The sequence below is a fragment of the Leisingera sp. CC-HEC096 genome, assembly GCF_059429235.1.
This window is the reverse complement of record NZ_JCAIJS010000001.1, coordinates 1,332,628-1,445,715: the sequence shown is the minus strand read 5'-3', so window position 1 is coordinate 1,445,715 and position 113,088 is coordinate 1,332,628. Positions and strand designations below refer to the sequence as shown.

The 113,088-nt window shown below is 62.6% G+C and carries 101 protein-coding genes and 5 tRNA genes (2 of these 106 cut by a window edge); 53 read left to right on the top strand and 53 right to left on the bottom strand.

The features are described 5' to 3' along the window. From purF to AC5STI_RS07010, 17 genes are all read right to left on the bottom strand, one after another. Positions 1 to 731: the beginning of an amidophosphoribosyltransferase gene (gene purF, locus AC5STI_RS07090; protein WP_475052871.1), read on the bottom strand. Its footprint begins 790 nt before the window's first position; only the first 731 of its 1,521 coding nucleotides appear in the window; the start codon lies at positions 729 to 731; the stop codon falls past the left edge of the window. A gap of 353 nt (positions 732 to 1,084) precedes the next feature. Beyond that, entirely contained in the window at positions 1,085 to 1,744 is a 660-nt protein-coding gene (locus AC5STI_RS07085; RefSeq protein WP_475052869.1) for a hypothetical protein, read from the bottom strand. Positions 1,745 to 1,747: 3 nt separating this feature from the next. After that, positions 1,748 to 3,148 (bottom strand): selenium-binding protein SBP56-related protein, encoded by a 1,401-nt coding sequence (locus AC5STI_RS07080; protein WP_490399234.1) that lies wholly within the window; start codon positions 3,146 to 3,148, stop codon positions 1,748 to 1,750. Positions 3,149 to 3,421: 273 nt separating this feature from the next. Then, positions 3,422 to 4,102: a Hint domain-containing protein gene (locus tag AC5STI_RS07075; protein ID WP_495446168.1), complete on the bottom strand. Its 681-nt coding sequence runs from the start codon at positions 4,100 to 4,102 to the stop codon at positions 3,422 to 3,424. A gap of 388 nt (positions 4,103 to 4,490) precedes the next feature. Continuing rightward, positions 4,491 to 5,045: a CvpA family protein gene (locus AC5STI_RS07070; protein WP_490399232.1), complete on the bottom strand. Its 555-nt coding sequence runs from the start codon at positions 5,043 to 5,045 to the stop codon at positions 4,491 to 4,493. 42 nt (positions 5,046 to 5,087) lie between these two features. Further along, entirely contained in the window at positions 5,088 to 6,449 is a 1,362-nt protein-coding gene (gene radA, locus AC5STI_RS07065) for a DNA repair protein RadA (protein ID WP_495446167.1), read from the bottom strand. A gap of 186 nt (positions 6,450 to 6,635) precedes the next feature. Beyond that, positions 6,636 to 7,418, bottom strand: coding sequence for a DNA repair protein (locus tag AC5STI_RS07060; protein ID WP_495446166.1), 783 nt, complete (start codon positions 7,416 to 7,418; stop codon positions 6,636 to 6,638). A gap of 156 nt (positions 7,419 to 7,574) precedes the next feature. Continuing rightward, positions 7,575 to 8,015, bottom strand: coding sequence for a paraquat-inducible protein A (locus AC5STI_RS07055; protein WP_495446165.1), 441 nt, complete (start codon positions 8,013 to 8,015; stop codon positions 7,575 to 7,577). Positions 8,016 to 8,202: 187 nt separating this feature from the next. Beyond that, a complete protein-coding gene (locus AC5STI_RS07050) occupies positions 8,203 to 8,949 on the bottom strand; it encodes an ABC transporter ATP-binding protein (protein WP_490399228.1) in 747 nt (248 codons plus the stop codon). After that, positions 8,946 to 9,728: an MlaE family ABC transporter permease gene (locus AC5STI_RS07045; protein ID WP_475052852.1), complete on the bottom strand. Its 783-nt coding sequence runs from the start codon at positions 9,726 to 9,728 to the stop codon at positions 8,946 to 8,948. The genes AC5STI_RS07050 and AC5STI_RS07045 overlap by 4 nt, the downstream gene beginning before the upstream one ends. Then, complete coding sequence (gene alr, locus AC5STI_RS07040; RefSeq protein ID WP_495446164.1) at positions 9,725 to 10,762, bottom strand: alanine racemase; 1,038 nt, start codon at positions 10,760 to 10,762, stop codon at positions 9,725 to 9,727. The genes AC5STI_RS07045 and alr overlap by 4 nt, the downstream gene beginning before the upstream one ends. 194 nt (positions 10,763 to 10,956) lie before the next feature. Next, the gene (locus AC5STI_RS07035) at positions 10,957 to 12,480 is read right to left on the bottom strand and encodes a replicative DNA helicase (protein WP_490399226.1); all 1,524 of its coding nucleotides are present in this window, start codon (positions 12,478 to 12,480) and stop codon (positions 10,957 to 10,959) included. Between the two features lie 320 nt (positions 12,481 to 12,800). Further along, on the bottom strand, positions 12,801 to 13,481 hold the full coding sequence (locus AC5STI_RS07030) for an orotate phosphoribosyltransferase (protein ID WP_475052849.1): 681 nt from the start codon (positions 13,479 to 13,481) through the stop codon (positions 12,801 to 12,803). Between the two features lie 115 nt (positions 13,482 to 13,596). Beyond that, positions 13,597 to 14,955: a calcium-binding protein gene (locus AC5STI_RS07025; RefSeq protein ID WP_495446163.1), complete on the bottom strand. Its 1,359-nt coding sequence runs from the start codon at positions 14,953 to 14,955 to the stop codon at positions 13,597 to 13,599. A gap of 131 nt (positions 14,956 to 15,086) precedes the next feature. Then, positions 15,087 to 16,127, bottom strand: coding sequence for a dihydroorotase (gene pyrC, locus AC5STI_RS07020; protein ID WP_495446162.1), 1,041 nt, complete (start codon positions 16,125 to 16,127; stop codon positions 15,087 to 15,089). A 65-nt stretch (positions 16,128 to 16,192) separates the two neighbouring features. Next, a complete protein-coding gene (locus AC5STI_RS07015; RefSeq protein WP_495446161.1) occupies positions 16,193 to 17,149 on the bottom strand; it encodes a phosphoadenosine phosphosulfate reductase in 957 nt (318 codons plus the stop codon). Between the two features lie 152 nt (positions 17,150 to 17,301). Beyond that, positions 17,302 to 18,366 carry a glycosyltransferase family 2 protein gene (locus tag AC5STI_RS07010; protein ID WP_495446160.1) on the bottom strand — a complete coding sequence of 355 codons (1,065 nt, stop codon included), beginning with the start codon at positions 18,364 to 18,366 and terminating at the stop codon, positions 17,302 to 17,304. Between the two features lie 274 nt (positions 18,367 to 18,640). Between AC5STI_RS07010 and AC5STI_RS07005 the strand changes: the two genes are divergently transcribed. From AC5STI_RS07005 to AC5STI_RS06965, 9 genes are all read left to right on the top strand, one after another. Next, a complete protein-coding gene (locus tag AC5STI_RS07005; protein ID WP_495446159.1) occupies positions 18,641 to 19,549 on the top strand; it encodes an AAA family ATPase in 909 nt (302 codons plus the stop codon). A gap of 61 nt (positions 19,550 to 19,610) precedes the next feature. Beyond that, positions 19,611 to 20,861 (top strand): vWA domain-containing protein, encoded by a 1,251-nt coding sequence (locus AC5STI_RS07000; protein ID WP_495446158.1) that lies wholly within the window; start codon positions 19,611 to 19,613, stop codon positions 20,859 to 20,861. Between the two features lie 110 nt (positions 20,862 to 20,971). Then, on the top strand, positions 20,972 to 21,523 hold the full coding sequence (locus AC5STI_RS06995) for a YeeE/YedE thiosulfate transporter family protein (protein ID WP_495446157.1): 552 nt from the start codon (positions 20,972 to 20,974) through the stop codon (positions 21,521 to 21,523). 3 nt (positions 21,524 to 21,526) lie between these two features. Further along, the gene (locus AC5STI_RS06990; RefSeq protein WP_495446156.1) at positions 21,527 to 22,117 is read left to right on the top strand and encodes a DUF6691 family protein; all 591 of its coding nucleotides are present in this window, start codon (positions 21,527 to 21,529) and stop codon (positions 22,115 to 22,117) included. A gap of 157 nt (positions 22,118 to 22,274) precedes the next feature. Next, entirely contained in the window at positions 22,275 to 23,255 is a 981-nt protein-coding gene (locus tag AC5STI_RS06985) for an XdhC family protein (protein ID WP_495446155.1), read from the top strand. Beyond that, positions 23,252 to 24,253 (top strand): molybdopterin-binding protein, encoded by a 1,002-nt coding sequence (locus AC5STI_RS06980; RefSeq protein ID WP_495446154.1) that lies wholly within the window; start codon positions 23,252 to 23,254, stop codon positions 24,251 to 24,253. The genes AC5STI_RS06985 and AC5STI_RS06980 overlap by 4 nt, the downstream gene beginning before the upstream one ends. Before the next feature lie 163 nt (positions 24,254 to 24,416). Then, positions 24,417 to 24,902, top strand: coding sequence for a (2Fe-2S)-binding protein (locus AC5STI_RS06975; protein ID WP_495446153.1), 486 nt, complete (start codon positions 24,417 to 24,419; stop codon positions 24,900 to 24,902). Between the two features lie 102 nt (positions 24,903 to 25,004). Then, positions 25,005 to 27,368, top strand: coding sequence for a xanthine dehydrogenase family protein molybdopterin-binding subunit (locus AC5STI_RS06970; RefSeq protein WP_495446152.1), 2,364 nt, complete (start codon positions 25,005 to 25,007; stop codon positions 27,366 to 27,368). 86 nt (positions 27,369 to 27,454) lie between these two features. After that, on the top strand, positions 27,455 to 28,243 hold the full coding sequence (locus AC5STI_RS06965) for an FAD binding domain-containing protein (RefSeq protein ID WP_495446151.1): 789 nt from the start codon (positions 27,455 to 27,457) through the stop codon (positions 28,241 to 28,243). Between the two features lie 54 nt (positions 28,244 to 28,297). On the opposite strand, the gene AC5STI_RS06960 is transcribed toward AC5STI_RS06965, so the two are convergent. Beyond that, a complete protein-coding gene (locus tag AC5STI_RS06960) occupies positions 28,298 to 28,939 on the bottom strand; it encodes a methyl-accepting chemotaxis protein (RefSeq protein WP_495446150.1) in 642 nt (213 codons plus the stop codon). A gap of 127 nt (positions 28,940 to 29,066) precedes the next feature. Continuing rightward, on the bottom strand, positions 29,067 to 29,528 hold the full coding sequence (infC, locus tag AC5STI_RS06955) for a translation initiation factor IF-3 (RefSeq protein ID WP_475053166.1): 462 nt from the start codon (positions 29,526 to 29,528) through the stop codon (positions 29,067 to 29,069). A gap of 446 nt (positions 29,529 to 29,974) precedes the next feature. Here infC and AC5STI_RS06950 point away from each other — a divergent pair, with 446 nt between their 5' ends. Further along, positions 29,975 to 30,544 (top strand): hypothetical protein, encoded by a 570-nt coding sequence (locus tag AC5STI_RS06950; protein ID WP_495446149.1) that lies wholly within the window; start codon positions 29,975 to 29,977, stop codon positions 30,542 to 30,544. A 70-nt stretch (positions 30,545 to 30,614) separates the two neighbouring features. Here AC5STI_RS06950 and AC5STI_RS06945 read toward each other — a convergent pair whose 3' ends face one another. The 7 genes from AC5STI_RS06945 to cobA form a co-directional block, all read right to left on the bottom strand. Further along, positions 30,615 to 31,157 (bottom strand): hypothetical protein, encoded by a 543-nt coding sequence (locus AC5STI_RS06945; RefSeq protein WP_495446148.1) that lies wholly within the window; start codon positions 31,155 to 31,157, stop codon positions 30,615 to 30,617. 120 nt (positions 31,158 to 31,277) lie between these two features. Continuing rightward, positions 31,278 to 32,144, bottom strand: a complete 867-nt coding sequence (locus AC5STI_RS06940; protein WP_495446147.1) for a ferredoxin--NADP reductase — start codon at positions 32,142 to 32,144, stop codon at positions 31,278 to 31,280. 145 nt (positions 32,145 to 32,289) lie between these two features. Next, the gene (locus AC5STI_RS06935; protein WP_495446146.1) at positions 32,290 to 32,685 is read right to left on the bottom strand and encodes a DUF934 domain-containing protein; all 396 of its coding nucleotides are present in this window, start codon (positions 32,683 to 32,685) and stop codon (positions 32,290 to 32,292) included. Positions 32,686 to 32,688: 3 nt separating this feature from the next. Beyond that, the gene (locus AC5STI_RS06930; protein ID WP_495446145.1) at positions 32,689 to 33,450 is read right to left on the bottom strand and encodes a phosphoadenylyl-sulfate reductase; all 762 of its coding nucleotides are present in this window, start codon (positions 33,448 to 33,450) and stop codon (positions 32,689 to 32,691) included. Between the two features lie 4 nt (positions 33,451 to 33,454). Beyond that, positions 33,455 to 35,119, bottom strand: a complete 1,665-nt coding sequence (locus AC5STI_RS06925; protein ID WP_495446144.1) for a nitrite/sulfite reductase — start codon at positions 35,117 to 35,119, stop codon at positions 33,455 to 33,457. Further along, positions 35,112 to 35,420 (bottom strand): DUF2849 domain-containing protein, encoded by a 309-nt coding sequence (locus tag AC5STI_RS06920; RefSeq protein ID WP_475052812.1) that lies wholly within the window; start codon positions 35,418 to 35,420, stop codon positions 35,112 to 35,114. Before AC5STI_RS06920 ends, AC5STI_RS06925 begins: the two co-directional genes overlap by 8 nt. After that, positions 35,420 to 36,226, bottom strand: a complete 807-nt coding sequence (cobA, locus tag AC5STI_RS06915; RefSeq protein ID WP_495446143.1) for a uroporphyrinogen-III C-methyltransferase — start codon at positions 36,224 to 36,226, stop codon at positions 35,420 to 35,422. The genes AC5STI_RS06920 and cobA overlap by 1 nt, the downstream gene beginning before the upstream one ends. A gap of 161 nt (positions 36,227 to 36,387) precedes the next feature. Here cobA and AC5STI_RS06910 point away from each other — a divergent pair, with 161 nt between their 5' ends. After that, complete coding sequence (locus AC5STI_RS06910; RefSeq protein WP_421053554.1) at positions 36,388 to 36,855, top strand: Lrp/AsnC family transcriptional regulator; 468 nt, start codon at positions 36,388 to 36,390, stop codon at positions 36,853 to 36,855. A gap of 63 nt (positions 36,856 to 36,918) precedes the next feature. Here AC5STI_RS06910 and AC5STI_RS06905 read toward each other — a convergent pair whose 3' ends face one another. Next, positions 36,919 to 37,200, bottom strand: coding sequence for a hypothetical protein (locus tag AC5STI_RS06905; RefSeq protein ID WP_495446142.1), 282 nt, complete (start codon positions 37,198 to 37,200; stop codon positions 36,919 to 36,921). Positions 37,201 to 37,304: 104 nt separating this feature from the next. Between AC5STI_RS06905 and AC5STI_RS06900 the strand changes: the two genes are divergently transcribed. Further along, complete coding sequence (locus tag AC5STI_RS06900; RefSeq protein WP_495446141.1) at positions 37,305 to 38,213, top strand: LysR substrate-binding domain-containing protein; 909 nt, start codon at positions 37,305 to 37,307, stop codon at positions 38,211 to 38,213. A 180-nt stretch (positions 38,214 to 38,393) separates the two neighbouring features. Here the strand turns inward: AC5STI_RS06900 and AC5STI_RS06895 are convergent, their stop codons facing one another. Continuing rightward, on the bottom strand, positions 38,394 to 39,578 hold the full coding sequence (locus AC5STI_RS06895) for a cytochrome P450 (protein WP_495446140.1): 1,185 nt from the start codon (positions 39,576 to 39,578) through the stop codon (positions 38,394 to 38,396). Positions 39,579 to 39,637: 59 nt separating this feature from the next. On the opposite strand from AC5STI_RS06895, the gene AC5STI_RS06890 reads away from it, so the two are divergent. From AC5STI_RS06890 to AC5STI_RS06870, 5 genes are all read left to right on the top strand, one after another. Beyond that, the gene (locus AC5STI_RS06890) at positions 39,638 to 41,383 is read left to right on the top strand and encodes a sensor histidine kinase (RefSeq protein ID WP_495446139.1); all 1,746 of its coding nucleotides are present in this window, start codon (positions 39,638 to 39,640) and stop codon (positions 41,381 to 41,383) included. Further along, positions 41,380 to 42,609 carry a sigma-54-dependent transcriptional regulator gene (locus AC5STI_RS06885; RefSeq protein WP_495446138.1) on the top strand — a complete coding sequence of 410 codons (1,230 nt, stop codon included), beginning with the start codon at positions 41,380 to 41,382 and terminating at the stop codon, positions 42,607 to 42,609. Before AC5STI_RS06890 ends, AC5STI_RS06885 begins: the two co-directional genes overlap by 4 nt. A 691-nt stretch (positions 42,610 to 43,300) precedes the next feature. Further along, positions 43,301 to 44,302, top strand: a complete 1,002-nt coding sequence (locus AC5STI_RS06880; protein WP_475052804.1) for a DctP family TRAP transporter solute-binding subunit — start codon at positions 43,301 to 43,303, stop codon at positions 44,300 to 44,302. Between the two features lie 102 nt (positions 44,303 to 44,404). Then, complete coding sequence (locus tag AC5STI_RS06875; RefSeq protein WP_495446137.1) at positions 44,405 to 45,082, top strand: TRAP transporter small permease; 678 nt, start codon at positions 44,405 to 44,407, stop codon at positions 45,080 to 45,082. Further along, entirely contained in the window at positions 45,082 to 46,560 is a 1,479-nt protein-coding gene (locus tag AC5STI_RS06870) for a TRAP transporter large permease (RefSeq protein WP_495446136.1), read from the top strand. Before AC5STI_RS06875 ends, AC5STI_RS06870 begins: the two co-directional genes overlap by 1 nt. 107 nt (positions 46,561 to 46,667) lie before the next feature. Here the strand turns inward: AC5STI_RS06870 and tpiA are convergent, their stop codons facing one another. The 4 genes from tpiA to AC5STI_RS06850 all read right to left on the bottom strand — a co-directional run bounded on the left by tpiA (position 46,668) and on the right by AC5STI_RS06850 (position 49,731). Beyond that, entirely contained in the window at positions 46,668 to 47,417 is a 750-nt protein-coding gene (gene tpiA, locus AC5STI_RS06865) for a triose-phosphate isomerase (RefSeq protein ID WP_495446135.1), read from the bottom strand. 140 nt (positions 47,418 to 47,557) lie between these two features. Then, entirely contained in the window at positions 47,558 to 47,917 is a 360-nt protein-coding gene (locus tag AC5STI_RS06860) for a HesB/IscA family protein (protein WP_475052796.1), read from the bottom strand. 142 nt (positions 47,918 to 48,059) lie between these two features. Then, positions 48,060 to 49,265 carry a glycerophosphodiester phosphodiesterase family protein gene (locus AC5STI_RS06855; protein WP_495446134.1) on the bottom strand — a complete coding sequence of 402 codons (1,206 nt, stop codon included), beginning with the start codon at positions 49,263 to 49,265 and terminating at the stop codon, positions 48,060 to 48,062. A 103-nt stretch (positions 49,266 to 49,368) separates the two neighbouring features. Next, complete coding sequence (locus AC5STI_RS06850) at positions 49,369 to 49,731, bottom strand: SUF system Fe-S cluster assembly protein (RefSeq protein ID WP_027237183.1); 363 nt, start codon at positions 49,729 to 49,731, stop codon at positions 49,369 to 49,371. Positions 49,732 to 49,986: 255 nt separating this feature from the next. On the opposite strand from AC5STI_RS06850, the gene AC5STI_RS06845 reads away from it, so the two are divergent. Continuing rightward, positions 49,987 to 50,748 (top strand): hypothetical protein, encoded by a 762-nt coding sequence (locus tag AC5STI_RS06845; RefSeq protein ID WP_495446133.1) that lies wholly within the window; start codon positions 49,987 to 49,989, stop codon positions 50,746 to 50,748. Between the two features lie 49 nt (positions 50,749 to 50,797). Here AC5STI_RS06845 and AC5STI_RS06840 read toward each other — a convergent pair whose 3' ends face one another. From AC5STI_RS06840 to rimK, 3 genes are all read right to left on the bottom strand, one after another. After that, entirely contained in the window at positions 50,798 to 51,076 is a 279-nt protein-coding gene (locus tag AC5STI_RS06840; protein WP_475052791.1) for an NfeD family protein, read from the bottom strand. Further along, complete coding sequence (locus AC5STI_RS06835; RefSeq protein ID WP_475052789.1) at positions 51,076 to 51,966, bottom strand: SPFH domain-containing protein; 891 nt, start codon at positions 51,964 to 51,966, stop codon at positions 51,076 to 51,078. The genes AC5STI_RS06840 and AC5STI_RS06835 overlap by 1 nt, the downstream gene beginning before the upstream one ends. A gap of 245 nt (positions 51,967 to 52,211) precedes the next feature. Then, complete coding sequence (rimK, locus tag AC5STI_RS06830) at positions 52,212 to 53,618, bottom strand: 30S ribosomal protein S6--L-glutamate ligase (RefSeq protein ID WP_495446132.1); 1,407 nt, start codon at positions 53,616 to 53,618, stop codon at positions 52,212 to 52,214. 69 nt (positions 53,619 to 53,687) lie between these two features. Here rimK and tgt point away from each other — a divergent pair, with 69 nt between their 5' ends. The 4 genes from tgt to lon all read left to right on the top strand — a co-directional run bounded on the left by tgt (position 53,688) and on the right by lon (position 59,497). After that, on the top strand, positions 53,688 to 54,818 hold the full coding sequence (gene tgt, locus AC5STI_RS06825; protein WP_495446131.1) for a tRNA guanosine(34) transglycosylase Tgt: 1,131 nt from the start codon (positions 53,688 to 53,690) through the stop codon (positions 54,816 to 54,818). A 138-nt stretch (positions 54,819 to 54,956) separates the two neighbouring features. Beyond that, positions 54,957 to 56,042: an alkene reductase gene (locus AC5STI_RS06820; RefSeq protein WP_495446130.1), complete on the top strand. Its 1,086-nt coding sequence runs from the start codon at positions 54,957 to 54,959 to the stop codon at positions 56,040 to 56,042. A gap of 139 nt (positions 56,043 to 56,181) precedes the next feature. Then, on the top strand, positions 56,182 to 56,841 hold the full coding sequence (locus tag AC5STI_RS06815; RefSeq protein ID WP_495446129.1) for a hypothetical protein: 660 nt from the start codon (positions 56,182 to 56,184) through the stop codon (positions 56,839 to 56,841). A 244-nt stretch (positions 56,842 to 57,085) separates the two neighbouring features. Next, positions 57,086 to 59,497 carry an endopeptidase La gene (gene lon / locus AC5STI_RS06810; RefSeq protein ID WP_475052781.1) on the top strand — a complete coding sequence of 804 codons (2,412 nt, stop codon included), beginning with the start codon at positions 57,086 to 57,088 and terminating at the stop codon, positions 59,495 to 59,497. 327 nt (positions 59,498 to 59,824) lie between these two features. Here lon and AC5STI_RS06805 read toward each other — a convergent pair whose 3' ends face one another. Then, positions 59,825 to 60,880, bottom strand: a complete 1,056-nt coding sequence (locus tag AC5STI_RS06805) for a Glu/Leu/Phe/Val family dehydrogenase (protein ID WP_490400276.1) — start codon at positions 60,878 to 60,880, stop codon at positions 59,825 to 59,827. 132 nt (positions 60,881 to 61,012) lie between these two features. Between AC5STI_RS06805 and AC5STI_RS06800 the strand changes: the two genes are divergently transcribed. Together AC5STI_RS06800 and AC5STI_RS06795 are read left to right on the top strand one after the other, a co-directional pair. Next, positions 61,013 to 61,468 (top strand): Lrp/AsnC family transcriptional regulator, encoded by a 456-nt coding sequence (locus AC5STI_RS06800; protein ID WP_495446128.1) that lies wholly within the window; start codon positions 61,013 to 61,015, stop codon positions 61,466 to 61,468. Between the two features lie 123 nt (positions 61,469 to 61,591). After that, positions 61,592 to 61,666: transfer RNA gene (locus AC5STI_RS06795), tRNA-Val, on the top strand. A 245-nt stretch (positions 61,667 to 61,911) separates the two neighbouring features. On the opposite strand, the gene AC5STI_RS06790 is transcribed toward AC5STI_RS06795, so the two are convergent. The 3 genes from AC5STI_RS06790 to AC5STI_RS06780 form a co-directional block, all read right to left on the bottom strand. After that, entirely contained in the window at positions 61,912 to 64,035 is a 2,124-nt protein-coding gene (locus AC5STI_RS06790; protein WP_495446127.1) for a GmrSD restriction endonuclease domain-containing protein, read from the bottom strand. A gap of 188 nt (positions 64,036 to 64,223) precedes the next feature. Then, positions 64,224 to 66,833 carry a DEAD/DEAH box helicase gene (locus AC5STI_RS06785; RefSeq protein ID WP_495446126.1) on the bottom strand — a complete coding sequence of 870 codons (2,610 nt, stop codon included), beginning with the start codon at positions 66,831 to 66,833 and terminating at the stop codon, positions 64,224 to 64,226. Further along, positions 66,833 to 68,638, bottom strand: coding sequence for a site-specific DNA-methyltransferase (locus AC5STI_RS06780; protein ID WP_495446125.1), 1,806 nt, complete (start codon positions 68,636 to 68,638; stop codon positions 66,833 to 66,835). The genes AC5STI_RS06785 and AC5STI_RS06780 overlap by 1 nt, the downstream gene beginning before the upstream one ends. Before the next feature lie 315 nt (positions 68,639 to 68,953). Between AC5STI_RS06780 and AC5STI_RS06775 the strand changes: the two genes are divergently transcribed. The 10 genes from AC5STI_RS06775 to AC5STI_RS06730 all read left to right on the top strand — a co-directional run bounded on the left by AC5STI_RS06775 (position 68,954) and on the right by AC5STI_RS06730 (position 78,567). Further along, positions 68,954 to 69,520, top strand: a complete 567-nt coding sequence (locus AC5STI_RS06775; protein ID WP_495446124.1) for a hypothetical protein — start codon at positions 68,954 to 68,956, stop codon at positions 69,518 to 69,520. Beyond that, complete coding sequence (locus AC5STI_RS06770; protein ID WP_495446123.1) at positions 69,510 to 69,920, top strand: hypothetical protein; 411 nt, start codon at positions 69,510 to 69,512, stop codon at positions 69,918 to 69,920. The genes AC5STI_RS06775 and AC5STI_RS06770 overlap by 11 nt, the downstream gene beginning before the upstream one ends. Continuing rightward, positions 69,917 to 70,318, top strand: a complete 402-nt coding sequence (locus AC5STI_RS06765) for a hypothetical protein (protein WP_495446122.1) — start codon at positions 69,917 to 69,919, stop codon at positions 70,316 to 70,318. Before AC5STI_RS06770 ends, AC5STI_RS06765 begins: the two co-directional genes overlap by 4 nt. Positions 70,319 to 70,733: 415 nt before the next feature. Then, a complete protein-coding gene (locus AC5STI_RS06760; protein WP_495446121.1) occupies positions 70,734 to 70,913 on the top strand; it encodes a hypothetical protein in 180 nt (59 codons plus the stop codon). Between the two features lie 212 nt (positions 70,914 to 71,125). Beyond that, positions 71,126 to 71,473: a hypothetical protein gene (locus tag AC5STI_RS06755; RefSeq protein ID WP_495446120.1), complete on the top strand. Its 348-nt coding sequence runs from the start codon at positions 71,126 to 71,128 to the stop codon at positions 71,471 to 71,473. 1,173 nt (positions 71,474 to 72,646) lie between these two features. Beyond that, positions 72,647 to 74,026, top strand: a complete 1,380-nt coding sequence (locus AC5STI_RS06750; RefSeq protein ID WP_495446119.1) for a hypothetical protein — start codon at positions 72,647 to 72,649, stop codon at positions 74,024 to 74,026. A 104-nt stretch (positions 74,027 to 74,130) separates the two neighbouring features. Then, positions 74,131 to 74,433: a hypothetical protein gene (locus AC5STI_RS06745; protein ID WP_495446118.1), complete on the top strand. Its 303-nt coding sequence runs from the start codon at positions 74,131 to 74,133 to the stop codon at positions 74,431 to 74,433. A 317-nt stretch (positions 74,434 to 74,750) separates the two neighbouring features. Beyond that, a complete protein-coding gene (locus AC5STI_RS06740; RefSeq protein WP_495446117.1) occupies positions 74,751 to 75,434 on the top strand; it encodes a recombinase family protein in 684 nt (227 codons plus the stop codon). A gap of 437 nt (positions 75,435 to 75,871) precedes the next feature. Then, the gene (locus tag AC5STI_RS06735) at positions 75,872 to 76,192 is read left to right on the top strand and encodes a hypothetical protein (protein WP_495446116.1); all 321 of its coding nucleotides are present in this window, start codon (positions 75,872 to 75,874) and stop codon (positions 76,190 to 76,192) included. Then, a complete protein-coding gene (locus AC5STI_RS06730) occupies positions 76,189 to 78,567 on the top strand; it encodes a hypothetical protein (RefSeq protein WP_495446115.1) in 2,379 nt (792 codons plus the stop codon). Before AC5STI_RS06735 ends, AC5STI_RS06730 begins: the two co-directional genes overlap by 4 nt. Position 78,568: 1 nt before the next feature. On the opposite strand, the gene AC5STI_RS06725 is transcribed toward AC5STI_RS06730, so the two are convergent. Next, entirely contained in the window at positions 78,569 to 79,378 is an 810-nt protein-coding gene (locus AC5STI_RS06725) for a hypothetical protein (protein WP_495446114.1), read from the bottom strand. Between the two features lie 58 nt (positions 79,379 to 79,436). After that, positions 79,437 to 80,945: a site-specific integrase gene (locus AC5STI_RS06720; protein ID WP_495446113.1), complete on the bottom strand. Its 1,509-nt coding sequence runs from the start codon at positions 80,943 to 80,945 to the stop codon at positions 79,437 to 79,439. 290 nt (positions 80,946 to 81,235) lie between these two features. Between AC5STI_RS06720 and AC5STI_RS06715 the strand changes: the two genes are divergently transcribed. Next, positions 81,236 to 81,805 carry a histidine phosphatase family protein gene (locus tag AC5STI_RS06715; protein WP_475052774.1) on the top strand — a complete coding sequence of 190 codons (570 nt, stop codon included), beginning with the start codon at positions 81,236 to 81,238 and terminating at the stop codon, positions 81,803 to 81,805. A gap of 18 nt (positions 81,806 to 81,823) precedes the next feature. Here AC5STI_RS06715 and AC5STI_RS06710 read toward each other — a convergent pair whose 3' ends face one another. Then, on the bottom strand, positions 81,824 to 82,528 hold the full coding sequence (locus AC5STI_RS06710; RefSeq protein ID WP_495446112.1) for a hypothetical protein: 705 nt from the start codon (positions 82,526 to 82,528) through the stop codon (positions 81,824 to 81,826). A gap of 209 nt (positions 82,529 to 82,737) precedes the next feature. Here AC5STI_RS06710 and AC5STI_RS06705 point away from each other — a divergent pair. The 4 genes from AC5STI_RS06705 (at position 82,738) to AC5STI_RS06690 (ending at position 83,391) form a co-directional block, all read left to right on the top strand. Further along, positions 82,738 to 82,813: transfer RNA gene (locus AC5STI_RS06705), tRNA-Val, on the top strand. A 199-nt stretch (positions 82,814 to 83,012) separates the two neighbouring features. Further along, positions 83,013 to 83,089, top strand: a tRNA-Asp gene (locus AC5STI_RS06700). An 82-nt stretch (positions 83,090 to 83,171) separates the two neighbouring features. Beyond that, positions 83,172 to 83,248: transfer RNA gene (locus tag AC5STI_RS06695), tRNA-Asp, on the top strand. A 66-nt stretch (positions 83,249 to 83,314) separates the two neighbouring features. Next, positions 83,315 to 83,391, top strand: a tRNA-Asp gene (locus tag AC5STI_RS06690). A gap of 70 nt (positions 83,392 to 83,461) precedes the next feature. Here the strand turns inward: AC5STI_RS06690 and AC5STI_RS06685 are convergent. The 4 genes from AC5STI_RS06685 to AC5STI_RS06670 all read right to left on the bottom strand — a co-directional run bounded on the left by AC5STI_RS06685 (position 83,462) and on the right by AC5STI_RS06670 (position 86,836). Then, entirely contained in the window at positions 83,462 to 83,851 is a 390-nt protein-coding gene (locus tag AC5STI_RS06685; protein ID WP_495446111.1) for a nuclear transport factor 2 family protein, read from the bottom strand. Between the two features lie 57 nt (positions 83,852 to 83,908). Next, positions 83,909 to 84,130: a hypothetical protein gene (locus AC5STI_RS06680; RefSeq protein WP_490400280.1), complete on the bottom strand. Its 222-nt coding sequence runs from the start codon at positions 84,128 to 84,130 to the stop codon at positions 83,909 to 83,911. A gap of 125 nt (positions 84,131 to 84,255) precedes the next feature. Continuing rightward, positions 84,256 to 85,134: an alpha/beta fold hydrolase gene (locus AC5STI_RS06675; RefSeq protein WP_495446110.1), complete on the bottom strand. Its 879-nt coding sequence runs from the start codon at positions 85,132 to 85,134 to the stop codon at positions 84,256 to 84,258. A gap of 310 nt (positions 85,135 to 85,444) precedes the next feature. After that, positions 85,445 to 86,836 (bottom strand): M20/M25/M40 family metallo-hydrolase, encoded by a 1,392-nt coding sequence (locus tag AC5STI_RS06670; protein WP_475052765.1) that lies wholly within the window; start codon positions 86,834 to 86,836, stop codon positions 85,445 to 85,447. Between the two features lie 388 nt (positions 86,837 to 87,224). Here AC5STI_RS06670 and hemA point away from each other — a divergent pair, with 388 nt between their 5' ends. From hemA to ispG, 3 genes are all read left to right on the top strand, one after another. Continuing rightward, complete coding sequence (gene hemA, locus AC5STI_RS06665; protein ID WP_495446109.1) at positions 87,225 to 88,460, top strand: 5-aminolevulinate synthase; 1,236 nt, start codon at positions 87,225 to 87,227, stop codon at positions 88,458 to 88,460. Positions 88,461 to 88,588: 128 nt separating this feature from the next. Next, complete coding sequence (locus tag AC5STI_RS06660; protein WP_495446108.1) at positions 88,589 to 89,800, top strand: helix-turn-helix domain-containing protein; 1,212 nt, start codon at positions 88,589 to 88,591, stop codon at positions 89,798 to 89,800. Between the two features lie 103 nt (positions 89,801 to 89,903). After that, positions 89,904 to 91,025, top strand: coding sequence for a flavodoxin-dependent (E)-4-hydroxy-3-methylbut-2-enyl-diphosphate synthase (gene ispG / locus AC5STI_RS06655; RefSeq protein ID WP_495446107.1), 1,122 nt, complete (start codon positions 89,904 to 89,906; stop codon positions 91,023 to 91,025). A 78-nt stretch (positions 91,026 to 91,103) separates the two neighbouring features. Here ispG and AC5STI_RS06650 read toward each other — a convergent pair whose 3' ends face one another. Beyond that, positions 91,104 to 91,868, bottom strand: a complete 765-nt coding sequence (locus AC5STI_RS06650) for a DsbA family protein (RefSeq protein ID WP_495446106.1) — start codon at positions 91,866 to 91,868, stop codon at positions 91,104 to 91,106. Further along, positions 91,865 to 93,220, bottom strand: coding sequence for a M48 family metalloprotease (locus tag AC5STI_RS06645; RefSeq protein WP_475052755.1), 1,356 nt, complete (start codon positions 93,218 to 93,220; stop codon positions 91,865 to 91,867). The genes AC5STI_RS06650 and AC5STI_RS06645 overlap by 4 nt, the downstream gene beginning before the upstream one ends. 22 nt (positions 93,221 to 93,242) lie before the next feature. Here AC5STI_RS06645 and AC5STI_RS06640 point away from each other — a divergent pair, with 22 nt between their 5' ends. The 3 genes from AC5STI_RS06640 (at position 93,243) to AC5STI_RS06630 (ending at position 96,510) form a co-directional block, all read left to right on the top strand. Beyond that, positions 93,243 to 94,388, top strand: coding sequence for a pyridoxal phosphate-dependent aminotransferase (locus tag AC5STI_RS06640; RefSeq protein WP_495446105.1), 1,146 nt, complete (start codon positions 93,243 to 93,245; stop codon positions 94,386 to 94,388). Positions 94,389 to 94,480: 92 nt separating this feature from the next. Then, complete coding sequence (locus AC5STI_RS06635) at positions 94,481 to 95,713, top strand: N-acetylmuramoyl-L-alanine amidase (protein ID WP_495446104.1); 1,233 nt, start codon at positions 94,481 to 94,483, stop codon at positions 95,711 to 95,713. 8 nt (positions 95,714 to 95,721) lie between these two features. Next, a complete protein-coding gene (locus AC5STI_RS06630; RefSeq protein ID WP_495446103.1) occupies positions 95,722 to 96,510 on the top strand; it encodes a phosphodiesterase in 789 nt (262 codons plus the stop codon). Positions 96,511 to 96,540: 30 nt separating this feature from the next. Here the strand turns inward: AC5STI_RS06630 and AC5STI_RS06625 are convergent, their stop codons facing one another. After that, positions 96,541 to 97,938 carry a nucleotidyl cyclase domain-containing protein gene (locus AC5STI_RS06625; RefSeq protein ID WP_490398082.1) on the bottom strand — a complete coding sequence of 466 codons (1,398 nt, stop codon included), beginning with the start codon at positions 97,936 to 97,938 and terminating at the stop codon, positions 96,541 to 96,543. Between the two features lie 328 nt (positions 97,939 to 98,266). Here AC5STI_RS06625 and AC5STI_RS06620 point away from each other — a divergent pair, with 328 nt between their 5' ends. Continuing rightward, on the top strand, positions 98,267 to 100,768 hold the full coding sequence (locus AC5STI_RS06620) for a penicillin-binding protein 1A (RefSeq protein ID WP_495446102.1): 2,502 nt from the start codon (positions 98,267 to 98,269) through the stop codon (positions 100,766 to 100,768). Here AC5STI_RS06620 and AC5STI_RS06615 read toward each other — a convergent pair. Continuing rightward, a complete protein-coding gene (locus AC5STI_RS06615; protein ID WP_495446101.1) occupies positions 100,765 to 102,744 on the bottom strand; it encodes a Hint domain-containing protein in 1,980 nt (659 codons plus the stop codon). The genes AC5STI_RS06620 and AC5STI_RS06615 overlap by 4 nt on opposite strands. A gap of 228 nt (positions 102,745 to 102,972) precedes the next feature. Between AC5STI_RS06615 and prfB the strand changes: the two genes are divergently transcribed. The 3 genes from prfB (at position 102,973) to AC5STI_RS06600 (ending at position 106,657) form a co-directional block, all read left to right on the top strand. Next, the gene (gene prfB / locus AC5STI_RS06610) at positions 102,973 to 104,100 is read left to right on the top strand and encodes a peptide chain release factor 2 (RefSeq protein WP_490398079.1); all 1,128 of its coding nucleotides are present in this window, start codon (positions 102,973 to 102,975) and stop codon (positions 104,098 to 104,100) included. Positions 104,101 to 104,298: 198 nt separating this feature from the next. Next, positions 104,299 to 105,702 (top strand): calcium-binding protein, encoded by a 1,404-nt coding sequence (locus AC5STI_RS06605; RefSeq protein ID WP_495446100.1) that lies wholly within the window; start codon positions 104,299 to 104,301, stop codon positions 105,700 to 105,702. Positions 105,703 to 105,886: 184 nt separating this feature from the next. After that, positions 105,887 to 106,657 carry a DUF2189 domain-containing protein gene (locus AC5STI_RS06600; protein ID WP_495446099.1) on the top strand — a complete coding sequence of 257 codons (771 nt, stop codon included), beginning with the start codon at positions 105,887 to 105,889 and terminating at the stop codon, positions 106,655 to 106,657. A gap of 2 nt (positions 106,658 to 106,659) precedes the next feature. Here AC5STI_RS06600 and AC5STI_RS06595 read toward each other — a convergent pair whose 3' ends face one another. Then, a complete protein-coding gene (locus AC5STI_RS06595; protein ID WP_495446098.1) occupies positions 106,660 to 107,418 on the bottom strand; it encodes a helix-turn-helix domain-containing protein in 759 nt (252 codons plus the stop codon). A 275-nt stretch (positions 107,419 to 107,693) separates the two neighbouring features. Here AC5STI_RS06595 and AC5STI_RS06590 point away from each other — a divergent pair, with 275 nt between their 5' ends. Beyond that, entirely contained in the window at positions 107,694 to 108,050 is a 357-nt protein-coding gene (locus tag AC5STI_RS06590; protein ID WP_495446097.1) for a hypothetical protein, read from the top strand. A 31-nt stretch (positions 108,051 to 108,081) separates the two neighbouring features. On the opposite strand, the gene ilvN is transcribed toward AC5STI_RS06590, so the two are convergent. Both ilvN and AC5STI_RS06580 read right to left on the bottom strand, forming a co-directional pair. Further along, positions 108,082 to 108,642, bottom strand: a complete 561-nt coding sequence (gene ilvN, locus AC5STI_RS06585) for an acetolactate synthase small subunit (protein WP_475052738.1) — start codon at positions 108,640 to 108,642, stop codon at positions 108,082 to 108,084. An 89-nt stretch (positions 108,643 to 108,731) separates the two neighbouring features. After that, complete coding sequence (locus tag AC5STI_RS06580) at positions 108,732 to 110,483, bottom strand: acetolactate synthase 3 large subunit (protein WP_495446096.1); 1,752 nt, start codon at positions 110,481 to 110,483, stop codon at positions 108,732 to 108,734. Between the two features lie 406 nt (positions 110,484 to 110,889). On the opposite strand from AC5STI_RS06580, the gene AC5STI_RS06575 reads away from it, so the two are divergent. The 3 genes from AC5STI_RS06575 to AC5STI_RS06565 all read left to right on the top strand — a co-directional run. Further along, complete coding sequence (locus AC5STI_RS06575; protein WP_495446095.1) at positions 110,890 to 111,741, top strand: HalD/BesD family halogenase; 852 nt, start codon at positions 110,890 to 110,892, stop codon at positions 111,739 to 111,741. 77 nt (positions 111,742 to 111,818) lie between these two features. Then, positions 111,819 to 112,820, top strand: coding sequence for a hypothetical protein (locus tag AC5STI_RS06570; RefSeq protein ID WP_495446094.1), 1,002 nt, complete (start codon positions 111,819 to 111,821; stop codon positions 112,818 to 112,820). Positions 112,821 to 112,940: 120 nt separating this feature from the next. Continuing rightward, positions 112,941 to 113,088, top strand: the 5' portion of a protein-coding gene (locus AC5STI_RS06565) for a lytic murein transglycosylase (RefSeq protein WP_495446093.1). It continues 998 nt past the right edge of the window; the window shows 148 of its 1,146 coding nt (coding positions 1-148); its start codon is at positions 112,941 to 112,943; the stop codon falls past the right edge of the window.

The following is a 113,088-nucleotide window of genomic DNA, read 5'->3' as shown; positions in this document are numbered from 1 at the left end:
GTATGCAGCTTGCCGTCGAGGTCGATCAGAACCGCCTCGCCGGCCTTAACGTCGCGGACCTTCTCAAAGCCGTTGATGCCAAAGGCCACGTCCTCGGAGGCAATGCAATAATCATCGCCCGCACCCTGCGCCGGGCGCTTGCCCAGCGACAGCGGCCGGATGCCGTGGGGGTCGCGGAAGGCCAGCATGCCGACACCGGCAATCATGCACAGCACGGAATAGGCGCCCTGCACCCGCTCCATGGTCATCTTGACGCCGGCAAAGATGTTGCGGATCGGCTCGGCGTTGCCGTTCACCTTGATGGCATCGGCGACCTTGTCGGCCAGGACGTTCAGCAGGATCTCCGAGTCGGATGTGGTGCGCAGGTGGCGGCTGTATTTGCCGGTCACCTTCTCGCGCTGCTCGGCGGTGTTGGTGATGTTGCCGTTGTGGACCAGGTAAATGCCATAGGGCGCATTCACGAAGAACGGCTGCGCCTCGGTGGCGCTGAGCGAACCCGCGGTGGGGTAGCGCACGTGGCCCATGCCGACGCGGCCGGTCAGGGTCTCGGCGTCTGCGGGGCCGAACACATCCTTGACCAGGCCGTTTTCCTTGCGCTCGCGAAAGAACTCGCCGGTGTAGGTCACGATGCCGGAGGCGTCCTGGCCGCGGTGCTGCAGCATCAAGAGCCCGTCATAAATTTCCGCAAAGACTTCCGTGTCCCGGCTTGCGATCCCCAAAATCCCGCACATTGGCTGGCTCCAATCCCACTTAGGCTTTGCTGTTCGATGGCTGTTGGAAGCGGTGGTGCCGGCAGTCTAGCGCATTTGTGCGCCGGGGCGCCAATCCGGCCGCCTTGGCCGCCTTTAGGCCGGTTGCCAGAGCGCCGGTTGCGGCAACGGACCCCGGCGCCGGGCGCGTCAGGTCATCTCCACAAAGGCAGGCGGGCAGCAGCGGCAAGGCGGTGAGGCTCCGAATCCGTTTCCTGTTCGCGCCCTCACATAGTGGCTTTCTTTCCTTCTGTCATCAAAGGATCACAAATCCCTGCTGCGCTGCGGCGGCAGGTAGCGGGCAGGGCGGTTTTCAGATCTTTCCACGCTGTGCCTCAGTGAAGCGTCAGCAGCGAGATGGACCCGACCAGCACCAGGCTCAGCGCCCAGACCAGGTCCAGGTTGAACCAGCCTTTTGACAGGAACTTGAGCCCTACCCAGCGGTAGATCCCGTAGGCCAGCACGCCGCCCGCGGCGGTCATCGCCAGGGTGTGGAGCACCGCCACCAGAGCGGCGATGCCCGCGTTGCCGGTGATCAGCGTGCCCGCGGCGGCGTGACCCGCGTCTGTTTCGATGGTGCGGCAGATGCCGAGGTAGATCGGCACCAGCATCAGCCCCGCGCCATGCGCCATCGCCGCCAGGAACGACCACAGCGCCAGCCGCGATGGCGGGACGCGGGCCAGAAACCGCGGGTGGCGCCGGTTGACCAGCAGATAAAGGCCCAGGGCGATCACCAGGCAGGCGGCGCCGATCTGGATCTCGCGCTGCCACTCTGCCAGCACCATCAGCGCCGAGAACGGAAACAGGATCGCCGCCATCGCCAAAAGGTGCCCGGCCGCCAGCGCGGCCAGCGCCCGCCACAGGCTGCCCTGCTTCCGGTCCATCAGCGCGGCCGACACCGCCAAGGGCCAGCCCATGCCGGGGTTCACACCGTGATACACGCCAGAGGCGGCAACGGCCCCCCACAGGGCCGCCGCCGTGCTGATGTCTGCCACGCGTCAGACGGAGGGGTAGCAGAAGCTGTCGGTGGAGCAGTCGCCCCCTTCCAGCCGGATCTGGTGGCTGCGGTAGCCCTTGGGGAACTCCACATAGAAGTCCTTGTCCAGCTCCAGCCCGCCGTTCTCGCCCGCGTTGGCCATCACCATCTGACCACCCCCGGAGTCCGGATAGAACTGGTCATCCCATGTGGAATAAAGCGAGTTGGTCCAATAGACGCGCTTGCCGTCGCGGCTGATCTCCACCATCTGCGGGCCATAGGCGAAATCCTTGCCGTTCGGGTGCTTGGCACCGCGCGCAATGCCGCCAAGCTCGACCTTGCCGGCCAGCTTGGGGTTCATCGGGTCGGAGACGTCATACTGATGCATCTCGCCCAGCCCCCAGCAGGCCACGTAAAGGAACCGGTCATCGAGGCTCAGGTCGATATCGGTGACCAGGGGCGGCACCGCCTCGAACCCCTGCAGCAGAGGCGGCAGGTTTTCCGGTTTCTCGGGCCGCGGGTCGATGGTGATGGTCTTCTTGGCCTCAAAGGTGCCGTCGTCCTTCTGCCACCAGGTGAAGATCGCGCCCTGCAGGTTGGTGGTATCGACCACCACGCCGCAAAAGCCGTAATCCTTGGACGGATCGTGCGCGGGGCGGATCTCCAGAGCCATCTGGTGGTTTTCGCCCAGGTCGATCGTCTGCACGTTCTTGCGTTCGCGCAGGTTCCAGAAATGAATCGAATGGCCGTATTTGTTGCTGAGCAGGTCCTCTGCCACGATGCCGTTCTCGAACTGCGGCGGCAGGCCCCATTCCGAACTCACCATGTAGTCACGCGGGAGGTTCCACCAGAAGTCATAATGCTTGTCCTGCTTGCCGCGGTCCATCTCGTAGCGGCCCAGGATCTCGAAGGTTTCGCAATCCATGATGAAGATGCCGGGCGGGCCGTCGGTGCCGTCCTCTCCGCCGCCGCCCAGGGTCGAGACATAAATGCCCTCGGGGCCGCAATGGATGGTGTGCGGGCGCGAATAGCCGGTCTTGGCAAAGACTTCCTCAGGTTCGATGATCTTGTGGATCTTCGCCTCGCGCGGCTCTTTCACGTCGATCACATAGATCCGGCTGGAGCGGATGCCGGGAATGATCAGGTAACGCCGCTCCAGAAACGCGTGGCCGGACAGCGGCGACAGCGACGAGGAGCAGGCGTTCCAGCCGAAGTGGTGAAATTCGTCGCCCTTGTTGGGCATGATCAGCTGATGCACGATCTCGCCGTAGCTGTCGGACTTCGGGTCGACATCGACCACAGCCAGACCGTCGGGCTGGGAGCCGTCCGGACTGAGCATCAGGGTAAAGGCCAGCGTTTCCGCCGGGGCCTCCATGGCAAGCCTGGGGGTGGCATGAAAAGTGGGGTCAGGCCTCAAGTTCATCGTCAAATCCTCCCTGGAAAACAGGCGCCTGAAACTTTGGTCTTCTAGGTGCGCCCGGGGTGATGCTGTCACACATCCGGATTTCGGGCAAATTTTTTTGAAAACATGCTGCCGGGCAGAACGATCGTTCTGCTGGACCGGCCGCGATGCGCGGTGATCGGCCGGTAGTGACGGGCGGGGGGGAACGCTTGTTTCTGCGGCGAAGTGGCGGCGCAAAAGAAAAGGCCCGCGGGAACGCGGGCCGGAGGTGGGGGAGGGAAAAACGTTTCGGGATCAGGCCGCCAGAATGCGGTCCAGCAGGTTGCCCAGCGGTGCGGGCAGGCGGGCGTCTTCGTCGCCCATGCCGGTTTCCGCAAGGGCGCGGCCCGCGTCGCTGGCCAGCACCTGGCGGGTCTCGGTCAGCGACAGCTGGTGGAAGGCGGAATCCTGGGCGTCATCACCGGCAGGCATCAGCATGCCGCTTTCGGCCCAGACCAGCTCTTCTTCCTCGAATTCAAAATGGATGCGGCCCAGGCGCTCAGGCGCTGCAGCAGCGATGCCCTTGTAGCCGGCCAGGGCGATCAGCTTGGTGACCACAACCGGCAGGCCGAACAGGCGCTCGGCGGTGTCCATCTCCAGCGCCACTTTCTGGTCGGAGGGCAGCATCAGGTCGGTGTCATTGCCCAGGGCGCCGGCAGGCACATGCATCAGGGTGGTCAGACGCGGAACCGCGTGGCGGACCGATTTCACTTCCTGGGCGCCGCCGTCGAAGGTGAACACCTTGTCGCCGGGCTTGACGTCGCGGGCCTGTTTAAAGCCCTCTTCAGTCTCGATCAGGGTATCAGGCAGGAAGCCGCCGCTGCGGATGCGGGCGCGTTTCGGCGCCGGCTTGGCAGTTTCCGGCAGCAGATCGGTCCGCAGCAGCACATCAACCGGCAGGAAGTCGGCAAAGTGTGTGGTGTGATCCAGCTGCATCGTATCGTCCCTTCTGAGCGTCTATGGCCCGGCGTTTTGCCGTTGATGCCATGTGGCCCCCGAATTGGGACCAAATTGGGGCGAGCGTGCGGCTCCTTCCGGGATGGCGCAGTTTTCTGGGGACAAAACCGCGAATTTGCGCGGTATTGTTAACCTTTTGACGGTGCAGCATGAGGATTTGTTAAGATTTAACCGCCGGATTGCGCTCGGAAAGGTTGTGCCGCGACTCGCGATTCCCGTTCGTTAACAGGGTGTTAACGCTCGATTGCGCTGTTAATCTTTGCAGCGCCCGGGCTGTGGATAAATGTGTGAATACATTGCGGCCAAAGCAAAACGGGCGCCCTTGAGGCGCCCGTGCGGTTCTGGTCCGGCGATGTCTGGCGGGCGATTACTGGCCGCAGCTGCCGATCAGCGCCTCATACTGCTCGGTGACCCAGCCCAGGGCCTGCTCCGGATTGCGCTCCTCGATCTTGCCGATCATGCGCTCAAACACCACGGCAGAGCGGCTTTCGTCGACAACGGTAAAACTCTGCCCGGTCATCACCACGGCATAGAGGAAGAAGGCAATCGCCACCAGCAGGATGCCCCGCAGCACTCCAAAGAAGAAGCCCGCGCCCTGATCAACCCCGCCAAGCGCCGAGCGCTGCACCAGGGTGGAGAACAGCGGCGTGAAGAAGGAGACCACGATCAGCGCCAGTGCGAACACTGCCGCAAAGGCGGCGATGATCGACAATTCGCAGCTGTCCGCGATGAATTCGCCAACAACCGGGATCTCCGCCATCAGCGGCTCCACCTGCGGCGCGAAGATGAAGGCGAGCACACCCGCGGCGATCCAGCCGGCAATGGCCATGGCTTCGCGCACGAACCCGCGCGAATAGGCCAGCAGCGCTGATACGACGATGACCAGGGCCACGACCCCGTCGATGATTGTGAAACCTTCCATGTCCCTCGCCCGTTTGCCTGCGATATCAAATTTTTTGCGACTTTAGCCGGCCCCGAAGAATTCGCCAACAAAACCGGCCAGGTCGCTGGACTTTCGCAAGTTCAGGCCGTTCACGGACACGGTTTTGCTGCCGCCAGGGGCAATCGCCGCCGTGAAACCAAGTTTTTGCGCCTCTTTCAACCGGTTTTCGGTCTGCGGCGCCGGGCGCAGGGCGCCAGATAGCGAAATTTCTCCGAAAACCGCGGTATCGGCGGGCAAAGCGACGTCTTCCCGCGCACTCAGCAGCGCCGCCGCCACTGCCAGGTCGGCGGCCGGTTCGGAAATCTTCATGCCGCCCGCCACGTTCAGATAGACGTCCAGCCCGGCAAAGGGGATGCCGCAGCGCGCCTCCAGCACCGCCAGGATCATGGCGAGGCGCGAAGAATCCCAACCGACCACCGCCCGGCGCGGCTGCGAATGGGGCGAGGGGGCGATCAGCGCCTGCATTTCGACCAGGACGGGCCGGGTGCCTTCGATGCCCGCAAACACCACCGAGCCGGGCGACGGCTCGCCGCGTTCGGACAGGAACAGGGCAGAGGGGTTCACAACTTCGCTGAGGCCGCCGCCGGTCATCTCAAAAACGCCGATCTCATCGGCCGGGCCAAAGCGGTTCTTGACCGCGCGCAGAATGCGGAACTGATGGCCGCGCTCGCCTTCGAAATAGAGGACGGTATCGACCATATGCTCGACCACACGGGGGCCTGCGATCTGGCCCTCTTTGGTGACATGGCCGACCATGATGACGGAAATGCCGTGCCGTTTGGCAAAGGTGGTCAGCTCATGCGCCGCCGCCCGCACCTGGCTGACGGAACCGGGCGCGCTGTCTACATGATCTGCCCACATGGTCTGGATCGAGTCGATGATGGCCAGCTGCGGTCTCTCCGCCTCCAGCGTGGTGAGGATGTCGCGCAGGTTGGTCTCGGCCGCCAGCTGCACCGGCGCATCCGCCAGCCCCAGCCGCTGCGCCCGCATCCGCACCTGGGCCGAGGCTTCCTCGCCGCTGACATAGACGGTCTTGAGCCCCGCATGGGCAAAGCGCGCCGCCGCCTGCAGCAAGAGGGTGGATTTGCCGATCCCCGGATCGCCGCCCACAAGAATGGCCGAGGCCGGCACCAGCCCGCCGCCCAGCACCCGGTCCAGCTCTCCGACGCCGCAGCAGGTGCGCGGCGGCGGGGTTTCCCGCGCCGACAGATCCGTCAGCTGAATGGTGCGCCCGCGCTTGACGCCCAAGGACTTCTTGGCGGGGCCGGACGACAGCCCCTGATCCTCGCTGATGGTGTTCCACTCGCCGCAGCCTTCGCAGCGGCCCGACCATTTGGAGAAGCTGGCCCCGCAGGCCGAGCAGAAGAAAGATGTTTTTGCCATGCCGGATCAGTGGCAGATGTTTCCCTTTTGTTCAAGAGGGCTGCGGGCGCTGCGACGCAGGATGCGAGGCGCTGCCTCGCGCTCCGGGATATTTGCGGCCAGATGAAGACCGGATCCTTCATTCATCTGGCCTCAAATATCCCGGGGGAGGCCCGGGAGGGCCGGGGGCAGCGCCCCCGATCCCAGTCAGTCCGCCCGCCGCGGCGGTTTCATCGCCACCACGCTGCTGGTTTCGGGATCGGTGCCGTCCGGCGGGCTTTGCAGCTGGGCCGACAGTTCCGGCAGCAGCTCGAACAGCTCCTCGCGCAGGCGGCCGAGGTGCGACTTTGCCAGAGATTCCTCGATTTCCACGTCCCGGGTCCATTGGCGCAGCTCGTGCATCACCATCTTGGCGTCCTCCAGCCGGGCCTGAAAGCCATCCAGTTCCTCCTGGCGCTGCTTCAGGAAGGTGCGGGCGCGCTCGACGTTGGCGTCCGAATAGGTGCTGGCGAGGTCCTGGCTCACCTGGCTCATCTGCGCCGCCAGCTCCAGAACTTCCGGCTCCAGCTCGCCCAGGTCCGGGTGATTGCGCATGAAGGCCAGCCGTTCCTTCACCGCGTCGAACTCGGACCGGGCGTTGAACAGCCCCTTGCGGTCGCCGGCATGGGCGGTGTGATAGGCGCGGGCCACATCCTCCATCTGCACGGTGAATTTGCGGTGCGAATTCTCCAGCGCCAGCATACGGCCGTTGGCGGGCAGAAAAAACGCCAGCATCAGGACCAGCGCAGTCAGCGTGATCTGCGCCACCATGCCTGCCTGCGGGTAATAGGTCCCGTCCAGCCCCGCCTGCAGCGACAGCCAAGGCCAGACACCGGCAGCGGACAGCGCTGTCGCTATGACCGCGCCGAGGGCGGCAATGCAGATCAGCGCAAACGTGAGGCGCAGGAACAGCGCCTGGGATTTGAACAGGACAGTGTGAACGGCGGACATGAAAACCCCTCCATAATACCGAAACCACCCGGGGGCCGGTGGCAGGGGGGGGGTGGCCTTGTCAGGCCGTCCACGGCGGCACCCACGGAACACAACAACGCGGTTCGTCGGCAAAATGTTGCACAAGAATCAAAATTTAGGCAAGTATCCGCTGATCTATTTCTTCGATGCCTGAGGCGTATTTGCCATGCCCAGCACCAGCGAGGCCAGGATGCAGCCGGTAAAGAGATAGAGCCCCCAGGCGGTTTCGATGGTGGCGAGACCGATGCCTTTGGCCAGCGTGATGTAGAGCGCGATCAGGAACACATCGGCCATCGCCAGCTTGCCCAGCACATGCAGCACCGGCAGCAGCCGCGCATCCAGCAGGTTCCACTGCACCAGTGCCAGGCCGATGGTTTTGAGATAGGGTGCGAAGATCGCAAAGAAGGTGACGATCAGCGCCAGCACCGCGTCGCTGCCCCACAAGGACTGCAGTCCTGTGATCACCGAAATTTCGCTGAGGCCGAAAATCGGCAGCAGCCCCGCCCTCATCAAGGGGGCAAACCATGCGACGGGGTATAGGATCAGCAGCGACAGGGTGAGGAGGCGGAGGGTCATGGCGGCTCTTTAGCAGGTCCGCCAAGACTTGCGGGTTGAGTGCGCGATTTGAAAGGGGGAAAACGCTGGCGGACCAATCAGCCGCGGCGCGTGCGGCCCGGCCTGCGCCCGGCTCAGGCAGAGCCGGGCGCAGGCCTTGTGCCGGCTGCCTCCGGCGGGAGTATTTGGGGAAAGATGAAAGCGCGCCTTAGCGCACTGCCTCGATCGGCCCCTCCGCACGGCCGTGGATGAACTGCTCCATGTAAGGATCGCCCGAGTGGTCCATCTCGCTGACCGGCCCGGTCCACTGGATCACCCCGCCGTGCAGCATCGCCACATTGTCGGCAATCGCGCGCACCGAGGTCATGTCGTGGGTGATGGTCATCGCGGTGGCGCCCATCTCCACCACGATCTCGCGGATCAGGTCGTTGATCACCCCGGACATGATCGGGTCCAGGCCGGTGGTCGGCTCGTCGAAAAAGATGATCTCCGGTTCCGCCGCAATCGCACGGGCGAGGCCGACGCGTTTCTGCATCCCGCCGGACAGCTCAGACGGGAAGAGGTCCGCCACTTTGGCCTTGAGCCCGACGCGGCGCAGTTTTTCGATGGCAATGGCGCGGGCTTCCTCCGTGGGGCGCTTCAGCGCGCCGCGCAAGAGGCGGAAGGCGACGTTCTGCCAGACCGGGAGCGAGTCAAACAGTGCGCCGCCCTGAAACAGCATCCCGAACCGTGCCAGGAACTTGTCGCGGTCACCGGAGCCTGCGGGCTTGCCATCGACATAGATTTCGCCGGAGTCGGGCTGGATCAGGCCCAGGATGCTTTTCAGAGCCACCGATTTGCCGGTGCCGGAACCGCCGATGATCACCATCGACGTGCCTTTGGGGATCTCCAGGGTCATGCCGTTCAGCACCTGGTTGTCGCCAAAGGCCTTGTGGACGTTTTCCATGCGGATCATAGCGAGAAGAACACCCCTGTGAGGACAAAGTTGGCGGCCAGGATCAGCACCGCGGCGGCCTCGACGGAGCCTTTGGTGGCGCGGCCCACGCCCTGGGCGCCGCGGCCCGACTGCATGCCGTAGTAACAGCCCATCATCGCCGCGATGGTGCCAAAGGCCGCGCCCTTGACCAGCGAGGAGATGATGTCGAGCGGCTCCAGGAAGTCGACCGTGTTCTTGAGGTAGGCTGCGGCGTTGAAGCCGAGGTTCTGAACCGCCACCGTATAGCCGCCCATAATGCCGATAATGTCGCCGACACCGACCAGCACCGGCACGGTGATCAGCGCCGCAAGCACGCGGGGCGCCACCAGGTACTTCATCGGATGGGTCGACAGCGTGACCAGCGCGTCGATCTGCTCGGTCACCTTCATGGTGGCGATCTCGGCGGCGATGGAAGACGTCACGCGCGCTGCGATCATCAGCCCGACCAGCACCGGCCCCAGCTCGCGCACCATGCCGATGGCGACGATTTGCGGTACCACGGCCTCGGCGTTGAAACGGGCGCCGCCGGCATAGATCTGCAGCGCCAGCGCGCCGCCGGTAAAAATCGCGGTGAGGCCGACGACGGGCAGCGACAGCCAGCCGATGTTCAACAGCGCCTGCAGCAGTTCACGCGGGTAGTAGGGCGGGCGCAGCATATGGCTGAAGGCACCCAGCGCAAACAGCGCCGCGCGGCCGACTGCGGCCATTCCGGCCAGCGCGGTGCGGCCCAGCCGGGCCAGGAGACTGATGGGGTTCATTCCTGATAGGTCCGTGCGTAGCGGTGTCCGGTGGAGGTCAGGATCTCATAACCGATGGTGCCGGCCGCGCCGGCCAGCATGTCGACGGTCTGACGCTCGTTGAGAATGGCCAGGGTATCCGGCACCTCTGCCAGACCGGTCACATCGACGGTGATCAGATCCATTGAGACCCGGCCCACCACGGGGCAGGGGGTGTCGCCGGCAAAGACTTGGATGCCGCCATTGCCCATCGCCCGGTGCAGGCCATCGGCGTAGCCTGCGGCCACCGTGGCGATGCGGCTGGGGCGTTCGGCCACCCAGGCATTGCCGTAACCGGCGGTCTCACCCGGCTCCAGGTCGCGCACCTGAATGACCGGAAGGTCAAGATGCACCACCGGCACCGCATCCTTGAACGGCAGCCCGCCATAGAGGCCGATGCCGGGGCGGCAGAGGTCGAAATGGTATTCGGAACCCAGCAGTATCCCGCCGGTCGCGGCCAGCGAGCGGGGAATATCCAGACCGTCCGTCATTTCGCGGAAGGTCTGCAGCTGGCGGGCGTTCATTTCGTGGCTCGGTTCATCGGCACAGGCCAAGTGGGACATCAGCAGCACCGGATTCTGGCCCAGGGCGATCTCCGCCACCGCGGCCCATTCGCCGTGCTCCATTCCCAGCCGGTTCATGCCGCTGTCGAGCTGCACCCCGAACGGGTGGCCGGGCAGGGTCTCGAAATGGCGCAGCATCTGGTCCAGCGAGTTCAGCATCGGCGTCAGCTGGAAGTCCTTCAGCAGCTTGGCGTCGCCCTCCATATGGCCGGAAAACACCGAGATGCCGGGGCCAGGCCCCAAGGCGCGGCGCAGCGCGCCGCCTTCCTCGGCCGCCGCCACAAAGAAATTGCGCGCGCCGGCCCTGGCCAGCGCCTTGCCCACGCGGCCTGCATCCAGGCCATACCCGTTCGCCTTGACCACCGCGGCAGTCTCGCAGCCAGTCAGCGCATCCAGATTCCGCCAGTTTGTGACCAGCGCATCCAGGTTGATTGTCAATCTTGCCGTGCTCATGCGGTGTTCTTGACACGGGGAGGGCGCAGGTCAAGGGGGAAAAACCGGAATGCTGGCGGAGGTTTGCCGTTGCCGGAATAATAAGCCCGGTCCTGCGGGGGGGGCTGGACCGGGCTGGTGCGGATGTGAATGCAGGGTTTTGGCCCCGGACCATCCGCACGGTAAAATCTGACTGCGCCGCGGGCGGGCCGGGCTCAGTATTCCTCCTGGCCCTGCTGCCAGGGTTTGGCGAGGTTGCCAAAGCGGGTGAACTGCGCCTCAAAGGACAGCTCCACCGTGCCGATGGGGCCGTGACGCTGCTTGCCGACGATCACCTCGGCCTTGGCGTGCAGCCGCTCCATCGCCTGCTTCCACTCTTCCATCTTCTCAAGCTCGTGGTCGCCGGGCTTTTCCCGTTCCTTGTAGTATTCCTCGCGGAACACGAACATCACCACGTCGGCGTCCTGTTCGATCGAGCCCGATTCCCGCAGGTCCGACAGCTGCGGACGCTTGTCCTCACGGTTTTCCACCTGACGCGACAGCTGCGACAACGCGATCACCGGGATGTTCAATTCCTTGGCAATCGCCTTCATCCCCATGGAGATTTCGGCGATCTCGTTGACCCGGTTGTCCGACATGCCGCGGCACAGCTGCAGATAGTCGATCACCAGAAGGTCCAGCCCGTGCGTCCGCTTCAGGCGGCGCGCCCGTGCGGCCAGCTGCGAGATCGGGATCGCGGGCGTGTCGTCAATGAACAGCGGGCAGCTTTCCAGATCCTTTGCTGCCTGCACAAAGCGGCGGAACTCGGACTCGGTCATGTCGCCCTGACGGATCTTGTGCGAGGAGATTTCCGACGCTTCCGCCAGAATACGCCCGGCCAGCTGCTCGGCGCTCATCTCAAGCGAGAAGAACCCGACCACCCCGCCATCCAGCGCGCCTTCCGATCCGTCGGGTTTCACCCCGCGTTTGTATGCCTTGGCGACGTTGAAGGCGATGTTGGTCGCCAGCGACGTCTTACCCATAGAGGGGCGGCCCGCGAGGATGAGGAGGTCCGAGGGATGCAGGCCGCCAAGTTGCTTGTCGAGGTCCATCAGGCCCGTCGAGATGCCGGCCATGCCGCCACCCCGCTGATACGCCTCGTTGGTCACATTGACCGCTTCTGTGACGGCCTTCAGGAATGACTTGAAACCGCTTTCCGTCTGGCCTTGCTCCGCCAGCTGGTAAAGCGACTGCTCTGCCTCAACGATCTGCTCTTTAGGTTCTGATGCCACGTCAACGCGGCGTGCCTTTTCTGCAATCGATTGGCCCAGGGCGATCAGCTCGCGCCGGATCGCCAGGTCGTAGATCATCTGCGCGTAGTCCCGCACCGCAAAGGCAGAGATCGACGCGCCCGCGAGCTTGGCCAGATAGGCCGGCCCGCCCAGCTCCTTCAGCCCCTCGTGGTCCTCCAGGAACGCCTTCAGCGTCACTGGCGAGGCCAGCGCGTTCTTGGAGATCCGCGCCGCCGCCACCTCATAGATGCGGGCATGGACCGGGTCATAGAAATGCGACGAGTCGATGATCAGCGCGATCTTGTCGTAGACCTCGTTGTTGGTCAGGATCGCACCCAAAAGTTGCTGTTCCGCCTCCACCGAATGGGGCAGCTCATTGTCCGGCATCGCCGTGTCCGGTGCCGCGGCGGGTTCGGGCATCGGGGCAGGCGGGGGCATGTCGCCGTCGAAAGGGGTAATCTCGTTCATCACTGCTCTCGTCTCTCGGGCCGCCTTATACGGTGCGCGGGGCCATTCGCCTATCTGGGAATCTTTGGGGATTCCCTGTGGATATCCGCACCGGGGCTGTGGGCTGTTTGCCGCATTGGGCCAGCAAGCCTGTCATATGCATGCTACATGATGCGGCGGGGCTTGGATAGACCCCTATATCTGCTCATCAACCCCTGCGGGAAACGATTCGAAGCGGGCTTTTCCACAGCCCGTCGTGTAACGCTTAACCTTGCGTTAAGCGGATCTTCGCACGCAGCGGGTCCGGCGGCGGGCTGGCGGGCAATTTGCCCGCCGTTGCCTCAGTCTGCCTTGTGCGCTTCCTGCCAGGCGCGCGGGTCCTTCAGGAAATTCTCCACCTCATCCAGCGTCTCAGAGCTGAAAGCGCCCTGCGCGCGGGCTTCGGCCAGCACGTCCCACCAGGTGCACAGGTAGTGCAGCTCCACGCCGTGATCGCCCAGCGTCTTGGTGGTTTCCGGGAAGATGTCGTAATAGAAGATCACCGCGGTGTGGCCGCAGGTGGCGCCTGTCTCGCGGATCGCATCCACAAACGACAGTTTGGAGCCGCCATCGGTGGTCAGGTCCTCCACCAGAAGCACCCGCTCGCCTTCGCTCATCGCGCCTTCGATGCGGGCGTTCTTGCCGTACCCTTTTGGTTTCTTGCGCACATAGGTCATCGGCAGCGCCAGCCGCTCCGCCACCAGCGCGGCAAAGGGGATGCCCGCGGTTTCACCGCCGGCGATGTTGTCGAACGCCTCAAAGCCCGCATTGCGCATCACGGTCACCGCCATGAAGTCCATCAGGGTGGAGCGGATGCGCGGAAAGGAGATCAGCTTGCGGCAGTCGATATAGCTCGGCGAGGGCAGGCCGGACGCCAGGGTATAGGGCGTCTCGGTATTAAAGTTCACCGCGCCGATTTCCAGCAGCATCCGGGCCGACAGGCGGGCGATTTCTTCTTTCGACGGGAAGGCAGAGGGGATCATGGCGGCAGGCATCCTTTGCGGCAGCGGTTTTGCTGTCCATAAACCGGAACGCCACCGGTTTGAAGCCCCGGAAAGGGGCGGCCCCCAAGATCGCGGGAGCCGCACGCAGCAGGGGTCAGAAAATGAAATCGTTGCCCGACAGGTCAGCTATGCCGATCCCGTCCAGCGTGATCGTGTTGCCGTTGTTGTCGCTGATCACAGCATCGCCATCGCCGTTTTCGGACAGGTGGTTGTTCTTCAGATCGCGGAAGGACTTGATGCTGCTGACACCGTCCAGATCAATCTTTTCCTTGCGGCCCTTTGTCTGGAAATCGGACACGGTATCGTCGCCGAAGGCGCCCTTGAAAATGAACCGGTCGGCGCCGCCATCTCCAAACAGTTCGTCGTTGCCGCTGTCGCCGTTGATCTTGTCACGTCCGGAGCCGCCTAGGATAAGGTCGTCGCCGCCTTTGCCGGACAGGGTGTCATTGCCGCCTTCGCCCATCAGGCGGTTGCTGCCGCCATTGCCTGTGAGCTTATCCCCGCTGTCGGAACCGCGCGCGCGTTCGATGCTTCTCAGCGTGTCGCGGTCGCCGAAACCGTCGATGGCAAAACCTTTGCTCAGGTTCACGGTAACCCCATCCTCGCCGCCATAGCGTTCGTCGCGGTCATAGCGGACCTCGTCCTTGCCCTTGCCGCCCTTGATGGTGTCGTTGCCTTCCAGTCCGCGGAAGTAGTTGGCTTTTCCGTTGCCGATCAGCTTATCGTCATGGGCCGAGCCGCGCAGCATCTCGATGCTTTTCAGCGTGTCGGTCCTGCCCCAGCCGTCCGTCGCGGTGCCCTTGCCCAGATGCGCAATGACACCGCTGGGGTCCCAGGTGAACGCGACCTGGTCAAAGCCTCCGCTGCCGCCGTTGTAAGTGTCGCGCCCGTCGGAGCTGACGAAATAGTCGTCGCCGGCACCGCCGTTATAGGTGTCACGGCCCGGTGTGCCGTAGAATTCGTCGTCTTCGGTGGACCCGGTGGTGGCCAGCGACGACCACGCGATGACCTGGCCCGGCGCCAGTGCCCCGGTGGGGTCGGCGATGCCGGAGATGGTGTCGTCGAAGGCATTCCAATCCGCCGGTGAGCTCACTTGCGGCAGCGCGGCCCCGTCAATCACAAGATAAAATTCTGTGTCGGTGTTCTCGCCAGTTTCCAGGCTGACACCCAGGACCACACTTGTGCCGCCGGACCAGGTCACCCGCGTCATCAGGGTCTCGTCGGACAGGGCGTCGAAACCAAGGTTGTCCAGGTTAACGCCGCCGGCAATCGCCTGAAGGACATCGTCATTCATGTCGATATAGGCAACGCCGTCGTCGTCACGACCGATAATGGAATAGGTGAAGGTCGAGCTGGCATCCGGAACCGTCACCTGCACTTCGATGTTGCTGACCGACGACGGTTCGCCGTCCACAAAATCGACCCGCGCGCCACTGAACGTAAAAGTTGTCATAACATTGCCCCTTACCGGTATAAGCCAGCGGCCGCCGCTGGCGGAAATCAATAGCCCGAAACTTGAAGGGGACTGCTGATTCCCGGCAAGGCGAAGGGGACAGGAAGTTTACTGTTGGTTAACAAGTGTTGCTATTCGGCACGCCAGTACACGTCAAAGCCCGGATCGAACACGGTGACAGGCCCGTCGCCGCTTTCGATCTTCTCCGGAAACGCCACGGCGGCGTCCGACTTGGTCAGGGTCAGCGTCTGATCGCTCACCGGCAGGCCGTAAAACGCCGGGCCATTCTCCGAGGCAAAGCCCGCCAGCTTGTCCAGCGCGCCTTCTTCCTCGAACACATGCGCCAGCAGGGACATGGTGTTGGTGGCGGTGAAACAGCCCGCACAGCCGCAGGCGCTTTCCTTGTTCGGGTCGGTGTGCGGCGCCGAGTCTGTGCCCAGGAAATAGCGCTTGTCGCCCGAGGTGGCAGCAGCGCGCAGCGCCAGGCGGTGCTCTTCACGCTTGGCGACCGGCAGGCAGTAGTAGTGCGGCTTGATGCCGCCCACCAGAATGTGGTTGCGGTTGATGATCAGGTGGTGCGTGGTGATGGTCGCGCCCAGATCCTTGTCCTGGCTGGCCACATAGTCGGCGGCGTTTTTGGTGGTGATATGCTCCATCACTACCCGCAGGCCGGGGGTGGACCTGCGGATCGGATCCAGCACCCGGTCGATGAACACCGCCTCGCGGTCGAAGATGTCGATGTCGTGGTCGGTGACCTCGCCGTGAGTGCACAGCGGCAGGCCGATCTCAGCCATTTTCTCCAGCACCGGGCGCACCTTGTCGAAGTCGCGCACGCCGGACGCCGAATTGGTGGTCGCCCCCGCCGGGTACAGCTTTACCGCCTTGACCAGCCCGCTGGCATGGGCTGCGGCCACATCTTCAGGATCGGTGTCCTCGGTCAGATACAGCGTCATCAGCGGCTCAAACGCCATGCCTTCGGGCAGCGCCGCCAGGATGCGGCCGCGGTAGGCCGCGGCCTGATCCCCGGTCACCACCGGCGGCACCAGGTTCGGCATGATGATGGCGCGGCCGAAATGGCGGGCGGTTTCGGGCAGCACGGCCTGCAGCATTGCGCCGTCGCGCAGATGCAGGTGCCAGTCGTCGGGGCGGGGGATGGTCAGCGTGTCGGTCATGCGCCCGCGTTAGCACATGACCGCACGGAAACAAAGCGGCTGAATGCGCGCCTGCCGGGTCCGCTTCAGCGCTTTGGGGGAATGGTGAAGCCGCCGGCCTCCGCGCGCTTTTCCAGCTCCTGCAGGCGGCGGCGGAACCGCGGCGCGCGCATCCGCTCAGTCACGTTGCGGCACATCAGCGCCATCAGGCACGGGCGGTTCTCCCGCTCCAGCCGTCCCAGCAGGTTGCGCAGGTAAAAGGAGTTGTTGCGGCGGCTGCGGAACAGCTTGTAAAAAGCCGCCCCGGTCAGCTTGCGGCTGCCGGCCAGCGACAGGATGTGATAGAGCATCTCCATCTCGATCAGCCGGGTCTGCACTGCATCGCCCATGTGGGATGCCCGCAGCCGCGTCACGTTCTTGCGGGCAAACAGGGCGGCGTGCATGGCGTCCAGCCGCTCCTGCGGATCATAGATCACATAGGCCTGATCCGCCGCATCCAACATGTCCGGCGCATAGCCGTAGCGATCGGTAAAGGACAGGCGCCGCATTTCGGCAAACCGGTCGTCCCATTCGGTCATCCTCGGATCCAGCGTCGCCTGCGGCTGCACCGCCACGACCACAGCCCCGGGGGCTGCCACCGAATAGGCCGCCGCCGCATAACCGCAGGGGCCCGCGCCGTAAAAGATCACATTGTCGAACTCGTCGAAAAAGCCGTCATCGATCAGCTGATCGAAAAACCCGTAGATGAGGTCGTCGCGGAACCATGTGTCGCCGTCGGAGACCACGCACATATGCGACCAGCCCAGGTTCTTCACCAGGTCAAAACCCAGCGGCTGTGCCTGATCGGACAGGTTGTGGATGCCCTGCATGGTCTCGAACGTCACCAGCAGCGTGTTGCCCTGGTCGATGAAGGTGGCGAAATGCCGGTCGCCGAGCGGCTGATACATACCATGCTCTTCGGCCAGCTCCGCCATCCGGGCCTTCCACTGGGCCGGCTTCAGCCCGGAAAGGTCTTCATCCAGATTTTCAAGTCCGTCCTGCATGCCTGCTATCCTCTGTGCCCTTCCAGAAACAGTCCGGGCCTGATGTTCGCAGTAACAGTTAGGAGGGAAATAAGGCTAAAATTGGAAAAACTCCTGCCTCATTAAGGCGTTGCGGCGTCCTTTCGGCGGCCTTCAGCAACGCTGCCGGCGGCTCAGCTGCCGTCCTGGGGCGGCAGCCCTGCGGACGGACCCTGAAGGGCAAACTCCCGCAGCAGCCGCGCCGCTGCCGGGCTCACCGCGCGCGAGGGCGGCGTCATCAGAAGCCGGGCAAACAGCGCGCGGCTGGGCTCCTGCTGCATCAGGGCTGCAAACCGGGCATGGCGCCATTCCACCGCTTTGGCATGCAGCCGCGCCAGCTCCGGGTCACTCAGCAGGCTGGACTGCAGCTCCGCCCGCGCCGCGCCGCAACGGGCGATGGAGGTGTCGGTGTCTGTGCAATAATTGCGCTCGACCCAGTAATCCATGCCCAGCTCCGCCTGCCGGTTGACCCGGCCGCGGTCGGCCTTCAGCACATAGCTCTCCATGGCGCCCAGCGGATAATGATTCAGCTGCGCCAGCCGCCCGTTGGGCTGGCCGTAATCGGAAAACAGCCGCTTGGTCTTGAACGCCTCGCCCAGCTCGCGCCCCTCGCAATCGAACCAGCGGTAGCCCTCCAGCCGCGCCGTGTCCTTGACATCGCGCGGCCGGTGGACGCCGCATTTGCGGTAGGTGCCGTCATTGCGGTACAGCGTCTTGAACATCACCGCCCGCCAGGGCCAGTGGATCACCTCCGGCGCGCAGCGGGTGAATTGCCCGGTCACCGGCAGATCCTCATAGCGCACGATGCCGGCATTGCCGAACAGCCGCCACGTCAGCGTCACCGCATCCGCCTCCGGCAGCGCCGCCAGCAGGTCCGCCACCGTGCCTCCGCCGGTCTTGATGCAGACAAACTCGTCTATATCCAGAACCAGGACCCAATCGGCCTGCTTTACCAGCGGATGCCGGTCCGCCAGCTTCAGCGCAGTGAACTGGATGCCGCCCTTGTCATACGGGCCTTCGTTGCGCACGTGGGTGAGCTGCCCCATCTCCTGCAGCCGGTCCAGCATCCTGGCTGTCCCGTCCTGGCAGTTGTTGGAGAAGACCAGAAAGTCGGTGAACCCGACCGCACGGTGATGGGCCAGCCATTCCAGCAGAAAGGCGGCCTCGTTGCGCACGCAGAGGATGGCCAGAACCCGCATCAGCCTCAGGCCTCCCGGGCGGCGGCAGCGGTTCGGGCAGGCTGGCAGGACAGCGTGTGCGGGGCGTTGGGCATGGCGTGCTTCTTGGTCCTCGTAACCCGCGCCCGGGTCAGCGCATCTCTCAGGCGAAGTTTTACCCGCCCCGCCGGGATTTACAACTCTCAGCCCGCCAGAGACGGAACCGCCGCAGCGTCTGCGGGCCGCGCGGCTTGACCGGAGCCGCCCCGCGTGGCCTGTTGGGCTGGTCAAACCGGGCGGGGCAAAGGGGGTCAGCATGCAGCAGGCGCAGTCAATCGATCAGGTTCAGCAGATACTCTCCGGCCAGGGCTATGTCTGCGGCCGGGCGCTGGCCACCTTGGTGTTCCTGTCGCTGAAACTGGGCCGCCCGCTGTTCCTGGAGGGCGAGGCCGGCACCGGCAAGACCGAGATCGCCAAGGCACTGGCCGCGGGCCTGGGCCGCCGCCTGATCCGGCTGCAATGCTACGAAGGGCTGGACGCCGCCAGCGCCGTCTATGAGTGGAACTTCGCGGCCCAGATGGTCGCCATCCGCACCGCAGAAGCTGCGGGCGCTGCCGACCGCGCCGCGCTGCAAAACGAACTCTTCTCCGCTGATTACCTGATCGAACGCCCGCTCTTGCAGGCGATGCGCCCGGATGAACGCGGGGCGCCGGTGCTGCTGATCGACGAGCTCGACCGCACCGATGAGCCGTTTGAGGCTTTCCTGCTGGAAGCGCTCTCCGACTTCCAGGTGACGATCCCGGAACTCGGCACCATCCACGCCCCGGAGCCGCCCATCGTTGTGCTCACTTCCAACCGCACGCGCGAAGTGCACGACGCGCTGAAACGCCGCTGCCTCTACCATTGGGTCGACTACCCGGACTTCAGCCGCGAGGTGGAAATCCTGAACGCCCGCGCGCCCGAGGCCAGCCAGCAGCTCAGCCGCGAGATCGTCGCCTTTGTGCAGGCCCTGCGCACCGAGGATCTGTTCAAGAGACCGGGGGTGGCCGAAACCATCGACTGGGCCAATTGCCTGCTGGCCCTCGACGTGATCGCCCTCAGCCCCGAGGTGATCGCCGACACCCTGGGCGCCATCCTCAAATACCAGGACGACATCGCCCGCCTGCAGGGCTCCGAGGCCAAGCGCATCCTGGATCAGGCAAGGGCCGGCCTGGACGCGGCCTGATGTTTCATCTTTCCCGAAATACTCCGGGGGTATGGGGGCAGAGCCCCCATGATACACGGTAGTGCCCGACTATCCGCCGCTCCCCTTGCCGGACAACCCCAAGCTGGTCCGCAACATCACTCATTTCGCCCGCGCCCTGCGCAAGGCGGGGCTGCCGATCGGGCCGGGCCGGGTGCTGGACGCGGTGCAGGCAGTGGCCGCCGCAGGCTTCACCAGCCGCGAGGATTTCTACTGGGCGCTGCACGCCTGTTTCGTCACCAAGCCGGAGCAGCGGCTGGTCTTCGCCCAAGTCTTCCGCCTGTTCTGGCGCGACCCCAGATACCTTGAGCAGATGATGGCGGCGATGCTGCCCGCGATCCGCGGCGTGCAGGAGGAACGCGCGGCGAAACCAGCCGAAAAACGCGCCGCCGAGGCGCTGCTGGACGGGATGCTGGAGCCGCCCGGCACCCCGGCAGAGGAGCCGGAGGGCACCGAAATCGACATCGACGCCTCCCGTACTGCTATGGCAGAGGAGCGCCTGAAAACCCTCGATTTCGAGCAGATGAGCACCGCCGAGGTTGCCGCCGCCAAACGCATCCTGGCGCAGCTGCAGCTGCCGGTGACGCCGATCCAGTCCCGCCGCCTGATGGCCTCGCCCCAGGGGCGCCGGGCAGACTGGCGCCGCACCCTGCGCAGGGCCGCGCGCCAGGGCGGCGACTTGCAAACCATCGCCCGCGCCAAACGCCGGATCCGCTGGCCCAACCTGGTGGTGCTCTGCGATATTTCCGGCTCGATGAGCCAGTACAGCCGCATCATCCTGCATTTCCTGCATGCCGCCGCCAACGCCAAGGGCGCAGGCTGGGCCAGGGTGCATGGCTTCACCTTCGGCACCCGCCTCACTAATATCACCCGCCACCTGCACCAGCGCGACGTCGACGCGGCGCTGGCCGCGGCGGGCGCTGAGGCGCAGGACTGGGAGGGCGGCACCCGGATCGGCGACTGCCTGCACGCCTTCAACCGCGACTGGTCGCGGCGGGTGATGGGGCAGGGGGCGGTAGTGCTCTTGATCTCCGACGGGCTGGACCGCGGCGACCCGGAGGCATTGGCGCGCGAGATGCAGCGGCTGCAGCTCTCCTCGCGACGCCTGATCTGGCTGAACCCGCTGCTGCGCTGGGATGGCTTCGCGCCCAAGGCGCAGGGCATCCGTGCCATGCTGCCCTATACCGACAGCTTCCGCGCCGGCCATTCCATCGCCTCGCTGGAGGAGCTGGCCCAGGTGATCTCCAGTCCTGCGGATGCGGGCGAAAAGGCCCGTTTGATGGCGCTGCTGTGACCCGGCGTAAATAAATTCCAAAATCAGAATGTGACTTGATCTGAATCAATCCGCACCTTATCGCTCAATTATATTCTGAAAATAGAATGTAACGTGGGAAAGGAGAAATCATGCCACTCAACTGGAAAGCCGGGGGGCTCCTGCTGGGGCTGGTGTTCTTCCTGGCGGTGCTGCTGGTCAAGCCCATCGGGGTGTCGACCCAGTTTGTGATCCTCGACGGCATCATCGCCGACGCCGTGAACCCGCAGCTGGTGACGGAAACCGCGGACGGGTACACCTCCACCAACGCCTATCTGGCGAAGTCGGACGGCAAATACGCCAAGTCCATCGCCAACCCGCTCAACTACAGCTTTGTCTTCGTGCTGGCGATGGCGCTGGGCGGGCTGCTGTCGGCCAAGCTGCGCGGCGGCATCACAGGCGCAGAACGCAGCGTGCACGCCTTGTGGCGCGCCAACTTCGGGGACAGCACCGCGAAACGCTATGCCGCGGCCTTCCTCGGCGGGTTCGTCGTGCTCTACGGCGCCCGGCTGGCGGGCGGCTGCACCTCGGGCCACATGATGTCCGGCATGATGCAGACCGCACTGTCGGGCTACATCTTTGCCGCCGGCGCCTTTGCCGCCGCGATCCCCGTCTCGCTGATGCTGTTCAAGAAGGAGGCCTGAGCCATGACCACCATTATTTTGGCAATCGTGATCGGCGCTGCCTTTGGCGCGGTGCTGGACCGGATCGGGGCCTCCAACCCCAACTACATCGGCAAGATGCTGAACCTCACCAATCTGAACCTGGCAAAGACCATCCTGCTGGCAATCGGCACCGGCTCGGTCCTGATGTTCGGCGGCCAGATGGCGGGGCTGGTCGATGTCGGCCACATGTCGGTCAAGGCCGCCTATGCCGGTGTCTTCATCGGCGGGCTGATGCTGGGCGCGGGCTGGGCGCTGGCGGGCTACTGCCCCGGCACCGGTGTGGTCGCCGCCGCCTCGGGCCGCAAGGACGCGCTGTTCTTCATCGCGGGCGGCCTGCTGGGCGCGGCGGCCTATATGGCCACCTACCCGGCGTGGAATGCCAGCGGCCTGCTGGACAGCTTCGCGGGCGGCAAGGTGACCCTGGGCTTTGTTCCGGGTGCCAAATACGAAGGCCTGATGGCGCTGCCCGGCGACCTGCTGGGCATCATTCTGGGCCTTGGGTTCATCGCATTGGCCTTTGCCCTGCCGGAACGGCTGGTGCCGCAGAAAGCGGCCGCGCAGCCCGCGGAATAACCCGCGCGCAGGGCAACAGGGGAGCGCCCGCCGGGTATGGCGGGCGCTTTCCGGTCTTCCGCCCGTCTTTTGCGGGCGCTTCGCGCTTGAAACTTCCCCTTCCAGCGCCGAGGTTTAAAGGCAGCCGCCGCCCGGGCGGCACGGGGAGAGACGCAAGATGCAGCACACCGCCCAATTTGAGAACGCGCCGGAAACCGCGCTGGATTGGCACAAGGCAGGCGCAGGCGCCGCATTGGCCACCGTGGTGCAGACCTGGGGTTCGGCCCCGCGCCGCACCGGCTCGCAGCTGGTGGTCTCCGGCGATGGCAGGATCGAAGGCTCCGTCTCCGGCGGCTGCGTCGAGGGCGCCGTGGTGGTCGAGGCGCAGGAGGCGCTGGCGGACGGCAAGCACCGGCTCCTGGAATTCGGCGTCAGCGACGAGGATGCCTTTGCCGTCGGCCTCGCATGCGGCGGCACCATCAAGGTGCTGGTGGAACCGGTCGGCTCCGCGCTGCCCGCGGAGATGCTTGAGGAGCTGGTTCAGGCCCGCGCCGCCCGCACGCCTGTTGCCTATGAAGTAAACCTCACCACCGGCGCGCGGCAACTTCTGCGCGGCGCATACCCCGACCGGATGCGCATGGACCGCTCTGGCTTGGAGGACGATGGCGAGATCTTTGTGGCTGTTCACAACCCGCCGCTGCGGCTGGTCTGCGTCGGCGCGGTCCACATCGCGCAGGCCCTGGTTCCGATGGCGCGGATCGCGGGCTATGACCCGGTGATCATCGACCCCCGCGCGGCCTTCGCGTCGCCGGAACGTTTCCCCGGCGAGACGCTGATGGACGACTGGCCGGACGAGGCGGTGCAAAAGCTCGGCCTCGATACCCGCACCGCGCTGGTGCTGCTGACCCACGACCCCAAACTGGACGACCCGGCCTTGCACGCGGGGCTGGCGGCAGACGTGTTTTACATCGGCGCGCTGGGCTCCAAGAAAACCCACACCGCCCGCGTCGCCCGGATGCAGGAAGCCGGCTTCACTGAAGACCAGATCAGCCGCATCCACGGCCCCATCGGCCTCGACATCGGCGCCGCCGGTCCAGCGGAAATCGCCGTCTCGATCCTGTCCGAGATGACCGCCGTCCTGCGCGGCAAGCAGCCATGAGGTTTGGCCCGGTTCCCCTGAAGGACGCCGAAGGCGCCATCCTCGCGCACTCGCTGCAAGGCGCCACCCGCAAGGTCGCCAAGGGCACGATGCTGACTGGTGAAGACCTCGCAGAGCTCGCTGCGGCGGGCCATGAGACGCTGACCGCCGCCCGGCTCGACCCCGCCGACATGCATGAGGACGCTGCCGCCGAGGCGCTGGCACACGCACTGGTGCCGGATCCGTCCGCGCAGGGCATCCGGATTTCCGGCGCGGGCACCGGGCGGGTGAACCTGTACGCCACAGGCGCCGGGGTCGTGCGGCTGGACCGCGCCAAGCTGGAGGCGGTCAACGCGGTGGACCCGATGATCACCGTCGCCACTGTGCCGGACTATCACCGGGCCGACGCGGGGGGTATGCTCGCGACGATCAAGATCATTTCCTATGGTGTGCCCGCAGACGCAATCCGCCGCGCCAGCGAAGGGGCAGGGGACGCGATCAGGGTGCTGCCGCCGGTGCTGTCCTCGGCCACGCTCATCGAAACCACGGTGAGCAAGGACACGCCCCCCGACAAGGGCCGCGCCGCGATGGCGGGCCGGTTGCACCGGATGGGCCTCAGCCTGTCGGCGCGGGTGGTGGTGCCGCACAGCGAGGATGCGCTGGCTGAGGCCATCACCCAGGCGCCGGGGCAGCTGGTGCTGGTGCTGACAGGCTCCGCCACCTCCGACCCGCACGACGTGGCGCCGCAGGCTGTGCGCAACGCAGGCGGCACAGTGACCCGCTTCGGGATGCCGGTGGACCCCGGCAATCTGCTGTTTCTTGGCAAATACCAGACCAAGCCGGTGATCGGCCTGCCGGGCTGCGCCCGGTCCCCGGCGCTCAACGGTGCAGACTGGGTGCTGGAGCGGGTGATCTGCGGCATTCCTGTCACCTCTTCCGATATCGCCGCGATGGGTGTTGGCGGGCTGCTAAAGGAAATCCCCACCCGCCCGATGCCGCGCCGCGACGCAGAAGGCTGACGCCGCAGCGCAGCGCGGGATTTGTGACGCAGGGTCACAACCTTGGGTAAGCACTTCTGACGCGAAATTTACCCTCTGCCCCCCTGTTAAAACACTTCGCGGATGGCGCGGCCCGTGCTTAACTCCCCCCAGCCAGACAAAAACAAGCTAAAGGGAGGGTACTATGGCCAAGGTCTCCATGACCGTGAATGGCAAGGCTGCCAGCGGCGAGGTTGAAGGGCGCACGCTGCTGTCCTCATTCCTTCGGGAAGAGCTCGGGCTGACCGGCACCCATGTGGGCTGCGACACCAGCCAGTGCGGAGCCTGCGTTGTGCATGTGGACGGCAAGGCGGTGAAAGCCTGTACCATGCTGGCGCTCGAGGCCGAAGGCGCGGAGGTTGCCACCATCGAAGGGCAGGCCAACGCCGACGGCTCGCTGAACACAATCCAGCAGGCGTTCCAGGACCACCACGGGCTGCAATGCGGCTTCTGCACGCCGGGCATGGTGATGTCGGCGGCAGCGCTGCTGAAAGACAACCCCAAGCCCAGCGAACAGGAAATCCGGGAGTATCTGGAAGGCAACCTGTGCCGCTGCACCGGCTACCACAATATCGTCAAGGCGATCATGGCTGCCTCGGGGCAGGATGTGTCCTCCATCGCGGCGGAGTGACAGGAAGACCCCAGGCCGGCACCCGGCCTGAGCTGAACAAGGAGTGAGTTACCAAGAGGTGCGCCTCGCAAGGCAGCACCCTCCAGGGAGGAAAGACCAGACATGCCCAAGGATAACGGCATCGGCGCCAGCCCCAAGCGGCGCGAGGACGTGCGGTTCCTGACAGGAGCCGGGAATTACACCGACGACATCAACGTGAACGGCCAGGCCTACGTGCATTTCCTGCGCGCGGATGTGGCCCATGCCACCATCAATTCCATCGACACATCAGCAGCGGCTGAGATGCCCGGTGTGGTGAAAATCTTCACCGGCGCCGATTTCGCCGAAGTAGGCGGCATCCCCTGCGGCTGGGGCGTCACCGACCGCCACGGCAACCCGCAGCAGGAGCCGCGCCACCCGATCATCGCCGACGGCACCATCCGCCACGTGGGGGAGATCGTTGCGGCGGTGGTGGCCGACACGCTGGAACAGGCCCGCGATGCGGCCGAGGCCATCGAGCTGGACCTGAGTGATAAGCCCGCGGTGGTCGATATGGCGGCAGCGCTGGCAGAAGGCAGCACCAAGGTGCATGAGGATCTGACCTCAAACCTCTGTTATGACTGGGTGTTCGGGAACGATGACGACGACGCGGTGCAGGCGGCCTTTGACAGCGCCGCCCATGTGACCACGCTGGAGCTGGTCAACAACCGCCTGGTCGCCAACCCGATGGAGCCGCGCGTGGCCATCGGCGACTACAGCCGCGCAACGGATGAATACACGCTCCACACCACCAGCCAGAACCCGCATGTGATCCGCCTCCTGATGTGTGCCTTCGTGCTGGGCCTGCCGGAGCACAAGGTGCGGGTGATCGCGCCGGACGTGGGCGGCGGCTTCGGCTCCAAGATCTTCCACTACGCCGAGGAAGCCTTCTGCACCCATGCCGCCAAGGCCTGCGGGCGGGCGGTGAAATGGACCTCCACCCGGGCCGAGGCGTTCATCTCCGACGCCCACGGCCGCGATCATGTGACCAGGATCGAGCTGGCGCTGGACGGCGACAATAACTTCACCGCGCTGCGCACCAATACGATGGCCAATATGGGCGCGTATCTGTCGACGTTTTCGACCTCGGTGCCCAGCTATCTGCATGGCACCCTGATGGCCGGGAACTACAAGACGCCGATCGTGCAGGTGAACGTCAAGACCGTCTTCACCAACACGGTGCCCGTCGATGCCTACCGCGGCGCGGGCCGGCCGGAGGCGACCTATCAGCTGGAGCGCGTCATCGACAAGGCCGCGCGCGAGCTGGGTGCCGATCCGATTGCGCTGCGCCGCCAGAACTTCATCACCGAGTTTCCCTATGAAACCCCGGTGGCGCTGACCTATGACACCGGCGATTACGTGGCGACCATGGACAAGCTGGAGGAGGTCGCCGACGTGGCAGGCTTCGCCGCCCGGCGTGCGGAAAGCCAGAAGAACGGCAAGCTGCGCGGCTTTGGCGTCAACTGCTATATCGAGGCCTGCGGTATCGCGCCCTCCAACATCGTCGGCATGCTGGGCGCCCGTGCGGGGCTTTACGATGCCGCCACGGTGCGGGTCAATGCCACCGGCTCCATCAGCGTGATGGTCGGCGCGCATGCGCACGGGCAGGGGCATGAAACCACCTTCCCGCAGGTCGTCGCCGACATGATCGGCATTGATGAGAGCATGGTCGACATCGTGCATGGCGACACCGGGCGGGTGCCGTTTGGCATGGGCACTTACGGCTCGCGCTCCATCGCGGTCTGCGGCTCTGCCATGGTGCGCGCGACTGAGAAGATCATCAGCAAGGCAAAGAAGATCGCCGCCCACCTGATGGAGGCCTCCGACGCCGATATCGAGCTGAAGGACGGCCAGTTCACCGTTGCGGGCACCGACAAGTCCGTCGCCTGGGGCGATGTCTGTCTGACGGCCTATGTCCCCCACAACTACCCGCTGGAGGAGCTGGAGCCGGGGCTGGAGGAGACCGCGTTCTATGATCCGGCCAACTTCACCTATCCGGCCGGCGCCTATGCCTGCGAGGTGGAGGTGGATCCCGACACCGGCAAGGTCACCATCGAACGCTTCGCAGCGGCCGATGACTTCGGCAATATCATCAACCCGATGATTGTTGACGGCCAGGTCCACGGCGGGCTGGGCCAGGGCATCGGCCAGGCGCTGCTGGAGAATGCGGCCTATGACGAGGACGGCCAGCTGCTGTCGGCCTCCTTCATGGATTACGCGATGCCCCGGGCTGACGACGTGCCGTTCTATCAGGTGGACCACTCCTGCCAGACCCCCTGCACCCACAATCCGCTGGGCGTAAAGGGCTGCGGCGAGGCCGGGGCGATCGGCTCGCCGCCGGCGGTGGTCAACGCGGTGATCGACGCGCTGCAGTCGGGCGGCAAGAACGTCACCCATATCGACATGCCGCTATCGCCCGCGCGTGTTTGGGCGGCGATGAATGGGTAAGGGTTCATGGGGGCTCTGCCCCCATACCCCCGGAGTATTTTCGGAAAGATGAAAGCCGGTCAGCCGGTTTTCGGAAAGGATACGCGATGTATGAATTCGAATTCGAGAAACCCTCGACCGTCGCTGAGGCCGTGGCCGCGCTGGCGGATGAGGACGCGCAGGCGCTCGGCGGCGGGCAGACGCTGATCCCGACGCTGAAGCAGCGGCTGGCGATGCCGTCGAAACTGGTGAGCCTCGGCGGCATTCCGCAGCTGAAGGAGCTGAGCGACAACGGCGGTATGCTGACCATCGGCGGCGCCGTCACCCATGGCGAAGTGGCAGAGGCCGCGGCGGGCAGCTATCCGGCGCTGGCTGATCTGGCGAGCCACATCGGCGACCCGGCGGTCCGCAACCGCGGCACCATCGGCGGCTCGCTGGCCAACAACGACCCGGCCGCCTGCTATCCGGCGGCGGCGCTGGGCAGCGGCGCCACCATCGTGACCAACACCCGCGAGATCACCTCTGACGACTATTTCCGCGGCCTGTTCGAGACGGCGCTGGAGGAGGGCGAGATCATCACCGCGGTGCGGTTCCCGGTGCCGGAAAAGGCCAATTACCAGAAATTCCTGCAACCCGCCTCGCGCTTTGCGCTGGTGGGCGTGTTTGTTGCCAAATACGCCGCCGGGGTGCGGGTGGCGGTGACTGGTGCTTCGGAGGAGGGCGTGTTCCGCTGGAACGAGGCCGAGGCGGCGCTGGATGCCGATTTCGCGCCGGACGCGCTGGACGGGCTGAGCGTGGATGCCGGCGGCATGATCGGGGACCTGCATGGCACCAAGGAATACCGCGCCCATCTGGTTGGAGTGATGGCCAAGCGGGCCGTGGCCGCGGCGGGCTGATCGGCCATGGCCAGGTAAATGCGCAGGCACCGGTCTCCGGTGCCTGTTCCCGTGTCAGTGCTTCAGATAGCCCGACATTTCTTCCAGCAGGCTCTGCGTCTTGCCGGAAAGCTCCCGGATCTCGGTGGCAATGACGGCAAAGCCCTTGCCCATATCGCCGATCCGCGCGGCCTCGATCGAGGCGTTGAAGGAAATGAACTTGATGTTCTTCCCGACCCCTTCGGCGGTGGCGATGGTCGCGCGCATCTGCTCATCACGCTCCGCCTCGCGGAGCTGCTGGGCCTCGCTCAGGCAATGCACCAGGTCTTTGAGGAAGGCCGACACCGCAGGTTCCAGCCGGTAGAGGCAGAGGGCGTCCAGTTCCGGCACCGCGCGCACATGATCCAGCGCTGCGCCGCCATCCGCCTGGACCGCTGCGCGGTGGAGCGGCGTCAGCAGCTCAAGGCAGGTCCCGCGCTTCGCCTCAAGCTCAGCAGGCAGTGTGTAGCCGCAGGCGTCCAGCAGCCCTTGCAGCCCGCTGCCCAGCATATCATGCGCCGCGCGGATGCGCTGCACCGACAAGGCCAGGACATCCTCCGCACCGCTGCTGTCCGCCCCGGCCGGCGCCTGCGCCAGTGCCAGCAGCGAAAGGGCGGCGATGCGGCTGGGGCCGATGGCCATGAAGGCGGTGTTCTGAACATCGGTCAAACTGGTCATGCGTCTGCTTTCACTGAGGATGGCACAGGTATAACCGGGCAGGCATTAAGGCACCGCTAACCGTAGCAAACAAAAAGCCCCGCAGGCGGAACCTGCGGGGCTGTGCCATGCACCTGCGGCGCGCGGCTTATTTCTTGGCCAGCGGACCGATCATCATGATCATCTGGCGGCCTTCCATCTTCGGCATGTTCTCGACCTTGCCGATTTCCTTGGTGTCCTCGGCGACCCGCTCCAGCAGTTCGCGGCCAAGGTTCTGGTGCGCCATTTCGCGGCCGCGGAAGCGCAGGGTGACCTTCACCTTGTCGCCGTTCTCCAGGAACTTGACGACGTTGCGCATCTTCACGTCATAGTCATGAGTGTCCGTGTTGGGACGGAACTTGACCTCTTTGACCTCGATGATCTTCTGCTTCTTGCGGGCTTCGCTCTCGCGCTTTTGCTGTTCGTACTTGAACTTGCCAAAGTCCATGATCTTGCACACGGGCGGGTTGGCATTGGGCGAGATTTCAACCAGATCAAGTCCGGCTTCGGCGGCCATGTCCATGGCCTTGGCCGGATGCACAACACCGACGTTTTCGCCATCGGCGCCGATCAGGCGGATTTCGGGGGCGCGGATTTTTTCGTTGACGCGCGGGCCGGTATCACGTTGAGGCGGCGCGTTATGAGGTCTGCGGGCTATGACTGCGATCCTTCTGTCATTGCAAAAAGTGCGGGAACGCTACTGCCCCCGCGCATGTGATTCAAGGCTTATGCGCGGTATGGCGGCAGGAAAGCCGCTTTTCAAGGCCGCATATTGCAAATGGCCCTTAAAACAGGCGTCTTTGCCGGCTGCGGCCGGCCGAAAGCTGCGCCGCGCAACGTCCTGAAAAGGCTCAATTGCGGCGGGGTTCCGCCGGTTGGGCTGGCGCAGCGGCGCGCGGCCGCCCGTGCGCGGGCTGCAGGGAACTTCCCCCTTGAGCGGGGCCAGGTGCCGCCCCATTTGGCAGAGCAGATGGCGAGAGACCGGCCAGCGGGGCCGGGTCATGGAAGGAGTCCATTATGAAACAGTTGTTGATCGTGATTGCCCTCGGTGTTGCCGCGGTGGCCGGCTACATGATGCTGACAGGCCCGGAGCCGCAAGAGACAGCGCCTCTGGAGACCGTTCCGCAGGCCGAAGAGGAGCAGAGCAGCACGGTGCCGGAAACGGCTGAAGAGAGCGCTGCCCCGGCTGAGCAGGCTGTGGAAGACGCGGCAGAAGCGGTGGAAGGGGCCATCGAATCCGGCGCCGAAGCTGCCGGGTCGGCTGTCGAGGCTGTGCAGGACACGCTGAACGAAGCGGCGGGCGCTGCGGCCGAGGCGGCAGGCGATGCTGTCGACGCGGTACAGGAGTCCGCCGGTGAGACCGCTGGCGGCGTCGCAGACCTGGCGGGTGAAGCCGCGGATGCGGCCGATGAGGCTGCGGATCAAGCGGGTCAGGCCGCGGATGCCGCTGCCGATACAGCCGCCGGCGCGGCAGATGCGGCACAGGACTCGGCAGCCGATGCCGCCACCGAGGAGCTGAACAGCGCGGCCGGAGCGGTTGAAGGCGGCGCGGCCGTGGAAACCGAAGGCACTGCCGGCAGCAACTAAGCGCTGCTGCACCCCCCCTGCGTGACCCCGCGCGGCCGGCTCCTCCCGGCCGCCGGATGCCGGGCAAGGATCAGTGGGGCCGGGCCTGCGCCTGCTGCGCGATCCTGGCCATCTGGTCCAGCGGGGTCTGGCCGCCCGCCTGGGCTTGAGGCTGAGCCTGGGTCGGGGCCTGAGGCGCCAGGAAGGCCAGAAACGTCTCCCAGCCGCCGGCGCTGCTGCCTTGTTTGCGGGCCCGCTGGATCTGCAGCTGTGCCACGCCGACCAGGTCCAGCGGTTTGGAGCCGTCGTAGGTGCTGCCGGTGATGCCGGCCAGGCGGCTGCGGAATTTCTCGCCCATCGAGTTCAGCAGCAGCATCTGCGCGGTCACCGGGTGGCCGGCCTGCACCAGCGAGTCGAACATCTGGTCGATGTCCTGCGGGCTGATGGCGCGCGGGTCATAGCGTTCCTTGACGCTGGCGATTCTTTCGGGGATCGAGGGCTGCACCTGGTCCGGACGGGCCTGAAACCCTGCCACCGCGGACTTGACGCGCGCCTTGCCTGCCTCTGTGCGCACGGACGTGAAGACGGGCGCCTGCCCTGAGGCCAGTTCATTCTGCATTTCGAGCTTCTCCATTCTGGATACTTGGCTCAGGAATACAGAATCATCCCCAACAAATGATAAACGGGAGGCGGCGGCCTCCCGTCAAAACAGTGTCAAAAATCGGGCAGCCCGCGGGGGCAGCCCGGCCCGGGATCAGTCCAGGAACGCCTTTTCCACCACGAAGTGCGCAGGCTTGGAGTTGGCGCCCTCCTCAAGGCCATAGGTGTTCTCAAACAGGTCCTTGAGCTCCAGGTTGAACGCCAGGTTGCCGCAGATCATCGCGCGGTCGCTTTCCGGGTTCAGCGGCGGCACGCCGAGTTCTGCAAACGCCTCGCCAGAGCGCATCAGGTCGGTGATGCGGCCCATCTTGGGGCTCTCCTCGCGGGTGGTGGTCGGGTAGTATTTGATCTTCTTCCAGAAGCCTTCGCCGATCACCTCGTTCAGCAGCTCATCGTCCTTCAGGCTGTCGATCAGGCGCTTGCCGTACTCCAGCTCGCCCACCTCGCGGCAGGTGTGGGTGATGATCACCTCGTCGTAATCCTCGTAGGTCTGCGGCTCGCGCAGCAGCGAGGCAAAGGGCGCAAAACCGGTGCCGGTGGCAAAGAACCAGATCCGCTTGCCGGGCAGCAGCGCGTCATGCACCAGGGTGCCGACGGGCTTGGGCCGCAGGATGATCTCGTCGCCCGGCTTGATGTGCTGCAGTTTGGAGGTCAGCGGGCCGTCCTGCACCTTGATCGAGTAGAACTCCATTTCCTCATCCCAAGAGGGGGAGGCGATGGAATAGGCGCGCAAGAGCGGCTTCTGCTTGCCGGTCTTGGGGTCCGGATCGTTCATCAGACCGATCATCACGAACTCGCCGGAGCGGAAGCGCAGGGACGCGGGCCGGGTGCAGCGGAAGGAAAACAGCCGGTCGGTCCAGTGTTTCACCTCGGTCACGGTCTGGGCGTCGGGCAGGGCCGGCACCGCTTTGGCCGGTTTCGGGTCGGTTGCAGTGTCGGTCACGGGTGTCATCTCATTCATCGGTTGCACTGCCGGAGGAATAACCGGCACCTCTGATTAATCTTTGATACAGGTCAGGAAAAGCCCCGGTTTTGGAAAACCGGCCCCGCGCGTGACGCAACGGAACCGGTTTCAGGGGCATTTCCCGGGTTCGCAGAGGGCTGGCTCAGCGGGCAGCGGTGCTGCCGCGCAGGCGGGCCTGGTAGCTATGCGCCTTCCAGTCGGCGCGGGCAAGCCACTGTTCCTCGGGCTGGCGGGCGGCCAGCTCATCGCTGATCTCCACCTCGTCAAAGCCGGAGCGGCGGGCCATCGCGTACTGGTCGGCCAGCACATGGCCGAAGGCGCGCAGGCGGCCCTCATAGCCCTTCAGCCGCAGCTGGCGGGCCAGGGTAAAGCCGCGGCCGTCGGCAAAGCTGGGGAATTGCACCCGCACCAGTTCGATGCCGTCCAGCGGCACGTCATTCAGGCTGGCATCAGAGGCCAGTTCCAGCACGTTGGCGCCGTCAAAACCGCCGGTCCAGTCATCTTGGGCAAAGCCCGTGTCCGTCACGATAACAGTCATCGTTCAAGCTCCTGTTCGCACGAATTTGCCATCCACCACATGGATGCCGCATTCTTCTTTGTTTTCGCCGCGCCAGCGCCCGGCACGGGGGTCTTCGCCTTCCTTGACCGGGCTGGTGCAGGGCGCGCAGCCGATCGAGGGATAGCCCTTGGCCACCAGCGGATGGCGGGGCAGGCGGTTTTCATCCATATAGGCGCGCACGTCCTCGGGCGCCCAATGGGCCAGCGGGTTGATCTTGAGCCGTCCGGTGCCGTCCTCGACCTCGAAGAAATCGAGTGCGGCGCGGGAGCCCGACTGGAACCGCTTGCGGCCGGTGATCCAGCCTTCATATCCGTCCAGCGCCTTCTGCAGCGGGATCGTCTTGCGCAGGGTGCAGCAGGCGTCCTTGTCGCTGAAGCGCAGCGCCCCGTAGGGGTCCTTCTCGGCGATGTCGTCGGCGCGGATGATGCGCACATTGCGCAGGCCCAGCCGCTCGCTCACCTCCTGCTGATAGAGCAGGGTTTCGGTGAACAGCAGTTCGGTGTCCACGAACACAACCGGCGTCATCGGGTCGATGACCGCGGCCATGTGCAAAAGCACCACGGATTCCGCGCCGAAAGAGGAGACCAGGGCGATATGCCCTGCGTCCCGCAAAGCGCCCTCCATCACCGAAGTGGCCGAATGGTGGCGGTAGCGCGCATTAAGCGCTTCCGCCTTGGCGGCCAGCTCCCGGTCCCGGGGGCCGATGGACTCCCCGGCGGGCTTGTTTCCGGCTGAATGGAACATCAGATCAGGCGACCTTTTTCTGAGCCTCGGGATAGAGCGCGGCCTTGAACGGCTCCATGCCGATCCGGCGGTAGGTTTCGAGGAAGGTTTCCTCTGCGCTTTCACGCCGCGCCATGTAGACCTCCACGATGCGCTCCACGGCCGGAACAATCTCGTCATAGGCAAAGCCGGGGCCGGTGCGGGTGCCGATGGCAGCCGTCTCGGTGGCGTCGCCGCCCAGGGTGATCTGGTAGTTCTCCACCCCTGCACGGTCCAGGCCCAGGATACCGATATGGCCCACGTGGTGGTGGCCGCAGGCGTTGATGCAGCCGGAGATCTTGATCTGCAGATGGCCGATGTCGTGCTCCATCTTCAGCTCGTCAAAGCGGGTTGCGATCTCCTGCGCGACCGGGATCGAGCGGGCGGTTGCCAGCGCGCAATAATCCATGCCCGGGCAGGCGATGATGTCCGAGATCAGGCCGATGTTGGCGGTGGCGAGGCCGTGCTCTTTCAGCTTGGCGTGGATCGCGGGCAGGTCGTTCTTGTGGACATGCGGCAGGATCACGTTCTGCTGGTGGCTGATGCGCAGCTCGTTGTAGCCGTACTGCTCCGCCAGGTCGGCCATCAGGCGCATCTGCTCGGCGCTTGCGTCGCCCGGGGTTGCCCCATGCGCCTTGATCGAGATGGTGGCGATGGCGTGGCCCTCGGCGCGGTGCGCGTGCAGGTTGGTGTCGGCCCAGGCGCGGAACACCGGGTCGTTTTCATAGGCCGCATCGAACACATCGGCCGGACCCGAACGGAACTCCGGCGCCTGGAAATGCGTCTTGATCTCTTCCAGCAGCTGCTGGTCGGTGCCGTCGTACTGGCCACGGATCGCCAGGAAGGCTTCCTCGGTCATCGCGCGGTAGGTGTCGATGCCGTTCTCGGAGACGGTGATCTTGATGCGCGCCTTGTACTTGTTGTCGCGGCGGCCCAGCACGTTGTAGACGGTCAGAACCGCCTCCAGATAGGGCAGCAGATCCGCCTGCGGCAGGAACTCGCGCAGCACCTGGCCGATCATCGGGGTACGGCCCAGGCCGCCGCCGACGATGACTTTGAAGCCAATCTTGCCGTCCTGCTCCACCACCTGCAGGCCCACGTCATGCGCCTTGATCACGGCGCGGTCGGCGCTGCTGCCGGTGATGGCGATCTTGAACTTGCGGCCCAGGAACTGGAATTCCGGGTGGTCGGTGGACCACTGGCGGATCAGCTCGGCATAGGGGCGCGGGTCGGTCAGCTCATCCGCGGCGGCACCGGCGAAATGGTCGGCGGTGGTGTTGCGGATGGTGTTGCCCGAGGTCTGGATGGCGTGCAGCCCGACCTCACCCAGCGCATCCAGCATGTCCGGGATGTCGCGCAGCTTGGGCCAGTTGTACTGGATGTTCTGGCGGGTGGTGAAATGGCCGTAGCCCTTGTCCCACTTCTCCGCCAGCAGCGCCAATGCACGCATCTGGTTGGGGTTCAGGGTGCCATAGGGCACCGCGACCCGCAGCATATAGGCGTGCAGCTGCAGGTAAACGCCGTTCATCAGGCGCAGCGGCTTGAACTCGTCCTCGGTGAGGGAGCCGTCGATGCGGCGCTCGACCTGGGCGCGGAACTGAGCGTTGCGTTCTGCCAGGAAGGCTTCGTCGAACTCATTGTACTTATACATTGGCGTCAGCCTCCTGCTTGCCGTGGAAGTAGTTCGAGGGGCCGGTGCGGCGGAATTCCTCGCGGAAGTGGGTCGGCTCGGGGCCGTTCGGGCCTGCCTTGGCGTCGGCCAGATAGGCGCCGACGATCTTGATGTTCTGCTTCTCCGCCTCGATCAGGCGCAGCTGGGCTTCGGCCTCATCGGTGATCAGCTCGGCCTCCGACAGCTCGCGGGTCCAGGTGTCCTGGGCGGTGAAATAGATCACGTCGCCTTCCAGCAGGTCGTTGGCGGTGATGACTTTGGGTGTAAAGGGGCGAGGCATTATGCAAGCTCCGTCTTGAGGTCGTTCAGGGCGGCCGCCGCTTTGCGCGGCGCAAGTCCCAGGAAGGTGAGGGCGGGGCCGTCGAACCCGGCCGCGTCGAGATCGGCAGGCAGGCGGTCCAGCGTGGTTTCCAGCACCCGCTGTTCAGGGCGGGAGGCGTTTTCGACAATGGTCACCGGCATGGCGCGGTCCGCCCCGTGCATGATCAGGCGGCCCTGCACGAAACGGGCGGATTTCTTGCCCATGTAGACCGCGGCAACCTCGCCCGGGCGCGCCAGTGCGGCCCAGTCGTGATCGGCAAAACCCTTCATGTCGTGCCCGGTCAGGAACCGCACCGAAGAGTTGCGGCCGCGCTGGGTCAGGCTCTGTCCGATGCCCGCCACGGCGGCAGACGCGGCGGTGATGCCGGGGATGATCTGGCTGGCAATGCCGGCGTTTTCCAGCGCGGTCAGCTCTTCATCCAGGCGGGCAAAGACGGTGGGATCGCCGGCCTTCAGCCGCAGCACCTTCTTGCCGGCCTTGGCATGGGCCACCAGGCGCGCGCAGATCTCCTCCTGGCTGACCTGCGGGCCAAAGCCCTCCTTGCCGACGTTTTCCAGAACCGCTTGCGCACCGGCCAGCGCCATGATCTCTGCGCTGACGAGACGGTCATAGAGGATCACGTCGGCTTCTTGCAGCGCGCGCAGGGCTTTCAGGGTCAGCAGGTCCGGGTCGCCGGGGCCGGAGCCTGCAAAGGCAACCTGCCCCGGCACCAGGCAACACATGCCGCCGCGGACGTGAGCGGTGGCATTGGCAGCATGTGTCATGTGTGCGGACATCCCTGTACCCTCTGTGCGGTGTGTTTGACTTGAGGGTAGATATAGGAAATATTCCCGGTATTGCGCCATATGGGCGTTGAAATAAGAACGTTGGTTTTGCTGAGGCGGGATGCCGGGCCGATTGGTCCTCACAATAGGAGAAAACAGGGATGACGGTGCGGATCGACGGCACGGACCGGAAAATTCTGGCTGAACTGCAGCGGGACGCCAGCCAGTCGCTGGACGAAATAGCCCGCCGGGTGGGGTCATCCAAGACCCCGGTTTGGAATCGGATCCGCAAGCTGCGCGAGGCCGGGGTGATCGGCCAGCAGACGGTGCTCTTGGACCCGGAGGCGCTGGGGTTTGAGGCCTGTTTCTTTGTCCTCATCCGCACCTCGGAGCACGAGGCGGAATGGCAGGCCAAGTTCCTGCAGGCCCTGCGCGACCGCCCCGAGGTGCAGGAGGCGCACCGGCTGGCGGGCGACATCGACTATATTCTGAAAGTCCGGGTGCAGAACGCGCGCGCCTATGACGTATTCTATCAGGCGCTGATCTCCGAGGTGAAGGTGCACAACGTGACCGCGCTTCTGTCGATGGAAGAGATCAAATCGACCACTATGCTGCCGCTGGGCGCCTGAGAGCGCGCGCCCGGCCCCTGCCGCGTCAGGCCGGGGCCGCGGCAGCACGGCAGCGTGCCGCTGTCACAGGGGCGGGCGCAGCAGCAGGTGGCGCCCGTCCTGCAGCCGCCACGGCGATGTCTCGCCAGTGGCAGCCTCCGGCATAACGCCGATGTCGGCCAGCAGATGCGGCGATGTCCCGGCCAGCCGCTCAAGATCGCGGCAAGGCACCCGGACCGCGTCCTGGGACACCGCAGCATGAGGCTCAGCTTTTCTCAGTCCCGTCAGACCTGCAATCCAGCCAAGCACGCTGCGGGCTGGAGATCCGTGGTGCCGGGCGCCTGCGTTATCGCAATATGCGGTCATAGCTAATCCTCCGTTCTGGCCTTTGAGAGTTAGGGCCGGAGGGGCTTGCGCGCAAACCAGTTAAACTCCACCATGGATCAGGAAAACTGACCCATGGTGAAATCATGCGCCTGCCGCCCCTCAATGCCCTGCGCGCCTTCGAGGCCGCTGCCCGCCACGAGGGCTTCATCGCTGCCGCAGACGAGCTGTTCGTGACCCGGGGCGCGATCAGCCGCCAGGTAAAGATCCTGGAGGACCACATCGGCGTGCAGCTGTTCCACCGCAATGCCCGCGGGGTGGAGCTGACGGCGGCGGGGCGGCGGCTCTATCCGGTGCTGACAGAGGCCTTTGCGATGATGCAGCGCGAGGTGGAGCAGGTTGCGGCGGATGCGGCGGAGCTGCGGGTGATCTGCCCGCCGACTCTGTCGATCCGCTGGCTGCTGCCGCAGCTGGAGCAGTTCCGGGCCGCGCATCCGGAGATCAAGCTGCAGCTGACCACGGATTTCTACAGCAGCAAGGGCTTCAGGGGGGCGGAGTACGATCTTGGCATTTCCGTCGAGAACCGCGTCGGGCGGCCGCCGGACATCGAGGTGCTGCCGCTATTCGAAATGGTCCTCGCCCCGGCCTGCGCCCCGTCGCTGCTGCCGGCTCTGGCGGATGGCCCGGCAGCGCTGGCGGGCCAGCGGCTGCTGCACGAAAGCCCGCGCCGCTTTGACTGGGCGACCTGGGTGCAGCATTTCGGGGTGGAGCAGGTGGACCCTGCCAGCGGCGAGGCGTTTCCGAACCTCGACATGGCTACCCGCGCCGCAGTGATAGGGGCCGGCGTGGTGATGGCGGATCTGGTCCTGTGCCACGAGGAACTGGCAAGGGGCGATCTGGTGCTGCCCTTTCCGGAGATGACCTGCGGTTCCCCGGACGGGGCTTATGCCTTGATCGGCGAGCGGCAGAAGTGGAACGACCCCAAAGTGGCCGCCTTCCGGGACTGGCTGCTGAGCGGCCCCTGCATGGCCGCCGTTTCCACCCTGCCGCAGTGACCGCCGGGCGCTGCCGGGCAGGGCGGAGAGGGGGCGCTGCCCCCTCGGCGCTGGGGCGCCTCACCCCCGGAGTATTTTGCCAAAGGTGAAATGGGGGGCGCCGCGCCGCGTCAGCGGCGCTTGGCCCAACCGGGCAAGGGGATCTGTGATCCCCGCTGCGCGGGCGGGAGCGCCCGGTTTTTAGCTGCGGGTCACCATCAGCCGGGTCAGGCCGTGGAAGTGGTAGGTGTTGGAATACTCGGGCTCCGCCGCCAGTTTCAGGTCCGGGCAGCTCTCGAACAGGATCGGCAGGGCGATCTGCATTTCCAGCCGCGCCAGCGGCGCGCCGACGCAGAAGTGCAAGCCGCCGCCGAAGCTTTTGTTCACCTTCGGCGGGCGGGCTGGGTCAAAGCGCTCCGGATTGTCCAGCGCCGCCGGGTCGCGGTTGGCAGCGCCCAAGAGCAGCGCCACCTGGTCGCCGCGCTGGAGGGTGTGGCCGAAAACCTCTGCCTCCTCATAGGCGTATCGGGTGAACATGTGCAGCGGCGGGTCAAAGCGCAGGATTTCCTCCACCAGCCCCTCGATACCGTCCGGCGCCAGCCACTCCGGCTGCCAGCCCTGCTGCAGCATCGTCTTCACGCCGTTGCCCAGCGAATGTACGGTGGCCTCGTGCCCCGCGTTCAGAAGCAGGATGCAGGTGCCGATCAGCTCATCGGTGGAAAGCTTGTCGCCTTCCTCCTCCGCCGCGATCAGCCGGGTGATCAGGTCGTCGCGGGGATCGTTGCGGCGCTCGTCAATGTAGCCCCTCAGAAAGTCTGTGAACTCTTGCGAGGCCTGGGCCGCGGCGTGTTCGGTCTCTTCAGTGCGCGCGGCCTGGTACATCGCCACCATCTTGTGCGACCAGTCCAGCAGTTGCGGCGCCATTTCCTCCGGCACGCCCAAAAGGCGGCAGATGGTGATCACAGGCACCTGGGTGCAATAGGCGTCCAGCAGGTCAAAGGGCTGGTCCGGGAAGGTATCAATCAGCTGGCGGCACAGGTCCTTGATGCCCGGTTCCAGCGCCGCGATCTCGCGCGAGGTGAAGGCGCGCAGCACCAGCCGGCGCAGGCGGGTGTGGCGGGGCGGCTCGGCGTCGAGCATCGAATGCGCCTCCACCGCCAGGAAGGGGGCCAGATGGGCAGGGCCTTCGGTGCGCAGCTCTTCCGGTACTTCGCGGCCGAAGCGGCGGTCGCGCAGCAGCATGTGCACGGCGGAATGGCCGAAGGCCGCCATCATGCCGTAGTCCCGCCAGAGGTGCAGCTGGCCCTCCGTCCGGGCGGCGGCGTAGAAAGGATAGGGGTCCTGCACAAAGGCGGGATCGGTCGGGGATTGGAGTAAAGTCTTCATACACCGGTTTTTGCCGCTGCATCTGGTCAATGCAAGGGGCGCGCTGCTAACGTGCCGCCATGAAAACACAGAACTTTCTTCGCTGGAGCCTGCCTGCCGGGTTCCTGTTGGCTGTCGTGGCGCTGGCGCTGGCGGTCTGGTCGTACGGCTACCGGCAGGCGCTGGACAGCCTGGCCGAACGCAGCGCCGCCGACCTGGCCCTGGCCTCGGACCGTGTGAGCACGCAATTGCAGGTTTATCAGGAGCTGGCGGTGCTGACCGCCGGACACCCGGTGCTGGCGGATCTTGCCACCGGGGCCCAGCGGCTGGAGGCCGCGGAACTGCTGCGCTCGGTGGCGGACAAGACCGCGGCGCTGGATGTTTTCTTTGCCGCCCCGGACGGGCAGGTGCTGGCCGCGGCTGAAGGGGTCACGGGGGGCAGCGTGGCGCAGCAGGACTATTTTATCCGCGCCATGCAGGGGGCCCTGGGCACCGGCCACGGGGTTCTGCAGCCGGACGGCCAGCGGGCCTATTTCTATGCCGCTCCTGCCTTTGCCGTTGATGGCGGGGTGCGCGGAGCACTGGTGGTGGTGGCCGATGTGGCGGATGTGGAGCAGACATGGCGCGGCTCGCTGCCGGCGGTGTTCTTTACTGATAAGAGCGGGGAGGTGTTCATTGCAAACCGCTCGGAGCTGCTGTTCTGGCGGCGCAGCGCGGACGGGGATACCCCCCGCGTGACGGCCACCGAGTATCATGCGGGGCACGAGGTCTGGAGCCTGGAGGGCAGCCCGTATCTGCCCGCCCGCGCTCTGCACCTTTCGGTTGCGCTGCCGGTGATCGGCATGACCGGTGAAATTCTGGTGGACGTGGCCCCGGCGCGGCGGATTGCCGTGCTGCAGGCGGCGGCGCTGGCGGCGGTTTGCCTGGCCTTTGGCGCCATGCTGTTCATCGTGATGGAGCGCCGCCGCACGCTGGCGGAAGCCAACGCGGTGCTGGAAAGCCGGGTGGCAAAGCGGACCAAGGCCTTGTCCCTCGCCAATGATCAGCTGCGCCGCGAGGTGCGCGAGCGCGAGGAGGCCGAGGCGGCCCTGAAACGCGCGCAGGAGGAGCTGGTGCAGGCGGGCAAGCTCACGGCGCTGGGGCAGATGTCGGCGGGGATCAGCCACGAGCTGAACCAGCCCCTGATGGCGATCCAGCAGTATTCAGAGAACGGCGCCGCCTTTCTGGAGCGCGGCAAGGCAGAGCGCACGGCGGAGAATCTGGGGCGGATTTCGGACATGGCGGTGCGGATGGCGCGAATCATCAAGAACCTGCGCGCCTTTGCCCGCAACGAGAGCGAGCCGATGGGGCAGGTCGATCTGGTGCAGGTGATCAGCGCCGCGGCAGAGCTGACGGCGCCGCGGCTGAAGGCGGAGCAGGTGGATCTGCGCTGGCAGCCTGCCGACTACCCCGCGCCGGTCTACGCCTGGGGCGGCGAGGTGCGGCTGACGCAAGTCTTCGTGAACCTGATCAACAACGCGGCGGATGCGATGCAGGGGCAGGTGGAGAAGGTGATCTCGATTTCGGTCGACGACGGCCCGCGGCTGCAGGTGCGGGTGCAGGACAGCGGCCCCGGCATCAAGGAGCCGGAGAAGATGTTCGAACCATTTTATTCCACCAAGGTGGTTGGCAGCTCCGAAGGGATGGGGCTGGGGCTGTCGATCTCTTATGGTCTGGTGCAAAGCTTTGGCGGCAATATCCGCGGCACCAATACCGGCGGCGGCGCGGTGTTCACCGTCGAGCTGGAGCCGTGGAGCGATGCCGGGCAGCGGGATGATGCCGCATGATCCGCAAGGTGCTCTTGGTGGATGACGATGCCGCGGTGCGGGAGGCGCTGGCGCAGACGCTGGACTTGAACGATCTGGAGGCGGTCACCGCGGGCTCCTTTGTGGCGGCCAAGGACCTTATCACCCGCGAATTCGAGGGGGTTATCGTCTCCGACCTGCGGATGCCGGGGCGGGACGGGTTTCATCTGCTGGACTATGCCCGCAGCATGGATGAGGAGCTGCCGGTGGTGCTGCTGACCGGCGAGGGCGACATTCCGATGGCGGTGAAGGCGATGTCGCAGGGCGCGTTTGATTTCCTGGAGAAGCCCTGTGCCGCGGCGGATTTCCTGCCGGTGCTGGAGCGCGCGCTGAAGACCCGGGCGCTGGTGCTGGAGAACCGGCGCCTGAAGCGGCAGCTGGAGACCGGCGATCCGGCTTCGCGGCTGCTGTTCGGCACCTCGCCGCAGGCCGGGGAGATGCGGCAGCGGGTGCGGGCGGTGGCGCCGACGGGGGCAGAGGTGCTGGTCACCGGCGCGCCGGGCAGCGGCATCTCCAAAGTGGCGGAGGTCATTCACCTGATGTCGCCCGCGGGTCAGGGGCCGTTCGTGAAGCGCCCTGCCGCCGGGCTGGCGGCAGAGACGGTGGCGGAGCTGTGCCAGGAGGCGGCGGGCGGGTCCTTGTTTCTGGACGAGGTGCAGGCGCTGCCGGAGGCGGCGCAATATGCGCTGCTCGCGCAGCTGGAGCAGGGCAGCGGGGTGCGGATCATCGCGGGCTCCAGCGCCGATCTGGCGGGCAAGGTGGCGGCGGGCGGTTTCAGCCCGGATCTGTTCTACCGTCTGGATGTGATGCGGGTGCGGATCCCGTCGCTGGCCGAACGCCCCGGCGATATTCCGGTGCTGTTCCGCCATTACGTGGCGCAGTCGGCGGAGCAGGCGGGGATCGAGCCGCCGGAGATCGGCCAGGAGCATCTGGCAGCGCTGATGGCACAGGACTGGCCGGGCAACGCGCGCTCGCTGATGTCGGCGGCGATGCGGTTTGTGCTGGGGATGCCGGAGGAGGCCGCCGCGGCGGCGGGGCTGGGGCTGGCGGAGCAGATGGCGCAGGTGGAGCGCTCCTTGCTGATTGCGGCGCTGGGGCGGGCCAACGGGCGCGCGGCTGCGGCCGCCGAAGCCCTGAAGCTGCCGCGCAAGACATTCTACGATAAGCTGGCCCGCTATGGCATCCGGCCCGAGGATTACCGCCGCTGAGGGCGCTGGGGGCCGGGGGGTGCGGGTCGTCTGTTCCGGCATCGCTGCCGGGGTATTGAAGGAGGCGGCGCCGCCGGAAAGCCCCAAGGGGGCCATGGGCGGAGGGAGGACGGGGGTCGCAAGCCCCCATGTCCGCTGAAGCCTTCGGTGCGGGACGCCCCTGCACCCGATGAGGAGGTGGTCTTGGGGGCCCTGTGATCTCCTGGTCGGTGCGGGGTGTCAGTCCGCACCGGTGTCGCGACGGGGGCAGTATTGCAGCGCGGGGTTAAGGACCGGAAAGCGGGGCGTGCGGTGGGCGTGCAACACCCCGGCTGTGGCGTTCCTGGGTCAGGCTGGACGCCTCCCCTTTCGGCGGCAAAGCCGCCTGCCGGGCAGCGGGACGGGAGTATTTCGGGAAAGATGAAAGGGCGGCGATTCCCTTGCAGTTCTGTCGGGCGCTAACATTTGTGCGGATTTCCGCACAAAGCCGGAAGCACCTTGTGCGGGATTTCGCACAGCTATTGATCCGCTTCGCCAAGCTGCATCCAGAGGCCGGTGTAACCGACTGTCAAATCGCGGAAATCCCGGACGGTGGGTGATTCCCGAATCAAATCTTGAGCGGCTTTCCGCAACTTGTGATGCTCTGAGCGGGCTTCAGCCATGCGCTGAGGGCAACATAGAATTTTCTGATGATTTTTCTGGGAGGAAAGACATGAAATTCCTGACCACTGCTGCAACCGCACTGGCACTGGCCGTTTCCGCAGGCGCCGCAAGCGCGGCCTGTGACGACGGCGAGATCGTGGTGAAATTCAGCCACGTCACCAACACCGACAAGCACCCCAAGGGGATTGCGGCGTCGCTGCTGGAAAAGCGCGTGAACGAGGAAATGAACGGCACCATGTGCATGGAGGTCTACCCGAACTCCACGCTGTACAACGACAACAAGGTGCTGGAAGCGATGCTGCAGGGCGACGTGCAGCTGGCGGCGCCGTCCTTGTCGAAGTTCGAGAAGTTCACCAAGCAGTTCCGCCTGTTCGACCTGCCGTTCATGTTCAAGAACATCGAAGCCGTGGATGCCTTCCAGGCGTCCGAAACCGGCCAGGAGATGCTGAACTCGATGCAGCGCCGCGGCCTGCAGGGCCTGGCCTACTGGCACAACGGCATGAAGCAGATGTCGGCCAACAAGCCGCTGGTGGAGCCGTCGGATGCCAACGGGCTGAAGTTCCGCGTGCAGTCCTCCGACGTGCTGGTGGCGCAGATGGAAGCGATCGGCGGCTCGCCCCAGAAGATGGCGTTCTCCGAAGTTTACGGCGCGCTGCAACAGGGTGTTGTGGACGGCCAGGAAAACACCTGGTCCAACATCTACGGCAAGAAGTTCTTTGAGGTGCAGGACGGTGTGACCGAGACCAACCACGGCGCGCTGGATTACCTGGTGGTGACTTCGGTCGACTGGCTGGACAGCCTGGAGCCGGAAGTGCGCGATCAGTTCCTGACCATCCTCAAGGAAGTGACCGCCGTGCGGAACGCTGAATCCACCAAGGTGAACGGCGAGGCCAAGCAGGCGATCATCGACGCCGGCGGCGTGGTGCGCGAGCTGACCCCTGAGCAGCGCGCGGCCTGGGTCGAAGCGATGAAGCCGGTCTGGGAGAAATTCGCAGGCGACGTCGGCCAGGAAAAGATCGACGCGGCGCAAGCCATCAACACCGGCCTGTAATCAGCGCCTTTCCGGGGTGCCCGCGCGGGCGCCCCGCATCCGCAGGCGGCGCGGGGATCCGCCGCCTGCACCCTTACTTTCCGCAAAACTTGGGAGGCAGCCATGGCGGGGTCCAGAACCGGCCCGAGCGGGCTTATCAACTCACTCGAAGAAACCCTGATCGCGCTCCTCCTGGGGCTGATGACGGCGATTACGTTTGCCAATGTGATCGCGCGGTTTGTGTTCAATTCCAACATTCTGTGGGCGCTGGAGCTCACGGTGTTCCTGTTTGCCTGGCTGGTGCTTCTGGGCGCGGCATATGCGGTGAAGACCCATGCGCATCTGGGGGTGGACGCCATCGTCAACATGCTGGCGCCCGGTGCGCGCCGCGCGGTTGGCCTGTTTGCCGCCGGCTGCTGCATCGTGTTTTCGCTGCTGCTGTTGAAGGGTGCCTATGACTATTGGGCGGTGTTTGCCGACCTGCCGCCGACCTCGGGCCGCTGGTTCCCGACCGGGTTCGACATGAAGGCCCGCAGCCAAAGTTTCTATGAGGTGCAGGACGTGCCGATGGTGGCGGTCTTCAAGTTTCTGGAAGACCTTATCAACTACGGCGACTCCTACGAAAAACTGCCGAAGGTGGTGCCGTATGTGGTGCTGCCGGTGTCGATGCTGCTCTTGGTGTTCCGCTTCATCCAGGCGGCGTTCCAGATTGCCCGCGGCGAGGCGGACCGGCTGGTCGCCAGCCATGAGGTCGAAGATGAAATTGCAGAAGTGCAGGCGCAGCGCGGGGAGCATGACTGATGGAAGTGGTAATCCTCTTTGCGATGGTGATCGGCCTGCTGCTGATCGGGGTGCCGATTGCGGTGTCCCTGGGCCTCAGCTCCACCATTTTTCTGCTGATCTATTCCGACAGCTCGCTGGCCTCTGTCGCGGGTACGCTGTTTGAAGCCTTTGAGGGGCATTTCACCCTGCTGGCGATCCCGTTCTTCATCCTGGCGTCGTCCTTCATGACCACGGGCGGCGTGGCGCGGCGGATCATCCGCTTCTCCATCGCTTGCGTGGGCCATCTGCCGGGCGGTCTGGCCATCGCTGGCGTGTTTGCCTGTATGCTGTTTGCGGCGCTGTCCGGGTCGTCGCCCGCAACCGTGGTGGCCATCGGCTCCATCGTGATCGCGGGTATGCGGCAGGTGGGCTACACCAAGGAGTTCGCGGCCGGTGTGATCTGTAACGCAGGCACGCTGGGCATCCTGATCCCGCCGTCGATTGTGATGGTGGTCTATGCGGCGGCCGTTGAAGTCTCGGTGGGCCGGATGTTCCTGGCCGGTGTCATCCCGGGCCTGCTGGCCGGTCTGTTCCTGATGGTCACCATCTATGTGATGGCCAAGGTCAAGAACCTGCCCAAGGGCGAGTGGAAGGGCTGGGGCGAGATCATCACCTCGGGCCGCGAGGCCGGCTGGGGCCTGTTCCTGATCGTGATCATCCTGGGCGGCATCTACGGCGGCATCTTCACCCCGACCGAAGCGGCAGCGGTGGCGGCGGTCTATGCCTTCTTTATTGCCAGCTTTGTTTATCGGGATATGGGACCGCGCGTCGAATCCCGGGCTTGGGGGGCAGGCGCCGCGGCAGAAGTCGCGAATCTGCAAGGCGGCAGCACATTTGCAGATTTCCTTGCTACGTTGCCGAAGCAGCTTTGGTTGCGGGCCAAGGCGTTTGCACTGAACTTTGCGGAAAGCGTGGTGTACTTTGTCCCTTCGCTGGTGCATCGGGACACCAAGCACACGCTGTTCGAAGCGGGCAAGCTGACCGTGACTCTGCTGTTCGTGATCGCCAACGCGCTGATCCTGAAGCATGTGCTGACGGATGAGCAGGTGCCGCAGCATATCGCCAATGCGATGCTGTCTGCCGGTTTCGGCCCGGTGATGTTCCTGATCGTCGTCAACGTGATCCTGCTGATTGGCGGCCAGTTCATGGAGCCCTCGGGTCTCTTGGTCATCGTCGCGCCGCTGGTGTTCCCGATTGCCATCGAGCTGGGCATTGACCCGATCCACCTGGGCATCATCATGGTGGTGAACATGGAGATCGGTATGATCACCCCGCCGGTTGGCCTGAACCTGTTCGTGACCTCGGGCGTGGCGGGGATGCCGATGATGGGCGTGGTCAAAGCAGCGCTGCCGTTCCTTGCCGTGCTGTTCGTGTTCCTGATCCTGATCACCTATGTGCCCTGGCTGTCCACCGTGCTGCCAAATGCGGTGATGGGGCCGGAGATTATAACGAACTAGGGTTGCACCCGACGAAAGAAAACGGCGCCTGGATTTCCGGGCGCCGTTTTGTGTCTCTGGCAAAATTCTTCGAAGAATTTTGCCAAGAAAATTCGAATTTTCTTGGCTCAGGCCGCCTCAAGCGCGGCGATGATCGGGGAGAAATCCGCGGCCTTGAGGCTGGCACCGCCCACAAGCGCGCCGTCGACGTTGGAGACGGCAAAGATTTCCGCAGCGTTCGAAGGCTTGACCGAGCCGCCGTAGAGAAGGCGGAAGCCGTCTGCGGTCTCCGCGCCGAAGCGGGCGGTCAGCTCGGCGCGCAGGAAATCGTGGACTTCTGCAATCTGTTCCAGGGTCGGCACCTTGCCGGTACCGATGGCCCAGACCGGTTCATAGGCGATCACGGTGTTGACGCCGGTAGCGTTCGCAGGGACGGAGCCGGCCAGCTGGGTGCCGGCAACCTTCAGAGTGTCGCCGGCCTCGCGCTCTGCCAGGGTTTCGCCGATGCAGATGACGGCGGTGAGGCCTTCGGTGATGGCAGCCTCCGCCTTGGCGCAGACCTGCGCATCGGTCTCGCCGTGGTCGGCGCGGCGTTCGGAGTGGCCGAGGATCACGGCGGAGGCGCCTGCGTCCTTGAGCATGGCGGCGCTGAGGTCGCCGGTGTGGGCGCCGGAGGCATTTGCGTGGCAATCCTGGCCGCCGATGGCGACAGCGCTGCCCCGGGCAGCGTCCGCGGCGCGCGACAGCAGGGTTGCCGGGGGGCAGATCAGGATGTCTGCGGCCGGTGCCGGGTGGCTTTCGGCCAGGGCCGCCAGTTCAGCCAGGCTTTCGCCGGTGCCATTCATCTTCCAGTTGCCTGCTGCCAGTTTCCGCCGCATGGGGGGTGCCTCCGAATGTCCTGTTTGGGCGTGAGTGGTAGCACCGGCAGCGCAGCGGCGCAATTCGCTTGGAGGGTGAGCGGCGATGCAAAAAGGGCGGGGAAGACCCCGCCCGCTGGTTTCGCCTGGACTGCGCCGGTTCAGCTGCCGGGCACTTCCTTGAAGGAGATGGACTCGCCGCAGCCGCAAGCCTCGGCGACATTGGGATTGTTGAACTTGAAGCCGCTTTCCAGCAGCGTCACCTCATAGTCGATTTCGGTGCCGAACAGGAACATCTGCGCCATCGGCGCGATCAGGATGCGGGCGCCGTCCTGTTCAACAACCTCGTCGTTGGGTTCCGGCTCGTCGACATATTCCATGGTGTATTCCATGCCCGCACAGCCGCCTTTCTTGACGCCGATGCGCAGGCCTGCGTGGCCGTCCTTGGCCATCAGCCTGGCGATCTGCGCCGCTGCCTTGGGGGTCATGGTCACGGCCTGCTTACCGGGAATGCCGAACATGGGTTTCTCCTTGAGACTTATTCCCTATCTAGGGCCGGTGCTGCGGCGGCTCAACCCCGCAAATGTCCTGGCAGGGGCATAACATATATCCCGGGTGCGGATTTAAAAGGGACGGAGCGGCGGTTCCGCGCGCAGCCAGCCGTTACAGCCCCATGCAATTGGCGTAATAGGTGACGGTGGCGGGCCAGTCGGAGAACACCCCCTCGACGCCTGCGTCCTGCGCCAGCACATGCAGCAGCTGGTAATAGAGGCCATCATTGAGAGGCAGGGCGCTGAGGGATTGGAAGTACCAATCGCCGTCCTGTACCGGGCCGGAGCGTTCCAGCGTCCAGGTGATCAGCCGCAGACCCGCCGATTTGGCGGCAAGGGCATAGGGGGAGGGGACGATTTGGCCGTCCCTGACCGTGACCAGCATCCAGAGCGGCGGTGCCAGATAGGTGACACCCTGGGCCTTCAGCGCAGCGAAGTCATACTGGAAGGTGTCCGGATCGGTGTGGTCGAAGCGCTCCAGCCGGTAGCTGGCGTCCAGCAGCACCGCCTGGCGTCCGAACTCCGGCGCGTGTTCGATCCAGTAAAGAACATCCTCCAGACGGAAGCTTTGCAGCCAGACGTCCTGGGGCGGGATGCCGGCGGCCTTGTATTCATCCACCAGCTTCTGGGCGAAATCCTGCTGCGTGAAGCCGTTGAAGGGCATCGGCACCGCCGGGGCCTTGAGTTCGGGCATGAATTTGGTGCCGAGGCGCTGGAACAGGGCGATTGAGTCCGCATGGGTCAGGGGCCGGGCACCGCCGGCGTAAAGCGTGCTGCGCCAGGCGGGCAGGCCGCCCCTGTAGTCTTCTGCCGTGACCGCCGAGGGATTGGCGCTGTCCATTTTGGGGGTCAGGGTGCGGAACTCCTGCAGGGTCAGTTCGGAGGTGCGGCATTCAGCGCGGGCGGGCGCGGTGCCTGCTGCCGGTGTAAAGGGCTGGATACAGCGGTCTGCCAGCGGGGAGGTCAGGATGTCGGTGGTGCGGTGCAGGTCGTTTTGCGCGTGGCGGCAGACCAGTTCCAGATCGCGGGTGAAGGTGACGTCGCATTCGAGGATGCCCGCGCCCATGGCAGCGGCGGCGCGGTAGCTTTCGGCAGTGTGTTCGGGGAACATCAGCGGTGCGCCGCGGTGGCCGATCGAGAAATCCGTGCGCTTGGGTGTCTGGCCCGCACAGGACCTGAGCTTGTCCTTGAGCGCGCCATCGGGCAGCTGGGTGATGAGGTAATCCGGGCGCGGGCCATAGCTGAGCGCCGGGGGCTCTGCCGGGCTTGCGGCGGGCGGCAGGAACAGGGCTGCGGCGAGCAGCAGGGCAAGGCGCATGGGGCGGCTCCGGATCAAGGGCTGCCGCACTTTAGGGCCGCTTGCGGGGAAATGAAAAGGCCCCCGCCTGTGCAGGGGCCGGATCCGGGTTCGGGCTTCGGGCTTACATGAAGCCCAGTTCCAGCCGGGCTTCGTCGGACATCATCTCCATGCCCCAGGGCGGCTCCCAGGTGAGCTGCACGTCGACGCTTTTGACGCCGGGCACCGGCGACACCGCATCGACAATCCAGCCGGGCATCTCGCCCGCCACCGGGCAGCCCGGCGCGGTCAGGGTCATGATGATCTTGACGTCGTTCTCGTCATTGATGTCGATCGTGTAGATCAGGCCCAGCTCGTAGATGTTCACCGGGATTTCCGGGTCATAGACGGTGCGGCAGGCCTCGGCCACGGCCTCGTACAGCGGGTGGCTGACAGAGGAGGGCGCGATCAGCGGTGCGCCTTCGAGCGGTTCGGAAGGATTGGTCATGATGGTCCCGGTCTGATTTTCCGACGATTTATATAGGAAATGTGCGGCCCGGCGTCCAGAGGCGGCGCGCGCCGCCGCGGGAATGTTCTGCCCGTCCCCTTTGCCCGCCTTTGCGCGGGAACGTTTGATTTGACGGGATTCTGCGCTAAATCGTTGCTCCCCCATAATGATTTTTGACAGCTGCCTGGACGCAGCGGCCGGATCCCGCGTGCCGGCCGTACGGTGGAGTCTGGCAGGAACGGGGGAGGGAGAGCGATGCCGAAGCCGACCGCGCCCGCACGGGCCGCCGCGACTGCTGCGCTGGTGCTTGCCGCGCTGCTGGGGACCGCCGCCGCGGCCCAGGACCTGAGCGGCTGGCGGTGGCAGCTGACGCCCTTTGTGCTGGCGCCTTCGGTGGAGAGCACGACGGAGCTGGGCCGGGCTGCCGGGGATGTGTCGTTTGATGCAAGCGATGTGTTCGATCAGCTGCAGGCGGGTGGAATGCTGCAGTTCGAAGGGGTCCACAGCAGCCGGTTCGGGTTCCGGTTGCGGTATGCGCTGCTGGATTCTGACGCCATCGGCAGCAGCGCCGGAGGCGATCTGCCGGTGACCTATGATCAGAACGTGGCGGAAGCGGTGGTGACCTATAGCTTCGGGCGCGGGCGGGACAGTTTCGAGCTGTACGCGGGCGCGCGCCATTGGGATGTGGACGTGATTGCCAGCCTGCCGGCGGGCGGCACCCTGCGCCGGGGCGCGGAGTGGACCGATCCGGTTGCCGGGCTGCGCTGGCAGCGCCGTGTGTCGCCGGAGTTCAGCATCCTGCTGGAAGGCGACATTGGCGGGTTCGGTGCCGGGTCGGATCAGAACTGGTCGGCGATGGGCGGGCTGGTCTATGACCGCTGGGAGCGCGCGTCGATCTATGTGATGTACCGCGGCCTGGGGGTGGACTATGAGGAGGGCACCCGCGGCACCGGCAGTTTTTTCCGCCATGATGCGGTGACCCATGGCCTGCTGGCGGGCATCGGGTTCAGGTTCTGAGGCCGGGCCGCAGCGTTGCGGCCAGACCGTTCAGGCTTTGCGTGACTGTTCAGTCGTTGATGTCGTGGTCGAAGGTTTTGACCTGGCCTTTGGGCAGTGCAAACAGCCGTTTCAGCAGCAGCCACGCGGCCAGAGACAAGCCTGCAAAGATCAGCAGCAGCAAGGGCAGGCCCCAGCTGCCGCCGGAAACGAGCAGCAGCAGCGCAACCGCGGCGGCGCCGATGGCAAAGCCCAGGAAGACAAAGCCCGGGGCGAGGATTTCGAGGATGCCCAGCACCAGCGCTGCCGCCCCCCAAACCCACCAGAGCGTCCAGAACCCGTCTGCCATCACTTGCTTCCTTTCAGCAGCTTGAAGGCATCGCCAAAGGCCTCCAGCGCGTGGGCCGGCACGACGATGGTCTGCTTGCCGTCGCCGTTCCCCAGCGCATTCAGCGCCTCGACCTGTTTCAGGGCGACTTGGTACTGCGCTGCCTCCAGCCCGTTGTCGCGGATCGCCTGGGCCACGACGCCGGTGGCATAGGCTTCGGCGTCGGCCTGGATGCGGCGGGCCTTGGCGGTCTGCTCGGCGGCGTAAAGCTCGGCGTCGGCAGCCAGTTCAACGGCGCGCTTCTGGCCCTCGGCCTCAGTCACCTGGGCGCGGCGGGCGCGCTCGGCGTTCAGCTGCTGGAGCATGGCGTCGCGGGTGGCCTGATCGAGGTTCACATCCAGGATTTCAGCGCGGGTCACTTCGATGCCCCAGTCATCCACCGCGCTTTCGACGCTTTCCTGAATGCGGGAGATCAGCTGGGCGCGGTTCGATTGCACCTCGTCCAGGTCCATCTTGCCGATCTCGGCGCGCACGATGCCGGCCACGGTGGTGGCGATGGCGCCATCCACGTCGCGGATCCGGTAGACGGTCTTTTCCGGCTCAAGAATGCGGTAAAACACCGAGGTGTCGATCTGCACCAGCACGTTGTCCTTGGTGATCGCGTCCTGGGTGGCGTTCGGGAGCTGGCGCTCCAGGATCGAGATCTTGTGGCGCACCGCATCCAGCAGCGGCACGATGAAGTTGATGCCCGGACCCAGCACCGAATGCAGCCGGCCGAAGCGTTCGACCACGAACTTCTGCGACTGCGGCACGATGCGGATGCCCTTGAGCGCAATGATGACCAGCAGAAGGGCGCCCAGCAGATAAAGGAGATTGCCGGACAAGAGGTCGAGGATCAGATCTTCGTTCATGAAAAATTCCTTTGGTTGGTCAGCGGGAGGCCGCAAGGGGGGCGGGCGCGGAGTGCGCAGCCGGTTCCGGCGGCCTGCCAGGCAGAAGGCGTGCGCCGGATGCCTTGGCCGTGTTCAAAGATACGAACTGTTGTGTGCAATGGTATACAAATGGGTTCCGCCAGTCCCGTATTCAAGAGCTTTCAGGTGCATATGACGCCTTGCGGCGCAGGCTGGCAAGCCCGGATGGGCCTGCCTTGCGGTCCTTAGCTGCTGGTGGGTTTCAGGCGCCGCAGCGGAGCGGGGCGGACCCGGTTCTCGATCTCCGCATAGATCAGCCCGGCGATGTTCTTGGAGGACGTCTTCTCGATCCCTTCCAGCCCGGGGGAGGAGTTCACCTCCAGCACCTTGGGGCCGGTTTCCGAGCGCAACAGATCGACGCCCGCGACGTTGAGGCCGAACGCTTTGGCCGCGCGGACCGCGGTGGCGCGCTCCTCTTTGCTGATGCGGACCGTCTCGGCGCTGCCGCCCAGGTGCAGGTTGGAGCGGAAGTCCCCATCGGCCCCGGAGCGTTTCATCGACGCCACCACCTTGGAGCCGACCACCAGACAGCGGATATCCACGCCCGCGGCCTCTTTGACGAACTGCTGCACCAGGAAATTGGCCTTGAGGCCGCGGAAGGCGGTGATGACGCTTTCGGCGGCCTTCTTGGTTTCCGCCAGCACCACACCCTTGCCCTGAGTGCTTTCCAGCAGTTTCACGATCAGGGGCGCGCCTCCGACAATCTGGATCAGGCTGCCGGTGTCCTTGGGAGAGGCGGCAAAGGCGGTGGCGGGCATGCCGATCTTGTGGCGCGCCAGGATCTGGTGCGCGTGCAGCTTGTCGCGGCTGGCGGTGATGCCTTCGGAGCCGTTGACGCAGAAGGTTCCCAGCGTTTCGAACTGGCGCAGCAGCGCGGTGCCGTACTGGGTGACCGAGGCGCCGATGCGCGGGATCACCGCGTCATAGCGGGGCAGGCGCTTGCCGTCGTAATGGATTTCCGGCGCCAGCGCGTTCAGCGCCATGTAGCAGCGGGTGGTGTTGATGACCTCCACCGTGTGGCCGCGGCTTTCGCCTTCTGCCACCAGGCGGCGGGTGGAGTAATTGTCCTCGCGGCTGAGCACGGCAATGCGCAGGGCGCGCTTGGGGGCGGATTTGCGGATGTTGGCAGAGGTATAGACGGAATAGTCCAGAGCAGGCTGGCACATGCGCTCGCCGGGGACCACGGTCACGTTCTCGGTCAGCGCCTGACGGCCCAGCAGCATGTGTTTTGCCATGCCGCGCCGGTCGGTCAGGGTCAGCTCCACCGGCCAGGACTGGCCTGCGATTTCCAGCGCGGTCTCGATCACGAAGCGCATTTCGCTTTCGCCATTGGAGGACGTCACCTCGCGCCGGTCCTTGATCAGGGCAGAGCAGGGGATTTCCAGGTCGTACTGGCCGGGGATCGGATGCACCATGAAACGCACCTTGGGGGCGCTGGCCGGGCCGAATGTCTCAATCCCGGTGGCGTGCAGCGAAGAGGTGCGGGCGCCGGTGTCGACCTTCACGCGCAGGGCTGGCAGGCCGAGGTTCGGCAGGCTGACCCATTCCTCCCAGCCGAGTTTCAATTGCGGTGCAGGGTCGGCTGTGGACATGGGCTTGGCTCCTTGGCATTAGGGGGAATCACCGGTGGGCCGGTTTGATAGTAACGGCAGGAATACGAGATGGCAGAGCTTTTCAACTTTGAACTGAAGGCAACCGACGGCAAAGCGCGCACGGGGGTGATCGACACGCCGCGCGGCGAGATCCGCACGCCTGCCTTCATGCCGGTTGGCACTGCCGCTACGGTCAAGGCAATGATGCCGGAAAGCGTGCGCGCGACCGGCGCCGACATCCTTTTGGGCAATACCTATCACCTGATGCTGCGTCCGACGGCGGAGCGGATCGACCGCCTGGGCGGCCTGCACAAGTTCATGAACTGGGAGCGGCCGATCCTGACCGACTCCGGCGGGTTTCAGGTGATGTCGCTGGCCGGTTTGCGCAAGCTGACCGAGAAGGGCGTGACGTTCAAATCCCACATCGACGGCTCCCGGCACGAACTGACGCCGGAACGATCGATGGAAATCCAGCGGCTGCTGGGTTCCGACATCGTGATGTGTTTCGACGAATGCCCGGCGCTGCCTGCGGACCGCGACCGGATTGCTGAGTCGATGCGGCTGTCGATGCGCTGGGCAGAGCGCTCGCGCGAGGCCTTCGGCGACCGTCCCGGCCATGCGCTGTTCGGTATCCAGCAGGGCGGGCTGGAACAGGACTTCCGCGAGGAAAGCGCAGAGGCGCTGAAGAACATCGGCTTTGACGGTTATGCGGTCGGCGGCCTGGCGGTGGGCGAGGGGCAGGAGGCGATGTTCGGCTGCCTAGACTTTGCGCCGGACATGCTACCCGAGGACAAGCCGCGCTATCTTATGGGTGTGGGCAAGCCCGACGACATCGTCGGCGCGGTTGCGCGCGGCATCGACATGATGGACTGCGTGCTGCCGTCGCGGTCGGGGCGCACCGGGCAGGCGTTCACCCGCTATGGCGTCGTGAACATCAAGAACGCCCGCCACCAGGACGACCCGCGGCCGCTGGATGAGCAGTGCAGCTGCCCGGCCTGCTCGAACTACTCCCGCGCCTATCTGCACCATGTGTTCCGCAGCAACGAGATGATTTCGGGCATGCTGCTGACCTGGCACAATCTGCATTACTTCCAGGAAATCATGGGAGGAATGCGGGAGGCGATTGCCGCCGGAACCTTTGAGGCCTGGCAGAAGGACTTCCACGATACCCGCGCGCAAGGCGATATCGAGCGTTTGTGAACGGGTACAGTTGAACAGTCACTGTGCGCTGTTGAGCAGCTGTTCCGGCTGATGCACCGTTGAAAGCACGAGGCGGAGTGCTCAGGTCATTCCGGCAACGTTCCTGTTGCTGGACACTTTGACCGGAGGGACATCCCCGTGAGCCAAGAATTGTTTTCCGCCAGCACTGCTGGTGCAATCGAGCTGCGTAACCGCGTTGTCATGGCGCCGCTGACCCGCAACCGGGCCGACGATGAAACCGGCGAGGTGCTGGACATGCACGCAGAATACTATGCCCAGCGGGCTGGTGCCGGTCTGATCATCACCGAAGGCAGCCAGATCAGCCCTGAGGGCAAGGGGTATATCCAGACTCCGGGCATTCACACGGCGGCGCAGGCCGCGGCCTGGCGCAAGGTCACGGATGCCGTTCACGCCAAGGGCGGCAAGATCGTTATCCAGCTGTGGCATGTCGGGCGGATCACCCATGACTCCCTGCTGCCAGAGGGCACCACAGCAGTGTCCTCCACCGATACCGCGGCAGAAGCTCAGACCTTTACCCATGAAGGCTTTGTGCCGACGGCCAAGCCGCAGGCGCTGGGCGCGGAAGACATCCAGCGTGTGATCGCCGACTTTGTGCAGGCCGCGAAATACGCCAAGGACGCGGGGTTTGACGGTGTCGAGCTGCATGCGGCCAACGGCTATCTTCTGGAGCAGTTCCTGAAGGACGGTGTGAACACCCGCACGGACGCCTATGGCGGATCCCCGGAAAACCGCGCCCGCATCGTTTTCGAGATCCTCGACGCGCTGCAGACGGTTTGGGAGGCTGGCCGCATTGGCCTGCGTCTGTCGCCGTTTGCCACTTTCAACGATGTGTCCGACAGCGATCCCGTGGGTCATTACACACCGCTCATCGAGCGTCTGAACGGCTATGGCCTCGCCTATCTGCACATGGTTGAGGGCGAGACCGGCGGCGGCCGGGACGGGGATTTTGACGCGCTGCGCAAGCTTTATACCGGCACCTACATGGCCAACAACGGCTATGACCGCGAAACCGCGCTGGCGCGGACGGCCTCAGGGGAGGCTGACCTGGTGGCCTTTGGCCGCCCCTTCATCGCCAACCCGGATCTGGTTGAGCGGCTGGCAGCAGACGCGCCGCTGAACGAAGGCAATCCGGACACCTTCTATGGCGGCGAAGAAGAAGGCTATACCGACTACCCTGCGATGGAGCGGGCGGCGGCTGAGTAGACCGCTTCCGCTTTGATCAGAGGCCGGCGGCCGGGCAGCAAGCCCCCGGCCGCCGTTGCCAATCCTGCGGGTTTCGCGCGCCTGTTCACCGGTTGTGAAGACCTGCCCGCTACCCTCGCGCAAAAGCGGGGAGGATAGCATGACCTGTTTGCGCGCAGCGGCTCTGGCGGTTTTGCTGGGCAGCCCTTTGGCGGCTCAGGCACAGACCGAGGGCAGTGTGAAGTCTCCCGGATCGCTGGCCGAGGCATCGGGTTTCTTTAAGGCGCCGCCAATTGATGGCTGCACCATCACGCTGGAGGAACTGGTAAAGGACAAGTCCAGCGCGCTGCGCGGGCGCTGGATCCTGCGCAAGGGGCCGGGAGAAATGGGGCTGGTCTCCGCAGGGCGTGTCGAAATGCTGCCGGTGCCGCAGCGCAGCGGCGAGGTCTTGTCGCTGGATTTCAGGAACGGCCGGCTGATGGCGGGTTCGCCTGCGCTGGGCTTCATGCCTGTTGCGGTCGAGGACCGTGCGCCGCCTGCGCCGGGCAGCGGCCTGCGGGCCGAAAGCGCGGGCCGCGGCGATCTGCCGGATGACGCGGAGGTGTTTTTCGATGAAATCGCCCTGGGACCCTTGGCCTGCGGCCCGGATCAGCTCTTGCGGCTGAACATCAAAGGCGCGCAGGACAGCGGGACGGGGCATGAGCTGCGCCAGTCCTACCGGCTGTTTCTGATTGATCAGTCGCGGTTGAGCGGCACCTACAGCGAGACCGGCGCGGCGGGCCGCATTGAGCGCGGCCTGGTGACGCTGGAGCGGCGCTGAATGCCGGTTTGCGCCACGCTGACGATCCGTTCCGGACGCATCTCAGTGCGTGTTAGCGCTTTGCTCACCCTTCGGTCATTTGCGCCTTGTGGTCCGGCCGCGGTGCGGGCAAGGTGGGGCCAACCAAGCGGCGGGCAGGTTGAAAATCCTTAACCATCCCCCCAGATAAAGACATCCAATGAGGAGACGCGCCAAGTGCTGCCGGGACCGGGGCCGGGCCGTCTTGCCAAGCAAAGGACCGAGTATGCAAGAGCCACTCAATTCCTCCTATCCCGTGCTGCCGCTGCGCGACATTGTGGTTTTCCCTCACATGATCGTGCCGCTGTTCGTGGGCCGGGAAAAATCGGTGCGCGCCCTGGAAGAGGTAATGGCGGACGACAAGCAGATTCTGCTGTCCAGCCAGATCGACCCCTCCGAGGACGACCCGGAAACCGATAGCATCTACACCACCGGCGTGCTGGCGAATGTGCTGCAGCTGCTGAAGCTGCCCGATGGCACCGTCAAGGTGCTGGTCGAGGGCCAGACCCGGGTGAAGATCACCGAGTTCCTGGAAAACGACGACTACTTCGAGGCCAAGGCCGAAGAGCTGGCGGAAATGCCTGGCGACGTCACCACCACCGAGGCGCTGGTGCGCACAGTGGGCGACGAGTTCGAGCGCTATGCCAAGGTGCGCAAAAACATTCCCGAGGAAGCGCTGTCTGCCGTGGGCGAGACCGCCGAGCCGGCCAAGCTTGCCGATCTGGTGGCGGGCCACCTGGGTATTGACGTGGACCGCAAGCAGGAGCTGTTGGAGACGCTCTCGGTCAGCGAGCGGCTGGAGAAGGTCTATGGTCTGATGCAGGGCGAACTGTCGGTTCTGCAGGTCGAGAAGAAGATCAAGACCCGCGTCAAATCCCAGATGGAGAAAACCCAGCGCGAGTACTATCTGAATGAGCAGATGAAGGCCATTCAGAAGGAGCTGGGCGACGGTGAGGAAGGGGCCGGCGAAATCGCCGAGCTGGAAGAGAAGATCGCCGCCACCAAGCTGTCGAAAGAGGCGCGCGAAAAGGCCGATGCGGAGCTGAAGAAGCTCAAGAACATGTCGCCGATGTCGGCGGAAGCGACCGTGGTGCGCAACTATCTCGACTGGATGCTTTCGATCCCGTGGGGAACCAAGTCGCGCGTGAAGAAGGACCTGATGAAGGCGCAGGAGATCCTCGATGCGGATCACTATGGCCTGGAGAAGGTCAAGGAGCGGATCGTCGAGTATCTGGCGGTGCAGCAGCGCTCGGCCAAGCTGAAGGGGCCGATCCTCTGCCTCGTCGGGCCTCCGGGCGTGGGTAAGACCTCGCTGGGGAAATCCGTGGCCAAGGCGACGGGCCGTGAGTTCATCCGCATTTCGCTGGGCGGCGTGCGCGACGAGTCCGAGATCCGCGGCCACCGCCGCACCTACATCGGCTCGATGCCCGGCAAGATCATCCAGGCGCTGAAGAAGGCGAAGACCACCAACCCGCTGATCCTGCTCGATGAAATCGACAAGATGGGCCAGGATTTCCGCGGCGACCCGGCCTCGGCGATGCTGGAGGTGCTGGATCCGGAACAGAATAACACCTTCATGGATCACTATCTGGAGGTTGAATATGACCTCTCGAACGTGATGTTCCTGACCACCTCGAACAGCTACAACATGCCTGGGCCGCTGCTGGACCGGATGGAGATCATTCCGCTGTCGGGCTACACCGAGGATGAGAAGCGCGAGATCGCCAAGCAGCACCTGATTTCCAAGCAGGTGAAGAACCACGGCCTGAAGGCCAAGGAGTTCGAGCTGACCGAGGACGCGGTAACCGCGATGATCCGCACCTACACCCGCGAGGCGGGTGTGCGGAATCTGGAGCGCGAGATCGCCAAGGTGGCGCGGAAATCGCTGACCAAGATCGTCAAGAAGGAGACCGATAGCGTGACTGTCACGCCGGACAACCTCGACGATTTCCTGGGCGTGCCGAAGTACCGCTTCGGTCTGGCCGAGAAAGAGGATCAGATCGGTGTGGTCACCGGCCTTGCCTATACATCCGTCGGTGGCGAGCTGCTGTCGATCGAGGCGCTGCGCCTGCCGGGCAAGGGCCGGATGAAGACCACCGGCAAGCTGGGCGATGTGATGAAGGAATCGATCGAGGCGGCCTCGTCCTACGTGCGCTCCGTCTCGCCGAAACTGGGCATAAAGCCGCCGAAGTTCGACCATTGGGATATCCACGTGCACGTGCCGGAAGGCGCGACGCCCAAGGATGGCCCGTCGGCGGGCCTGGCCATGGTGACCTCCATCGTGTCGGTGTTGACGCAGATCCCGGTGCGCAAGGATATTGCGATGACCGGCGAGGTGACCTTGCGCGGCAATGCGCTGGCGATCGGCGGCCTCAAGGAGAAGCTGCTGGCGGCGCTGCGCGGCGGCATCAAGACGGTGCTGATCCCGCAGGAGAATGAAAAGGACCTGCCGGAGATCCCGGACAACGTGAAGGAAGGTCTGGAGATCATTCCCGTCAGCCATGTGTCCGAGGTTCTTGAGCACGCGCTGGTGTCCAAGCCTGAACCCATCGAGTGGGATGAGGAGGCCGAAGAGGCCGCCGCGGCGAAAGCGGCGCTGAAAGGATCCGGCGAGGGGGCAGGCGCCACCGCGCACTGATCCGCGGATCTGCGAGCAAGAAAAAGGAAAAGGGCGGTCCGAGGGGGCCGCCCTTTTTAGGTGCTTTCTTCCGTTCTGGCCCTTCTGTCCGGGGCTTTTTGTTCGCTGCTGCACAAGCCAGGGAGCTTGGGCGGTCCTCCCGCCCGTCGCCGGATGCGCCAGGGCGCACCCGCTCCCGTTGGGCGTGGCGCCGCACCTGCGGTGCGGCGCGCAGCCTGCCCCGGAAGGGGCAGGCTGCCGGGCCCAAAGGCAGGATGGGATCCGGCCGCAGGCCGGGGCCCGTTCGGCCGCGGGAGTGCCCGGCAGCCTAGGTAACGGCAGGGCCGGTCAGGCGGCTTTGCTGGCCTTCTCCATCTTGGCTTGCACGGTGGCAATGGCCATTTCCGCCGGGCTCACGTCCGCCGCTTTTGCTTGGGTCAGGATCGCCGCCATGGTCTCATCCAGCGCCGTCAGCTTCTCAGCGACAAAGCCCTCGCGGTCCTTGATCTTCTGGATCTCGGTTGCGACGTTGATGATGCCGCCGCCGTTGGCTACGAAATCAGGTGCATAGAGGATGCCGCGGGCGTGCAGCGCTGCGCCGTCCTCAGCCGTTGCCAGCTGGTTGTTGGCGCCGCCTGCGACGATATCCGCCTTCAGCAGCGGGATGGTCTGAGCGTTCAGGATTCCGCCGATGGCGCAGGGGGCAAAAACATCTGCCTCGGCGCCATAGATCTCTGCCAGCGGCACGGCCTTGGCGCCGAACTCTGCGATCGCCTGCTCCACGCGGGCCTCGTCGATGTCGGTGACGACCAGCTTGGCGCCGGCTTCATGCAGGAACTGGCAGAGGTACCAGCCGACGTGTCCGAGGCCCTGGACAGATACAGTGACACCCGCCAGGTCGCGGCTGCCGTGCTTGTGGGCGCGGGTGGTGCGGATCGCGTTGAAGATGCCGCGCGCGGTGATCGGCGAGGGGTCGCCGCTGGCGAACTCGCCATCCGCCAGACCGGCCACAAAGCGGGTTTCCTCTGCAAGGATGGCCATGTCGGCCGGGCTCATGCCCATGTCCTCGGCGGTGATATAGCGGCCGTCCAGACCTTCGATGGCGCGGGCAAAGGCGCGCAGCAGGTCCGGCGTCTTGTCCTTGGCGGGATCGCCGATGATCACTGCCTTGCCGCCGCCCAGGGTCAGACCTGCCGCGGCGTTCTTGTAGGTCATGCCTTCGCTGAGGCGTTTGACGTCGGTCAGCGCTTCCTCTTCGCTGGCGTAGGGGCGCATGCGCAGGCCCCCGGCTGCCGGGCCCAGCTGGGTGGAGTGCACGGCAATGAAGCCGAGGAGGCCAACGGACGGCTCCTCGACGCGGTAAATCTCTTCATGGCTGCTGGATGCGACGGCAGTCACTGTCATTTGGTTTGATCCTCCTAAACCTACCCGGATAATAGCGGGCCGGCAGCGCCGGTTTTCACCAAAAAGCTGTGCGGGATTCTGCCATTTTGGTGGTAACCTCCATCAAGGGTGTCACATTTAGGAAAAACCTCCATGGATTCGATAGACCGCAAGATTGTCGCCGCGCTTCAGCGAAACGGGCGGCTGAAGATATCGGAACTGTCCGGCATGGTCGGGCTGTCGCCTACGCCTTGCGCCCGCCGGGTGGCCAGCCTGGAGGAGAGCGGGGTCATCAGCGGCTATTCGGCCCGGGTCGATCAGGCCAAACTGGGGCTGCCGGTCACCATCTTTGTGGCGGTGGAACTGGACAAGCAGTCCACCGAAGCGCTGAGCGCCTTTGAAAACGCGGTGCGCCGTTTCGATCAGGTGATGGAGTGCTATCTGATGACAGGCACGCGGGATATACTGCTGCGTGTGGTGGCGGAGGACCTGCCGGATTTCGACCGCTTTCTGGAGGACAAGCTGATGCGGGTGCCCGGCATCCGTAACACCCGCTCCAGCTTTACCCTGCGCACGATGATCCAGCGGGACGCGCTGCCGACCTGCTGAGCGGTTTACGGAGCCGTCCGCGTTCAGCCGCGGCCGCGCACGAAGAAAATGCAGGACAAGGGCAAAAATCTTCTGCCGGCCCTCTTGCAGAGCCCGCATGCGGCCGTTAAAAGCCTGCCTCACGGGTGATTAGCTCAGTGGTAGAGCGCTTCGTTCACATCGAAGATGTCAGGAGTTCAAATCTCTTATCACCCACCATGATTTCCAAGCGCCAAGCCCTTGAAAAATAAGGGCTTGGCGTTTTTTGCTTCTCACTTGGTACAGCAGAAACCCCCATTTGGGTACAGCAGCCGGTGCGGTATCACCGTGCCGCGTGTGCGGATTCCTAAGGTCTTTCGTGGTGGTGCGACACGCTTAGGCGAACAGCACACTCGCCACCATTTCAACGGGATACCTCCGCCAGCTTGCGGCGGGGAAGAAATCGAGCATTCTACAATGCTCGCCTACACGAACCGTTCAGTGATATATGTTTGTACTTCACTAAGCGGTAGTTCTGGAGAAGAGTTCCCGCTTCGGACATAGAACTTCTCCTGCGGCTGTCCGTTCTTTGCTGGCAACGTCAAATAGACAGGTGTGTTTGCGGGTTTCACTTCGACGCTGCATATCTCAAGGCCTGACACCTCCGGGAACGTGACATTGACTTTTGTGGCCGTGAATGATTGCCCGAACGCTTTGCGCATCAGGTTGCTTAGGTGCAATTCAAACTTGTCTTTGCCGCCACCGCCAAGCGATTTGTAGTCCCTTTCTAGACCTGCGATTTCACCTTCATCGGCGACCCCCATCAGCAACCTGCCACCCTGCGCATTGGCGAAAGCTGCGATTGTTTTCAGGATCACGTTTTCTAGGTCCTTATTCACCGTTTCCTTGCGAACATCCCAACGAAACGTCTCCTTGAATTCAACTTCCTCGTTTTCACCTTCGGAGATTAGGTCCACAAGTGTTACTTCGCCGTCTGAAGCGTCGTTGTCCACAATGCTTTCCAGCCAATTGTTTAGGCTTGTCGCAAGCATCTGCCTACGTGTCTTGAGAAATAGTTCGTAGTTCTCGATTTCCCACAGTTCTTCGTCTTGCGGAATGAGCTGGAGTTCAAGTGAACCGGGAAAGCGGTTTCTGGCATCAGCCAAGTAATCTTTGGCTTCGATTGCACCTTTGGTTCTGTTCGCCAACTGTGTGAGTATAGCACGGTTCGTTAGCTCTTGAGCGAGCGAGTATTTTAAGCGGTTGTCCATACCATACCCTGCCGCTTTCAAACGAGAGTAGGGAAAAATGTGATCGTACTCTAGTTGGTACTTTTCGCCCATTGGTTTGTGGACCTTAACGCCGGTTGTGAGACATTTCGCGCCTCGACTTTTAAGGTGCCAGCGTAGCAAACCAAAGAGAGGGTGTTGTACCGCGCGGCCCTCGAACTCTTCAGCCGAAATCGCTATGTTGCCACCTCGGTCTTCCCGTATGACGTCAAGTAGCCTGTCGAAGGGAGACGGTGATTCAGCGACAATCTTCAGATCGTAGTCAAGCTTCTGGGGGAGCTGGCTTACGTAGCGTCGACGAACCTGAGAATAGTAAAACCACTTAACCACTTTTAGGACTTCGGTTTCCGTCAAATTGCAATCTCGGTCGTAGCAATAAGCTATGATTGGAACGAGAGCGTAGATGGAGTTGATTTCATATGTATGGTCAACGTGGGCATGAGAGCGGAGAAGGTTACAGACATAGTCGAGGACCTTAGTGTCCAATTTGACCCAAGCGGCCCGTAGTGCCTCATCATTCTCCTCGGGATGCAGCTTGCGCATGTCCGAGCCGTTATGATGAAGCACTCCGAGCAGTACATAGACGACGAAATCCAGTTTGAAAGCGAAGCCATTCTGTTTGAGCTTGTCGAGCTTGTGCTTGAAGCTCTCCCGCGCTTGAGGCCAATAACCAGAAATCTGAGCTAGGGCGAGTTCTGCATCAGTCAGAGCTACCCCTCCGGCATTGACTTTATAAAAAATATCGATGGCTTCTCGGATGCTGGCTTTCACCGGAACGGTTTGCTCTGGGAAATCGCGATCCAAAACCGAGAGGATTAGTGCAAAATTATCGTGAATTGCATCTTCTTGCTCGCTGGAGACTTCCGTACCAGATTTTTCAATGAATTTGATGATGTCACGCGCGCGAGCTTTCTTCTGAAAAACCTCTGTAATATCGACCCATAGAGGATCATTCTCCATTCGAATTTTCGAAAAATACTCTAGCTCAAGTGTTTGCACGTTGACGTACAAGCCGCGCGTATCGTTAGTGATTTCTTCAAGAGTGTAGTAGGGTGGCAAGTTGCCCGTAACCAACATGTAGAGTGTCGTAATGCGCTGTTGCCCGTCTAGAAGAATCCTGACTGAACCCTGCCGTTCATCATAAACATGGTCGCCTTTCAGTTCGGGTGGATGGTTCGTCTCCCAAGTCAACATTGTACCGGTAGGATACTCCTTGATGAGCGAATCCATCAGTAGTTTGGCGTCGTCTCGTTTCCAAACGTACTCTCGTTGAAATGCTGGAACGAACAATTGGTGTTCATCGATTTTGTCCAAAATCATTGAAATCTTCATTTGCAATAACCCGTTCTAACTTTTCTGAACTATGTCTGAAAATTCATGACGTTGTGTGCTGGCGGCTTTGCGACGTTGCTTGATTTCGCCGAAGAAGGCAATGCCTCGAAACCTGCCATGCTATTTTGGAACTCCGGGCCATCACTCGCACTCAGCTATAGCTCATCCACGTACTATCAACGGGAGAGATACTCTGGCAGTTTGGTTGGCCACTCACTTATAAGGATCAGAGTGCATTCTACTGTCTCGCCGGTATCCGTCACCAGTTCCAGTTCGCCTGTTGGCTTCGTCTGATCCCAAGCGAAGCCATCCGAGAGAACTGATAGCAAATCCCGTTTGTAGGCCGTGTCCGCATTGTCGAGTTGGTCCCCTTTGGTTTCCAGCACCGTCATCCGCCGCTTTCCATCGTCTTTCGTCGCGGCAAAGATGAAGTCCGGGAAGATGCGGTTCCGTTTCCAGCCCTGCAATCCGTATTGGGACTTGGCGACATTGCGGTGCCACCAGACAAGCGCGTCGTCGGCGTCGAGATAGACGGCCACGTCCCTTTCATCACCATTCAGTTCGGCTTGGTACACAGGCGTGAAAAGACCCTTTTCGAGCGCGCCACCATCGTTTCCAAGCACTTGATCGGCGTTCTCAGGCTCAGAAGTGTCCATTTCAAATGGCATGATCCAGTTTCGCCCATCGACCCGCAGACGGAACTGAATGCGCCCATCGTCTACCGCCTGTTTGAAATAGGCCTCCGCGCGAGTGTTTCGTTCGGCATCCAGCGCCTTGCGCGCTTCATCCACGATCAATGCTGCCAGAGAACCGATCTTCTCTGGTGTGAACTCACGGGCCGCAAGCGCTTTGATCAGATCGGCAACGATCTGGCGGCAGACAAATGGGTTCGGGACAAGGTCGGACAACAACCGAACGGCAAAGGACGGATCGAATTCATTGGTGGCGATGGTTCGGGTCACACGTCGCGCTTCGATAGGCGTGTCTCCATCGCTCAATTCGATCCGCTGTACCTGAGATTCAGCGGCATGGGCGTTCTCCGGTATCTTGGCGGCTAACGCCGCCGCGTCGAAGCCGGTCCAGTCGATACAGGCCAGAATATCGGTTTCGTAGTCGAGGTCACGAACCTCTTCCCCGTCCACCAGCAAGACTTTGGGCAGGTAAATGTCAGTCTTCGAGAACTTTTCACGTCGGGGCAGTTGCCGCGTTTTCCGCTCGGTTCCGGGGGCATCGGAGCCGCTGACATGCAACACCAGATCGCCCAGCCCATCTTTCTCCAACCCGTTCTTGATCGCGGACACGACTTCCCCGGTCGTCGGGTGGTGGGCAATGACATAGCCTTCGTCCAAAGCATCCACGCCGGTTTTCAGCGCATGTGGCTGACGCAGGATACGGCCCACAAGCTGTGTCATGGCGTTCATGTTGGAACTGGCAGCCAGTGAGCACAGTACATAGGCAAAGGGACAGTCCCAACCCTCTTGCAGCGCCTGTTTGGTGATGATCACGCGAACTCGGTTTTGTGGTGAAAGAAGGTCTTGGTTTTCGGGTTGGTTAAGATCGTTCTGTTCCGCCGTTTTGATCGCCACTTCCGCTTCATCCAGTCCAGCGTTCAACAGCCAATCCCGCACATCCTTTGAATGGATGAAACCAGCTTCCTGTTGATCCTTGCCTGTACGTTCGACCTGCACCAACATGATCGGACGGATATAGCGCCCGCTTTCAGCCCTGTAGGCGTCAGCCTCGGCCTGCAAATCGTTCAGCTTGGCCAGAGACGCAGCCAGCGTTGCATGCCAATCCGTACCACCTTTGGTTTCGAGGTTCAGCGGCATCTTGATCATGCCCTCGCGGTCGATCTCGCGCCCGGTCACCTCAACCAAAAGGTTGGCATATCTTGCCGGACGTGGATTGGCCCCGCCTCGCTCCTTCACGTCGAGTGGCGTTGCCGATAGTTCGATCACAATGGACGGGTTGAAGCCGTAGAGCGTTTTGAAGGCTAGGTCCGAGATTGCCTTCTGCCCTTCATCAAGAACCACAACAGGGCGAAGGATCCGCAGAGCGTTGCCCAGTGAGTCTTTGATCATTGCCCACGCAGCCATACCGTCGCCTTGGTCATAACAGGCAAGGTTTGGAATAGCCTTGAGCAGTGCCTCATGCGCCGCCTGATCGCCTTCGGGCGGTGTGAAACCGTGCACGTCGCCCCGGTCGCGGAACATTTTCAAACTGTCCTGCGTCTCGCGGTTCGCCGATTGCAGCATGAGGACCATGACGCACAGGTTCTCTTCCACGTCCCGTGCGTCCAACCGGTCGTCCTTTTCAAGGATACGCACTCGCCCTGCGGCGGCACGGTCCAGCGTTTGGCGATACGCATGCTGGCGGTTATTCAAGCTCTTGAGTGTCTGTTGGTAGATCGCATCGTTGGGCACGATCCAGAGAACGAACCCGGTGTTCTGGTTCAGATAGCGGCTCAGGACGCGCGACACGGCATTCGCGGCGAGGAATGTCTTGCCGCCGCCAGTGGGCACCTTGAAAGTCACGTTCGGGACAGGTCTGTCACAGCCGTCCAGACGCGCGGAGAACGGTACTTCGGCACGCGAGGGGGGCAGCTTGCCTGCTGCCTTCATATCCTCCCACGCCTTCTTGGCGAAGTCTTGCGGCTCAACGTCAAGCTCCGGGTCTGCCGCCAGCAAAGCTGCTACTTTGTCAGCCTTTATTTTCCGGTCCTTCAAGGCGTCCAGATAGGCGTTAAACGCATCGAGGACCTTTGTCTGATACTCAAGCTCCCGCATCAGTCACGCTCAACCCGGTAGAGAGCGAAGGGCAGGGGGGCGAACTCGACTTGCAGCTTCTCTTCGTTCAGCAGCTTTTGACTGACGAACCGTGCCGGGGCGAAGACAAGGTGGGGCTTGTCGGTTTTCTCGCCCGCGATTTTCCGGGCAAAGGACAGGGTCAGCGCGGCTTCCTGTGATTTCAGCCAATTCAGATCGTCCTTATAGATCAGCCAGACGTGGCGGTCCTCGCTTTCGCCCAGATAGCTGGTGTCTTGATCAATTCCGGCGGTGTCGAGCGGGCGGTTTGTTGCCATATGGAATAGGAGTGCGCCAAGCTGATCATAGGCAGGAAGGTTCTCGCCGGTCAGGATCGTATCCATTTCGATAGCTTCGCCGAGAGCGCAGTAGGTGAAGGTTCCGCCCAGCCCTTCTATGCGTTCTTGGATACGTTTTTCACCGGTAACTACCAGTTCCGCACCTTTAATCTGTTTGGTTACCCGATCAAACTCCGCACCCTCAAGTTTTTCGATGCTGTCGACTTTGGCGACCAGATCAGCGGCTTTTTCGAGCGACTTCCAGTTCAGCTTCTCTCTCAGGAGAACCGACCGCTTAGTCCCCGTATGCTCATAGCCATTAATCACCCTGCGAGTACGCTCAGCAGTCATGGCGTCGGCGTAGCCCTCCATTTCAACCATGATGAACTTGCGGTCGCCATTGTCGCTGGCATTTGCGTCCAGAACAGCGTGCGCTGTCGTCGCGGAACCAGCAAAGGAATCCAGCACAATGGAACGACTTGTCGTCGCTAAGGAAATGACTTTCGATACGAGGCCCAATGGTTTCGGGGTCACAAATACATCGTCGGAGCTATCGAAATCCAGAATCGACAGAAGTAGTTTCTTGGCGTCTTGCGTGTGTCCAACTTCATCAAAGAACCAGAGTGTTTGGGGGACCCGCCCCCCCTTCACGTCCGACAGGTACCGTTTCAATCTCGGTTGATTGTCGCCGTCACTGCCCCACCAAATTCGCCCATCTCTATCGAGTTCCTTGAAGCGTTTTTCCGATACTCTCCAGTACATGCCTTTGGGAGGTCCCTGAATGACCCGCCCGGCAGGTGTGGTAATCTGATAGGTGCCTTCCCCATAGTAGTTCCGTGCTGAAATATCGCCCGACGTCCAAGGGCCACGCGGATCATCGTCGGCGTTTGAATATCGGGCTTCCATTTCCTCGGTTCGAGCGAGGAGGTTGGGGCGCCAGATTTCCTTGTTCTTGGCGTAGACTAAGAGATAGTCGTGGTCTTCAGAAAAGAACTGAGCGCTGTTCTTCGGGGAGAATACCTTTTGCCAAATGCACGTCGCGACGAAATTATCTTCGCCGAATATCTCGTCGAGCATTTCGCGTGCGTGCGAAATTTCGTTGTCATCAAGCGTTATCCAAATGCTGCCGTCATCGCCCAGAAGCTCATGTAGGAGGCGAAGGCGCGGCCACATCATAGCACACCATTTGTCGTGGCGCAGACCGTCCTCAATCCCAATTGGGTTCGTGTCCAGCCATTCCTTGATCATTGGTGCGTTTACGTTATCGTTATAGGACCAGCCTTCGTTGCCAGTGTTGTAAGGTGGGTCGATGAAGATGCAGTCCACTTTGCCTGCATACATGGGCATGAGCGCCTTGAGTGCCTTCAGGTTGTCCCCTTGGATGATCAGGTTGCCGTCAAGGGCGACGTCACCAATCCCCTTCTCCGGGTGCGGCACCAACGGGTGGAACGGCACCGAAAGATGATGGTTGTAGACGAACTCTTTTCCCTTGAAGCTTAACTCGGTCATGTAGCGCCCCTCTGTTCTTTTCTTTCTGTCTATACGACAGCAGGTTGCACCGCTAGTCGAGAAGGCTGTGATGGGTGCGAAGCGGTTGAAGTGGCCAGTCAAAACGGCTGCGCGCCGTTGTCGCCATTGTTGCTGTAGTGGTTCCGAAAAATAGACCTTGACAATATGTCCGCACTTTGAACCGCACCTGTCCCGCGCTTGACATTTTGATTCGTTTCGTGTAAAAGTTAACTACATTCAGAGCACGCCGTGGGCGTTCTCACCAGTGCCGGTGGCACTGATAATCTTCATCTAAATTCAGAAATGGAGGGTCCAGTGGATCAAGGACTCCACACCGTATCCGTGCAGGATATCTGCGCGATTTATGATGTAACTTCACGAACAGTGAACCGCTGGTTGAGCGAAACTGAAGAGCCTGTGCCCCGGTTCAGGGGGGGCGAAGAGTCATTGTTTGCACTGGCAGACCTGTTGCCACGCATTCCTCGTGATCCTGTGCGGTTGCTGGCGCTGGACCGTCAGCGTAGGCCAGAAATGCCAGCTGAAATAGGCTTGGGGCTTGAGGTCGCCAAGCGTGCTATGCGCCTACATGAGTCCCTGAACGGTGAGCAACGGGTGAAACTGTCCGAGGTGCAGGCCAACTACCGGGAGGCCGTAGCGCGCGCGTTCTGGGAAAAGGTTCTTTTTTTAGATTCCGAACACCTTGCACAATCGCTTTCGCTGCATCCTGCAATCATTCAGGCAGTGGTCGCAAACATCGAACTGCCGGAAGATTGGGAAAATTTCTGCATTGCGTTCACCCTCGCAAACACATCGCCAAAGAGCCTTTGGCGGTTGACGAAATCACAAACACACCATGAAGGAAGAACTAACCATGTCGTATGACGGCGAGTTTCAGATTACCGATGAGATGATCGAATTCAACAACGAAGCCCGAGGTGCGACAGCCGCTCTTCTGGACAACCTCAAATCCACTTCGGCGGGCGCGCGTCTCTCAGCGACCATCGCCAAAGTAACCGGAATGGTGGCCCAGAAATACGGAGTCTTGATCGACAGCGATACTGCGCTGACCCTACCGGGAGTTAAGGCGGTGGTGATGGGGGCGGACTATCTAGACGAAGACAGCCTACTGTTTGCTGCTGAACAGAAGATTGCTGCCGTGGCATTCAAGGCGCGGGGTGGGGCGGCTGCAGGCGATCAGACGGAGCCTCAGTTTCCGGATAACTTCGGTGAAATGTCCCCTCAAGCGCGTATCAATTGGGCGCGTCGAAATGGGGCGGCGTGATGCTAGCGGCAAGACTGCATCCGCGCGACCGAGCCAAGCTGTATCTTGCGGTAGTCGATGCACTGGAAGTGCCGCGTGATGACTTTATTCAGACGCAACGTGATCGTGCTCGTTCTGAATACGCGTTGGCCTTGGCTGACAACTCCGACCCCATCAATTTTTGGGCTGCACTCAGTCTCGCGGATGAGATCACATTTGCCACCGAGGGCCATGAGTGGAATGTGAAGGCCAGCGATGTTGCTGAGGCCTACGGGGTGATGATCGGTACAGCACGGCGCGCCTTGAAGCTCTCGGGGTGGGTCAGGGAGCGAGGTCAAGATGTCTGGCAATCTGAACCGACCGCGTGCGATTGGTGGACACCTGAGGCAGACGAAGATTGGTGGCATCCCAACGAATGAGAATTCCCTTGCGTATGAGCAGCCGCGCGGGGTGGCGGGAAGGGTTCACCCGTGCTGGCCTTCGGGCCATGGGGGGGGTTATTGCCCCGCAGCCCCGCAGCCCCGCAGATTCTGGCGGACGTCCGCGAACTGATGTCCGAAAATGCCTAAACCTCAATATTTTCGGACATATGGCGTGCCTTCCTTGCAACACAGATGGTCAAAAGCGCGCCTGCCGACGCTGAAAAGTGCAATCTATAGGTGTGATTTTTCCCCATGGAGCAACCTGTAGGTCGTTTCGTGTGATCTAGAATGACAATTGCCTCGGCGGTGTGATTTTGCGTCACAAATCCGGAAATGTCCGAAAATATATGTGCTTACGGTACGAAGAGGACGCGATATGCTGCCCCCATCACAACAGCGAAAAGGAAACAGAGTGACCATTGACGACACGGTAGTGCAGGCCATGAACCTGAGCCGACAGATTGAACTGAACGTCCTGATCCCCACCGAAAACGGCGAGGCTATCGAGGCGACGGAACAGCTTCTGGACGTCCTGAGAACGCAGCGCGACTTGCTGGCGGAGAGTGGCAAAGTGGTACCCCTGCACAATTAAGCTCTTGCCCAACAAAAAAAGAGGCCAGCCGCGCCAACGACTGACCTCGTGGGGTCCTTTGACCCCAAATCACTTTAGCTGGGATCACTTTAGCAAGAATTCCGGTCAACCTCAATCACCAACGTGTTGAAATCGCGATTGAATGCGCGTTTCGCACACAGTCGAGTTGTGCCTTTGGAGCGCGACCGGAAAGTAGAAATATGGATACTCATTTGACTGAGATCGAACTGGACATCGCGGATGGGCGTGATGATGCGTGCATGGCGCTACACCTCTATGGTGACACAACAGAAAAGAAGATTGACAAGTTCTGCATGCGCATTCTGGCAAAATCAGGCGGAGCTTTGAACGTGCACGTCGATAAAGAGCCAACGGACGAAGGCACCTATACAGCATCGCTCATGTTGAATGATCACGCTGTTTTGGAAGTTGTCGAACTAATCCGAAAGGCGCTGCCAACGCGGTTGTTTGTCGATGCGTATATCGGCGTTTTTTCTGATGACAAATTCCTATTCTTAGTTCCTGTTTCAGGGGCCTCGTTGAAAGGGGTGTCTGTATGACCCAGCATGCTAAGGAGGTAGCTACCGCACAGGCATTCGAGACAGCCGGTGCCGGGGCAAAAGAAGAATGGGCGGAGGTAATCCAGTTCCCTATCTATATGGGGCCGGACCGCGTTAGCGGTTCGAAGAATGCAGAACCGGCAAAACTGAACGATGCGGTGATCCGTGGCGAGGACACGCCGGAGTGGCAATCGCTTCAAACGCGCTCAATGCCGCTTATGACCGGAACAAAGGCGGAGTCTAAGACGTGGAAGGAAGAATCCCGCACCATCGGTGAATGGCTGGACCGCACTGACTTCAGCGACCGGCAACGTGGTCTGACTGGTTACGATGTAGACGCCAAGAAAGATGGTAAGTGGATCGTCACAGGGCGGGCGGTTGGCAGCAAGCGCAAGGACTCGTCACTGGATGAAATGGCCGCTCTCGGGATCGACGTAGACAACGGCACACCCTTTGCCCCTGTCGTGGACAAGGTGGAGGCCATGGGCGTTGGTGCGCTCTGCTACACAACTCACTCGCATATGTCACCGCATCTGGAACTGTCTCGGGATGTGGTGTGGAAGAAACTGAAGTTGGACCGCAAGCCGACCGATGATGAGGTCCGGCAATACCTGCGTGAATATGACGGGTGCGGGTACACCGACGAAGTAATTGACAACCTCACAGTGGAAGACCACGACCGGCTGACGCCGGACGGTAGTAAGATCGTGTGTCGCACCATCCCAATTCCGAAATTCCGGATTCTGTTTTTCTTTGACGAACCGGTGACACGCCAGATGCGAGGCAACACCGACCGAGAACGTAAGGCAGCGTGGGAAAGCGCTGTTCAGGCGATGGGGGAGAAGCTTGGTGTTGTGGTAGACCCCAAGGCAAAGAACATCGGGCGTCTATTCTATACGCCGCGTCGTCACCCTGAACGGAACGGGGAAATGTACCTCGTTCGCGGTCGCGGCCTGCGTTGGGATGAAATTCAGCCTGCCGACAATGTGTTTCTGCAAGCCGGTGCTGAAGACAAAGAGCGTAAAGGGTACGTAACGCCGTCAGGCGTTGACCTTGTGCGGTGGGTGGCGACCCACGGGCGAGGCTTTCAACCCTTCGAGCTTCTTGAAGCTTGTCCCGATGCAAAGGGGACGGCCAACGGCGATGTTTTGGACATTACTTGCCCGTTTGGGGATGAACACGGCAACGGCAAAGCACCTGTTCCACGCGCCACGTGGGGGCTACCCGGAGTTGAAGGGTGTGACGTCGAATCCGTTCTTTACAAAAACAGGCGAGCTGGTCACCACGCATGGCTACCACGCAGAGTCTCAGATGTACTATGCGCCTGGTGACTTTGTGGTTCCCGGCGTCAGCCGGACCCCGTCGCTGAAAGAGGCTCAGGCGGCAATTGATATGCTGGTGGACGAACTGGCAGACTTTCCCTTTGATGGCCTGACACGAAAGCAGATCAAAGAACAGTTCTGGGATGGTGGGGTCCCGTCGCTGGTCAATTTCTTGTCGGCTCTGCTGTTGCCGTTCATGCGCGAAATGATCGACGGCAGGACGCCGGGACACGTGATCAACAAACCGCGACCGGGGACCGGTGCGAGCTATCTTGTGGACGTCTTGAGCATCATCAACACAGGGGAGGAGACTCCGCCTCACAAACCTTCCGAGGATAAGGTGGAGTTTGCCAAGGCGCTGGTGGGGCTGTTGCTGGGCGGTGATCCAATCATCAACTTGGACAACATCAGCGCCGCCATGGATAGCGGCGAGCTTGCGGCGGCGATGACGTCAAGCAAATACTTCCCCCGGATTCTCGGGAAGTCAGAGGCTCGGAAAATTGCCGTCACCTGTCTTTGGCTTCTGACAGCGAACAAGCTGCAATTGACCGACGAACTGAAACGACGCTGCATCCTGATCGCTCTGAATGCCCACATGGAAAATCCGGAGGACCGCACAGGGTTCCAGCGCGCGGATATTCGTGGCTACGTTCGAGATAACCGGGCGCAGTTCGTCCACGCCTGCCTGACGATCATTCAGTTCTTTGTTGCATCTGGGATGGAAAAGGATACGACCAAGCACCTAGCGTCGTTCGAGAACTGGGCGCATACCATGGGTGGGTTGTGGAATGCCTGCGAGGTGCCGGGGTTCATGGGCAATATGCATATGCTGAAAACCCTGTCGGACGGCAAGCGCGACGAAATGGGCGAGTTGATTCAGGCGCTGGTCGATAAAGCGGTCTCGACCGACAAGGAACTGAAAGCCGAGTCCTACCTGTTCAAGGCGCGTCTGGCTGGAACCGATGACAAGTTCCTGAGTGTGATGGAGGTTCTGAACAGCTTCGTTGAGCCACCTCGTTTCGACAAGTGGGGCTGGGAGCGTACCAGCAGCGGGGACACCGAGTACACCGACTCCCGCGCGTTGGGTACAGGCTTCACCAAGGCCGTGAAGGATGAGACGTTTAACGTCGAGATCGAGGGGGCACAGTTTGGGGTGACGTTCGAGATTGATAAGGATCGGAAAGGCATCGGAGAGTATCGCATGCGGCTGGTGTCTGCCATGGGTGGGTAACGCTGGGACTCTGATGTACGTACTTGGTAAGGGGCCGCGTAAGCGGCCCTTCTGCTTTGGTGGGTGGGTTGTCCTCGAAAAGTGCCGGGATGCGCCGGGATCAAATGGGGTATCCCGGCGCTGATATCGGCGCGATTTTATCCTTATTTTACAGTATGTTGGTGGTTTTTGCCGGTATTGCCGGGTTGAATCGGGGTAGAATCAAAAAAGCTATGGAAATTTTTATTTTTTCCGCTCCCACACACGCGACCTCGCAGGCGTGTATCGAAAAAGAAAAATATCTCAGAGGCAGGCACGGGAAACCCCTCAGGGATACCGGCAAACCCGGCAGGCCTCGTCAAGTCCATGTAAATAAAAATAAAAACCCGCCGGGATGCCTTATTTTATCCCGGCGCATCCCGGCATGATCAAGTTGCGAATGGCTCTCAGCTAGCTGCGCCTACCTGCACACCCACAACCGCCAAAAACTTGAAAAACTCGACCAATCGGTCGAATAATGGCGTTAAATAGCGTCACAGCAGCCGCCCGCCTCGGAAATCGCAATCGCGAGAATACTTGTATACATTTGCATACCGAATGGGGCGGGCCAGCATCCCCCGTTTTACAGGCATCGGGAATCTACACTCGATTGTGACTGTGACTCGTTGCTTTCAGGCCTGTTTACTGTTACCTATCTCAGGAAAGGTAACGATAAGCGAATCCAAGTATCTGGAAGCGAATGAAAATGACTAAAAAGAAGACTCCAGCATTCGCCTATTTGCGCACATCCAGCGCCACAAACGTGGGGCAGGACAAGGACTCGGACAAACGACAGCTTGCGGCTATCGAAGCATATGCCGCCGCCAATGGCTATCAAATCGTCCAGACGTTCTATGACGCCGCTGTGTCCGGCACAGACCCTATCGACCAGCGCCCCGGCATGATGGACCTGTTAGAGGCAGTCCTGTCCAATGGGACACGGACCATCCTCGTTGAGTCCCCGGATCGTTTCGCGCGGGATGCTGTGGTACAGGAATTGGGTCACAGGATGCTGAAAGAGCGGGGCGTTGATCTGGTGCCCACGACAGCACCCGACTACTTCACCCACGACACACCAACCACAGAGCTTGTACGCACCATCCTAGGCGCTGTGGCGGCGTTTGACAGGCGTCAGACCGTGGACAAGCTGAAAGCTGCCAGAGACCGCAAGAGCGCGGCCCTAGGGCGTCGAGTAGAAGGCCGAAAGCCTGTCCCAGACGATGTTGTGAAGATGGCAAAGAGACTGCACAGGAAGTCCCCCAAGACAGGTAGACGTCGATCTCTGCGACAGATCGCAGACGAACTGGCGGAAGCTGGACACACTGCCGCGACAGGGAGGCCGTACAACCCTAACTCGGTCAAGAAGATGCTGGAACGCCAGACCGGCTGACGCCGGGACGCACTGATAACCTGTCCCACCGACACACCCCACCACTGACATGCCGAGGTCGCCACACACAGCCACACAGCGAGCCTGTCATGCACAGAGACGGGTGATTGCGTGGTGATGTGCGTGCCCGCGTAGCGGGCTTCTGTGCCCTCCTGAAAGCCTCTGAGGGTCCCCTGATGGGGTGCCGCCTAGGTTGAATAGGCGGGTGTAGGTACCGAGTATATGCAGGTCCGCAGACGCCGGGGACCCATCCCACCGCAGCACCCCTGCCACGTGGTTCAGGTACCGCCTATTTTGTGGGAAAAATCTCTCTATCCCTTGCAGTTACGTAACTAATGGACACCGCGCCCAACCGGACCGTTCCGTGCTGTCACGTGACATTTGGCAGCAGTTATGTTACTATATAACGCAAAGAAACCTCCCCAGAAATCGAGCAAATGAATCCTCACATCGCAAATCTGCGCGACCGCGCGCGTCAATGCCGAACGCGCGGAGAAATGCAAAAACGCTTCCCAGCCGAATACCGCGAAATCCACCGACGTGGCCTAACGTTCCTGTTTGACCACATGGAACGAAAACGCCGTCAAAAGTACACCGAGGAAGAACTACGCCGGATTGCGGCGCGTTACATGACCCGCACGGATTTCAAGAATGGTGACGATTCATCCGCCTACATGGCCGCATGGCGTCGCGGGATCATTGACGAAATTTGCCCACCATCCCGGCAGGGCAAACACCTCCATGAGGTCGCACAATGAGCGGGGCGGTGGAACATGAACTGCGCCTCAAGATCAATGCGGCTGCGGCAGAGGCGGGTTCCCGGAGGTTCAAAGGCGCGCTGGCGTCGATCAAGCGCGCTTTGGAGTCTTTGGATCGTTCAGCCGATGGTTCCTTCCAGAATATCAAGAAGGCCCTGAACATCCCAGCCGGTGGCACCACCGAGAAGGCACTACGAGGGCAGGCCACCGCAGCAAAAACCGCCGGGGATGCGGCCAAGCGGATGGCAACCGCCACCACAAACGCAATGACCACGGCGACAGGGCAGGCCGCAAAGCTTCGTGCCCAGTTCGAGGCCATGGGTGATACATCGGGCGTCCAGCGTGTTGAGGCAGCGCTTGCACGTTTGCAATCCCGTACAGGAAAGGCCGGGTCAGTCGCCGACGTGTCGGCAGCGCGCGCGGATTACAGAAGCGTTGTCACTGGTCTACAATCCGAGGCGCGCGCGGCCCAGACCGCCACAAAAGCTCAAGAGGCCCACGCCCGTGAGATCGAGAAACTAAAATCCGATTTTATTGCGGTCTATGCTCCGTCGAAAAGGTACGAGGAAAGTCTCAACCGCATCAGCAAGGCCGAGCGCGAGGGTATCTTGACTGCAGCACAGGCCGCAGAGGCTCGTCAGCAGGCAGCGCAGGCACTTTCCGGCGCTGTGGATCAAAACACTATTGCCATGCAGCGCAACGCCGCCATGACCCAGCAGGGCGTCATGGTCGGGCACCAGCTTTCCGACGTACTGATCACCAGCCAAATGGGGTTCCAGTCCGTTGGGATGATCGCCCTACAGCAAGGCTCCCAACTCGCTGCGCAGATGAACACTCTCAAGGCCAGTGGTGGCGGTGTATTCCGTACGCTTCTGGCAGGCTTTACATCGCTTTTGAACCCGTTGAGCTTGATCACTATCGGCGCGGTCGCTGTAGGTGCGGCGGTCGCCAAATGGTTCTTCGCCGCCGGGGAAGAGACCAAGAGTTTCAAGGATTCCCTGTCTGACGCCCGCAGTGCCCTGAATGAGCTACGCAGCGCCTCTGACGCGCTTGCAGGTGGCAATCTCCGTCAACTTCGCAGTGAGTACGGGAAGATAAACGAAGAACTGGCCACCCACCTAGAACGCCTCCAAAAGGTAGCCCAGATTGAGGTCGCAACCAAGAATGCAGACCTTGCCGCATCTATCCGAGACGCCATCACCAGCGACAGCAACCTGTTCACGAACGACATTGACGCCGTGCGCCGCGCATTTGACACCACTAACGACCGGGCGCGGTCATTCCTATACATGTTGGCGGATATCAAGAACGCCCGGACGTTCGAGGAACAGGCCGCAGCTATCACCCGTCTCCGCAAGGAAGTGGAATCCACAACCGGTGGTCTCGACAAATCCGAGGGCGCAGCCCGTGGGATGCTGGCCCAGCTTATCCGCGCCGAAGATTTCGCCCTGAAACTCCTTGCCGCAATGGACGGCAACACCGACGCCGCCGAGCGCAGCAAGGGTGCAGCCGGTGGCCTGACAACATCCATCGGCACAGCCGCAGATGAGGCCGCGCGGCTGTTGCAAAACCTGTCTAGCTTGCCCAGTGCCTTTGGGCTGATGGACAAGAGCATCAGGGAGCAACTTGCGGGCATCAAAGCGCAGAACGAGTCCCTCGGCCTACAGTTGTCCGAGGGACTGGCAGCGCAGGCCGCGAACCGCCGTGTTCAGCTATCCGACCTTGTAGCAGCCGGAACCATGACTCCCGACCAAGCTGCTGCTGAATGGGCGCAGATCGACAAGCTAGATGAGGCACTGAAACGGCAGGAGGCACTGCGAAAGAAGCTGTCTGAGTCTGGTAAGACGTCTGGTGGTGGCTCCCACAGCAAAGGCGTCATTGATGAAATCCTGCGGACCACCGAAGGCCTTGAAAAGCAAGCATACGCGTACGAGGCCTTGCGCACAGGCATCTATTCCAGCGAGGAAGCTGCAAACCTTTTCGGTCGGATTATGGCTGAAAATGGCGGTGTTCTGGACGAACAAACGTCCAAGCTGTTGGCGAACATCGATGCCATGGCGACCCGCAATGAAACAATGCGGGATGCACCGCAGAGCTTCGCGGAGACCTTCGCAGATGGCACCGAGGACGCGTTGGAAGGGGCGATCCGCAATGCATTCACCAAGGGCAAGTTCAGTGCCGCTGATTTCGTCAACGGCATCAAGAACCATATGGCAGGAATCTTTGCCAAAGGTCTGGCACAGAAATTCACATCCATGCTGGGTCTCGACAAAATCTTCGGGACAGTGACCATGCAACCTGCTGCTGCGGCGGCGGGCGCAACCATCGGTCACCCGACAATGAAGGCGCTGCGAGCGGCTGAGAGCGAGACCTAGGTTAGCTGTGGTTCGCCATTTCGACTAGTTCGTCCGTGACTTTGATTGGTCCAGACTGACAAAGCTTCGATAGCATTTCCAACTTGGCGACGTGCTCCTCGGGCAATTCAACATCAATGTCGAAGTGCTCTTTGAGCTTGCTCGTCGCTCCATCGGTCCAATCTAGAACATCGCGGGCTACATCGCCTTCAAGCGACATCTCATACAGTCTCCTCAGATCGGCTGGGACTTCCCGTAGCTGCGCGTGCCGCTCATTGTGCCCTTCTATATCAGTGACGGGGGAACCAAATTCGCTTTCGATCATCTTCCGAGCTTCTTGGCGAGAATTGGAGACGGCTTGCCTAATTGGTTCGTACAGCTTGGAAACAATGTCGAATAGAAAAACCTTATCCAGTCTGGCCTTCAAATCGCTAAAGTCTATCGCTTGTCCAAGTTCGTTATGTTTGGCCACAAGTTCTTCGTAGAGGTCCCAGTTGTCCTGCCATTTTGCACCATCACCCCAACGACCTTGCATTACCTTTTGGATGACAACTTCCCTAGTGTATACGGAAACGACCGACTTTAGACGGTCTATCAATTGTGCGGCTTCCTTTTGCTTGTCTTCCCAAAGCTCCGCTTCGAACCCTAGGCCCTTGAAGCGTTTGAAGCGGGCAATGTTTGAGTAGATGAAGCTGAAAAACGCCATCGCGAACGTCGCCGAAGCTCCGGCCACATCTTGCTCAAGTAGTCTGTGAAAGCTGAAGGTTAAAAAAGAGAGACCGACAATTCCAAAGAACACTTGTTCCCAATGGTCTTTTAGAAATTTGAACATTGCCGCTCCTAAATCTGCTCTCGGTAGTTCGTACGAATTTCTTGTGGACGAAAGAACGTCACCAGTATGTGACGCTATTCAAAGCGTCACGCAAGATCGCCAAACCCTCTGGCGTATCGTTCAGGCGCGTCTTGTAATTCCGCAATTGACCTTGTCCCGACACGTGCCCTGTAATGCCCCGGATAACATCGTCGGAGTGTCCAGCCCGCTGCAGGCGGTCAACCAGCGTGTCTTTAGTGCTGTAAAGGACTTGCCGGTCATTGCTGAAACCTGCTTCCCGAATGGTCTTCGTGAACGAGTCAGATATGGTGCCCGCGATGGACTCGGGTTTTGTCTTACCCAGCTTCCAGCCGCCGTCCTGCATGAATTCATAGAAGCCGTCCAAGTGTTTTGACAGTGGCAGTTTGCGACTGATTTTTGTTTTAGTCTCTGTCACTTTTATGAAATCAGGTGTCACGTTCTCAGGCTTCATTCTGAAAATCTCGACAGGGCGGGCGGCGGTATGAAGTGCCACCCGGAATGCCCACTTGAAAGCTTCCTGTCTGTCGGGATCGTACCGCGATTCCGCTCCCCACGCCTTTTGCACCAGTTCCCACACCTTTTTGATTTCGTCGTCGTCGAAACGCTGCCACCGTGTTTCCTCTGTCGTGGAAACGTCGCGGGGCATCTTCACATAGGGCAGGGACGTAAAGCCGGGGATAATCTCTTCGGAGATTACCCACCGCATGATTGCCTGAACTGGAGCGAAGTATTGCGCCACGGATTTTGGGCTTAGCCCTTCGTCCTGCAAATAATCGCGATAAAGGCGCAATTTGTCGGGCGTGAACTGTTCAAGCGGTAGATTTCCTAAGTATCCGATAAGACGGTTGGTCTTTGATTTGTAACTGCGTTGTGTCGCTGCTGAAGAGTTTTGAAGGCGGAAGTATCTTTCGCGTAGATGTTCGATTGTGTGTTCGGGATTCGCCGTGGCAGAGGGGGCGATCTCTGCCAGCCGTTCCAGCAATGCAAAATGCATCGTATCATACATGCGCTTATGCCCGCCCCCTGACGGGGGCACAGGCCGCAACACTTCCGGTATCTCGACTGGTTCACGCATGTACGTCTGGTCGCTAAACGCCATTGCCAAGTGACCTGTAAGCCGGGTGTATTCTTGTGGCGATCCTTTGCAGTCTTCCATGATGTCGAACGTCTTCGACCAGAGGTTCTGAACCCCGGCAACAGCTTGGCGGTTACCTTCCTCTGCCTCCTCCAGTTCTTCCGGGGTGGCTTCGACAACCGGATCGATGCGACGTGGTCCAAGATCGCGAATTTTGTCCATGCGGGCCATATGGTCTGCGGCTCGGATCGTGACCGCGTCAGCGGTTGCTTGTGCCCTTTCCGCCGGATCGTCAGAGCCGAGGCGTTCGATTAGTGTGTCGTGCTCTTCCTTGTACGCCACACGCTTTGCGAGGGCGGTTTCGAGATCGCGCCCCAGCGACAGGTTCCACTTTTTCCGCCGCAGGATGCCCTGCAATTTCGCGGGCACCTTCCGCTGATATCGGTACAGCCCATCCGCTGTTTGGGACAAATAGGATATGTCTCGATTCATATCTGAAATCTCCGAAGGTACACCGCTTGGTACAGCAGGCAAGGCGGCTTTGGTACAGCAGAAATGCCTGTCTTAGGAGTTGAAATCAAGATATATTCTTAAGAATATGGGGGTAATCAAATGGTGGGGAGTTCAAATCTCTTATCACCCATCATTTTTCCGGAAAGGCGCTCCCTGCAAAGGTTGAGCGCCTTTTCTCGTTTCCGGGGTTCCGATGGTTGCAGCTTGCGGCTACCAATTTGCCTGAGGAACCGGGCAAGGGGCGCGTCATGCAATTTCCGAAAATCTGGCTGCTTCGGCACGGGCAGACCGAGTGGAACGCTGAGCGGCGTATCCAGGGGCAGCTGGAATCACCGCTGACGCCGCTGGGGGTTCAGCATGCCCGCCGGCAGGCAGAGCTGATGGTGCCGGTGATGGCGCAGAGCCCGGCCTGCTATGCTTCGCCGCTGGGCCGGGCGCAGCAGACGGCGGATATTGCCCTGGGCGGCGCGCCGTTTGTGACTGATCCGCGTCTGGCCGAAGCATTTGCCGGAGATTTTCAGGGCATGACGCTCGGGGAAGTTGCGGCGCAATACCCGGAGATCCACGGGGTGAACCCGCACAATCTGGACCTGTTCTGTGAAGCGCCAGGCGGCGAGGGCTATGACAGTTTCCATGGCCGCATTCTGGACTTCATGCAGTCGCTGAGCGGGCCGTCGGTGGTGGTGGCGCATGGGCTTTTGGGGCAGGTGATGCGCGGCATAGTCTGCGGGCTCAGCCGCGACCGGATGGCGGCGCTGCCGAACGGGCAGGGCTGTGTCTATGTGCTGGAAAACGGGGTGGAGACCGTTCTGCAATAGGGGCCGGCGGCCCGGCGGTCAGAGGCCCGGCACCTTGGCAAGCAATCCGCGCCAGCCGAAGGTGGTTCCGCCTCTGGGGCGGAATCCAACCTTGAGCCCGGCACCAACAAAAGCCCGGCTGTCTGACAGAGGGCCGGCCTCGTAATCGAGCAGGCCTGCTTCGCCATAGAAACTGGCGCGTTCGTTCAATTTATAGCCGATGTTCAGCGCCAGCCGGGCGACTTGGGCGCTGTCCACGTCGAGAAAGTCGGCTTCGGCGCCAAAGCGGACATTGGAACCGGCGTCTTTGTGCAAGGCAAGGCCGAACAGGGACGCGGATTCGCCGTCTTCCTCCCCGTAGGCCGCATAAGCCTCGGCAGTGAGACTGCTGAAGCCGTGCCGGACTTCCAGCCCGTAGAAATCGAGGGTGCTGTTTTCCAGTTCCTCATTGCCCAGAAAGGCGCCCAGCGTCGTGGTGCTGGTGGCATGGTAGAGGCCGTGCAGTGTGGCGTTGTACGCGCTGAGATTGCGTGCGTTGAAGTCATAAAGGCTGAGGTCCAGCTGGGTGCCCAGGCTGGGGTTGAACCCGGCTTCGAGGCTGCCGCGCAGGGTGGTGCGGGAGATACCCGTGTCTTGGGTAAAGGCGGACCAGGACAGATCCGCAGTTCCGCCTGTGATTTCTATCGCCTGGGCGGTGCTTGCCAGCGCCTGAACCGACAGGAGTGCAGCTATCATGTGCTTCATGCTGATTTGCCTCGAGAAATCCTGGACCTGCCGGCCGGCGTGCGTTTCTGTAGAGTTTCGGGCGCGGACGGGGCAAGGACCCGCTGGCCATAGAAAGGAGGCAGAGCAGGGGTGTTGGCAGGCCGCAACACCGGGCGGCACGCCGGTTGGAAATTTTTGGCAAAAGCCTCTTGCACTGTCCGGCAGCTTTGTCTAAATCCCCGCTCATCGGGTCGTTAGCTCAGTTGGTAGAGCGCTTCGTTTACACCGAAGATGTCGGGAGTTCGAGCCTCTCACGACCCACCATCCCCCCTCCCTGTTCTGCCTGGAAGATTGCCTGTGCCGCGGCGTGGCTGCAGTGTTTTTCCAACTGTTTCAATGCGTTGCGGGGCGCGGATCATTTTTTTCCGGGAAAGTTCCGAAAAAGGCAAAACACGGCTTGACGGCTTGGGGGGCTGGGAATATTACAGCCCAACATTCAGCAGCGATGCTGGATGTGCAGCGGGCGGTTGTAGCTCAGTTGGTTAGAGTACCGGCCTGTCACGCCGGGGGTCGCGGGTTCGAGCCCCGTCAACCGCGCCACTGCTGCGCCCCTTCCCGGGGTTTAACAGGGACCGCCCCGGAGGGGATCTGGACCGGAGACGGTCCGCCGCAAGGCGAAAATGCGGTTGTAGCTCAGTTGGTTAGAGTACCGGCCTGTCACGCCGGGGGTCGCGGGTTCGAGCCCCGTCAACCGCGCCACTTTCGCCCGCCGCCCTGACGTTTCAGGGTCCGCCCCGGAGGGGAACATAGCCGAAAGGCCCATGCGCGGTTGTAGCTCAGTTGGTTAGAGTACCGGCCTGTCACGCCGGGGGTCGCGGGTTCGAGCCCCGTCAACCGCGCCACTTTCCTCTCTGATAGCGAAAATTGCTGAACCGCTTCGCGACGCGCGTTGGCACGCCATGCATTTTGCGGTCAGTCCTCTGGTTCAGGCGTGTCCTGACTGAAACTGTTGAGCCAGCCGTCTCTGCCCTTTTCCCAAAGCGACGAGATCAGCATCCGTTTCCAGCCGCTGCTGCCGACCGGCTGATAGGTCGCGCGGTAGGACAGCAGAACAGCCTCCGGCGAGAGGACGCGCAGCTGTGAATCGCTCAGGCGGTAGCCTGCCATCACCGGCCCGTCCTGCAGCTGCGCGCAATGGCCTGCTTTGTCCGAAAATCCGCTGGGATAGACGCCGAGGAAATCCTCCGTCAGCATCCGCCCGTCTGCCTCAGGGTCGCCCGCCTTCAACGCCTCCCAGACCTTGGTTTCCAAGGCGAGAATTTCGGCGAGCAGGGGGCCGTCAGTCAGAATCTCTGTGGTCATGGCGCAAGCGTGGCGCTCTGGCGTCCGCTTGGCAAGCCATGCGGACGCATGCGGCTGTTACAGAGACGGCGGTATTGGTTCTGCGCTGGTGTCGTGGCGCCATCCGGTCAGATCGGAATCAATCCATTTCCGGAGGTGGTCCATATCGGGCTTGGGGTTGGCTTCCAGGTAGCGCAGCAGCACGCGGGTGCCATGCTGATACCCGGCACGGTAGCTTTCCTCAGGGTCGGTCTGGGTGCCTTCGAATCCGGGCGGCCGTTTGAACCTGCTTTGCAGCATTTGCTGTCTCCGTCTGTTTGATCTCATGCGGTCCGGGGCAGGCTAGGGCAAGAGCGATAACCGAGTCTTAACTTGCGTGCGTAAAACGAACGTAAGCGGGTGTGGTCCTGAGGGCTGCGCGGCAGTCACAAAGGCGGCAGCGGGGTAATAAAGCCCAGCAGTGCGGCGGCGGTTTCGCGCGGTGCGCTGTCGATGAAGAAATGCCCGCCAGGGATGCTTCCTGCGGTCATGTCCTGGAGGCGCGGCGCCCAGGCCGCGGCGACGTCATAGGCCCGGGCCATGGCGCCATCGGCACCGTAAAGCACCAGCGCCGGGCATTGGACTTGGCGGTCCAGATCGCGGGTGTCGTCGTGGAAATCGACCTCGATCGCGGCACGGTAGTCGTTACACATGGCGTGGACGCAGGCCGGGTCTGCCCAGGCGCGGCGGTAGGCGGCCAGTGCGGCGGGCGGGAAATCAGAAAGCGAGGCGCCGCCCCAGCCCAGAAGGCAGCTTTCGAAGTAGGCCTGCGGATCGGCGCCGATCATCCGCTCCGGCAGCGGCGCGGGCTGAGCAAGGAAAAACCAGTGGTAATAGGCGCGTGCCACCTGTTGCGTCAGCTGGTCCAGCAATGTGTGCGTCGGGATGATGTCCATCACGGTGAGGCTGGCAACCGCCTCTGGCGCATCGAGCGCCAGCCGGTGCGCGGTGCGGCCGCCGCGATCATGGCCCGCCAGGTGGAAACGGGGGAACCCGAGCGCGCGCATCAGCGCAAGCTGATCGGCAGCCATGCTGCGAAAGCTCATCGCCTCCACGCCTTCGGGCTTGGAGCTGGCGCCATAGCCGCGCAGGTCGGCGGTCACCACGGTGAACTTCCGGGCGAGGAGAGGGGCGGTCTCTGCCCACATCTCCTTGGTCTGCGGGAAGCCGTGAAGCAGGAGGAGCGGCGGGCCTTCGCCGCGCCGGGTAAAGGCAATCTGCTGGCCGTTCACCTGCAGGGTGCCGGATTGACTTGGCGCTGGCATGGGCTTCCCCCTTCGCGGCGGCGTCTTTCCGGGATTGGACCCTGAGGGCGGCACAGGATCAAGCCTGCCGCTGCGTTTGCATTGAGGGGAGGGGCTGCCGCGCCTTCTGGCGGGCATCAAAGATGCCATCCAGAAACTTGGGCCCGGCGCCGTGCTGGCGCACGGCGCGCGCCGCCTTTGGCGGCGCTGGACCCAACGGGAAGAGGGGCTCGTAAGAGCGCCGATGACGGGCGGGAGAGGCCCCTTGCGCGACTTCAACGCGGCGGATGCGGAACGGGCGGCGCCTTGAGGTGCGACCGCCCGCCGTACGTCACTTCGCGGTCAGGGCGTCGAGGACACGGGCCCAGGACCGGATGCCCTTGTGGAAGCTCTTGAGGTCGTACTTCTCGTTTGGCGAATGGATGGCGTCGTCATCATTGGCAAAGCCGATCAGCATCGCGTCCATATCCAGGATCGACTTGAAATAACCGGCGATCGGGATCGAACCGCCCATGCCGCAGAACACCGCCTCGCGCTGCCACTCATCCGACAGCGCGCCGCGGGCGGCCTCGAACTCGGGGCGGGAGATGTTCATCACTGAGGCAGGCGAGCCTTCCAGGTCGTTGTCCCAGCGCACCGAGGCGTCCACCGGCAGGCGGTCCTCGACGTGTTTGCGGATCTTGCTGCGCAGCGCGTCCGGGTCCATGTCGCCAACCAGACGGCAGGTGATCTTGCAGTGCGCCTCTGACGGGATAACGGTCTTGGAGCCGGCGCCGTTGTAGCCGCCCCAGAGGCCGTTCACCTCCAGCGTCGGGCGGGCCCACTGCTGTTCCAGGGTGGAATAGGCCTTTTCGCCGTGCGGGCGGGTGTAGCCGACCGAGTTCAGGTATTCGGCTTCGTCAAAGCCGCAATTCTGCCACTGGCGCAGCTGGTCCTCCGGCACCTCATGCACGCCTTCATAAAAGCCTTCGACCGCGACGCGCCCGGTCTCGTTGTCGTAGAAGGACGCGACGACTTCCGACAACACCCGCAACGGGTTCAGGCCGGGGCCGCCGTAGTGGCCGGAGTGCAGGTCGATGCGGGGCCCGACGATTGTGAACTCATCCTTGAGCATGCCGCGCAGCTGCGAGGAGATCGAGGGCACCCCGCGCGACACCATCGAGGTGTCGCAGATCAGCGCCAGATCGGCCTTCAGCTCGCCGGCGTTGGTCTCCATGAAGGGAATGAGCGAGGGGGAGCCGGATTCTTCCTCGCCTTCAAAGAAGAATGTGATGCGGCAGGGCAGGGAGCCGTTCACGGCCTTCCAGGCGCGGCAGGCCTCGACAAAGGTCATCAGCTGGCCCTTGTCATCAGACGCCCCGCGGCCGCGGATCACTGTGCCGTTCGGGGTTTCCTCCAGCTGCGGTTCAAACGGCGGCGTGTTCCACAGTTCCAGCGGGTCAACCGGCTGCACATCATAGTGGCCGTAAAACAGCACATGCGGGACGTCTGTGTTCTCCTCGCCCACATGGCCCACCACCATCGGGTGGCCGGGCGTGGCGCGTTTCTCTGCCTTGATGCCGATGGAGTTCAGGTCTGCCACCAGCCAGTCGGCGGCCTGGTCGCACTCCGCCTTATAGGCCGGGTCGGTGGAAATCGACTGGATGCGCAGCAGCTCCATCAGCCGCTCCGTTGCGGCGTCCAGCTCTGCGTCGATCCGGTCCAGAACATCATTCAGTGCCATCTCTTGCTCTCCTGTTTGTCCGGGGGAAGGCCCGGGATTTGGGCCAATTTGCCGCGGACCCTAGCAGTGCCCCCGGGGAGGGGCCAGAGGGGGCGGGCCAGGATATGCACTGTCTTGCCGCGGGCCGCCGTTTCCGGACCTGCGCATTGCGGCTTGGAGCGCGCAGGGAACATGACGTAAACGGCCACAGCTTGGCCGTTACTGTCCTTGCCGGGCTGCTGTTTAAGTTTTATTTGACCTGCATCAATGTTGCGCACCCTTGGCGGGGCGTATGCAGTTGATCAAAAGGGACGCCTGCGGTAACCATTCCTGAACGTGAATGTGGTTATACTGCCGGACGGCCGAGCCCTTTACACAGCCCGCGTGCTTCGAGGGAGCACAATTAGCTATGGAGATGCCGGTGGACTATACCGCGAAACTGGACGCTGCAATTGCCAGCCTGCACCAAGAGGGACGCTACCGGACCTTCATCGACATCGAGCGCAAGAAGGGCCATTTCCCGCATGCGGTCTGGACCCGGCCGGACGGCACCAAGCAGAACATCACCGTCTGGTGCGGCAACGACTACCTCGGCATGGGCCAGAACCCGGTTGTGCTGCGGGCGATGCACGATGCGATCGACTCCACAGGCGCGGGCTCCGGCGGCACCCGCAACATTTCCGGCACCACGGTCTATCACAAGCAGCTGGAGGCCGAGCTGGCCGACCTGCACGGCAAGGAAGCGGCGCTGCTGTTCACCTCTGCTTACATCGCCAATGACGCGACGCTGTCGACTCTTCCCAAGCTGTTCCCGGGGCTGATCATCTATTCCGACGCGCTGAACCATGCCTCGATGATCGAGGGCGTGCGCCGCAACGGCGGTGCCAAGCGCATCTTCCGCCACAACGATGTTGCACATCTGCGTGAGCTGCTGGAAGCCGACGATCCCAAGGCGCCCAAGCTGATCGCCTTCGAGTCGGTCTACTCGATGGACGGCGACTTTGGCCCGATTGAAGAAATCTGCGACTTGGCCGAGGAATTCGGCGCGCTCACCTATATCGACGAGGTGCACGCGGTCGGCATGTACGGTCCCCGCGGCGGCGGCGTGACCGAGCGGGACCGCCTGGCTCACCGGATCGACATCATCAACGGCACCCTGGCGAAGGCTTACGGTGTGATGGGCGGCTATATCGCGGCGTCTGAAAAGATGTGCGACGCCATCCGCTCTTATGCGCCGGGCTTTATCTTCACGACCTCGCTGGCGCCTGCTGTGGCGGCAGGGGCGGCGGCCTCGGTCGCTTACCTGAAGGGCGCGCAGGATCTGCGCGACAAGCATCAGGACCAGGCCAAGGTTCTGAAGCTGCGCCTCAAGGGGCTGGGCCTGCCGATCATCGACCATGGCAGCCACATCGTGCCGGTGATCGTGGGCAACCCGGTCCACACCAAGGTCCTGTCCGACCACTTGCTGGAAGATTACGGCATCTACGTGCAGCCGATCAATTTCCCGACCGTGCCGCGCGGCACAGAGCGCTTGCGCTTCACGCCGTCACCGGTGCACGGCCCCAAGGAGATCGATGCGCTGGTCCACGCAATGGACGCATTGTGGTCGCATTGTGCGCTGAATCGTGCCGAACTTGCCGGTTAACATACTGATCAGTGTAAATTAACGCTGAGTATGTTACGCTGCTGTCAACCAATGAGTGGATCCGAGTCGCGTCTGTGATTCTTTCACCACTCTGAAACGAGGCGGCAGGCATTTATGGGACGGCAGGCATGATCGGGCGCTTCACCCAGCGCAAGCAAGAAGAGCATGGCGAAACAGCAGAGCCCAAGGGTTTTGATGATTTCGAACTGAAGCTTGGCGACGTTATGCGCGGCGAACGGGCGACAATGGGCAAGTCCTTGCTCGACGTCCAACGAGAGCTGCGGATCAAGGCGTCCTACATCGCTGCCATCGAAAACTCCGATCCTTCCGCCTTTGACACACCCGGCTTTATCGCGGGCTACGTGCGCTCCTACGCGCGCTACCTCAACATGGATGCCGAGCAGGCGTTTCAGGATTTCTGCCGGGAAAGCGGCTTTTCCGTGGCCCATGGCATGTCGGCCGAGGCGTCCAGCCGCAGCAAGACAGGCGCGGCGCCAGCCGCCAAATCCACTGGCCTGGGTGGCGATGCCTTTGCCTCCCCGAACACGCCGTTTATCCCCGCGCCCAGCAGCATCCTCAGCCAGGTCGAACCGCGCGCGGTTGGTTCGCTGATGGTGCTGACGGCGCTGATCGGCGGCATCACCTATGGCGGCTGGGCTGTTTTGAAAGAAGTGCAGCAGGTGCAGTTTGCACCTGTAGATCAGACCCCGGCGGTGCTGGCCGATCTCGACCCGCTCAGCAGCGCGGTGCTGGAAACCGCTGATGGCGGCCAGGACCCGGCGGCTGAGGCGCTGGACCGGCTCTACCGCCCGCAGGCGCTGGATGTGCCGGTTCTGGTGGCACGCGACGCGCCGATCTCTACCCTTGATCCGTCCACCATCGGCAACTTTGCCGCGCCGGAACTGCCCAGCGTCATCCTGGCTGAGGCCAGCATGGCCTATGAGGAAGACGCGCTGTCGCAGCCGGTTCCGCAGGTGGTCGCCGAAGTCGAACCGGGGGTTGAAATGGTGGCGGTGCGCCCGTCCTGGGTGCAGGTCACCGCAGCCGATGGCAGCGTGATCCTGGAAACCATCATGGATGCGGGCCAGCGTTTTGAGGTGCCCTTGACCGAGGATGCGCCGCGCCTGCGCACCGGTGAAAGCAGCGCCATCTATTTCGCAGTCAACGGGGAGCATTTCGGCCCGGTCGGCGCGCGCGGCCAGGTGTCCAAGAATATCGAACTGTCGATGGAGGCAATCACCGGCCGGTTCGAACTGGCCGATCTGCAGGATGGCCGGAACGAGGCGCTGGCGACATTGGTGGCGCAGCTGCAGGTGGACGACCAGCAGCCGTCCGAATAATCCCTTCGCAGGAATCCGCAAAAGACGCCCGGTGCCGCCATTGCAGCGCCGGGCGTCTGCACGTATCTAGACGCTAACAGGACCCAGCCGGGACAAGAGCCATATGTCGATCAACCACATCCGCCCCTGGCGCCATATCGAGCGCCGTAAGAGCCGCCAGATCCACGTCGGCAATGTGCCCGTCGGCGGCGATGCCCCGATTGCGGTACAGACCATGACCAACACGCTGACCACTGATGTGGCGGCGACGGTGGCTCAGGTGCAAGCCGCAGCCGAAGCCGGGGCGGATCTGGTGCGGGTCTCAGTGCCGGATGAGGCGTCGTCAAAAGCGCTGAAGGAGATCGTCCGGGAAAGCCCGGTTCCGATCGTTGCGGATATCCACTTCCACTACAAACGCGGCATCGAGGCGGCAGAGGCCGGTGCGGCCTGCCTGCGTATCAACCCGGGCAACATCGGCGACGAAAAGCGCGTGGCCGAAGTGATCAAGGCCGCCCGCGACCACAATTGCTCGATCCGGATCGGCGTGAATGCAGGGAGCCTCGAAAAGCACCTGCTGGACAAATACGGCGAGCCTTGCCCGGAGGCGATGGTTGAGAGCGGCCTGGACCACATCCGCATCCTCCAGGATCATGATTTTCACGAATTCAAGATCTCGGTGAAGGCGTCCGACGTCTTCATGTCCGCCGCGGCGTATCAGCAGCTGGCAGAGGCCACCGATGCGCCGATCCACCTCGGGATCACCGAGGCGGGCGGTTTTGTCTCCGGAACCATCAAATCGGCGATCGGCCTTGGCCAGCTGTTGTGGATGGGCATCGGTGACACGCTGCGCGTCAGCCTCTCCGCGGATCCGGTGGAGGAGGTGAAGGTCGGCTTCGAGATTCTCAAGTCTCTGGGCCTACGCCACCGCGGCGTCAACATCATCTCCTGCCCGTCCTGCGCACGCCAAGGCTTTGACGTGATCAAGACGGTGGAAACGCTGGAGGAACGGCTGGCCCATATCCACACCCCGATGAGCCTCTCGATCATCGGCTGCGTGGTGAACGGCCCCGGCGAGGCGCTGATGACCGATGTCGGTTTCACCGGAGGCGGCGCGGGCTCCGGCATGGTCTATCTGGCGGGCAAGGCCAGCCACAAGATGTCGAACGAGCAGATGGTCGACCACATCGTCGAAGAGGTCGAGAAAAAGGCCGCCCAGATCGAGGCGGCCCAAGAGGCGGCAGAATAGGGATCCTGCCCTTTCATCTTTCCAAAAAACTCCGGGGTCCGGGGCAGAGCCCCGGTTCCGCCGGTTCAGTTGTAAGTATCAGCTGCGCTTCTCGCGGATCTCCGCCACCATGATTTCCATTTGGTCGGCGGGCAGGTAGCCGCGCAGCAGCTCATTGCCCAGCACGAACGTCGGAGTGCCGGAGATCGCCATCTTCTGCGCCAGCGCGCGGGTCTGGCGCAGTTCGGCCGTCACTTCCTCGCTGTCCATTTTGGCAAAGATTGCATCGGCATCCAGCGACAGCCCCTCGGCCAGGCGGCGCAGCGCGACCTCATTCGGTTCGCCGCCGAACGCGATCAGCGAGTCATGCACCTGCTTGTAAGCGTCGTCTCCTGCCACCTGCTTGGTGGCGACGGCAAAGCGTGAGGACAGCACCGAGGCCTCGCCCAGGATCGGGAACTCCTTGATCACCAGGCGGATGTTGCCGTCGCTCTCCAGGAGCTTTTCCACCTCGGGCGCGGCGCGGCGGCAGTAGCCGCAGCGGTAGTCCATGAATTCCACCAGGGTGATGTCGCCATCGGGGTTGCCGCCCACCCAGGAATAGCCGTCGTTTTGCAACTCCTCCAGGTTCTCGGCAACCAGCACATCATCGCGGGCCGCTTCGGCCTGCTGCTGCTGCTGTTCCAGGAGGTCGATCGCCTCCAGAATCAGATCCGGGTTTTCCAGAATGTATTCGCGAACCTGCTCGCCAAAGGCAGCACGCTCGGCATCGGACATAGCGCTGATGTCAAAGGCTTGGGCCGGTGCGCCCAGCAGGGCGAGGGCCGTGGCCGCTGCGGTGGCTGTGCGGGTGAAAGGGGTCATTTTCTTCTCTTTCTCTTCTGAGCTTGTTCAAAGGCTGACAGCACATCCTGCGCCCGCCGGGCGGCGGGGGATCCTGCTGGCAGCTGGGCAACGGCCCGTTTGGCGTGAATGCCGGCGTCATCCAGACGCCCTTGCAAGGCATAGCGTTCGGCGGTGACCAGGGCAGCCATGCCGGTCTGGCCGGTCTTGGCATAGGCCAGCGACATGTCGCGCAGCAAAACCGGGTTGCGGAAGTCGATAGCCCGGGCGCGTTCCATGCTTTTGAGCGCCGCCTTGGGCCGGCCCGCGGCCAGCTGGGCGCGGCCGTAGCCGGTCAGGGTCAGCGGGTCCCTGGGAGCAAGCTTGACTGCGGTGCCATAGGCGGCCAGTGCGGCGTTCCACTGCCGGTTCTCGATCAGGATCTGGCCCTTCAGTTCGTGATAGAAGGGGTCGGAGGGCCGCATGGCCAGCGCGCCGTTCACCGCCTTCAGTGCCTTTTTCAGATTGTTCTGCCGGTGATAGGCGGCGGCCTCGCGCATCAGGCGGACGTCCTTGAACTGTTCCTCGCGCACCCGGCGCAGGGTCCATTTCGGCGCGCGGGTAAAGGCCGACAGCTTGCCGCGCACACGCGCAAACCAGTACTGGGCCTCAGCGCTGGCCTGGCCCTTGTCGCCATGCGCGGCCAGATAGGCCTGGGCGGCGCGGATGCGGTCGCGGCTGAGCGGGTGGGAGCGGGTGTAAGGGTCTTGGCTCCTGACGCTGAGCACTTCCTGGCCGGCAAAGGCTTTGTGCAGGTCGACAAGGCCCTGGGGGCTGATGCCGGCGCGGTTCAGGTAGTCGGCAGCAGAGCGGTCGGCGGAGCTTTCCTCGGCCCGGGTGTGGGCCAGAAAACTGCGTAGGGCCGAGTTCCGGGTGCCGATGGCGATACCGCCCGCCGCTTCACCGGCGCCGGCTGCGGCTGCCAGAACAGATAAGGCCAGGCCAAGCCCTGCGGCGCTGTTGGCTGAGCGCAGGTTCTGCATCCGCCGCGCCAGGTGGCCATTGGTGATATGGGCGGCTTCATGGGCGATCACAGCTTGCAGCATCTCCGGGGAGGTGACCTTTAGGACCAGCCCGTAATGCACGAAAATTGTTCGCGAATCCAAAACGAATGCATTGAAGGAGGAGTCGTTGACCAGCAGAATCCGCATCCGCTTGGCGTTCAGCCCGGCCGCGCGCAGAACGGGGGCAGCCAGCCGGTTCAGACCATGTTCGATATCCGGATCGCGCAGCAGCGAGATTGATGCCGCCTGCGCCGCTGCCGCAAACTGAAGCAGGGCGCAAACCACAAGAGCCGGGATTGACGCCAGCCGGAAGAAACGGTCAAAACTCATACGCGCACCATGGGAGATCAGAATGCGAAACTCAAGCCGCTCCAGTGTTGATCCGTTTATTGTGATGGACGTGATGGAGGCCGCCCGCAAAGCTGAAGAAGCCGGCCGCCACATTATCCATATGGAGGTGGGCCAGCCCTCCACCGGGGCGCCTGCCGGAGCGCTGAAGGCGCTGGGGAATGCGCTGGAAAACAACGCCTTGGGTTACACTGTTGCGCTTGGCCTGCCGGAACTGCGCAAACGGATCGCGCAGCTTTACGGCGACTGGTACAACGTCGATCTGAACCCGGAACGGGTGATCGTGACGCCGGGCTCCTCCGGCGCCTTTCTGCTCAGCTTCACGGCGCTTTTCGACAGCGGTGACCGGGTTGGGATCGGCGCGCCGGGGTATCCGTCCTACCGGCAGATCCTCAAGGCGCTGGGGCTGACGCCGGTGGACATCCAGACCGCACCGGAAAACCGGCTGCAGCCGGTGGCGGCAGATATTGCCGGGCAGGACCTCGCCGGACTGATGGTGGCCTCGCCCGCCAACCCGACCGGCACCATGCTGGACCGCGGGGCAATGGGGGCGCTGATCGACGCGGCACAAGCGGAGGGTGCCAGCTTCATTTCCGACGAGATCTATCACGGGCTGGAGTATGAAGCGAAGGCAGTGACCGCGCTGGAACTGACCGACGAGTGCTACGTCATCAACTCCTTTTCCAAGTTCTTCTCGATGACCGGCTGGCGTGTTGGCTGGATGGTCGTGCCGGAAGATCATGTGCGGGTGGTTGAGAGGATTGCCCAGAACATGTTCATCTGCGCCCCGCATGCCAGCCAGGTTGCGGCGCTGGCCGCACTCGATTGCGAAGACGAGATGCGCGAGAACCTGGCCGTCTACGCAAAGAACCGCCAGTTGATGCTGGAGGGGCTGCCCAAGGCCGGATTCACCAAAATCGCACCGCCGGACGGGGCATTTTATGTCTATGCCGATGTGTCGGACCTGACAGATGACAGCCGCAGCTTTGCCGCCGAAATCCTTGAAAAGGCGGGCGTTGCGGTGACGCCGGGGCTGGATTTCGACCCCGTGCGCGGGGCCACCACGCTGCGCTTCTCCTATGCCCGCTCTACCGCGGACATCGAGGAGGGGCTGGCCCGTCTGGCGCTGTACATGGCGTCCAGGGACTGAGCCGGGGATAACTGCACAAGGCGGATTTCCAAGCCCGCCCAAATTGCCTAGTCTGCCCGCCAAAAGGCCAAGAGGCCGGGCAAGAGGCGAGCATGGGCAGACTGATTACACTCACCGCACTGATATGGGCTTTGGCGGCGGGTGCCTGGGCGCAATCCGGCAACAGCGGCTTTGGGGGTCTGGCGCGCATTGACGCCAGCGGAAGCCGTGTCCGGGATGCCGGGCGGGGCGCGGAGATCAGCCTGGGCCTCAGCCAGGGGGTGCCCTACCGGCTGTTCACCCTGGACGGCCCGCCGCGGCTGGTGCTGGATTTTCAGGAGGTCGACTGGACCGGGCTGACGGCAGACAAGCTGGTGCAGGGGGATCAGATCACCGCCGCGCAGTTCGGCACCTATGTGCCGGGCTGGTCGCGGCTGGTGCTGCAGCTGGCGGAGCCGATGAAGGTGTCTTCGGCTGCAATGAGTGTCGATCAAGTAACCGCGGCGGCCCGGCTGGCGGTGTCGCTGGAACCTGCCTCCGCGCAGGAGTTTGCCGCCCGCGCCGGTGCCCCGCAGGATCCGCGCTGGGATCTTCCCGCACCTGAGGTGATGCAGGGCCGAGCAGCGCGGGACGAGAACGCGCCGCTGTTGGTGATGCTTGATCCGGGACACGGCGGCATAGACCCGGGTGCAGAGACCGAAGATGGCATCATCGAGAAACACCTGATGCTGCAATTCGCCCGTGAGCTGGGGGAGGCGCTGGTGCGCTCAGGCCAGTTCACCGTAATGATGACCCGTGACGACGATTATTTTGTTTCGCTGGAACGGCGCATCGCAATGGCGCATCAGGCAGGTGCCGATGTGTTCGTTTCGCTGCATGCGGACACGATCTCCGAAGGCCGCGCGCATGGTTCCACCGTCTACACGCTGTCCAAGGAGGCTTCGGATGTGGCCTCGGCCAAACTGGCGGAGCGGCATCTGCGCGGCGACTTGCTGTCGGGCACCGACCTCAGCCAGGCGGACGACCGGGTGACAGGAGTGATGCTGGATCTGGCGCGGCAGGAAACCCAGCCGCGCAGCGACGCGCTGGCGGCGGCGCTGATTGACGGGCTGCGGGCGCAAGGAAAGCCGATCAACAACCGTCCGCTGCGCTCCGCCGGGTTTTCGGTGCTGAAGTCGGCGGATATCCCCTCGGTGCTGGTGGAGATCGGTTTTCTGTCCAGCAAGCGCGACCTGAAAAACCTGGTGGACGCGGACTGGCGCGCCAAGGCCGCCCGCGGCATCCTGAACGGGCTGATCACCTGGCGCGCCCAGGATGACACCCGCCGCGCACTGGTGCGGAAGTAGAGGCTGCCATGAAACTGATCTGGATGTCCGATCTGCATTTCGAGGCTGAAGATCTGGTACTGGGCCACGACCCGCGGCTGCGGCTGCGGGCGGCAGTGGAATTTGCCGCTGAACACCATTGCGATGCTGACGCCTGCCTGATTACCGGTGACCTGGTGGAAACCGGATCAGAGCGGAATTACACGCGCTTGAACGAGCTTCTCAACGTCCTGCCAATGCCGGTCCTGCCGTTGACCGGCAATCACGACGATAGGGAGGCATTGCGGAGTGCGCTGCCTTTGCCAGCCGGGGCGATGCCCGGCTTTGTGCAGTATAGGGCGGATATCGGGGAGCTATCTGTGCTGTGCCTCGACACACTGATCCCCGGTCAGGCGGCGGGCATCCTGTGCCTGGAGCGCATGGATTGGCTGGAAGCGGAGCTGGCAGCGCTGGACGGGCGGCCCGCCATCGTGGCGATGCATCACCCGCCCATGAAACTGGGGCTGCCGATGCAGGACCCGGACAATCTCCAAAACGGAGCGGAGCTGCTGGCGCTGCTTGCCCGCTATCCCAATGTGCTGCACCTGCTGGCGGGCCACGTGCACCGGCCCTGTTCCGGTGTCGCGCAGGGCATTCCCTTTGCTACCGCAAAAGCGGTTCTGTACCAGGCGCCGCCACCCCGCCCAGCTTGGGACTGGAGCACCTTTCAACCCGCCGCTGAAGCACCTGCGCTGACGGTGCTGCAATTCGAGGACGGCAATCTCACGCTGCAGACTTGCCAGTTCTGCGACTACGGCCTGGGCGGCCCCAAACTGTAAAGCGCCAAGGCGGGCAAGGGTGTGCTGGCGTCAGGCGGCTTCCGCCTTGGCCAGCGCCTTTTCGATTTCGCGTTCAAGCGCCTGCTTGTGCGGGGCAAGAATGTCATTGGCAACTTTTGCCATCAGCCCCTGTTTTTCCAGCTTGGCGGCGATGCAATCCATCAGCTGCCCTTCGGCCTTGCTCTTCTCCATGCAGGAGCTGACGATTTTCTCCAAAGCGTTCATGTGGTTGGTCAAAGCCTTGGCAATTGCCCGGCCGGTGAAGAACTTGTGCGCCATCCGCAGGACGGTCTGCAGAACAATCTCGGCGCCGATCTTGCGCGGGATGCCGGTGAAGCGGCCCAGGATGATCTCGATCTCCTTGCCGCCCCAGCGGGCCGCTGTGCTCCACAGGTATTTGTTGATCCAGCGGGAGTTGACCATCCGGCTGGCCAGCCGCTCGCCAACCCCCTTCATGACAAGCTGCCCAGCCTTGGCCCCGAGCCATCCCGAGAAGCCGCCCGCCACCGCAGCAAAGGTGACGCGCTTGAAGGAGCCTGCCACACCGCCGGCCTTGACCCATTGCCCCTTGAGAATGCAGCCATTGGCGATTTCCTGAACCGTGTTCTTGCTGGCGGCGACAACGGCGCCCGCGGTGGCGGGATTCACCCCGTTGGTGACCAGGATCAGCTGCACAATGTCTGCGGCGCCGTCGCGCAGATCGACCGAGATTTCCTCGCAGATCTTGGCGCTTTGCCCCAGCTCCTTGGAGAGCATGTTCAGATCCATCGCCACCGCGTCGAGCAGGATCTTGGTCTTTTTCATTTGCTTGAACGATTCCAGCAGGCTTTTCTTGTTCTTGCCATAGGTCATGTCCACAAGCTTGCCGACTGCGGCATCTGCCTTCTTGAGCGACTTCGCAGGGCGTTCGATGTCGGCGTTGGGGGTCACCATCTTGACGAAAAAGGTCCAGAACCCTTTTTGCATTTCCCGGTACTGGTCGCGGTAGTTGTTCAGCGTGCTCATGAACGCCATGGTTTCGGTGTGAAGGCGGCTCTGGATGGCGCCGACGGCGTCGCCCATGTCGTCCTCGGTGAACCAGTGGGTCTTGCCCCGCCATTTCACTTCATAGACCTTGCCCTTGGCGGGCAGCGGCCTGCCGCCTTGCGCCTTGGCGAATTGTTCGGCAACCTTGACCGGGGAGCTGTCCAGCATCTTGAAGGTCTTGGAGCCGGGCTCGACCAGGCTGGTCACCTTGGTTTTCACCACCTGCTGCTGGAACTGGCCGATGGCGAGGATCGTCGGCTGGCCCACTTTGCCATTGGTGGGCACCCGTTTGTAGCCGACAGTCGCCGCATGTTCGTTGAGCATTTTCTGAACCAGCACAACGTCCTTGGGGTCGTTCACGGCAGTCTTGCCGCCGCCGACCGGAGCTCCGAGTTTGGCCATAGCAGTCTCCTCCACCTTTCGGGCTGCCGGGTGAAACCTGAATTGGGTGCGCGCCGCGGATGGCGGGCGGTGGATGGGGAGGCAGGCCAAGAAGGCGATTGCGTGCACATGCGTTCAGCCTGCCCGCCGCCTGCGCCGAACCGCGGCAAGCATTGGGAAAATGGGGCAGCCGCTGTTAGTATTGTCCTGTCAGGATACATCACAGACGGCTCAAAACCAATTCTTCGGGCGGCAGATATCAGGACAGCACACTTTCGCCGCCGCATGCTTTGACCCCGGACACCGCCGCGCCTATATAGGCGGCACCTCGCGAGAAAGGCCCAACCCCGTGCTCAGGTTCATACTCTCCTTCTTCGGCTCCATCTTCAGCACCATCACCCTCGGCGTGGCGATGGTGGCGCTGACTATCGGGGCGGTGTTCTGGATCTACGGGCGCGACCTGCCGAGCCATGAGTCGCTGGCCCAGTACCAGCCGCCGACCATCAGCCGGATTTATTCGGGCGAAGGCTATCTGATCGACGAGTTCGCCAAGGAACGCCGCCTGTTCACCCCGTCGCATGAGATCCCGGACCTGGTGAAACAGGCGTTCATCTCGGCCGAGGACAAGAACTTCTACAGCCATTCTGGCTATGACGCCCGCGGCATCGCGGCCGCCGCGATCGAGGCGGTGCGCTCGCGCGGGCAGAACGTGCGCGGCGCCTCGACCATCACCCAGCAGGTGATGAAGAACTTCCTGTTGTCCGGTGACCGCCGGGCCGAGCGCAAGATCAAGGAGATCATCCTCGCCACCCGGCTGGAGGAGACGCTGGACAAGGAACGGATCCTGGAGCTGTACCTCAACGAGATTTTCCTTGGCCAGAATTCCTATGGCGTGACCGCTGCCGCGCAGACCTATTTCAACAAGACGCTGAGTGAGCTGGAACCGCATGAGGCGGCGACGCTTGCGTCGATGCCAAAGGCTCCGTCGGACTACCATCCGGTGCGCCAGAAGGACCGTCTGCTGGCGCGGCGCAACTACGTGCTGCGGGAAATGCGCGAGAACGGATACATCTCCGCCGATGTCTATGAGGTGGAGGTCGCCCAGCCGCTGCGTTCGGTGCAGAACGGCGATTTTGAGGCCTTCCGCACCGCGCTGCCGCCGCGGGATTACTTCACAGATGAAATCCGCCGCCAGCTGACCCAGGACTTTGGCGAGGGCGAGTTCTTTACCGGCGGCTTTACCGTGCGCGCCACCCTTGACCATGAGATGCAGGCCGAAGCGGCGCTGGCGCTGCGCGGAGGCCTGGAGAAATACGACCGCTCCCGCGGCAAATGGCGCGGCACCGGCGTGCAGCTGGAGGAAGCCCAGCTGGCGGATGAGACGGCTTGGCGCGCCGCGCTGGCAGATGCCGACGTCCCGCGCGATATCGCTTTGGGCGGCAGATGGCATCCGGCGGTGGTGCTGGAGGTCGGCAGCGAGTCGATGACGGTGGGTGTCGAACAGAGCAAGGGCACCGGGTCGGTGCCGCGCTCCGACATCAAGTGGATGAAGGGCAGCTTTGCAGACAACTTCACCCGCGGCGACGTGGTGCTGGTGCGGGCCGAGAAGAAGGACGGGGAATTCAGCCATTGGTCGCTGCGCCAGGTGCCGGAAGTGCAGGGCGGCTTTGTTGCGATGGATGTAAACTCGGGTCGGGTTCTGGCGATGCAGGGCGGCTTCTCCTACCAGCACTCGGTGTTCAACCGCGCGACCCAGGCGCTGCGCCAGCCGGGCTCCAGCTTTAAGCCGTTTGTCTATGCGGCGGCGCTGGACAGCGGCTACAGCCCGGCGACCATCGTGGTTGACGCCCCGATCGAGATCAACACGCCGCAAGGTTTGTGGCGGCCCAAGAACTCCACCAACAAGTTCTACGGGCCCACACCATTGCGCACCGGTATCGAGATGAGCCGGAACCTGATGACCATCCGCCTGGCGCAGGAGGTCGGGATGCCGGTGGTTGCGGGCTATGCCGAACGCTTTGGCGTCTATGACAACATGGGCGCTTTCCTCGCCAACTCGCTGGGTGCGGAGGAAACCACGCTCTACAAGATGGTGGCAGCCTATGCGATGTTCGCCAACGGCGGCGAGCGCGTGCAGCCGACGCTGGTGGACCGGGTGCAGGACCGCTTTGGACGCACCATTTACCGCCATGACGACCGCGACTGCTTTGACTGCTCCGATCCGGCACTGGCCGCGGGCCAGCCGCCGCGCATCGTCACCGACCGCGAGCGGGTGATGGACCCGGTTACCGCCTATCAGCTTACCTCGATGATGAAGGGTGTTGTTGACCGCGGCACCGCGTCCAGCGTGATCAACCTGCCGGTGCCCACAGCGGGTAAGACCGGTACCACCAACGATTCGCGTGATGTCTGGTTCGTCGGCTTCACCTCCAACATCGTGGCGGGCTGCTACATGGGCTTTGACCAGCCCCGCCCGATGGGCCGCGGCGCCTATGGCGGCACCATGTGCGGCCCGGTGTTCCAGCAGTTCATGACCAAGGCGGTGGAGAAATTCGGCGGCGGCCCGTTTGACGTTCCGGAAGGCGGCCACTTCATCAAGATCGACCGCTACACCGGCGCGCGGCTGCCGGACGATGCCTCCGGCCCGTATGTGGTTGCGGAGTATTTCCGGGATGGTGCCGAGCCGATCTTTGGCCTGACCTATGACGGCGGCTTTGCCATGGGATCCAACCTGCCGCTGGTCGAGGAAGTGCAGCAGTCCGGCCGCAAAGTCACCACCTCCAGCGGCGGCACCGCGGTGCTGGGGCCCAAGGCCACCTTTGGCACCGTCAGTTCTGGCGGGTTGTACTAGGGGCCGAGCAGCACCGCCTCGTGGCGCGTCATGCACTGGCGCGCCGTGTTGCCATAAGTTCCGGGGTTCCAGCGCAAGTCCGGCATGATGCTGAACAGTTCCTCCCGCACTGGTTCGTCCAGGGCAGACACCGCCTGTCTGCCGGGGTGGAAGCTCTCGGACGGTGCGCCTTCGGCATAGATGATCTCATGCCGGTCAAACAGCAGGTGGACATAGGTCACCATGCCGCCGGGCTGCTGGCGGATGCTGCTGCCATTGACCAGATGCAAGGCGGAAACCAGAACCTCGCGCTCGCCGCACACCAATGTTGCGCTGCAGCCTGTGTAAAGCATCCGGTGCTGTGGGGAGACCAGCAGGTCCCGTTCCGCTCCGAACAGGCCTGCAGGTAGGCGCACCGGAGCCAGGTTACCTTTTGCGGGCACGGTTGACTGGCTGATCCAGCGCACCGGCTGCATCCCGTTGTCCCGCGTGATCACCTGATCGCCGGGCTGCAGTGTTTCGATGGCCCGCAGGCCTGTCGCCGTGGCAATCCTGGTGCCGGCGGTGAAGCAAATGATCTGCTCGATGCCGGAGAAACTGACCACGCTGCCATCCAGCAGCGTCGCGGTGCCGGTCAGGCTGCCGCCGGTGTCGTCGGTAACGTTCAGCGTGCCTTTGTCGAGCTGGCCGTTGAAATCCAGCGTGTCGCCGGTTGTCTGCCCGGCATCGCCGCCCGCGATGGTGATATTATTGCTGCCGCTGTCGCCTGTATCGACGATGGTGAAATAGTCATCGCCGTCGCCGCCGGTGGCGGAATCGCCTTCACCGGTGATGAGGCTGTCATCGCCGGCCCCGCCATCCAGAGTGTCGGCACCACTGCCGCCCTGCAGGGTGTCACCGCCGCCCTGGCCATAGATCAGGTCATCCCCGGAACCGCCGGAGATATTGTCGTTGCCGTCTGCCGGGTCTTCCGGGGGCACCGTGAACGTGATGTTCGACACCATATAGTCGGAACCGTCGGTGCCATCGGTTTGCAGGTTCGCAGACAATACGAGCCGGTCGAATGGACCGTACCCGTTGATATCCACAGTCCCGGTGCCGGTGCCTGCGCCGTCCTCTGTGAAATCGCCTTGGGCAACCAGAACACCGTCGTTGTAGATGGCCCAGTGCCCTTCCTCCCCGTAGCTGTCAGTATAGAGATGCTTGAAGGAGAAGCTGGCGTCCGTGGTGTCCTGATAAAAATCGATGATCAGCTCTTCGGAGACGCCTGAAGCCTTGTCGTAGCCGATCTGCGCGTGGACGCCGCTGTCGGAATCAGAGACCGCCCCGGCAACACCAAAGGCGTTGCTGTAGTAAGAGATGTTGGCGGCGCTGGCGGTGCCCGAGACATCCTTGGCAGTTACGGTGAATCCGCTGGACGTGTCTGTTACATTTGCATCGTCGATGCCTTGCTGCGAACTGCTGAGCCCGGCCTCGGTGCTGCTGTCGCCATAGATCGTGTCATCGCCGCTGCCGCCCTCAAGGCTGTCGCCGCCTGCGCCGCCCAGCACGAGGTCGTTGTCTGCACCCGCATCCACGGTGTCGTCGCCTGCGCCAGCTTCCACCGTATCCTGGTTGCCTGAGACACCGCCGCCGCTGCCGTTGTCGATCTGGTCGCCATCGCCGTCGGTGTAGCTGCTGCCGATCATATCGCCGCCGCTGGTGCCCTCTACCGGGCCATCCATGTCGGTGTAAGCGGGCGGAGTGTCTGCGCTGGCCGAACTGACGGAGTCCGGCGGACCGTAGTCCGGAACAAAGTAGACGTTGCCGTTTGTGGCCAGATAATAGACCCCCGGCTCAATCTCATTGGTGTAGGGCGTGCCTGCGTGCGAGCCTGTCCAGCTCCAGTTGCCGGCTCCAAGCGTCTGGTCAGCAGTAAAGGCGGCATAGCTGGTGGTGATCGTATCGCCCTGATCAAGCGAGCCGTTACCGAGTTGGACAAGATATCCGCTAGGCATAATCCAAGTCCCCAGTGCAGTGGCGGCCGCCCGCCGGAAAACAATGCGGGAACAAGCGTTAACTGGTCTGTGTTAAGGCCGCGTTTTAGCGCGCCGGATTCTGCGTGGTATTTTAGGATGTTTTTCCGCAGCGCCGGCGGGGCAGGGCGTGGCGGCTTGCGAGCGGCGCAAGGGTGGTTTATCACGCAGGCCTGACCTGAGATTGCCCGGATATTGCAAGGACACCCCATGCGCGCGGAAACCCAGAACATCGTGGCGGAGATCGAGAAGTCGCTGGAGCTGCTGGCTCAGCGGATGAATTGGGAAACCGCCGAATTCCGCCTGGAGGAATTCAACGCACGGGTCGAGGATCCGAACCTGTGGGACGACCCTGAGGCCGCGCAAAAGCTGATGCGCGAGCGCCAGGCACTGGTGGATTCAATCGATACCTACAAGGGGATCAAACAGGATCTCTCCGACAATATCGAGCTCATCGAGCTGGGAGAGATGGAGGAGGACGAAGACGTCGTCAAAGATGCCGAGGCGGCGTTGGGCGCTCTTAGGGAAAAGGCTGCCGAGAAGGAGCTGGAAGCGCTCTTGGACGGTGAGGCCGACGCCAACGACACTTTCCTGGAGATCAACGCAGGCGCTGGCGGCACCGAAAGCTGCGACTGGGCCTCGATGCTGGCGCGGATGTATGTCCGCTGGGCCGAGAAGAAGGGCTACAAGGTCGAGCTTCAGTCCGAGAGCGCGGGCGACGAGGCGGGCATCAAATCCGCCGCCTACAAGATTTCCGGCCACAACGCATATGGCTGGCTGAAATCCGAGAGCGGCGTGCACCGGCTGGTGCGGATCTCGCCCTATGACTCGGCGGCCAAGCGGCACACTTCCTTCAGCTCTGTCTGGGTCTACCCGGTGGTGGACGACAATATCGAGATCGAGGTGAACCCGGCCGATATCCGTGTCGACACCTACCGCTCCTCGGGCGCGGGCGGCCAGCACGTCAACACCACCGACTCGGCGGTGCGGATCACCCACATCCCGACTGGCATCGTGGTGACTTCGTCCGAGAAGTCGCAGCACCAGAACCGCGACATCGCCATGAAGGCGCTGAAATCGCGCCTGTATCAGCAGGAACTGGACCGCCGCAACGCTGCCATTAACGAGGCGCATGAGGCCAAGGGCGATGCCGGCTGGGGCAACCAGATCCGCTCTTACGTGCTGCAGCCGTACCAGATGGTGAAGGACTTGCGCACCCAGCATGAGACCTCTGACACCAAAGGGGTTCTGGATGGTGACCTGGATGGGTTCATGGCGGCGACACTGGCGATGAATGTCTCCGGTAAAAGCCGTTCCGAGGCCCAGGGCGAAGAGTGATCCTGGCCGCCGGTTTGATCTGGCGTCAAAAGGAGGCGGCACCTGCTGAGTGCACTGTAAGCTCCGGCTGACCAGCCGGAGCTTATTTCGTTGGCGAAACCGCTCGCAAGCTATCGAAATCGCCACCTTGTCCGTCCGGGCCAGAAGCATTTTGCTGGAGAATGCCAAGGTTGGTGTTCGTGGTTCGAGGGGGGTATCATGGCACGGGTTGATCTGAATTTGCTGTTTGACGGTGAAACCGCCATTCCCCGGCTTGATGGCCAGGACAGTGTTACGTGGTTCGACCGCTTTTTGAACACCTACAATGTCTTTGAGAGCAATGCAGACAACAGGCTGGTGGCTGATGTCGGCCTCACCGGGCAAGACTGGACGGCCAAGATCGTCCGGTTCGGCGGCGCTGCGGAGAATAACCTGACCAAGATCACCGATTTGGACGGCGGAACTGGCCGCCGGATCGATTATCTGGAGCTGGGCTACAACTCCAGAGTGGATCTGGATTCGACCCGCACGCGGCAAATCAACGGCTGGGACGGGAAAAAGCACGAAGTCAAACTGGGTGAAAACCAGGAAGGCAGCACGTTTTCCATCCATCTCTTTGCAGAGGAGAATATCGTCACCACCGGCAATGCGTTTGTGTTCAACATCGAAACCGGCCTTGGCGGCAGCACAGCGGACAGGGCCAAAGGGGATGTGATCACCATTGGTACCGGCGGCGCGGGTACCGTTCGCACCAGTGCTGGCGATGACCGGGTTGTGGTCCGCGATGGGTTTGCGGACTTCGTCAGCACCGGCGATGGCAGCGATACAGTTGTGATCGGCCAAAGCGGCGCTGCCGTGGTCCGCACGGGCGACGGCAAGGACAGTGTCAGAACCGGCAATGCCTTTGTCGAGCTGATATCCACCGGCAATGGGCGTGATACGGCGGAAATCGGGGCCGGGGGCGCGGGCCTGGTCCGGCTGGGGAGCGGCAGGGACCTCGTCAAAGTCTCCGAAGCCGATCCCGGCGCAGGCGTTCAAATCAATGGCGGCGGCGGCAGAGACACATTGGACTTTTCGAACGTCTCAAGCGGAGTGGTGTTTTCCCTAAACCTGTCCGGGGCGTGGCAGAACCCTGGCGCACCGGGCGGCAAGCTGGACGCAGAAGGGACCGGCTATGTCCAGGCCACATCCATCGAAAACCTGACCGGCACAGCAAAAGGGGACAAGCTGACGGGGGACGGCGGCGCGAACCTCCTTGCTGGGAAAGGGGGCAATGACCGGCTGGCTGGGCTGGCTGGCGCGGACACGCTGGCAGGCGGGGGCGGTAACGACAGGCTCACAGGCGGCCGCGGCAACGACACCCTGAATGGCGGCGGCGGCAACGACACGCTGACCGGCGGCAGCGGCGCTGACACATTTGCCTTTAGAGCCGGGGACGACTTGGTCCGGGACTTCGCGGATGGCACCGACATCCTGCAGATCCGCGGTCACAGCGGCGGCTTTGGCAGCCTCGGCATCGCAGACAGCGGCGGCGACCGCCTGATCACTCACGACGGCGGGACGGTGCGGCTGGAAGGCGGCGCGGGCCTTGCGCTGACGGCGGACGATTTTGTCTTTGCCTAAGCGCGGGCTGATCTGTGCCAGCCGGAAAGACGGGCGTAACAGCCCGTCTTTTTCCCGAGGCGGCACGGACCGGCTGTTCGGCAGGACCGGCAACTGCATTCTAAATATATATCTGGAAAGTATTTTTTACAGCGGGCTTCGCGGCTAGGCTAAAAGGCATAGGAAACCGGGAGGATAAACCGCGATGACCACAGAAAAGCCCTTTGGGGTGCCGGAGCTGCGGCCCGCTGCCATGCCGATGCTGTTCGAGGCGCTGCGGCGGGGCTGGGCTGATTTCCGGGCCAAGCCGCTTTACGGGCTGTTCTTTGCCGGATTTTACGTGCTGGCAGGCTGGGCAATGGCCTGGATCACCGTACAGACGGGGACCACCTACTGGCTGGTCCTGGCAGCCATCGGCTTTCCGCTGATCGGCCCCTTTGCGGCGGTGGGGCTTTATGAGGTGTCTCATAGGCTTGAGCAGGGGCAGCCGATTGGCTTTGGCGGGATCCTTGGTGTGGTTCTGCAGCAAAGCCGCCGTCAGCTGCCCTCAATCTGCGCCATCATCGTTGTGGTATTCCTGTTCTGGTTCTTTCTCGGCCACATGATCTTTGCGCTGTTCATGGGGCACGCGACGATGACCAATGTCTCCAGCTCAGCAGAAGTGCTCATGACTGTGAACGGGCTGACCATGCTGGCAGTCGGAACTGTTGTCGGGGCATTGTTTGCGCTGCTGCTGTTTATGATCACGGTGATTTCCCTGCCGCTGCTGCTGGACAGAGAGGTGGACTTTGTCACCGCGATGATCACCAGCTTTCAATATGTGCAGCAGAATTTCACAGTGATGATGATCTGGGCCGCGCTGATTGCCGCCGTTACTTTTGCCGCGCTGCTGCCCTGGTTCCTGGGGCTGTTCCTGGTGCTGCCGCTTCTGGGCCACGCCACCTGGCACATCTACCGCCAGGCAGTTGCGCAATAGCGTCAGCGGAAGGGCTGGCCGGTGTTCAGCAAGCGGCGGTGGAAGGGGAGCAGATCCGCCTCGTCGGCAAAGCCCGAACTGCGCGCAGCGGCCAGCACCTGCCCGGTGTCGCGGCCCAAGTGTTCGTAAACCATTCGCGTTACCCGCTCTCCGGTCTGGCTTTCGCGGACGGTGCGGGCAACGTAGCCGGACCAGAAATTGTTCTCCAGAGAGGCCTCGCGGGCCAGATAGTTGAAGGAATACGTCATCGCCCTGCGCCGCGCGATCACAAAGGCCACGCCATCCTCGTGGCGGCTGACATACCCGCGGAATTCGCGCACTGCCGGTGTCGCCGGAAGCCCCTGGCTGTACATCGCCTCTTTGGCTTCGAACCCCTTGATGTAGGTTACGCCCCCGTCGCGGAACACATAGGCCAGACCGATCACGAACTTATCGTCACTAATGAAGCTGCGGCGGGTAAAACGGTAAAACCCGGACGGGAATAACTCCTCGCTCAGCCGCTGCACGCCACGGCCCAGGAAATCCGCAAGAAAAGCTCCATTCACCACCTGGCCGGCCTTGGAGAGTTTTTCCACCGGGTCCAGAAGAATCCGGGCATCAACTTCAAAGAAGCGGCAGATACGGTCCAGCACATCCGGGCGCGGAAAGCTCTCTCCGGAAAGGTACCGGTTGAATTGGGTGCGGTTAATGCCAAGCTGGCGGGAAAGTTCGGAAACCGACGGGTATTGCCGCGACAACTGGCGCAAATTGGCCCCGAACATGTTCCTCAAATCAGCTGGCGAACGGTTCTGGTTGTTCATTTCTGGCCCTGACGGTTCGAATTTTTGCGATGCATTTGCGGCGCTTCCAGGCTGAGTATGCCACACTCCGGCTGTGAGGCGTCAGCAGTCGCTCCCCGTTGGCGTCACGCCTGTTGCTAATTCACGTCAGAAGGTGTGTCAAGCCGACACAAAATGAAATGGCTCAGTGCGGATTTTACCATGTTGGCGTCACCCCAATTGTTTCAAAATCAGTGAGCGGCAATGCGAGGACTGGTATGATTGGAGTCGTTTTATGGCGGGATGAACCCCTGACGAAAGCCGTAATCTGGTGTGAAGATCAGGGGGACCTCGCGTTCTTTTCAAATGTAGCTGGGGCAGAGATTCCGGAATATAACCCGGGGGACTGGGTTGAATTCGATCTGTCCATTAGCGGGAATGTCAGGATTGCCGAAAACCTTACGGTCCTGATCGAACAAGGCAGCCCGGACCTGGCGGACCGGCTGTCAGCAGCGGAGGCTTGCGGTTCTGACGCCGGCACCGCGGACAAGGGCTTTGGGAGCGTGGTTCCCTTTCCGCTGAAATCAGAAAAGAAGCGGAGCGCTTCCGCACCGCTTCAGGCCAGCCAGGGCTGAAGGCCGGCCTGGTCCCAGGCCGGCGGCAGGGTTAGTTCCCGCGCAGCAGCGCGGCAACGCCGGTGCGGGCGATCTCGGCCAGGCCAAGTGGCCGCATAAGCTCTGCAAAGGCGTCGATCTTGTCCGGCGCGCCGGTGATCTCAAAAACAAAGCTGTTTAGCGTGCTGTCGACCACATTGGCGCGGAAGATATCCGCGAGGCGCAGCGCTTCGACCCGCTTGTCGCCTTCGCCTGTCACTTTCAGGATCGCCAGTTCCCGCTCCACCGCGACGCCTTCGACCGTCAGGTCGTGCACGTCCCGGACGGACACAATGCGGCCCAGCTGCGCCTTGATCTGCTCGATCACTTGCGGGGTGCCGGTGGTGACAATGGTGATGCGGCTTAGGTGCCCGGTGTGGTCCACCTCGGCCACCGTCAGGCTTTCGATGTTGTAGCCGCGGCCGGAAAACAGGCCGATGACACGGGCCAGAACGCCCGGCTCGTTTTCCACCAGCACCGCGATGGTATGGCGTTCCTGCACGTCCGAAAACGTCGGGCGCAGATTGTAGGCAGAATGGCGGGTGGAGCCTTTTTTGATATGCAGGGCAGACATCAGTCGCCGTCCTTTCGTTTGTCGCTGCCAAAAGTTTTCAGAAAACTTTTGGCAAAATTCTTCATAAGAATTTTGCGGCCCGGCCGCGGTTACACCAGCACTGCGCCGCCGGCCTGGATGACGCCCTGCGTCTCGGCTTCGCCCAGCAGCATCTCGTTATGCGCCTTGCCCGACGGGATCATCGGGAAGCAGTTCTCGTGCTTTTCCACCAGGCAGTCAAAGATCACCGGACCGTCGTAGTCGATCATTTCCATGATCGCATCATCCAGGTCGTTGGGATCGCTGACACAGATGCCCTTGGCACCAAAGGCCTCCGCGAGTTTAACGAAGTCGGGCAGCGCCTCGGACCAGCTGTGGCTGTAACGCTCGCCGTGCAGCAGCTCCTGCCACTGGCGCACCATGCCCAGGCGCTCGTTGTTCAGGATGAACTGCTTGACCGGCAGGCGGAACTGCACCGCGGTGCCCATTTCCTGCATGTTCATCAGCCACGACGCCTCACCCGCGACGTTGATCACCAGCGCGTCGGGATGCGCCATCTGGGCGCCGATCGACGCGGGGAAGCCGTAGCCCATGGTGCCGAGGCCGCCGGAGGTCATCCAGCGGTTGGGACCCTCGAAACCCAGGTACTGCGCCGCCCACATCTGGTGCTGGCCGACCTCGGTGGTGACATAGCGGTCACGGCCCTTGGTGAGCTCCTCCAGCCGCTGCAGCGCATATTGCGGCTTGATGGTTTTTTCGGAGTTCTTAAACGACAGGCAGTTGACCGCGCGCCACTCGTCAATCTGCTTGTGCCATTTGGCCAGCGCATCGCGGTTCACCTTGCGGCCGCGCGACTTCCAGACTTTCAGGATGTCTTCCAAAACATGCGCCACATCGCCGACAATCGGGATGTCGACCCGGATCACCTTGTTGATCGAGGAGGGGTCGATGTCGATATGCGCCTTTTTCGACTTGGGGCTGAAGGCGTCGATGCGGCCGGTGATCCGGTCGTCGAAACGCGCGCCGATGTTGATCATCAGGTCGCAGCCGTGCATCGCCATGTTGGCCTCGTAAAGACCGTGCATCCCCAGCATGCCCAGCCAGTTCTTGCCGGACGCGGGGTAGGCGCCCAGGCCCATCAGCGTCGAGGTGACGGGAATGCCGGTGCCATCCACCAGCTCACGCAGCAGTTGGCTGGCCGCGGTGCCGGAGTTGATCACACCGCCGCCAGTATAGAAGACCGGGCGCTTGGCGGTTTCCAGCGCTTCAACCAGTTCGGTGATAGCCTCCATGTCGCCCTTGAGCTGCGGCTGGTAATGCGAGGCTGCCGGTTTCGGCGCCTGGTATTTGCCGTTGGCGAACTGCACGTCCTTGGGGATGTCGACCAGAACCGGGCCGGGGCGGCCGGACTTGGCGACATGGAACGCCTCATGCAGGGTGCTTGCCAGCGCGTCGGTGTCCTTGACCAGCCAGTTGTGCTTGGTGCAGGGGCGGGTGATGCCGACGGTATCGGCTTCCTGGAAGGCGTCCGAGCCGATCATGAAAGTCGGCACCTGGCCGGTCAGAACCACGATCGGGATCGAGTCCAAGAGCGCATCGGTCAGGCCGGTCACCGCGTTGGTGGCGCCGGGGCCAGAGGTCACCAGGACAACGCCGGGCTTGCCGGTGGAACGGGCATAGCCCTCAGCCGCGTGGACCGCGCCCTGTTCGTGCCGCACCAGGACGTGGCGGATGTCATTTTGCAGAAAGATCTCGTCATAGATCGGCAGCACGGCGCCGCCAGGGTATCCGAAGACTACGTCCACACCCTGATCCTTCAGGGCCTGAACAACCATTTTCGCGCCGGTCATCTCACGTGTCATCTGCTTTTTGCTCCAATTGGCGGCATCGTCATTACGCATAAAAAAAAGCCCCCGATTTCAAGTCGGAGGCGCATGGGTTCGATTATGGTCAACCGTCACCGGCCCATGCGCTTGGTTCCTACGATTACGACTAGGGTGGTCACGTCCACAGGCTCCTCGTTGCGTTGCAGCGGACATTATGGGGGCTGGACAGGGGCGTCAACCGGCAAACGTGTCAAAAAAGCCATGCGCGGGGACATTTTCTTGCTTGTGACCCCGGGTGCGGCGAAATATCCGCGAAAGCAGCCGCGCGCCAAGGCGTCAAATCGTTCAAATCCGGCACGCACGTGTCCCGTTTGTGCCAGAACGCTGCCCCGGCAGCAGGCAAGCTCAATTTCAGCTTGAGGTAACGGAAAAGGACGCGGACATGGTTCAACTCTCCGATCTGGTGGATCTTGGGCGGTATCCGATCGACCGGCCCGGCTCCAGCGCCTATGACCGGCTGATCGCGGACCTGCAGCGCGATCTCGCAGCGGACGGCTGCGCGGTGCTGCCCGGTTTTGTGCATGAGGCAGGGATTGCAAGGCTGGCGGCAGAGGCCGATGCGGTGGCAGACAACGGGCACAAGTCCTTCAGCCGCACCAATGCCTATTTCTCCAAGGACGACAGCACCTTGCCGGAGACCCATCCGGTGAGGCAGTTTTTTGACCGCTCGAACGCCTTTATCCCGGCCGACAATTTCGGTGCGGAAAGCCCGCTGCGCGCGATCTACGAATTTCCCGGCTTCATGCCGTTTATCCGCGAGGCGCTGGGAGAACCGGAGGACAGGTTCTTCCGCTATGACGATCCGCTGGCTGATGTGATCATCAACATGGTCGAGGCGGGGCAGGGCTTCCCCTGGCACTTCGACACCAACAATTACACTGTGACGCTGGCGATTCAAAACGGTGAGGGCGGCGGCGAGTTCGAATATGCGCCGATGCTGCGCACCGCGGCGGATGAGAATTACGATGGGGTTGCGCGAGTTCTGGCGGGCGGCTCGCCGCTGGTGCGCAAGCTGGAGCTGCAGCCAGGCGATCTGCAGATCTTCCGGGGCCGCTACTCCCTTCACCGCGTTGCTCCGGTCGAAGGCCCGCGCAAACGCTATGTCGGCATCTTCTCCTTTGTCGAGCAGGAGGGAATGTGCGGCGGGGTGGAGCGCACCCGGCAGCTATATGGGCGGGTGCTGCCGCGTCACTATGAGCGCGAAGGGCTGCGTGCCGACGCGCTGCGGGATTAACTGCAAATGCTTCGGAGGACTGGACCTGCAACGCGGGTTCTGGATACTCATTTCAGTCTCTTGCAGGGAAGCCGCCGGTGACCGGAGTTATAATCCATTTGCGCAGAACGTATCTGGAGCAGGATCTCTCGCGCGGTTTCCTGCAGCTTTTCGGTGTGATCCAGAACATGCTGGCGGCAGAGGGCATCGGTTGTGAGTTCCGGGCCATTTCTTCCGATATCACAAGCCGTTCCAGGCATGTTCCAGACCGCCGCTTCGAGGATGGTAATCTGCACATACTGAATGACCGGCAGGTGCAGATGCCCAATGTGCTAAATGCCGCCTTGGCGTATTTTGACGGCTTCTGGCATCTGGATCCGCACGGCACCCGCGAGTTCAGTTCAATCGCGGCGAGGGAATTTCGGGAGGACATGATCCCCTACCAATACGCCAAGCGGTTCTTCGGGCGGCTCCAGAGGACGTGGAAGGACACGCGCCGGACCCGTTACTGTGCTCCGCGAGAGCGGCAGGACATTCCGGTGGGGTGTATCTCTGTCTTCTTTCAGGGGTCTTACCCTTTCAAGGCCGGTACAACCGGTTTTACCGATATCGCCATGCTGCAGGATGTGCTGCAGGGGGCGGACGGCCGGACCGTGCTGGTCAAGCCGCACCCCAGGCTGGCGGATATCGGAACCATGGCGGAACTGGCGGAAATTGCAGCCAGGGACAGCCGGGTGATGATATCTGGCGCCAACATCCACGACATTCTCGCCGCCAGCTGCGCGACGGTTTCGGTTAACTCTTCCGTGGCGATCGAAGGGTTTCTCCACCGCACGCCGGCCATTCTCTATGGCAAGTCCGACTTTCACCACATGGCAGAAACTGTCACCGGGCCGGGGCAGTTTGCCGAAGCGCTGCAGCGGGCGCAGACCCGTACCGGCGGCTACGCGCAATTCATGACCTGGTACCTCCGCAACAATTGCCTCGAAATCGGCGCTCCGGACTTGGAACAGAGGATATGGGAGATCTTTGCCCGCGCAGGCTTCCCGCGGGAGCGGCTTGCAGCGGGGGAGGCGCCGGGGCTGACAGCGGGACAATAGGGCGGCAGGTCTCCGCCCTGGCGCAATTCCGGACCTTGGCGGCCCGGCAGGTTTCTGGCAGCCTGTGATGCAAAAGCCCTGAAGCAAGGGGCGCGGCATTCACCAGAACGGGCAGACAGCATGAACATCACACGACGTCATTTCGGGTTTGGTCTTGCAGCCTTTGGGCTGACGGCTTGCAGCAGCACAGTGCCTTCCGGGGGCAGTTCCCGCGTCTCCGGCCTGCCAGCGGATCTGCGGCCCGTGCCCAACGCGGGTTATGACCGGT

What these genes read in the sequence shown, in the direction of transcription:
- AC5STI_RS06670 (WP_475052765.1), bottom strand. Translation starts at nt 86,836, where the DNA reads ATGGCACTGAATGATGTTCTGGACCGGATCGACGCAGAGCTGGACGCC.
- AC5STI_RS06845 (WP_495446133.1), top strand. Translation starts at nt 49,987, where the DNA reads ATGCCGAAGCCGACCGCGCCCGCACGGGCCGCCGCGACTGCTGCGCTG.
- AC5STI_RS06835 (WP_475052789.1), bottom strand. Translation starts at nt 51,966, where the DNA reads ATGAACGAAGATCTGATCCTCGACCTCTTGTCCGGCAATCTCCTTTAT.
- AC5STI_RS06995 (WP_495446157.1), top strand. Translation starts at nt 20,972, where the DNA reads ATGCCACTCAACTGGAAAGCCGGGGGGCTCCTGCTGGGGCTGGTGTTC.
- AC5STI_RS07050 (WP_490399228.1), bottom strand. Translation starts at nt 8,949, where the DNA reads ATGATCCGCATGGAAAACGTCCACAAGGCCTTTGGCGACAACCAGGTG.
- AC5STI_RS06625 (WP_490398082.1), bottom strand. Translation starts at nt 97,938, where the DNA reads ATGGCCAAACTCGGAGCTCCGGTCGGCGGCGGCAAGACTGCCGTGAAC.
- AC5STI_RS07055 (WP_495446165.1), bottom strand. Translation starts at nt 8,015, where the DNA reads ATGACCCTCCGCCTCCTCACCCTGTCGCTGCTGATCCTATACCCCGTC.
- ispG (WP_495446107.1), top strand. Translation starts at nt 89,904, where the DNA reads ATGTCGATCAACCACATCCGCCCCTGGCGCCATATCGAGCGCCGTAAG.
- AC5STI_RS06595 (WP_495446098.1), bottom strand. Translation starts at nt 107,418, where the DNA reads ATGTTCGGGGCCAATTTGCGCCAGTTGTCGCGGCAATACCCGTCGGTT.
- AC5STI_RS06980 (WP_495446154.1), top strand. Translation starts at nt 23,252, where the DNA reads ATGAGGTTTGGCCCGGTTCCCCTGAAGGACGCCGAAGGCGCCATCCTC.
- AC5STI_RS06935 (WP_495446146.1), bottom strand. Translation starts at nt 32,685, where the DNA reads ATGACTGTTATCGTGACGGACACGGGCTTTGCCCAAGATGACTGGACC.
- AC5STI_RS07025 (WP_495446163.1), bottom strand. Translation starts at nt 14,955, where the DNA reads ATGACAACTTTTACGTTCAGTGGCGCGCGGGTCGATTTTGTGGACGGC.
- AC5STI_RS06945 (WP_495446148.1), bottom strand. Translation starts at nt 31,157, where the DNA reads ATGGAGAAGCTCGAAATGCAGAATGAACTGGCCTCAGGGCAGGCGCCC.
- AC5STI_RS07035 (WP_490399226.1), bottom strand. Translation starts at nt 12,480, where the DNA reads ATGAACGAGATTACCCCTTTCGACGGCGACATGCCCCCGCCTGCCCCG.
- AC5STI_RS06780 (WP_495446125.1), bottom strand. Translation starts at nt 68,638, where the DNA reads ATGACCGAGTTAAGCTTCAAGGGAAAAGAGTTCGTCTACAACCATCAT.
- AC5STI_RS06715 (WP_475052774.1), top strand. Translation starts at nt 81,236, where the DNA reads ATGCAATTTCCGAAAATCTGGCTGCTTCGGCACGGGCAGACCGAGTGG.
- AC5STI_RS06890 (WP_495446139.1), top strand. Translation starts at nt 39,638, where the DNA reads ATGAAAACACAGAACTTTCTTCGCTGGAGCCTGCCTGCCGGGTTCCTG.
- cobA (WP_495446143.1), bottom strand. Translation starts at nt 36,226, where the DNA reads ATGACACATGCTGCCAATGCCACCGCTCACGTCCGCGGCGGCATGTGT.
- AC5STI_RS06965 (WP_495446151.1), top strand. Translation starts at nt 27,455, where the DNA reads ATGTATGAATTCGAATTCGAGAAACCCTCGACCGTCGCTGAGGCCGTG.
- AC5STI_RS06920 (WP_475052812.1), bottom strand. Translation starts at nt 35,420, where the DNA reads ATGCCTCGCCCCTTTACACCCAAAGTCATCACCGCCAACGACCTGCTG.
- ilvN (WP_475052738.1), bottom strand. Translation starts at nt 108,642, where the DNA reads ATGTCTGCCCTGCATATCAAAAAAGGCTCCACCCGCCATTCTGCCTAC.
- AC5STI_RS06885 (WP_495446138.1), top strand. Translation starts at nt 41,380, where the DNA reads ATGATCCGCAAGGTGCTCTTGGTGGATGACGATGCCGCGGTGCGGGAG.
- AC5STI_RS07015 (WP_495446161.1), bottom strand. Translation starts at nt 17,149, where the DNA reads ATGCAGGACGGACTTGAAAATCTGGATGAAGACCTTTCCGGGCTGAAG.
- pyrC (WP_495446162.1), bottom strand. Translation starts at nt 16,127, where the DNA reads ATGACCGACACGCTGACCATCCCCCGCCCCGACGACTGGCACCTGCAT.
- AC5STI_RS06645 (WP_475052755.1), bottom strand. Translation starts at nt 93,220, where the DNA reads ATGAGTTTTGACCGTTTCTTCCGGCTGGCGTCAATCCCGGCTCTTGTG.
- AC5STI_RS06895 (WP_495446140.1), bottom strand. Translation starts at nt 39,578, where the DNA reads ATGAAGACTTTACTCCAATCCCCGACCGATCCCGCCTTTGTGCAGGAC.
- AC5STI_RS06990 (WP_495446156.1), top strand. Translation starts at nt 21,527, where the DNA reads ATGACCACCATTATTTTGGCAATCGTGATCGGCGCTGCCTTTGGCGCG.
- AC5STI_RS06930 (WP_495446145.1), bottom strand. Translation starts at nt 33,450, where the DNA reads ATGTTCCATTCAGCCGGAAACAAGCCCGCCGGGGAGTCCATCGGCCCC.
- AC5STI_RS06635 (WP_495446104.1), top strand. Translation starts at nt 94,481, where the DNA reads ATGGGCAGACTGATTACACTCACCGCACTGATATGGGCTTTGGCGGCG.
- AC5STI_RS06580 (WP_495446096.1), bottom strand. Translation starts at nt 110,483, where the DNA reads ATGACACGTGAGATGACCGGCGCGAAAATGGTTGTTCAGGCCCTGAAG.
- AC5STI_RS06600 (WP_495446099.1), top strand. Translation starts at nt 105,887, where the DNA reads ATGACCACAGAAAAGCCCTTTGGGGTGCCGGAGCTGCGGCCCGCTGCC.
- AC5STI_RS06870 (WP_495446136.1), top strand. Translation starts at nt 45,082, where the DNA reads ATGGAAGTGGTAATCCTCTTTGCGATGGTGATCGGCCTGCTGCTGATC.
- AC5STI_RS06590 (WP_495446097.1), top strand. Translation starts at nt 107,694, where the DNA reads ATGATTGGAGTCGTTTTATGGCGGGATGAACCCCTGACGAAAGCCGTA.
- AC5STI_RS06880 (WP_475052804.1), top strand. Translation starts at nt 43,301, where the DNA reads ATGAAATTCCTGACCACTGCTGCAACCGCACTGGCACTGGCCGTTTCC.
- AC5STI_RS06905 (WP_495446142.1), bottom strand. Translation starts at nt 37,200, where the DNA reads ATGACCGCATATTGCGATAACGCAGGCGCCCGGCACCACGGATCTCCA.
- AC5STI_RS07010 (WP_495446160.1), bottom strand. Translation starts at nt 18,366, where the DNA reads ATGCGGGTTCTGGCCATCCTCTGCGTGCGCAACGAGGCCGCCTTTCTG.
- AC5STI_RS07075 (WP_495446168.1), bottom strand. Translation starts at nt 4,102, where the DNA reads ATGCAGCTGGATCACACCACACACTTTGCCGACTTCCTGCCGGTTGAT.
- AC5STI_RS06815 (WP_495446129.1), top strand. Translation starts at nt 56,182, where the DNA reads ATGACCTGTTTGCGCGCAGCGGCTCTGGCGGTTTTGCTGGGCAGCCCT.
- AC5STI_RS06605 (WP_495446100.1), top strand. Translation starts at nt 104,299, where the DNA reads ATGGCACGGGTTGATCTGAATTTGCTGTTTGACGGTGAAACCGCCATT.
- AC5STI_RS06725 (WP_495446114.1), bottom strand. Translation starts at nt 79,378, where the DNA reads ATGTTCAAATTTCTAAAAGACCATTGGGAACAAGTGTTCTTTGGAATT.
- AC5STI_RS06840 (WP_475052791.1), bottom strand. Translation starts at nt 51,076, where the DNA reads ATGGCAGACGGGTTCTGGACGCTCTGGTGGGTTTGGGGGGCGGCAGCG.
- alr (WP_495446164.1), bottom strand. Translation starts at nt 10,762, where the DNA reads ATGAGCACGGCAAGATTGACAATCAACCTGGATGCGCTGGTCACAAAC.
- AC5STI_RS07070 (WP_490399232.1), bottom strand. Translation starts at nt 5,045, where the DNA reads ATGGAAGGTTTCACAATCATCGACGGGGTCGTGGCCCTGGTCATCGTC.
- AC5STI_RS06985 (WP_495446155.1), top strand. Translation starts at nt 22,275, where the DNA reads ATGCAGCACACCGCCCAATTTGAGAACGCGCCGGAAACCGCGCTGGAT.
- lon (WP_475052781.1), top strand. Translation starts at nt 57,086, where the DNA reads ATGCAAGAGCCACTCAATTCCTCCTATCCCGTGCTGCCGCTGCGCGAC.
- AC5STI_RS06850 (WP_027237183.1), bottom strand. Translation starts at nt 49,731, where the DNA reads ATGACCAATCCTTCCGAACCGCTCGAAGGCGCACCGCTGATCGCGCCC.
- AC5STI_RS06960 (WP_495446150.1), bottom strand. Translation starts at nt 28,939, where the DNA reads ATGACCAGTTTGACCGATGTTCAGAACACCGCCTTCATGGCCATCGGC.
- AC5STI_RS06640 (WP_495446105.1), top strand. Translation starts at nt 93,243, where the DNA reads ATGCGAAACTCAAGCCGCTCCAGTGTTGATCCGTTTATTGTGATGGAC.
- AC5STI_RS06730 (WP_495446115.1), top strand. Translation starts at nt 76,189, where the DNA reads ATGAGCGGGGCGGTGGAACATGAACTGCGCCTCAAGATCAATGCGGCT.
- AC5STI_RS06790 (WP_495446127.1), bottom strand. Translation starts at nt 64,035, where the DNA reads ATGATTTTGGACAAAATCGATGAACACCAATTGTTCGTTCCAGCATTT.
- AC5STI_RS06650 (WP_495446106.1), bottom strand. Translation starts at nt 91,868, where the DNA reads ATGACCCCTTTCACCCGCACAGCCACCGCAGCGGCCACGGCCCTCGCC.
- AC5STI_RS07080 (WP_490399234.1), bottom strand. Translation starts at nt 3,148, where the DNA reads ATGAACTTGAGGCCTGACCCCACTTTTCATGCCACCCCCAGGCTTGCC.
- AC5STI_RS06975 (WP_495446153.1), top strand. Translation starts at nt 24,417, where the DNA reads ATGGCCAAGGTCTCCATGACCGTGAATGGCAAGGCTGCCAGCGGCGAG.
- AC5STI_RS06950 (WP_495446149.1), top strand. Translation starts at nt 29,975, where the DNA reads ATGAAACAGTTGTTGATCGTGATTGCCCTCGGTGTTGCCGCGGTGGCC.
- AC5STI_RS07030 (WP_475052849.1), bottom strand. Translation starts at nt 13,481, where the DNA reads ATGATCCCCTCTGCCTTCCCGTCGAAAGAAGAAATCGCCCGCCTGTCG.
- AC5STI_RS06680 (WP_490400280.1), bottom strand. Translation starts at nt 84,130, where the DNA reads ATGCTGCAAAGCAGGTTCAAACGGCCGCCCGGATTCGAAGGCACCCAG.
- AC5STI_RS06800 (WP_495446128.1), top strand. Translation starts at nt 61,013, where the DNA reads ATGGATTCGATAGACCGCAAGATTGTCGCCGCGCTTCAGCGAAACGGG.
- AC5STI_RS07005 (WP_495446159.1), top strand. Translation starts at nt 18,641, where the DNA reads ATGCAGCAGGCGCAGTCAATCGATCAGGTTCAGCAGATACTCTCCGGC.
- AC5STI_RS06685 (WP_495446111.1), bottom strand. Translation starts at nt 83,851, where the DNA reads ATGACCACAGAGATTCTGACTGACGGCCCCCTGCTCGCCGAAATTCTC.
- AC5STI_RS06770 (WP_495446123.1), top strand. Translation starts at nt 69,510, where the DNA reads ATGTCGTATGACGGCGAGTTTCAGATTACCGATGAGATGATCGAATTC.
- AC5STI_RS06900 (WP_495446141.1), top strand. Translation starts at nt 37,305, where the DNA reads ATGCGCCTGCCGCCCCTCAATGCCCTGCGCGCCTTCGAGGCCGCTGCC.
- hemA (WP_495446109.1), top strand. Translation starts at nt 87,225, where the DNA reads ATGGAGATGCCGGTGGACTATACCGCGAAACTGGACGCTGCAATTGCC.
- AC5STI_RS06575 (WP_495446095.1), top strand. Translation starts at nt 110,890, where the DNA reads ATGGTTCAACTCTCCGATCTGGTGGATCTTGGGCGGTATCCGATCGAC.
- AC5STI_RS06860 (WP_475052796.1), bottom strand. Translation starts at nt 47,917, where the DNA reads ATGTTCGGCATTCCCGGTAAGCAGGCCGTGACCATGACCCCCAAGGCA.
- AC5STI_RS06735 (WP_495446116.1), top strand. Translation starts at nt 75,872, where the DNA reads ATGAATCCTCACATCGCAAATCTGCGCGACCGCGCGCGTCAATGCCGA.
- radA (WP_495446167.1), bottom strand. Translation starts at nt 6,449, where the DNA reads ATGGCAAAAACATCTTTCTTCTGCTCGGCCTGCGGGGCCAGCTTCTCC.
- tgt (WP_495446131.1), top strand. Translation starts at nt 53,688, where the DNA reads ATGGCAGAGCTTTTCAACTTTGAACTGAAGGCAACCGACGGCAAAGCG.
- AC5STI_RS06745 (WP_495446118.1), top strand. Translation starts at nt 74,131, where the DNA reads ATGGGGTATCCCGGCGCTGATATCGGCGCGATTTTATCCTTATTTTAC.
- tpiA (WP_495446135.1), bottom strand. Translation starts at nt 47,417, where the DNA reads ATGCGGCGGAAACTGGCAGCAGGCAACTGGAAGATGAATGGCACCGGC.
- AC5STI_RS07045 (WP_475052852.1), bottom strand. Translation starts at nt 9,728, where the DNA reads ATGAACCCCATCAGTCTCCTGGCCCGGCTGGGCCGCACCGCGCTGGCC.
- AC5STI_RS06970 (WP_495446152.1), top strand. Translation starts at nt 25,005, where the DNA reads ATGCCCAAGGATAACGGCATCGGCGCCAGCCCCAAGCGGCGCGAGGAC.
- AC5STI_RS06925 (WP_495446144.1), bottom strand. Translation starts at nt 35,119, where the DNA reads ATGTATAAGTACAATGAGTTCGACGAAGCCTTCCTGGCAGAACGCAAC.
- AC5STI_RS06660 (WP_495446108.1), top strand. Translation starts at nt 88,589, where the DNA reads ATGATCGGGCGCTTCACCCAGCGCAAGCAAGAAGAGCATGGCGAAACA.
- AC5STI_RS06675 (WP_495446110.1), bottom strand. Translation starts at nt 85,134, where the DNA reads ATGCCAGCGCCAAGTCAATCCGGCACCCTGCAGGTGAACGGCCAGCAG.
- AC5STI_RS06630 (WP_495446103.1), top strand. Translation starts at nt 95,722, where the DNA reads ATGAAACTGATCTGGATGTCCGATCTGCATTTCGAGGCTGAAGATCTG.
- prfB (WP_490398079.1), top strand. Translation starts at nt 102,973, where the DNA reads ATGCGCGCGGAAACCCAGAACATCGTGGCGGAGATCGAGAAGTCGCTG.
- AC5STI_RS06855 (WP_495446134.1), bottom strand. Translation starts at nt 49,265, where the DNA reads ATGCGCCTTGCCCTGCTGCTCGCCGCAGCCCTGTTCCTGCCGCCCGCC.
- rimK (WP_495446132.1), bottom strand. Translation starts at nt 53,618, where the DNA reads ATGTCCACAGCCGACCCTGCACCGCAATTGAAACTCGGCTGGGAGGAA.
- AC5STI_RS06940 (WP_495446147.1), bottom strand. Translation starts at nt 32,144, where the DNA reads ATGAATGAGATGACACCCGTGACCGACACTGCAACCGACCCGAAACCG.
- AC5STI_RS06805 (WP_490400276.1), bottom strand. Translation starts at nt 60,880, where the DNA reads ATGACAGTGACTGCCGTCGCATCCAGCAGCCATGAAGAGATTTACCGC.
- AC5STI_RS07060 (WP_495446166.1), bottom strand. Translation starts at nt 7,418, where the DNA reads ATGTCCGCCGTTCACACTGTCCTGTTCAAATCCCAGGCGCTGTTCCTG.
- AC5STI_RS06875 (WP_495446137.1), top strand. Translation starts at nt 44,405, where the DNA reads ATGGCGGGGTCCAGAACCGGCCCGAGCGGGCTTATCAACTCACTCGAA.
- AC5STI_RS06785 (WP_495446126.1), bottom strand. Translation starts at nt 66,833, where the DNA reads ATGCGGGAGCTTGAGTATCAGACAAAGGTCCTCGATGCGTTTAACGCC.
- AC5STI_RS06750 (WP_495446119.1), top strand. Translation starts at nt 72,647, where the DNA reads ATGAACACGGCAACGGCAAAGCACCTGTTCCACGCGCCACGTGGGGGC.
- AC5STI_RS06910 (WP_421053554.1), top strand. Translation starts at nt 36,388, where the DNA reads ATGACGGTGCGGATCGACGGCACGGACCGGAAAATTCTGGCTGAACTG.
- AC5STI_RS06710 (WP_495446112.1), bottom strand. Translation starts at nt 82,528, where the DNA reads ATGAAGCACATGATAGCTGCACTCCTGTCGGTTCAGGCGCTGGCAAGC.
- AC5STI_RS06740 (WP_495446117.1), top strand. Translation starts at nt 74,751, where the DNA reads ATGACTAAAAAGAAGACTCCAGCATTCGCCTATTTGCGCACATCCAGC.
- AC5STI_RS06615 (WP_495446101.1), bottom strand. Translation starts at nt 102,744, where the DNA reads ATGCCTAGCGGATATCTTGTCCAACTCGGTAACGGCTCGCTTGATCAG.